Source organism: Streptococcus oralis subsp. tigurinus (assembly GCF_002096275.1).
In the GTDB taxonomy this organism is placed as follows: Bacteria; Bacillota; Bacilli; order Lactobacillales; family Streptococcaceae; genus Streptococcus; species Streptococcus oralis_CN.
Window position 1 is genome coordinate 288,358 of sequence record NZ_NCUG01000018.1, and the last position, 115,343, is coordinate 403,700.

General features: G+C 38.7%; 111 protein-coding genes, 1 tRNA gene, 1 pseudogene and 1 riboswitch (2 of these 114 only partly in view). Of the genes and pseudogenes, 28 read left to right on the forward strand and 85 right to left on the reverse strand.

The genetic code is table 11. The features are described from left to right. Nucleotides 1–607, forward strand: the final stretch of a protein-coding gene (gene mnmE, locus B7725_RS06525) for a tRNA uridine-5-carboxymethylaminomethyl(34) synthesis GTPase MnmE (RefSeq protein ID WP_084875247.1). The gene continues 767 nt to the left of window position 1, outside the view; 607 of the gene's 1,374 nt are visible here — the last part of the coding sequence; its start codon lies off the left edge, out of view; its stop codon occupies nt 605–607. Nucleotides 608–649: 42 nt separating this feature from the next. On the opposite strand, the gene dapA is transcribed toward mnmE, so the two are convergent. The 4 genes from dapA to B7725_RS06545 form a co-directional block, all read right to left on the reverse strand. Continuing rightward, nucleotides 650–1,585, reverse strand: coding sequence for a 4-hydroxy-tetrahydrodipicolinate synthase (gene dapA / locus B7725_RS06530; RefSeq protein ID WP_084875249.1), 936 nt, complete (start codon nt 1,583–1,585; stop codon nt 650–652). Nucleotides 1,586–1,640: 55 nt separating this feature from the next. Further along, nucleotides 1,641–2,717 (reverse strand): aspartate-semialdehyde dehydrogenase, encoded by a 1,077-nt coding sequence (locus B7725_RS06535; protein ID WP_084875251.1) that lies wholly within the window; start codon nt 2,715–2,717, stop codon nt 1,641–1,643. Between the two features lie 357 nt (nt 2,718–3,074). Then, a tRNA-Thr gene (locus B7725_RS06540) sits at nt 3,075–3,147 on the reverse strand. A gap of 105 nt (nt 3,148–3,252) precedes the next feature. Further along, nucleotides 3,253–3,762 (reverse strand): QueT transporter family protein, encoded by a 510-nt coding sequence (locus B7725_RS06545; RefSeq protein WP_061598422.1) that lies wholly within the window; start codon nt 3,760–3,762, stop codon nt 3,253–3,255. After that, a riboswitch (PreQ1 riboswitch) is annotated at nt 3,760–3,856 on the reverse strand. It overlaps the preceding gene by 3 nt. Before the next feature lie 28 nt (nt 3,857–3,884). Here B7725_RS06545 and B7725_RS06550 point away from each other — a divergent pair. Continuing rightward, the gene (locus B7725_RS06550; RefSeq protein ID WP_084875253.1) at nt 3,885–4,316 is read left to right on the forward strand and encodes a GtrA family protein; all 432 of its coding nucleotides are present in this window, start codon (nt 3,885–3,887) and stop codon (nt 4,314–4,316) included. An 84-nt stretch (nt 4,317–4,400) separates the two neighbouring features. Then, nucleotides 4,401–4,781, forward strand: a complete 381-nt coding sequence (gene mscL / locus B7725_RS06555) for a large conductance mechanosensitive channel protein MscL (RefSeq protein ID WP_084875255.1) — start codon at nt 4,401–4,403, stop codon at nt 4,779–4,781. Between the two features lie 41 nt (nt 4,782–4,822). On the opposite strand, the gene hemH is transcribed toward mscL, so the two are convergent. After that, entirely contained in the window at nt 4,823–5,917 is a 1,095-nt protein-coding gene (hemH, locus tag B7725_RS06560; RefSeq protein WP_084875257.1) for a ferrochelatase, read from the reverse strand. Nucleotides 5,918–6,069: 152 nt separating this feature from the next. Here hemH and pepT point away from each other — a divergent pair, with 152 nt between their 5' ends. Further along, complete coding sequence (pepT, locus tag B7725_RS06565) at nt 6,070–7,293, forward strand: peptidase T (RefSeq protein ID WP_084875259.1); 1,224 nt, start codon at nt 6,070–6,072, stop codon at nt 7,291–7,293. 36 nt (nt 7,294–7,329) lie between these two features. Here the strand turns inward: pepT and B7725_RS06570 are convergent, their stop codons facing one another. The 6 genes from B7725_RS06570 to B7725_RS06595 all read right to left on the reverse strand — a co-directional run bounded on the left by B7725_RS06570 (nt 7,330) and on the right by B7725_RS06595 (nt 17,955). Beyond that, nucleotides 7,330–10,383, reverse strand: a complete 3,054-nt coding sequence (locus B7725_RS06570) for a pneumococcal-type histidine triad protein (RefSeq protein WP_084875261.1) — start codon at nt 10,381–10,383, stop codon at nt 7,330–7,332. A gap of 7 nt (nt 10,384–10,390) precedes the next feature. Continuing rightward, nucleotides 10,391–11,308, reverse strand: a complete 918-nt coding sequence (locus B7725_RS06575) for a metal ABC transporter substrate-binding protein (RefSeq protein ID WP_084875263.1) — start codon at nt 11,306–11,308, stop codon at nt 10,391–10,393. Nucleotides 11,309–11,504: 196 nt separating this feature from the next. Further along, the gene (locus tag B7725_RS06580; protein WP_084875265.1) at nt 11,505–14,027 is read right to left on the reverse strand and encodes a pneumococcal-type histidine triad protein; all 2,523 of its coding nucleotides are present in this window, start codon (nt 14,025–14,027) and stop codon (nt 11,505–11,507) included. A gap of 245 nt (nt 14,028–14,272) precedes the next feature. After that, on the reverse strand, nt 14,273–16,006 hold the full coding sequence (gene ptsP, locus B7725_RS06585; protein WP_084875268.1) for a phosphoenolpyruvate--protein phosphotransferase: 1,734 nt from the start codon (nt 16,004–16,006) through the stop codon (nt 14,273–14,275). A 5-nt stretch (nt 16,007–16,011) separates the two neighbouring features. Further along, complete coding sequence (locus B7725_RS06590; RefSeq protein ID WP_000146948.1) at nt 16,012–16,275, reverse strand: phosphocarrier protein HPr; 264 nt, start codon at nt 16,273–16,275, stop codon at nt 16,012–16,014. Between the two features lie 459 nt (nt 16,276–16,734). Continuing rightward, a complete protein-coding gene (locus B7725_RS06595) occupies nt 16,735–17,955 on the reverse strand; it encodes an alpha/beta hydrolase family protein (RefSeq protein ID WP_084854182.1) in 1,221 nt (406 codons plus the stop codon). A gap of 652 nt (nt 17,956–18,607) precedes the next feature. Between B7725_RS06595 and nrdH the strand changes: the two genes are divergently transcribed. From nrdH to B7725_RS06615, 4 genes are all read left to right on the forward strand, one after another. After that, nucleotides 18,608–18,826, forward strand: coding sequence for a glutaredoxin-like protein NrdH (nrdH, locus tag B7725_RS06600; RefSeq protein ID WP_000259240.1), 219 nt, complete (start codon nt 18,608–18,610; stop codon nt 18,824–18,826). A gap of 85 nt (nt 18,827–18,911) precedes the next feature. Then, nucleotides 18,912–21,071 (forward strand): class 1b ribonucleoside-diphosphate reductase subunit alpha, encoded by a 2,160-nt coding sequence (nrdE, locus tag B7725_RS06605; RefSeq protein ID WP_084875271.1) that lies wholly within the window; start codon nt 18,912–18,914, stop codon nt 21,069–21,071. A 182-nt stretch (nt 21,072–21,253) separates the two neighbouring features. After that, nucleotides 21,254–22,216 carry a class 1b ribonucleoside-diphosphate reductase subunit beta gene (gene nrdF / locus B7725_RS06610; RefSeq protein ID WP_000451378.1) on the forward strand — a complete coding sequence of 321 codons (963 nt, stop codon included), beginning with the start codon at nt 21,254–21,256 and terminating at the stop codon, nt 22,214–22,216. A 139-nt stretch (nt 22,217–22,355) separates the two neighbouring features. Next, nucleotides 22,356–23,123 (forward strand): DeoR/GlpR family DNA-binding transcription regulator, encoded by a 768-nt coding sequence (locus B7725_RS06615; protein WP_000917584.1) that lies wholly within the window; start codon nt 22,356–22,358, stop codon nt 23,121–23,123. A 39-nt stretch (nt 23,124–23,162) separates the two neighbouring features. Here B7725_RS06615 and lacG read toward each other — a convergent pair whose 3' ends face one another. The 17 genes from lacG to B7725_RS06700 form a co-directional block, all read right to left on the reverse strand. Next, a complete protein-coding gene (gene lacG, locus B7725_RS06620) occupies nt 23,163–24,569 on the reverse strand; it encodes a 6-phospho-beta-galactosidase (RefSeq protein ID WP_084875272.1) in 1,407 nt (468 codons plus the stop codon). 84 nt (nt 24,570–24,653) lie between these two features. Further along, nucleotides 24,654–26,348 carry a lactose-specific PTS transporter subunit EIIC gene (locus B7725_RS06625; RefSeq protein WP_001037310.1) on the reverse strand — a complete coding sequence of 565 codons (1,695 nt, stop codon included), beginning with the start codon at nt 26,346–26,348 and terminating at the stop codon, nt 24,654–24,656. Next, a complete protein-coding gene (locus B7725_RS06630) occupies nt 26,348–26,665 on the reverse strand; it encodes a PTS lactose/cellobiose transporter subunit IIA (protein ID WP_001078324.1) in 318 nt (105 codons plus the stop codon). Before B7725_RS06630 ends, B7725_RS06625 begins: the two co-directional genes overlap by 1 nt. A 35-nt stretch (nt 26,666–26,700) precedes the next feature. Further along, nucleotides 26,701–27,537 (reverse strand): PRD domain-containing protein, encoded by an 837-nt coding sequence (locus tag B7725_RS06635; RefSeq protein ID WP_000285741.1) that lies wholly within the window; start codon nt 27,535–27,537, stop codon nt 26,701–26,703. Between the two features lie 235 nt (nt 27,538–27,772). Continuing rightward, complete coding sequence (lacD, locus tag B7725_RS06640; RefSeq protein WP_001229129.1) at nt 27,773–28,753, reverse strand: tagatose-bisphosphate aldolase; 981 nt, start codon at nt 28,751–28,753, stop codon at nt 27,773–27,775. Nucleotide 28,754: 1 nt separating this feature from the next. Beyond that, entirely contained in the window at nt 28,755–29,684 is a 930-nt protein-coding gene (locus B7725_RS06645; protein WP_045617051.1) for a tagatose-6-phosphate kinase, read from the reverse strand. A gap of 10 nt (nt 29,685–29,694) precedes the next feature. After that, nucleotides 29,695–30,210, reverse strand: coding sequence for a galactose-6-phosphate isomerase subunit LacB (gene lacB / locus B7725_RS06650; RefSeq protein ID WP_001216921.1), 516 nt, complete (start codon nt 30,208–30,210; stop codon nt 29,695–29,697). Nucleotides 30,211–30,358: 148 nt separating this feature from the next. Beyond that, on the reverse strand, nt 30,359–30,784 hold the full coding sequence (lacA, locus tag B7725_RS06655; protein WP_000029277.1) for a galactose-6-phosphate isomerase subunit LacA: 426 nt from the start codon (nt 30,782–30,784) through the stop codon (nt 30,359–30,361). Between the two features lie 280 nt (nt 30,785–31,064). Next, on the reverse strand, nt 31,065–31,961 hold the full coding sequence (locus B7725_RS06660; RefSeq protein WP_084875275.1) for an aldose 1-epimerase family protein: 897 nt from the start codon (nt 31,959–31,961) through the stop codon (nt 31,065–31,067). Nucleotides 31,962–32,063: 102 nt separating this feature from the next. Next, entirely contained in the window at nt 32,064–33,539 is a 1,476-nt protein-coding gene (locus B7725_RS06665) for a PTS galactitol transporter subunit IIC (protein ID WP_000382524.1), read from the reverse strand. A gap of 55 nt (nt 33,540–33,594) precedes the next feature. Continuing rightward, nucleotides 33,595–33,900, reverse strand: coding sequence for a PTS sugar transporter subunit IIB (locus B7725_RS06670; RefSeq protein WP_000590551.1), 306 nt, complete (start codon nt 33,898–33,900; stop codon nt 33,595–33,597). Between the two features lie 37 nt (nt 33,901–33,937). Next, the gene (locus tag B7725_RS06675) at nt 33,938–34,414 is read right to left on the reverse strand and encodes a PTS sugar transporter subunit IIA (protein ID WP_162279017.1); all 477 of its coding nucleotides are present in this window, start codon (nt 34,412–34,414) and stop codon (nt 33,938–33,940) included. Nucleotides 34,415–34,603: 189 nt separating this feature from the next. Continuing rightward, on the reverse strand, nt 34,604–35,293 hold the full coding sequence (locus B7725_RS06680) for a sugar phosphate nucleotidyltransferase (protein ID WP_084875279.1): 690 nt from the start codon (nt 35,291–35,293) through the stop codon (nt 34,604–34,606). A gap of 11 nt (nt 35,294–35,304) precedes the next feature. Next, nucleotides 35,305–36,183 (reverse strand): DMT family transporter, encoded by an 879-nt coding sequence (locus B7725_RS06685; RefSeq protein WP_084875281.1) that lies wholly within the window; start codon nt 36,181–36,183, stop codon nt 35,305–35,307. A 1-nt stretch (nt 36,184) separates the two neighbouring features. After that, nucleotides 36,185–37,042, reverse strand: coding sequence for a phosphotransferase family protein (locus B7725_RS06690; RefSeq protein ID WP_084875283.1), 858 nt, complete (start codon nt 37,040–37,042; stop codon nt 36,185–36,187). A gap of 16 nt (nt 37,043–37,058) precedes the next feature. Continuing rightward, on the reverse strand, nt 37,059–38,081 hold the full coding sequence (locus tag B7725_RS06695) for a ribitol-5-phosphate dehydrogenase (protein WP_000609898.1): 1,023 nt from the start codon (nt 38,079–38,081) through the stop codon (nt 37,059–37,061). A gap of 4 nt (nt 38,082–38,085) precedes the next feature. Beyond that, entirely contained in the window at nt 38,086–38,793 is a 708-nt protein-coding gene (locus B7725_RS06700) for an IspD/TarI family cytidylyltransferase (protein ID WP_000638514.1), read from the reverse strand. A gap of 423 nt (nt 38,794–39,216) precedes the next feature. On the opposite strand from B7725_RS06700, the gene B7725_RS06705 reads away from it, so the two are divergent. Next, on the forward strand, nt 39,217–39,516 hold the full coding sequence (locus B7725_RS06705; protein ID WP_000981516.1) for a YbaB/EbfC family nucleoid-associated protein: 300 nt from the start codon (nt 39,217–39,219) through the stop codon (nt 39,514–39,516). Between the two features lie 38 nt (nt 39,517–39,554). Here B7725_RS06705 and B7725_RS06710 read toward each other — a convergent pair whose 3' ends face one another. The 7 genes from B7725_RS06710 to glmU all read right to left on the reverse strand — a co-directional run bounded on the left by B7725_RS06710 (nt 39,555) and on the right by glmU (nt 45,539). Then, nucleotides 39,555–41,318, reverse strand: a complete 1,764-nt coding sequence (locus B7725_RS06710; RefSeq protein WP_084875284.1) for a glycerophosphoryl diester phosphodiesterase membrane domain-containing protein — start codon at nt 41,316–41,318, stop codon at nt 39,555–39,557. An 8-nt stretch (nt 41,319–41,326) separates the two neighbouring features. After that, entirely contained in the window at nt 41,327–41,920 is a 594-nt protein-coding gene (locus tag B7725_RS06715) for a 3'-5' exonuclease (protein ID WP_084875286.1), read from the reverse strand. An 81-nt stretch (nt 41,921–42,001) separates the two neighbouring features. Next, nucleotides 42,002–42,496, reverse strand: a complete 495-nt coding sequence (gene rocS, locus B7725_RS06720) for a chromosome segregation protein RocS (RefSeq protein WP_000021249.1) — start codon at nt 42,494–42,496, stop codon at nt 42,002–42,004. Between the two features lie 76 nt (nt 42,497–42,572). Beyond that, nucleotides 42,573–43,265: a 5'-methylthioadenosine/adenosylhomocysteine nucleosidase gene (locus tag B7725_RS06725; RefSeq protein WP_084875289.1), complete on the reverse strand. Its 693-nt coding sequence runs from the start codon at nt 43,263–43,265 to the stop codon at nt 42,573–42,575. Between the two features lie 16 nt (nt 43,266–43,281). Next, a complete protein-coding gene (gene macP, locus B7725_RS06730; RefSeq protein WP_000517856.1) occupies nt 43,282–43,593 on the reverse strand; it encodes a cell wall synthase accessory phosphoprotein MacP in 312 nt (103 codons plus the stop codon). Nucleotides 43,594–43,604: 11 nt separating this feature from the next. Next, entirely contained in the window at nt 43,605–44,150 is a 546-nt protein-coding gene (locus tag B7725_RS06735) for an NUDIX hydrolase (RefSeq protein WP_084875290.1), read from the reverse strand. A gap of 9 nt (nt 44,151–44,159) precedes the next feature. Continuing rightward, nucleotides 44,160–45,539 (reverse strand): bifunctional UDP-N-acetylglucosamine diphosphorylase/glucosamine-1-phosphate N-acetyltransferase GlmU, encoded by a 1,380-nt coding sequence (gene glmU, locus B7725_RS06740; protein WP_084875292.1) that lies wholly within the window; start codon nt 45,537–45,539, stop codon nt 44,160–44,162. A 155-nt stretch (nt 45,540–45,694) separates the two neighbouring features. Here glmU and B7725_RS06745 point away from each other — a divergent pair, with 155 nt between their 5' ends. The 5 genes from B7725_RS06745 (at nt 45,695) to lysS (ending at nt 50,179) form a co-directional block, all read left to right on the forward strand. Continuing rightward, nucleotides 45,695–46,495, forward strand: a complete 801-nt coding sequence (locus tag B7725_RS06745) for a glycoside hydrolase family 25 protein (protein WP_084875294.1) — start codon at nt 45,695–45,697, stop codon at nt 46,493–46,495. A 105-nt stretch (nt 46,496–46,600) separates the two neighbouring features. Further along, nucleotides 46,601–47,443: a DUF368 domain-containing protein gene (locus B7725_RS06750; protein ID WP_084875296.1), complete on the forward strand. Its 843-nt coding sequence runs from the start codon at nt 46,601–46,603 to the stop codon at nt 47,441–47,443. Then, nucleotides 47,443–47,925 (forward strand): aminoacyl-tRNA deacylase, encoded by a 483-nt coding sequence (locus B7725_RS06755; RefSeq protein WP_001085914.1) that lies wholly within the window; start codon nt 47,443–47,445, stop codon nt 47,923–47,925. The genes B7725_RS06750 and B7725_RS06755 overlap by 1 nt, the downstream gene beginning before the upstream one ends. Then, on the forward strand, nt 47,925–48,548 hold the full coding sequence (locus B7725_RS06760; RefSeq protein WP_084875298.1) for a histidine phosphatase family protein: 624 nt from the start codon (nt 47,925–47,927) through the stop codon (nt 48,546–48,548). The genes B7725_RS06755 and B7725_RS06760 overlap by 1 nt, the downstream gene beginning before the upstream one ends. Before the next feature lie 140 nt (nt 48,549–48,688). Continuing rightward, a complete protein-coding gene (gene lysS, locus B7725_RS06765) occupies nt 48,689–50,179 on the forward strand; it encodes a lysine--tRNA ligase (RefSeq protein WP_000102433.1) in 1,491 nt (496 codons plus the stop codon). 227 nt (nt 50,180–50,406) lie between these two features. Here lysS and B7725_RS06775 read toward each other — a convergent pair whose 3' ends face one another. From B7725_RS06775 to B7725_RS06800, 6 genes are all read right to left on the reverse strand, one after another. After that, complete coding sequence (locus tag B7725_RS06775) at nt 50,407–51,246, reverse strand: amino acid ABC transporter substrate-binding protein (protein WP_000823421.1); 840 nt, start codon at nt 51,244–51,246, stop codon at nt 50,407–50,409. Between the two features lie 9 nt (nt 51,247–51,255). Next, nucleotides 51,256–51,885: an amino acid ABC transporter ATP-binding protein gene (locus tag B7725_RS06780; protein WP_000891744.1), complete on the reverse strand. Its 630-nt coding sequence runs from the start codon at nt 51,883–51,885 to the stop codon at nt 51,256–51,258. A 10-nt stretch (nt 51,886–51,895) separates the two neighbouring features. Further along, on the reverse strand, nt 51,896–52,537 hold the full coding sequence (locus B7725_RS06785) for an amino acid ABC transporter permease (protein WP_061598464.1): 642 nt from the start codon (nt 52,535–52,537) through the stop codon (nt 51,896–51,898). Between the two features lie 136 nt (nt 52,538–52,673). Beyond that, on the reverse strand, nt 52,674–53,903 hold the full coding sequence (locus B7725_RS06790) for a tetratricopeptide repeat protein (RefSeq protein WP_162279018.1): 1,230 nt from the start codon (nt 53,901–53,903) through the stop codon (nt 52,674–52,676). After that, nucleotides 53,893–55,059 carry an AI-2E family transporter gene (locus B7725_RS06795; protein ID WP_084875302.1) on the reverse strand — a complete coding sequence of 389 codons (1,167 nt, stop codon included), beginning with the start codon at nt 55,057–55,059 and terminating at the stop codon, nt 53,893–53,895. Before B7725_RS06795 ends, B7725_RS06790 begins: the two co-directional genes overlap by 11 nt. 116 nt (nt 55,060–55,175) lie before the next feature. After that, entirely contained in the window at nt 55,176–57,152 is a 1,977-nt protein-coding gene (locus B7725_RS06800; RefSeq protein ID WP_000745942.1) for a peptide ABC transporter substrate-binding protein, read from the reverse strand. 176 nt (nt 57,153–57,328) lie between these two features. Here B7725_RS06800 and B7725_RS06805 point away from each other — a divergent pair, with 176 nt between their 5' ends. Together B7725_RS06805 and B7725_RS10285 are read left to right on the forward strand one after the other, a co-directional pair. After that, nucleotides 57,329–58,342: a lactonase family protein gene (locus tag B7725_RS06805; RefSeq protein ID WP_084875303.1), complete on the forward strand. Its 1,014-nt coding sequence runs from the start codon at nt 57,329–57,331 to the stop codon at nt 58,340–58,342. A 302-nt stretch (nt 58,343–58,644) separates the two neighbouring features. Next, nucleotides 58,645–58,812, forward strand: coding sequence for a DUF6900 domain-containing protein (locus tag B7725_RS10285; protein WP_394335034.1), 168 nt, complete (start codon nt 58,645–58,647; stop codon nt 58,810–58,812). A 546-nt stretch (nt 58,813–59,358) separates the two neighbouring features. Here B7725_RS10285 and B7725_RS06810 read toward each other — a convergent pair. The 13 genes from B7725_RS06810 to B7725_RS06865 all read right to left on the reverse strand — a co-directional run bounded on the left by B7725_RS06810 (nt 59,359) and on the right by B7725_RS06865 (nt 69,598). Further along, nucleotides 59,359–61,254, reverse strand: a complete 1,896-nt coding sequence (locus B7725_RS06810) for a helicase-related protein (protein WP_239823777.1) — start codon at nt 61,252–61,254, stop codon at nt 59,359–59,361. After that, a complete protein-coding gene (locus B7725_RS10135; protein WP_239823778.1) occupies nt 61,255–61,845 on the reverse strand; it encodes a hypothetical protein in 591 nt (196 codons plus the stop codon). It abuts the gene before it with no gap. Beyond that, complete coding sequence (locus B7725_RS06815) at nt 61,845–62,759, reverse strand: HamA C-terminal domain-containing protein (protein WP_084875305.1); 915 nt, start codon at nt 62,757–62,759, stop codon at nt 61,845–61,847. The genes B7725_RS10135 and B7725_RS06815 overlap by 1 nt, the downstream gene beginning before the upstream one ends. Before the next feature lie 813 nt (nt 62,760–63,572). Further along, nucleotides 63,573–63,989, reverse strand: coding sequence for a hypothetical protein (locus B7725_RS06820; RefSeq protein WP_142357355.1), 417 nt, complete (start codon nt 63,987–63,989; stop codon nt 63,573–63,575). A 104-nt stretch (nt 63,990–64,093) separates the two neighbouring features. Then, nucleotides 64,094–64,471, reverse strand: coding sequence for a hypothetical protein (locus B7725_RS06825; protein ID WP_084875309.1), 378 nt, complete (start codon nt 64,469–64,471; stop codon nt 64,094–64,096). A gap of 590 nt (nt 64,472–65,061) precedes the next feature. Next, nucleotides 65,062–65,241, reverse strand: coding sequence for a hypothetical protein (locus B7725_RS06830; RefSeq protein WP_084875311.1), 180 nt, complete (start codon nt 65,239–65,241; stop codon nt 65,062–65,064). A 1-nt stretch (nt 65,242) separates the two neighbouring features. Next, entirely contained in the window at nt 65,243–65,575 is a 333-nt protein-coding gene (locus B7725_RS06835; RefSeq protein ID WP_060955877.1) for a hypothetical protein, read from the reverse strand. An 18-nt stretch (nt 65,576–65,593) separates the two neighbouring features. Then, complete coding sequence (locus tag B7725_RS06840) at nt 65,594–65,983, reverse strand: hypothetical protein (protein WP_084875313.1); 390 nt, start codon at nt 65,981–65,983, stop codon at nt 65,594–65,596. Then, a complete protein-coding gene (locus B7725_RS06845; protein WP_084875315.1) occupies nt 65,983–66,435 on the reverse strand; it encodes a hypothetical protein in 453 nt (150 codons plus the stop codon). Before B7725_RS06845 ends, B7725_RS06840 begins: the two co-directional genes overlap by 1 nt. Nucleotides 66,436–66,449: 14 nt before the next feature. Next, nucleotides 66,450–67,214, reverse strand: coding sequence for a hypothetical protein (locus B7725_RS06850; protein ID WP_084875317.1), 765 nt, complete (start codon nt 67,212–67,214; stop codon nt 66,450–66,452). A gap of 218 nt (nt 67,215–67,432) precedes the next feature. Next, nucleotides 67,433–68,080 carry a recombinase family protein gene (locus B7725_RS06855; protein WP_084875319.1) on the reverse strand — a complete coding sequence of 216 codons (648 nt, stop codon included), beginning with the start codon at nt 68,078–68,080 and terminating at the stop codon, nt 67,433–67,435. A gap of 92 nt (nt 68,081–68,172) precedes the next feature. Continuing rightward, entirely contained in the window at nt 68,173–68,565 is a 393-nt protein-coding gene (locus B7725_RS06860; protein WP_084875321.1) for a hypothetical protein, read from the reverse strand. Between the two features lie 139 nt (nt 68,566–68,704). Then, a complete protein-coding gene (locus B7725_RS06865) occupies nt 68,705–69,598 on the reverse strand; it encodes a hypothetical protein (RefSeq protein ID WP_158085814.1) in 894 nt (297 codons plus the stop codon). A 342-nt stretch (nt 69,599–69,940) separates the two neighbouring features. Between B7725_RS06865 and B7725_RS06870 the strand changes: the two genes are divergently transcribed. The 7 genes from B7725_RS06870 to B7725_RS06895 all read left to right on the forward strand — a co-directional run bounded on the left by B7725_RS06870 (nt 69,941) and on the right by B7725_RS06895 (nt 76,161). Further along, entirely contained in the window at nt 69,941–70,201 is a 261-nt protein-coding gene (locus B7725_RS06870) for a hypothetical protein (RefSeq protein WP_084875324.1), read from the forward strand. Between the two features lie 10 nt (nt 70,202–70,211). After that, nucleotides 70,212–70,457 carry a hypothetical protein gene (locus tag B7725_RS06875; RefSeq protein WP_084875325.1) on the forward strand — a complete coding sequence of 82 codons (246 nt, stop codon included), beginning with the start codon at nt 70,212–70,214 and terminating at the stop codon, nt 70,455–70,457. Nucleotides 70,458–70,613: 156 nt separating this feature from the next. After that, entirely contained in the window at nt 70,614–71,219 is a 606-nt protein-coding gene (locus B7725_RS06880; RefSeq protein WP_084875327.1) for an MT-A70 family methyltransferase, read from the forward strand. Nucleotides 71,220–71,381: 162 nt separating this feature from the next. Beyond that, complete coding sequence (locus B7725_RS06885) at nt 71,382–73,535, forward strand: type IV secretory system conjugative DNA transfer family protein (protein ID WP_084875328.1); 2,154 nt, start codon at nt 71,382–71,384, stop codon at nt 73,533–73,535. Continuing rightward, a complete protein-coding gene (locus tag B7725_RS06890) occupies nt 73,522–74,292 on the forward strand; it encodes a replication-relaxation family protein (RefSeq protein ID WP_084875330.1) in 771 nt (256 codons plus the stop codon). The genes B7725_RS06885 and B7725_RS06890 overlap by 14 nt, the downstream gene beginning before the upstream one ends. Continuing rightward, complete coding sequence (locus B7725_RS10215; RefSeq protein ID WP_275655510.1) at nt 74,285–74,407, forward strand: hypothetical protein; 123 nt, start codon at nt 74,285–74,287, stop codon at nt 74,405–74,407. The genes B7725_RS06890 and B7725_RS10215 overlap by 8 nt, the downstream gene beginning before the upstream one ends. A gap of 74 nt (nt 74,408–74,481) precedes the next feature. Next, nucleotides 74,482–76,161 (forward strand): recombinase family protein, encoded by a 1,680-nt coding sequence (locus B7725_RS06895; protein WP_239823779.1) that lies wholly within the window; start codon nt 74,482–74,484, stop codon nt 76,159–76,161. Nucleotides 76,162–76,235: 74 nt separating this feature from the next. Here the strand turns inward: B7725_RS06895 and B7725_RS06900 are convergent, their stop codons facing one another. The 11 genes from B7725_RS06900 to B7725_RS06950 all read right to left on the reverse strand — a co-directional run bounded on the left by B7725_RS06900 (nt 76,236) and on the right by B7725_RS06950 (nt 85,243). Then, nucleotides 76,236–76,655 carry a F0F1 ATP synthase subunit epsilon gene (locus B7725_RS06900; RefSeq protein WP_000940837.1) on the reverse strand — a complete coding sequence of 140 codons (420 nt, stop codon included), beginning with the start codon at nt 76,653–76,655 and terminating at the stop codon, nt 76,236–76,238. A 10-nt stretch (nt 76,656–76,665) separates the two neighbouring features. Next, complete coding sequence (atpD, locus tag B7725_RS06905) at nt 76,666–78,072, reverse strand: F0F1 ATP synthase subunit beta (protein WP_000094371.1); 1,407 nt, start codon at nt 78,070–78,072, stop codon at nt 76,666–76,668. Nucleotides 78,073–78,157: 85 nt separating this feature from the next. After that, a complete protein-coding gene (locus B7725_RS06910) occupies nt 78,158–79,036 on the reverse strand; it encodes a F0F1 ATP synthase subunit gamma (protein ID WP_000301231.1) in 879 nt (292 codons plus the stop codon). 15 nt (nt 79,037–79,051) lie between these two features. Then, nucleotides 79,052–80,557 (reverse strand): F0F1 ATP synthase subunit alpha, encoded by a 1,506-nt coding sequence (gene atpA / locus B7725_RS06915; RefSeq protein ID WP_084875334.1) that lies wholly within the window; start codon nt 80,555–80,557, stop codon nt 79,052–79,054. A gap of 14 nt (nt 80,558–80,571) precedes the next feature. Further along, nucleotides 80,572–81,108, reverse strand: a complete 537-nt coding sequence (locus tag B7725_RS06920) for a F0F1 ATP synthase subunit delta (protein WP_033584142.1) — start codon at nt 81,106–81,108, stop codon at nt 80,572–80,574. Beyond that, complete coding sequence (gene atpF, locus B7725_RS06925) at nt 81,108–81,602, reverse strand: F0F1 ATP synthase subunit B (RefSeq protein ID WP_000558551.1); 495 nt, start codon at nt 81,600–81,602, stop codon at nt 81,108–81,110. The genes B7725_RS06920 and atpF overlap by 1 nt, the downstream gene beginning before the upstream one ends. A gap of 13 nt (nt 81,603–81,615) precedes the next feature. Continuing rightward, nucleotides 81,616–82,329, reverse strand: a complete 714-nt coding sequence (gene atpB, locus B7725_RS06930) for a F0F1 ATP synthase subunit A (RefSeq protein ID WP_000392856.1) — start codon at nt 82,327–82,329, stop codon at nt 81,616–81,618. 34 nt (nt 82,330–82,363) lie between these two features. Beyond that, entirely contained in the window at nt 82,364–82,564 is a 201-nt protein-coding gene (locus B7725_RS06935; protein ID WP_001054552.1) for a F0F1 ATP synthase subunit C, read from the reverse strand. Between the two features lie 231 nt (nt 82,565–82,795). Further along, entirely contained in the window at nt 82,796–83,107 is a 312-nt protein-coding gene (locus B7725_RS06940) for a CHY zinc finger protein (protein WP_080566831.1), read from the reverse strand. A gap of 14 nt (nt 83,108–83,121) precedes the next feature. Beyond that, the gene (locus B7725_RS06945; protein WP_084875336.1) at nt 83,122–84,408 is read right to left on the reverse strand and encodes a peptidase U32 family protein; all 1,287 of its coding nucleotides are present in this window, start codon (nt 84,406–84,408) and stop codon (nt 83,122–83,124) included. Nucleotides 84,409–84,544: 136 nt separating this feature from the next. Then, a complete protein-coding gene (locus tag B7725_RS06950) occupies nt 84,545–85,243 on the reverse strand; it encodes a GntR family transcriptional regulator (protein WP_084875338.1) in 699 nt (232 codons plus the stop codon). A gap of 140 nt (nt 85,244–85,383) precedes the next feature. Between B7725_RS06950 and guaA the strand changes: the two genes are divergently transcribed. After that, nucleotides 85,384–86,946 carry a glutamine-hydrolyzing GMP synthase gene (guaA, locus tag B7725_RS06955; protein WP_084875340.1) on the forward strand — a complete coding sequence of 521 codons (1,563 nt, stop codon included), beginning with the start codon at nt 85,384–85,386 and terminating at the stop codon, nt 86,944–86,946. Between the two features lie 212 nt (nt 86,947–87,158). On the opposite strand, the gene B7725_RS06960 is transcribed toward guaA, so the two are convergent. The 4 genes and pseudogenes from B7725_RS06960 to B7725_RS06970 all read right to left on the reverse strand — a co-directional run bounded on the left by B7725_RS06960 (nt 87,159) and on the right by B7725_RS06970 (nt 92,128). Further along, a complete protein-coding gene (locus B7725_RS06960; protein WP_057489040.1) occupies nt 87,159–87,902 on the reverse strand; it encodes a hypothetical protein in 744 nt (247 codons plus the stop codon). Nucleotides 87,903–87,953: 51 nt separating this feature from the next. Next, a pseudogene (locus B7725_RS10300) lies at nt 87,954–88,117 on the reverse strand (IS30 family transposase); the annotation flags it as partial. Between the two features lie 155 nt (nt 88,118–88,272). Then, nucleotides 88,273–90,090: a UvrD-helicase domain-containing protein gene (locus tag B7725_RS06965; RefSeq protein ID WP_084875342.1), complete on the reverse strand. Its 1,818-nt coding sequence runs from the start codon at nt 90,088–90,090 to the stop codon at nt 88,273–88,275. Next, nucleotides 90,083–92,128: an ATP-dependent nuclease gene (locus B7725_RS06970; protein ID WP_084875344.1), complete on the reverse strand. Its 2,046-nt coding sequence runs from the start codon at nt 92,126–92,128 to the stop codon at nt 90,083–90,085. Before B7725_RS06970 ends, B7725_RS06965 begins: the two co-directional genes overlap by 8 nt. Before the next feature lie 226 nt (nt 92,129–92,354). Here B7725_RS06970 and B7725_RS06975 point away from each other — a divergent pair, with 226 nt between their 5' ends. Further along, nucleotides 92,355–92,576 carry a hypothetical protein gene (locus B7725_RS06975; RefSeq protein WP_345788701.1) on the forward strand — a complete coding sequence of 74 codons (222 nt, stop codon included), beginning with the start codon at nt 92,355–92,357 and terminating at the stop codon, nt 92,574–92,576. 1,213 nt (nt 92,577–93,789) lie between these two features. On the opposite strand, the gene B7725_RS06985 is transcribed toward B7725_RS06975, so the two are convergent. From B7725_RS06985 to B7725_RS07010, 6 genes are all read right to left on the reverse strand, one after another. After that, nucleotides 93,790–94,365: a hypothetical protein gene (locus B7725_RS06985; protein WP_057489037.1), complete on the reverse strand. Its 576-nt coding sequence runs from the start codon at nt 94,363–94,365 to the stop codon at nt 93,790–93,792. Nucleotides 94,366–94,663: 298 nt separating this feature from the next. Further along, complete coding sequence (gene ffh, locus B7725_RS06990; protein ID WP_084875345.1) at nt 94,664–96,235, reverse strand: signal recognition particle protein; 1,572 nt, start codon at nt 96,233–96,235, stop codon at nt 94,664–94,666. Nucleotides 96,236–96,254: 19 nt separating this feature from the next. After that, a complete protein-coding gene (locus B7725_RS10260; RefSeq protein WP_084875347.1) occupies nt 96,255–96,470 on the reverse strand; it encodes a 2-oxoglutarate:acceptor oxidoreductase in 216 nt (71 codons plus the stop codon). 2 nt (nt 96,471–96,472) lie between these two features. Beyond that, nucleotides 96,473–96,805 (reverse strand): putative DNA-binding protein, encoded by a 333-nt coding sequence (locus B7725_RS07000; protein ID WP_000402068.1) that lies wholly within the window; start codon nt 96,803–96,805, stop codon nt 96,473–96,475. Nucleotides 96,806–96,947: 142 nt separating this feature from the next. Next, nucleotides 96,948–98,144, reverse strand: a complete 1,197-nt coding sequence (gene tuf, locus B7725_RS07005; protein WP_001040715.1) for an elongation factor Tu — start codon at nt 98,142–98,144, stop codon at nt 96,948–96,950. 227 nt (nt 98,145–98,371) lie between these two features. Beyond that, complete coding sequence (locus B7725_RS07010; protein WP_000489824.1) at nt 98,372–99,481, reverse strand: AI-2E family transporter; 1,110 nt, start codon at nt 99,479–99,481, stop codon at nt 98,372–98,374. A 103-nt stretch (nt 99,482–99,584) separates the two neighbouring features. Here B7725_RS07010 and pbp3 point away from each other — a divergent pair, with 103 nt between their 5' ends. After that, nucleotides 99,585–100,820: a D-alanyl-D-alanine carboxypeptidase PBP3 gene (gene pbp3, locus B7725_RS07015; RefSeq protein WP_084875349.1), complete on the forward strand. Its 1,236-nt coding sequence runs from the start codon at nt 99,585–99,587 to the stop codon at nt 100,818–100,820. 34 nt (nt 100,821–100,854) lie between these two features. Here pbp3 and sdbB read toward each other — a convergent pair whose 3' ends face one another. The 9 genes from sdbB to B7725_RS07060 form a co-directional block, all read right to left on the reverse strand. Beyond that, nucleotides 100,855–101,400 carry a thiol-disulfide oxidoreductase-associated lipoprotein SdbB gene (gene sdbB, locus B7725_RS07020; RefSeq protein WP_084875351.1) on the reverse strand — a complete coding sequence of 182 codons (546 nt, stop codon included), beginning with the start codon at nt 101,398–101,400 and terminating at the stop codon, nt 100,855–100,857. 12 nt (nt 101,401–101,412) lie between these two features. Then, entirely contained in the window at nt 101,413–102,120 is a 708-nt protein-coding gene (gene ccdA2 / locus B7725_RS07025; protein WP_084875353.1) for a thiol-disulfide oxidoreductase-associated membrane protein CcdA2, read from the reverse strand. A 127-nt stretch (nt 102,121–102,247) separates the two neighbouring features. Further along, nucleotides 102,248–103,108, reverse strand: coding sequence for a methionyl aminopeptidase (locus B7725_RS07030; protein WP_084875355.1), 861 nt, complete (start codon nt 103,106–103,108; stop codon nt 102,248–102,250). A 15-nt stretch (nt 103,109–103,123) separates the two neighbouring features. Beyond that, nucleotides 103,124–104,401 (reverse strand): CBS-HotDog domain-containing transcription factor SpxR, encoded by a 1,278-nt coding sequence (gene spxR, locus B7725_RS07035; protein ID WP_084875357.1) that lies wholly within the window; start codon nt 104,399–104,401, stop codon nt 103,124–103,126. Further along, on the reverse strand, nt 104,394–104,945 hold the full coding sequence (locus tag B7725_RS07040; protein WP_007519468.1) for a GNAT family N-acetyltransferase: 552 nt from the start codon (nt 104,943–104,945) through the stop codon (nt 104,394–104,396). The genes spxR and B7725_RS07040 overlap by 8 nt, the downstream gene beginning before the upstream one ends. 15 nt (nt 104,946–104,960) lie before the next feature. Then, nucleotides 104,961–106,220 carry a UDP-N-acetylglucosamine 1-carboxyvinyltransferase gene (locus B7725_RS07045; RefSeq protein WP_084875358.1) on the reverse strand — a complete coding sequence of 420 codons (1,260 nt, stop codon included), beginning with the start codon at nt 106,218–106,220 and terminating at the stop codon, nt 104,961–104,963. Nucleotides 106,221–106,378: 158 nt separating this feature from the next. Further along, the gene (gene pyk, locus B7725_RS07050; protein WP_084875360.1) at nt 106,379–107,884 is read right to left on the reverse strand and encodes a pyruvate kinase; all 1,506 of its coding nucleotides are present in this window, start codon (nt 107,882–107,884) and stop codon (nt 106,379–106,381) included. Nucleotides 107,885–107,948: 64 nt separating this feature from the next. Then, nucleotides 107,949–108,956: a 6-phosphofructokinase gene (gene pfkA / locus B7725_RS07055; RefSeq protein ID WP_000820879.1), complete on the reverse strand. Its 1,008-nt coding sequence runs from the start codon at nt 108,954–108,956 to the stop codon at nt 107,949–107,951. An 81-nt stretch (nt 108,957–109,037) separates the two neighbouring features. Continuing rightward, nucleotides 109,038–112,139, reverse strand: a complete 3,102-nt coding sequence (locus B7725_RS07060; protein WP_084875362.1) for a DNA polymerase III subunit alpha — start codon at nt 112,137–112,139, stop codon at nt 109,038–109,040. A 386-nt stretch (nt 112,140–112,525) separates the two neighbouring features. On the opposite strand from B7725_RS07060, the gene B7725_RS07065 reads away from it, so the two are divergent. Both B7725_RS07065 and B7725_RS07070 read left to right on the forward strand, forming a co-directional pair. Next, a complete protein-coding gene (locus tag B7725_RS07065; protein ID WP_084875364.1) occupies nt 112,526–114,799 on the forward strand; it encodes a Xaa-Pro dipeptidyl-peptidase in 2,274 nt (757 codons plus the stop codon). A gap of 18 nt (nt 114,800–114,817) precedes the next feature. Further along, complete coding sequence (locus B7725_RS07070; protein ID WP_001043015.1) at nt 114,818–115,288, forward strand: arginine repressor; 471 nt, start codon at nt 114,818–114,820, stop codon at nt 115,286–115,288. A gap of 35 nt (nt 115,289–115,323) precedes the next feature. On the opposite strand, the gene B7725_RS10005 is transcribed toward B7725_RS07070, so the two are convergent. Further along, nucleotides 115,324–115,343, reverse strand: partial view of a hypothetical protein gene (locus B7725_RS10005; RefSeq protein WP_000502578.1) — the 3' end only. Its footprint extends 145 nt past the window's final position; the window shows 20 of its 165 coding nt (coding positions 146–165); its start codon lies beyond the right edge, outside the window; the stop codon is at nt 115,324–115,326.

Consider the following 115,343-nt stretch of genomic DNA (forward strand, 5'->3'; position numbering starts at 1 on the left):
TACTACTCGTGATGTCATCGAAGAATACGTCAACATCAATGGTGTTCCGCTTAAATTAATTGATACAGCGGGTATCCGTGAAACAGATGACATCGTCGAACAAATCGGTGTCGAGCGTTCGAAAAAAGCCCTCAAGGAAGCTGACTTGGTTCTACTAGTGCTAAATGCTAGCGAGCCACTAACAGCACAAGACAGACAACTCTTAGAAATCAGTCAGGATACCAACCGCATTATTCTACTCAATAAAACTGACCTACCAGAAACAATTGAAACTTCGGAACTCCCTGAAGATGTTATCCGTATTTCAGTTCTTAAAAACCAAAATATCGATAAGATTGAAGAGAGAATCAACAACCTCTTCTTTGAAAATGCTGGTTTGGTTGAGCAAGATGCCACTTACTTGTCAAATGCCCGTCATATTTCCTTGATTGAAAAGGCCGTTGAAAGCCTACAAGCAGTTAATGAAGGTCTTGAACTAGGGATGCCAGTTGATTTGCTTCAAGTTGACTTGACCCGTACTTGGGAAATTCTCGGAGAAATCACTGGAGATGCTGCTCCAGATGAACTCATTACCCAACTCTTTAGCCAATTCTGTTTAGGAAAATAAGAATAATCCATGATCGTTCGGTCATGGATTTTATTGTCTTTATTAGTAATCTGGTCTTAAAACACCAGTTACAGTTGCCTTAGTTGCTTCGTAGTCACCATCTACGACAACCTTGATAATGCGTTTGGCATCTTCTTCTGGTGCTGGAACTAGAGGTAGACGAGTTGGTCCAGCTTCAAATCCCATATAGTTAAGGATTGCCTTAACTGGAGCAGGACTTGGATAAGAGAAGAGGGCGTTAACCTTAGGAATGAATTTACGTTGAATAGCTGCTGCTTTTTTCATATCGCTTTCTGCAATAGCAGTCAACATCTCGTGCATTTCATCTCCATTTGTATGAGATGCAACAGAAATAACCCCGTCTGCACCAAGGTTCATGGCATGGAAGGCATCTCCATCCTCACCAGTATAAATCAAGAACTCTTCTGGCTTGTGCTCAATCAAGTAAGCCATATTAGCCAAGCTAGTACATTCTTTGACACCAATGATATTTGGGTGGTCTGCCAAACGAAGCATAGTTTCTGGAGTCAATTCGACAACCACACGACCTGGAATGTTATAAATAATAATAGGCAAATCTGAGGCATCAGCAATAGCCTTGAAATGCTGATACATCCCTTCTTGAGAAGGTTTATTATAGTAAGGTACGATTGCAAGCCCAGCTGCAAAACCACCAAATTCTGCTACTTCTTTGACAAACTCGATAGAGTCACGCGTATCATTGGTACCTACACCCGCAATCAAAGGAACGCGTCCATTGACAATCTTTTGTACAGCTGCAAAGAGTTCCAACTCTTCATCGTGAGTCAAAGTTGGACTCTCAGCAGTCGTCCCAGCTAGAAGAATTCCATCTGTATGATGGGCCAATAAATGCTCAATCAAGGCTGGAATGGCATCAAAGTTGATGGAACCATCCTCGTGGAAAGGGGTAATGAAGGCCGTGATGATTTTACACTCTTTTAAATCTTGATAAGACATGAAAACACCTCTCTATTTCAAAGAAGGAGTTCATCTGAACTCCTAAACGATATGACTATTTTAATTCAAATTTCAATTCAGCTGTTGGACGAACCAATCCACGTTCGTGAAGCGTTTCTGCAATCTGAACTGAGTTCCAAGCAGCACCTTTGAGAAGGTTGTCTGAAACAACCCACATGTGGATTCCTTTTTCTGCATCTAGGTCTTTACGGATACGACCAACAAAAGTATCACGCGAACCCACTGCATTGACAGCTTGAGGATAGATTTGGTGCGCTACGTCATCCTCAAGAACAGCACCTGGAAAGGCTGCGATGGCTGCTTTGACTTCTTCGATTGGTGCCACTTCTTTTGTTTCGATATAAACTGACTCAGAGTGAGCTGACAAGACTGGAATACGTACACAGGTTGCAGATACTGAGATGCTATCATCTTCCATGATTTTCTTAGTTTCCTTAGTCATCTTCATCTCTTCGTAAGTGTAATCATTGTCAGTGAAGACATCGATTTGTGGAAGAGCGTTAAAGGCGATAGGATAGTGTTTCTTGTCACCACCTGAAGGCAAGATTTCCGCATGCAAATCACGTGGATTCACACCATCATTCAAGACTTCACGAAGTTCACGTTGTGTTTCAAGAATCGCACCCATACCAGCACCAGAGACTGCTTGGTAAGTTGAAACGATGATGCGGTCCAAGCCCCATTTTTGGCGGACCGGCTCAAGAGCCACCATCATTTGGATTGTTGAACAGTTAGGGCAGGCAATAATCCCGTTGTGGGCATCAAGTGCATGAGCATTGACCTCTGGAACAACCAAAGGAACATCTGGATTTTGACGGAAATAAGATGTGTTATCCACTACTACAGCTCCAGCTTGAACTGCGTATGGTGCATACTTAGCTGATGTCGAACCACCTGCTGAGAAGAGTGCAATATCAACACCCTCAAAAGCTGTCTCAGTTGTTTCTTCAATCGTAATATCTTGGTCTTTAAATTTCAAAGTCTTGCCTGCTGAACGTGCAGAAGCAAGGTAACGGATTTTATCGATTGGAAGTGTTGATTCTTCCAACATTTTTATCATCTGAGCTCCGACAGCACCTGTCGCGCCGACTACAGCAACTGTATATCCCATAAATAACCTCTTTCGGAATTTTCTAAAAATTTCTATAATAGATGTATTATACTACTTTTTCCAGAAATTGAAAAGCACTTTTAGACTATATTTTCTGAAAACTAAAAATCCCTAGCCATTTGACCAGGGACTAAGAGGCATCTTCATGTGATGAGCAGGTTCACACAACTCATCAAGGTCCGCTCCTGCGTTATGACCTCCTTATGCTCAATAGTAGTTCGAAGACTACCTATCGACTCATCGCAACTACTATTCTACTAGATAGAGTCACTTTTGTCAACTGCCAAAACTCTTCGCTTCATTTATACAAGTGTACAAGAAAAACCTTGGTTTCCCAAGGTTATTTCGTTTCTATCATGCTAATTGCCGGGATTGAACCGGCGACCTCATCCTTACCATGGATGCGCTCTGCCAACTGAGCTAAATCAGCTTACCTAAAAAGTATACTATAGTTCTATGTTCTTGTCAAGCGCTCTCTTTTAATTTTATGGAATGGAAAAAGCTAGATTGAGCAAGAATCTAGCTTATAAACTTCTTATCTTGTTAGATCGATTCGGCGTCCTAATTTTCCGATTAAAATAGCACCAACGATAAGCGATGCAAACTCTCCAATCCCTGTAGAAAACCAAGTAAAGAAGAATGGAGCTTCAGCAACGATATGAAGTTCTGCTGCAATGGTAATCATTGAAATAGAGAAGAGGATTGAAAAGAAGAAATGATCTTTTCGAATCAAACCATTGAACAAATAGTCTTTCTTATACTTGCTAAAGAGCCAAACACCTAGACTAAGGAAAATTAGAGTAGATCCTCCGCCGACAAAGACATCAATTATGCCAAAACTAAAGAAATTAGCAATCATACAACCAATCGTCACACCGATGATATATTTAGGATTGTAAAAAGCCAAAAAATTCATCATCTCAGAAATACGGAACTGGTAAGCACCGTAGCTAATGGCATTCAGTGGTGGGGTAATGGTTAAAACCACATAGATAGCAGCAACAATGGCAATATCTGCCATGTCACGAACAGTTAATTTTTTCATTTTTTCTCCTTTGGCGGTTTCCCGCGTAAAATATGCTTGGTGAAAGAAGCTAAGCACCAAGGGTTGAGATTATCAACCTTACCAGTATAGCACAATATAGGACATTATGCTATACTAAAATCATGAAAAGAATAATAAAGGCATTCTTCGATAACGAAATCCTCTCCTACCTATTTTTCGGTGCTGCTACTACTCTGGTTTCTATTTTATCGCGCTTGGTTATTTACCACATCAGCCACCAGGAAATCCTAGCAACCGTACTCGCAAATCTTACCGGGATTCTCTTTGCCTTTTTTACAAATGATACAATCGTCTTTAAACAAGAGAGAAGAAATTGGCCAACTCGCCTGGCTAAGTTTTTCTTAGCTCGTCTCTCAACACTTGGACTTGACGTTCTTTTAACTTATATCTTCGTTACAACCTTTCCTAATGTTATCGGGCAATTTGTCAACGATCAACTAGATCAGGTTAATGCCATCGAAACTCTAATTGCGCAGGTTTTGATTATCATTCTTAACTATATTTTTAGTAAAGTATACGTTTTTTATAAATGAAATAGGTATCAGTAAGTATTAAGGTTGTAATATTTAGGTATTTCAGGTACAATTAAGATTAGTTTTTGAAAGGAAATTATGAAAATGTTAAAAGATCTTAAAGAATTTTTGCTTCGTGGCAATGTCGTTGACCTTGCTGTCGGTGTAATCATCGCCTCTGCTTTTGGTGCTATCGTGACTTCACTCGTTAACGATATCATCACTCCACTTATCTTGAACCCAGCTTTGAAAGCTGCGAACGTTGAACGTATTGCTGAACTTTCATGGAATGGTGTTGGTTACGGTAGCTTCTTGAGCGCTGTTATCAACTTCCTTGTTGTGGGTACAGTTCTCTTCTTCGTTATCAAGGCAGTTGAAAAATCTCAAAGTCTTACAAAGAAAGAAGAACCAGCTGAAGATACACCTGCTGCTCCAACTGAACTTGAAGTTCTTCAAGAAATCAAAGCTCTTCTTGAGAAAAAATAAAACAGATAAAGGATCTAGCTTAAAGCTAAATCCTTTTTTCTTTACTCTTTTGGTAACTTCCCAGCCTTTTCTAGCATTTTCTTAATTAAGTACGGCATCTTCACATTTTCACGACCTTTTTTCTCAATGAGTTTTTTGACAAATTCTGGCATCTGAAGGTCGTCTGTCTCTTTCATGATGTCCTTGGTAGTTGCCGAAGGCGCTAACTCATCAAAGGTTTCTTCTTCTGGGAGAAAAGCTTTAAATTCTTTGTGTTCGTTGGCTCTTACAGTAGCAACTAAAGCGTCAATTAAACGAGAGTCTGTGTTTGGCATAGGTGGACGATGATAGGTGACACCTAATTCTTGACACAAATCATAACATTCCACATCATTATCGAACAAGACTTCGATGTGCTCACTGATAAAACTTATCGGGATAAAAATATAATGTTCTGGATGTTGCTTTTGTTCTCGTAAATATTCTAAAACATCTGGCTTGATCCAAGGAATCCCTATATCACTTTCGCTCTGCCAAGTATTGGTATACTGGTCGGCTGTTAGGCCGAGTTGTTCAGCAATAAGCCTGCTATTATCGAAAATCTGATCGATATATGGATCTCCATAGTCTAAGGCAAAAATGGGAACACTGTGTGCTGAAAAGATTACCTTGAAAGATTCTTCTCCCACCTCATTTCGTAAAATTTTGCTAATCTCATCTGTCCAGAAGTCCAGCAAATGCTGTTGCTGATACCAGTCCTTAATGACTAAAAACCGGATCTGCTGGCTTTCCAGAAACTTCTCATACCCCATAACCGAGTAGAAGGAATAATGGGGTTCTAAAATCAAACAAATACACTCTTCAACGCCATCAGCTTCCATCTGCTTGATCACATCTGGGATAAAGGGACGAGAAAACTTATTGGCAAAGTAGATACCGTACTCCTCCCCTATACGTTCTCTTACTAAAGCAACTTCTTCCCTTGTAATCTGCTGCAAGGGCGTACCACCGATACGAACATAATTGTCATAGAGAGTCTGAATCTCGTGATCTTTGGGTCTAACTCCACGACGAATATTGGTAAAAAAATCCGCCACACTCTCAAAGGTAATCTCTTCTGGCGAACCGAATGTCATCATTAAAATTGCTTTTTTCATCGATATGTCCTTGTGATATTTTTTTCAATTACCATTCTACCATGAAATATATCATAAATAAACGCTTTCATTCATTTTATTTTTATTTACTTCTCTTTGTCTTTCTCTCCATTCTATGATACAATGAAAAAAATGATAAAAAAGGAGTTTTTATGTCTTATCCGAACCTTTTGGAACGTTTTCTTACCTACGTTAAGGTCAACACGCGTTCTGATGAACACTCTACTACTACTCCAAGTACGCAGAGCCAGGTAGATTTTGCGACCAATGTGCTTCTTCCTGAGATGAAACGTGTTGGCCTGCAAAATGTTTACTACCTACCAAATGGTTTTGCCATTGGTACCTTACCAGCTAATGATCCCAGCCTGACACGTAAGATTGGATTTATCTCCCACATGGATACAGCTGATTTTAATGCTGAGGGCGTTAATCCACAGGTGATTGAAAACTACGATGGCGGAGCTATCGACTTAGGTAATTCTGGATTTAAACTGGATCCAGCTGACTTTAAGAGTCTTGAGAAATATCCAGGTCAAACGCTTATCACAACAGATGGCACGACCTTGCTAGGTGCTGATGACAAGTCTGGAATTGCTGAAATTATGACTGCTATCGAATACCTGACTGCTCATCCCGAAATCAAGCATTGTGAAATCCGTGTCGGTTTTGGACCAGATGAAGAAATCGGTGTCGGTGCTAATAAGTTTGATGCAGAAGATTTTGACGTTGACTTTGCCTATACTGTTGATGGAGGACCTCTCGGAGAACTTCAGTACGAGACTTTCTCAGCAGCTGGTGCTGAGCTTCATTTCCAAGGGCGTAATGTCCACCCTGGTACTGCCAAAGGACAGATGGTCAATGCCCTTCAGCTGGCGATTGATTTTCATAATCAACTTCCTGAGAATGACCGACCAGAACTGACAGATGGTTACCAAGGTTTCTATCATCTTATGGATGTGTCAGGTAGTGTCGAGGAGGCGCGTGCAAGCTATATCATTCGAGACTTTGAAAAAGATGCCTTTGAAGCTCGTAAAGCAGCTATGCAGTCTATTGCTGATAAGATGAATCAAGAGCTTGGGAATGATCGCGTTAGCTTGACTCTGACAGACCAGTACTACAATATGAAGGAAGTCATTGAGAAAGACATGATGCCTGTTACCATTGCTAAGGCTGTTATGGAAGATTTAGGGATCACGCCAATTATCGAACCAATCCGTGGTGGAACAGATGGGGCTAAGATTTCCTTTATGGGCATTCCAACTCCAAATATCTTTGCTGGTGGTGAAAACATGCATGGACGTTTTGAATACGTCAGCCTTCAGACAATGGAGCGTGCGGTGGATACCATCATTGGCATTGTATCTTATAAAGACTAAAAAAGACGAGGTAGCTCAGCTACTTCGCCTTTCTTTTTAGTCGTTTGGTTGAGTACTTGGCTCAGACTCGCTTTGCACTTGCTTTTCTGTCGCTTGAGAAGTAGCTGTTTCACCGTCTTTCTCAGACTTAGATTGGCTATCAGTTTCACTTGCTTTTGAACGGAGTTCCTGGTTCAAGCTAATGATCTCTTTAGCTAGAGTGAGGAGACCTTCTTTATCGCTGCTTTTGGCTGCAAGTTGATCAAATAGGGCATCAACACGTTCAAAGTCAGCATCGGATCCTTTGTTATCCTCTAAGTACTTGTGAAGAGAGAGCAAGACATTATAGAGTTTTTGGTAGATGATCACAGTTTGTGGATCTTTTTCTGCTTCTTTTTCCTCTCGTTGGATAGTCGCTGCAATACGATTTAAAAGATCCTCAAGTTGTGTTTTAGCTTCGTCAAGGTCTGCATTTTCCTTTTCAGTAGCCGCTTTGATATTAGCAGCTTCTTCAGCTAGGGATTGTTTGACACCATCCTCTTTAACACGTGCTAGGAGTTGGGCAACTTTAGTTAGGAGAGCATCCACTTCTTCCTTCTTAACATGGCTAACCCGCTCTTCTGGCATAAAATCACCGTAGAGTTCTTTTAGGAATTCATAGATGGCTGTCTTAGCGGTTTGACTATCTACTTTTTCCGTATCTAGAATAGTCTTACCAGCTTTTGTAGAAACGGGTTCTTCTTTGAGAGCTTCTTCTACTTCTAGCTTAGTTTGGTAAATTGTTGGGAATAACTTGTTCAAGTCGGTTGCTTTGAGGAAAGATTGTGACTGGTAAAGTTCCCATGTCAACTTGGCAACACGGTTCCGAAGTTCTTCTCTCAAACGACCATCAGATACATGTTCATAGAAATACTTGATGTACTCTACTGTTGTGACTCCTGTCCGATCTCGGAAATCTTGCAAAGCCTGAAGTTTCGCTTCAATGGCAGCCAACTCTGTCTCATCCTGTGCTAGTTTCGCTTCCTGTAAATGTACCAAAAGATCTTTCTTAGGTAAGCCATAAGTGTCCGTATCCAATGTATTGATCTTATCTACTAGGGCTTGGTACTTCTTATCTAAAGGTGAAGTTTCAACTGGTGCCACACTTTGATCCACATGGATATACTGCTTATCAAAGAGATCCAAGGCTGCTAGATATCCAGCAGTTGAGTTTGTTGCCAGTTTTTTCATATTTTCGGTGAACTGCCCCAAAGCAAGTTCAACACGTCTCTGCATGATTGGCTGGTCTTTGTAGAGACTTCTGCTATCTGCTAAAAGTTGATCCACTTTAGATAGAACAGTTTGTTCATCAAATGCTCCAGGTTGATAGGTCGATTGTAGGGCTGGAATCTTGTTTTTCAAAGCCACTTCATAGCCCTTAGTTTGGACCTTGATATAGTGATTGTGATCACCATGTGGAATGACAAAGCTACCATTTTCAACCTGCAAACTATAAGGAGACACCCCATCACGTAGGGCAGTCGTATAAAGTTCATTTAGGAAATCCAGTTCCGGATTCCCAGTTTGGAGAGGAATACGAACATGTTCTTTTCGAACAGCATAAGGATGGATATGGGTAGGATCATAGGCTTGATCCGGATTCCCAAAGACAAAGAATCCATTTGAAATGCGAATCGCTTCGAGCGGAACCCCGTAGGTCTGTGAGATATACTTGATTTTTTCTTCATCACTAGCATCTCTTGAGAAACTTTCCACAGTCTTTGCAAGTGGTTGAACCGGCTCAGACTGATGATTTTCTTTCAAGTGATCTTGGGCAGTTTTGATTTGAGCTGCAGTCAAGTCTTTCTTAAAGAAATAATGAGCGTGATCTCCATGAGAAACTACAAACCCTTGCTCATCCTCACTGATGACACGGTCAGCTGCAAAACCATGATCATGTTCTTCACCGTGATGGTGGTCATGCTCCTCTCCATCATGGTCATGATCTTCATGGTTGGTATCCTGACTTCCATGGTCACCGTCTTGGTCATGATGATGATCCGATTGAGCTGGATGCTCTGCTGGTTTGCTTGGATTTTCCAAAGGTGTTGGTTTCCCACTGTCGCTAGATAAAGGAATCATTCGCGCAATCTTTTCTTCCAAGGCAGAAAGCTTTGTATATGGGATGAAATGATAGTGATTTCCATGAGGAATCGCTACGCCACTTGGCGTTCTGCTTGAAATCTTAGCAGGGTCAAAAATCAAGCCATCAGATTCTGCATAACGTTGATTACTTGGAAGTGCATAGAGTTGCTGCAATAGACTCTGTAAGCTCTCTTCTGGATTGCTTGGTGTTTCAGTTTGTTGACTAGGATTAGTGGTTTGACTAGTTCCATTTTGACTTGGACGATAGTCAGTCACACTCGGTTGTTTTCTAGTTCCAGATAGGTAGGCTTGAGCAGCTGCTAATTCGCTAGCAGATAAGGAACTCTTTGGAATGTAGTGGTAATGTCCACCGTGAGGAACGATATAAGCATCACCAGTATCTTCTATAATATCCGATGGATTAAAGATGTATCCATCATCGGTAGTATAGCGTCCTTGTGATCGTGCAAGTGTCACTGCACTGTTAGAAGTTGGTGCATCGTGAGTATGACCTTGTTTTTGGCGTTCAATTTCGTCCTTCGTACGAACGTTATCTGCATGCGCCACATCCTTAAGGTAAACATAATACTTACCATCCACCTTGATAATGTAGCCACCTTTGATTTCATTGACAATATCAGCGTCTTTAAGTTGATAATTGGCATCTTTCATCAACAGTTCTTCACTGAAAATCGCATCAAAAGGGACTTTACCATTGTAATAATGGAAATGATCACCGTGTGATGTCACATAACCTTGATCGGTAATTTTCACGACAATTTGCTCAGCCTGAATATCTTCTTTTTTGCTAACTTGATCTGGTGTCTGAGTCTCTGTTTTTTGAGAGTCTTGTTTCCCATCAACATAAGATACACGATTTGTATCTTTTTTGTCTTCTACCTGGTGTTGGTTCAGTGCATAGATGCAAAGACTTAGGGAAAGGACTAAAGCCGAACCCGCCGCAAGATACTTTTTCTTAATTTTCATAATCTCCTCATTTTAATTCTTCTGCAAGAACATTCATATTTTCTTCTAGATTTTCTAAGTAAGTTTTGTCATTTTCAGGATCTGCTTCCAAAGGATTCAGTGTTTTCAAACTAACTCCTGTTGATTTGACCAAGGTCTCAGCGACTTTAGAAGAAGCGTTGCTCTCAGTAAAGATGGTTTTGACATTATAAGTTTTGACAAATTCTTGGATTTCTGTCAACTGTCTCGGACTTGGCTCTTGTTCAGGGGAAATCCCTGCAATACCAAGTTGTTTCAATCCAAAACGTTTAGCGAGATAAGAAAAAGCTGTGTGTTGTGTAACAAAAGTCTTTTGGCTCGCTTTTTCAAAAATAGGCTGGTACTTCTTAGTCAATTCTTGTGCTTTAGCGATAAAGTTTTTAGCATTCTTTTGATACTTTTCCTTATTAGCACTATCAATCTCCGAAAGTTTGTCAGCGATAATCTGAGCTTCTTCACCTGCTTTTTCTGGATCTAACCAAGTGTGAGGGTCGTAGAGTGTTTTTTCATCGATGCCGTCACCAGCTTCTACATCTTCTAAGCCCGGTACACGCTCCAACGTCATTCCTTCAGAAGCTTCTAAAACCTTAACTTTTGAGTTTTTCAAGTTTGGATCCAAACTTCCCGCCCAAGATTCGAGCGTATGAGAATGGTAGACAAAGACATCGGCGTCATAAATGGCAGCAATGTCATTTGCTGACGGTTCAAAGGAGTGAATCCCACTACTTGACTGAATCATCCGCACGTCATTCAAGTCACCTGATACCTCTTTGACCATGGCATAGATTGGGTAAAAACTTGTTACAATCTTCATTCCTTTTGCTTCTTGTTTTTCTTTTTGACCACATGCTCCTAAGACAAGAGCCAACACACTGGCCATCAATAATAGTATTGTTCTTTTTTTCATCATTACTCCTTAACTAGTATTTAACCATTCAATTAACTAGTAAATAGTTTATCTTTATTTACACTATATGTCAAGATATTTTACATATTTTCATGAAAAAAATGAGAACTAGAACTCACATTCTGCTCTCATTTTTCGATTTTATCTTTTCTAGCTCTCCTATCCTGTTTTTAGGAGTTAGAAAATGTTGTTACAACTACTTACTCTCCCTTAACAAAGCCAATAGTTTTTCAGCTTCTGCCATAATGGTATTGTTGTCCTGAGCGCCAAATAGCAGGTTATTTTTTAATCCCGTGAGAGTTTCTTTGGCATTAGACTTGATAATGGGATCTTGGATTTTTGCAAGTAAATCTTCAGCCTCTCTCAACTTCGCTTCAACCTTTTCAGTCTCAACCTGAGTTTCTTCTGGCTCCTCTGGTGATTCTTCCTCAGGTTCCTCTGTTGGTTTTGGAGACTCTGGTTTCTCACTCTGCGGCTTCTCTTCGCGCGGTTTTTCTTCCTCAGTTTTTTCTGTCCGAGGTTTCTCCTCTGATGGTTTTTCCGTATGATTGTTATCTGCTTGACCATTTTGGTTTCTTTGAACATGGTCGCTTGCATTGCCCCATCCACTATCTGAATGTGGACGTTCGTTTGGATGTTCAACATAGTACTTCACAGTCGCAAAGAGATCTTCTAGACTATAACCTTTAGGTGCCTCATAAAGACCTTCGTCAAACCACTCAAATTTGATGTTATGGTAATGGTCATAATGAGGTATGATTAAACTACCGTTTTTGACTTCCACAGTATGTTGAAGATTGTAAGGCATACGATCAAGTGGCACCTTCTTGGCTGCTTTCACTCGATTGTAGATAGCTTCTGCTCCCTTAGCCTCACTATTTCCTGAATTCTGATAGTCTGTCGAAGGAGGCGTTAAACCTTTCTCTTTAGCATAAGCCTGGGCCGCCGCTCTTTCGGCTTCAGACAAACTATCTTTTTTAATCCAATGACTATGGGTCATATGTGGAGTTACATAGGCATCCCCCTCATCACTGGTGATATCACGAGGATCAAAGATATAACCGTCTTCTGTTGTGTACTTGCCTGCCAACTTGGCTACTTGAATCTCATCATCAGTATAAGCAATTTGCGCATTTGGTTTTCCTAAACGTTCTGGATGACGAATCGGTGCTAGGAAGGTAAGAATATCATCCACCAACTTGATTTTATCACTTGAGGCATCATTGAGACGTTCCAAGAGTTTATCCAAAGCGTCAAAATCAGCTTGGCGCCCTTTATTATCAAGTAAGTCTTGATGAACTGTTGCTAGTAAATCATAAGCCTTATTGTAAAATCCTTGATCACCAGATGGGAGGTTGGTTTTCCTAGCTCCTAGCTTATGAGACAAACTTTCTTGCTTGGCTAGTTTACTATCAATGGCTGCTGCTGTTTCTGCTGAAAGTTCCTTGGCAGAAATATAACGTGAGGCTCCATTCTCCTCAAATACATAGCCATCAGCTACTTTTCGAATCGCTTGTTTGACCAACTTTTTATCAATTGGATTGCTTGGAGCTGATTGAGGATTTGGTGTAGGTTGCGGACTTGGACTAGGTTCTGGAGTCGGTTGTGGACTTGGTTCTTCTGGCCTTGAATCTGGTACCCAATGGTTCGAACGATAACGAAGAGGAATAATACGAGCGATTCGTTCTTCCAATTCAGACATTTGTTCATAAGGGATAAAGTGGTAATGGTTACCATGAGGGACAGCTACACCTCTGGCTGTGCGACTTGTGATTTGTGCTGGGTCGAAAACAAGGCCATCAGATTCCACATGTCGTTGGCTCAAAGGCAGTTTGTAGAGCTGTTTCAAAAGACTATCAATGTCATCACTTTGACTTGCTTGACTGTCAGTATTGCTGTTGTTGCTTGTGTTAGTATTGGTACTTCCCTGATTGCTTTCAGAAGGGACCCAGTTAGTTCTTGGGCTGCTATCGCTATTTTGTCGGCGATAGGTTCTTGAACTTGACAAACTTCCCCGACCTGATAGGAAGGCTTCTGCAGCAGCCAATTCACTAGCTGATAACTCATTCTTAGGAATGTAATGGAAATGGTCGCCATGAGGAACGATATAAGCATCACCAGTATCTTCAATGATATCGGATGCATTAAAGATATAACCATCATCTGTGGTGTAGCGTCCCTGTGAACGTGCCAAGGCAACAGCGCTATCATTTGCTGAAGTTCTTCCTTCGCGATGCTGACTATGCTCTTGTTTTTGTCGATTGATTTCTTCTTTCGTACGGACATTATCTGCATGGGCTGCATCCTTAAGGTAGACATAGTATTTTCCATCTACCTTGATGACATAACCACCCTTGATTTCACTGACAATATCCTCGTCCTTGAGCTGGTAGTTTGGATCTTTCATGAGCAACTCTTCACTGATGATAGCGTCATAAGGGACCTTCCCATTGTAATAATGATAGTGGTCGCCATGTGAAGTGACATAACCTTGGTCTGTTATCTTGATGACGATTTGCTCCGCATTGATTCCTTCACGCTTGCTAACCTCATCAGGAGTCAGATTCTCCGTTTTTTGCGTTGCTTGTTTACCATCAACGTAAGACACACGATTATTTTCCTTGACTGTTCTAGCTTGATACAATCCCAACTCATAAGAACAAACACTTAAAATCAAGGCAGCCGCAGAACCAGCTAGATATTTTTTATTAATTTTCATCGAAACTCTCTTTCTTTTTGATATTTCTAGTTGCAATTCATTCCTAAATTGCAGAAACTCCTCTCTATTACTTAACTGGTTAATAGTTTACTCCTAAATTTGCAACTTGTCAAGAATTTTATGAACCAGTTAAGTATTTTTTTATTCTTCACCGCTACTTTCTCTAGAATGGACTTTATATAAGAAAGATTTTCTTGAAAATTCTTTAAAAAAATCCCTGCAACACAGTTGCAAAGATTTTTCAATTAATCAAAATTAACGTATTCTTTTTGAAGTTCAAGAACTTCTTCCATTGTTGAGCATTCTGTAAGGGCACGATTAGCGTACTCTTGCATCTTAGCTGTATCGAGTTTCTTCATCAAGCTACGTGTACGAAGTACAGATGTTGCTGACATAGAGAACTCATCCAAGCCCATTCCGACAAGAAGTGGAACAGCTTGTTGGTCACCAGCCATCTCACCACACATACCAGCCCATTTACCTTCAGCGTGAGCTGCCTTGATAACATTGTTAATCAAACGTAGGATTGATGGGTTGTATGGTTGGTAAAGGTATGAAACTTGCTCGTTCATACGGTCTGCTGCCATTGTGTATTGGATCAAGTCGTTTGTACCAATTGAGAAGAAGTCAACTTCTTTAGCAAATTGGTCTGCAAGCATTGCTGCTGCTGGGATTTCAATCATGATACCAACTTGGATATTATCCGCAACTGCAACTCCTTCAGCAAGAAGGTTTGCTTTTTCTTCGTCAAAGACCGCTTTTGCTGCACGGAATTCTTTCAAGAGCGCAACCATTGGGAACATGATACGCAATTGACCGTGAACAGACGCACGAAGAAGGGCACGGATTTGTGTGCGGAACATAGCATCTCCAGTCCCAGAGATAGAGATACGAAGGGCACGGAATCCAAGGAATGGGTTCATTTCGTGAGGCATATCGAAGTAAGGAAGTTCCTTATCTCCACCGATATCCATTGTACGAACGACAACAGGTTTACCGTTCATTCCTTCAAGTACAGCTTTGTAAGCTTCGTACTGCTCGTCTTCTGTTGGGAAGTCTTGAGAATCCATGTACAAGAACTCTGTACGGTAAAGACCAACAGCTTCAGCACCGTTGTCATTGACACCTTCAACGTCTTTTGGAGTACCGATGTTGGCAGCCAATTCAAAGTGCTTACCATCTGCAGTCACTGTTTGTGCATCTTTCAAGAGCGCCCATTCAGCTTTTTGCTTCGCATAAGCTTCACCAGCTGCCTTGAATTCTGCTGCTTGCTCATCAGTTGGGTTGATAATAACCTCACCAGTGATACCGTTAACGGCAAGGATGTCACCATCTTTAACGATTTCAGTGATGTTGTTTGTACCCAATACAGCAGCAATTTCAAGTGTACGCGCCATGATAGCTGAGTGGCTTGTACGTCCACCGATGTTGGTTACAAAAGCTTTTACAAAGTTTTTGTCCAATTGAGCTGTATCTGAAGGAGTCAAGTCATGCGCAATCACGATCACTTCTTCATTGATAGAAGCTGGGTTTGGCAATTTCTTACCAAGGAGATTTGCCAATACACGTTTTGTCACGTCACGGATATCCGCTGCACGTTCTTGCATGTATGGGTTGTCTTCCATACCTTCAAAGATAGTGATAAACATGTCTGTCACTTCTTTCAGACCTGCTTCTGCATTCACTTTCTTCGCACGGATTGTTTCCTTAATTTGGCTGATCATTTCTGGGTCAGCAAGAACCATTAAGTGAGCGTCAAAAACTTGAGCAGCTTCTTCACCGAGCGTACCTACTGCTTTCTCACGAATAACAGAAAGCTCGTCTTGTGATGCTTTTAGAGCGGCATCAAGGCGAGCTTCTTCTGCGTTTGTATCTTCGACTGTAATAGTCTCAAATGACAAATCCGGTTGAACGAGTAGATATGCTTTTGCAACTGCAACACCGTCTGATGCTGCGATTCCTTTAAGCATTTCTGTCATTTTCCTTATGCCAATCCTTCTTTTTCCATAGTTTCAGTGATAGCAGCGATTGCGTCGTCAGCATCTGCACCTTCAGCTGAAATTGTAACGTCAGCACCTTGGCCAACACCAAGACTCATAACACCCATGATAGATTTAAGGTTTACTGATTTACCTTTGTATTCAAGAGTGATATCTGAAGCAAATTTGCTAGCTGTTTGAACCAACAATGTTGCTGGACGTGCGTGAATACCTGTTTCTGCCACTACGTGGAAATCTTTAGAAGCCATAGTTTGACTCTCCTTTAGTTATTTCTTTTTTGGATTATATGTGATAACCCTTACAAGACTGTATTATATCACCTTCTAGATAATTTTTCAAGTATTTTATGGACTTTTACTGAAAATGAAATTGCTTCTTTTTTCTATCATACAGGTACTATGGGAAATTTAGGCACTAATTATTAAAAGAATATTACCTTCAAAATTCCAATTTTCAAAGCTATTTTCCCTTAATACCAATCAGAGGACAATCCTAGTAAATAATGAAATAATACTATTTAACTATAATTAATATAACCCAGTAAATCTATTATTTGAAAAGACTTCATCAAATACTAAATACTGAAATTCTAAAACCTACTCTTACCATCAACAGTAGAGAATTTATCCAATTTGCTACTTAAAGTAAAATAAGTTTGTAGCCCCTAACAGTAAAAAGGTAGATATATCTAAGTGGTATAAGTAGAGCTAAAACTTTGATTGATTCCATTCAAATAAAGTATCCAACCAATCAAAAACGACATTATGGGCGAGTCTTAGATTATTGACTTGGCAATGAGCGTCCGCACCACTTTCCGCCTCAAATACTTGAAGTTTAGTTTGTTGATTTTTAGATTTAAGTGCTTCATAAATTACCTTAGTTTGATGCTGCAGTTCAGCACCCTCACCCTTTCCCATGATAAAAAGGCATGGGCATTGAATTTTTTGATAATCCACAATCTTTGCATGGTTAAATACATCATCAATAGCACTCTTAAAATCAGAAGTACCAAACTGCCATGCATACTTTTTAAGATTTAAATTTGCTGATTCATTCAAATTTCCAGCTAATTTTAAAATGGCATTTATTAACCAACTAGGTGCTTTCAAACTTGATCCAAATTCTTTTCTGAAAAGTTCTGCAACATCGTAAATAGGGGTACTAGCAATCCAAGCATGAATTCTTGGATCCTTTTCGACAGCTTGTGCGGTAAAATATCCCCCTCCGCTGACACCATAAATAGCTAAATAATTTAGTTTAGGATTTCTATTTTCCAACCAGTCTATGCATAATGAAATTGGAATAGAAGCATCCACATCAAAGACCAGCCCTCTACTAGGATTGCTCCCTTGACCAGGAAGATCAACCATTAAAACATTATAATTTCGTATCCATCCAGGATATCCTGCAAAGTAAAATAAATCTTCGCGATAAGTATCACCTCCACCAATCATGATTAGCGTTGGACAATTATCACCGCTATGAAGATAATACCCAGGCAAGTAAGAACCCTGATAGGGAATAGTTAGTTTTTCAATCGGTGCACCTAGTGAATGAATTGCACTAGAAAACACCTTCTCCATTTGACGAACGGTCGGTAAATACTCGTCAGAAAATGGATCGGTAAACTGAATTGCCGAGCGAAGTGAGTAGGTCTGTGCAAGATAATACTGCGCCTTTGTTTGTTCACTCAATCCTGAATTACTTGCTTCTTGTTCAAGGTAGTTTACATGCGATAAAAATACATTTTTCCAGTCATCAGGCTTTGGTGAGTTCCCCAATCTTTGAGCAAGATAATAAAGCTCTCCATGAGAGAAACCAAAAATTTCACCGATTCCTAACAACCAATTAAAGAAAAAATCCGTATCACCATTCTTAAAAAATATTTGAGTTGATTGCCGTTTTAAAATAACATCATTTTCTTTCACCACGCGCCTCCTAATTCTGTGTTCTTTCATTCATTTAATCTAATTATAATCTGATAACATTCTCTATCAAGCAAAAGCATCCAGATATCCATTTCCTAATCTTATAATCACAGATACTATATCACATAAAATGAACTTTCTCAAACATTGTATTTATATACTCCTTATAAAAGGATACGAAACTCATAAGTATCCTATATAAAATTAACCAATGATCCATTTTTATGAATACAGCATAATCTGTCATTTCCACTTTTGTTATATTTTAGATATTCTAATACAAAATATTGGGACATCTTGTGTAGAAAATTTCTTTTTTCGTAAATATCACAGTTTCTGTTTTGTTAAAGCATTGTCTCAGCTAGACTTATTCCTGTTCTTACGATTTTTGCTATTTTCTTCGTTTTCCTTTCTGATAACTTGCTGAAAATCTTCTATTTATATTGCCAATATACAGTATGTAGTTTTTTTATTTTGAGAAAGTTTGACAGTTCAACGGAAATCAAAATTTATGTTTTTGAAAACACTACATCTTGTGTTTTAATTTTAAAACTGTAACTTTTTAGCACAAGATTTAGTTTAAAAAGTTTGACAAAGTTTTTTTTTCTGATATACTAAGAAAGTAATCTATTTTGAAAGAGGAGTTACGAAAATGGTAACCGTTTATTCTAAAAACAACTGTGTCCAATGTAAGATGACCAAGCGTTTCTTGGACAGCAACAATGTCGCTTATCGTGAGATCAATCTCGACGAGCAACCAGAGTACATCGATCAAGTTAAAGAGCTCGGTTTCAGCGCTGCTCCTGTTATCCAAACACCAACTGAAGTCTTTTCAGGCTTCCAACCAGGAAAACTGAAACAATTAGCATAATCTTAGTACATCATCCAGAAGAAATTGCTTCTAGGGCTAACTTAGAGGCCTTTCTTTTGTAATCAGGTTAGATAAGGAAAATTTTATGGGATTAAAACATCTTGAGGACGTAACTTACTTCCGTCTCAATAACGAAATCAACCGTCCTGTCAATGGACAAATCATGCTTCATAAAGACAAAGAAGCCTTGGATGCCTTCTTTAAAGAAAATGTGGTTCCAAATACCATGGTTTTTGATTCGATCACTGATAAAATCAACTACCTCATTAAACACAACTACATCGAAACTGCCTTTCTCAAGAAATACCGTCCAGAGTTTTTGGAAGAACTGCATCAATTTATCAAGGATCAAAACTTCCAATTCAAATCTTTCATGGCTGCCTATAAGTTCTATAATCAATATGCCTTGAAAACTAACGACGGGGAATACTATCTTGAAAGCATGGAAGACCGTGTCTTCTTTAATGCGCTTTATTTTGCTGATGGGGATGAGGCGATCGCGACTGACATTGCTAATGAAATCATCCACCAACGCTACCAACCAGCTACTCCTTCCTTTTTGAATGCAGGCCGTGCTCGTCGTGGGGAGTTGGTCTCTTGTTTCTTGATTCAAGTAACTGATGACATGAACTCTATCGGACGTTCTATCAACTCTGCTCTTCAACTTTCACGTATCGGTGGTGGTGTGGGAATTTCCCTCAGCAACCTTCGTGAAGCTGGAGCTCCTATCAAAGGTTATGAAGGTGCTGCTTCTGGTGTCGTACCAGTTATGAAGCTTTTTGAAGACAGCTTCTCTTACTCAAACCAACTCGGGCAACGTCAAGGTGCCGGGGTTGTCTACCTCAACGTCTTTCACCCAGATATCATCGCTTTCCTTTCAACTAAGAAAGAAAATGCCGATGAAAAGGTTCGTGTTAAGACCCTCTCACTTGGAGTTGTGGTACCAGATAAATTCTACGAATTAGCTCGTAAAAATGAAGAAATGTATCTCTTTAGCCCTTACTCTGTAGAGCTTGAGTACGGTGTACCATTCAACTACATCGACATCACTGAAAAATACGATGAATTAGTCGCAAATCCAAATATCCGCAAGACAAAAATCAAGGCGCGTGATTTGGAAACTGAAATCTCTAAATTGCAACAAGAATCTGGTTACCCTTATGTAGTCAACATTGATACAGCCAACCGTGCTAATCCAGTAGATGGTAAGATTATCATGAGTAACTTGTGTTCTGAGATTCTTCAAGTTCAAAAACCAAGCTTGATCAACGATGCTCAAGAATTCCTTCAAATGGGAACAGACGTTTCATGTAACCTTGGTTCAACTAACGTAGTCAACATGATGACTTCACCTGACTTTGGTCGTTCTATCCGCGCGATGGTTCGTGCCCTTACTTTCGTTACAGATAGTTCACACATCGTAGCTGTCCCTACTATCGACCACGGAAATAGCTTAGCCCACACCTTTGGTCTTGGTGCCATGGGACTTCATAGTTACCTTGCCCAACAACTGATTGAGTACGGATCACCTGAGTCAATTGAATTTACAAGCATCTACTTTATGCTTATGAACTACTGGACCTTGGTAGAATCTAATAACATCGCGCGTGAACGCGGTATCACCTTCCACAACTTTGAAAAATCAGACTATGCTAACGGTAGCTACTTCGACAAGTATGTAACAGGCGAATTTGTTCCAAAATCAGACCGTGTTAAAGAACTCTTTAAAGATGTCTTTATTCCAAGCGCTGCTGACTGGGCTGAACTTCGCGAAAAGGTTCAAGCAGATGGACTTTACCACCAAAACCGTCTAGCTGTTGCTCCAAATGGTTCTATCAGCTACATCAACGATGTTTCTGCTTCAATCCACCCGATTACGCAACGTATCGAAGAACGCCAAGAGAAGAAAATCGGTAAGATCTACTATCCTGCTGCAGGTTTGTCAACAGAAACCATTCCTTACTACACTTCTGCCTACGACATGGATATGCGTAAGGTGATTGATGTTTACGCGGCTGCAACTGAACACGTGGACCAAGGACTTTCACTCACTCTCTTCATGCGTAGTGACATTCCAAAAGGTCTTTACGAATGGAAGAAAGAAAACAAACAAACCACACGTGACTTGTCTATCCTTCGTAACTACGCCTTTAACAAGGGCATCAAGTCAATCTACTACGTCCGTACCTTTACAGACGACGGTGGGGAAGTCGGTGCTAACCAATGTGAAAGTTGTGTGATTTAATGGGAAAAATTTTTACTACTTGTTTAAATAGTAAATGGGGACCAGTTTACGCTATACTTGTTCTTGGCCCCCTAACATTTATTGCTCACTCCGCAATAAAAAATATGATACCATTGAAATGGGTTCTATAAAACTAAGCAAGGCTACATAATAATTACTATTACATTGGAGAAATACACCTTATGGAAACTTACTACAAAGCCATTAACTGGAATGCCATCGAAGATGTCATCGACAAATCAACTTGGGAAAAGCTGACGGAGCAATTCTGGCTCGACACTCGTATCCCCTTATCAAATGACCTAGACGACTGGAGAAAACTGTCAAATAAAGAAAAAGACTTGGTTGGAAAAGTCTTTGGTGGTTTGACCCTTCTGGACACCATGCAATCTGAAACAGGGGTTCAGGCTCTTCGTTCAGACATCCGTACACCGCATGAGGAAGCTGTTTTCAACAACATCCAATTTATGGAATCTGTCCACGCAAAATCTTACTCTTCTATCTTTTCTACCTTGAATACCAAGGCTGAAATCGAAGAGATCTTTGAATGGACTAACACAAACCCATACCTACAAAGAAAAGCAGAAATTATCAATGAAATCTACCTCAATGGTAGCCCCCTTGAAAAGAAGGTTGCCAGCGTCTTTCTTGAAACCTTCCTCTTCTACTCTGGTTTCTTTACTCCCCTTTACTATCTTGGCAATAACAAGCTGGCCAACGTTGCGGAAATCATCAAACTGATCATCCGTGATGAGTCTGTTCACGGAACCTACATTGGTTACAAATTCCAACTTGGTTTTAACGAATTGCCTGAAGAAGAGCAAGAAAAACTTAAAGAATGGATGTACGACCTGCTCTACACTCTCTACGAGAACGAAGAAGGTTATACTGAAAGTCTCTATGACGGTGTTGGTTGGACCGAAGAAGTTAAAACCTTCCTTCGCTACAATGCCAATAAAGCCCTTATGAACCTAGGACAAGATCCACTCTTCCCAGATTCAGCTGATGATGTCAATCCTATCGTCATGAACGGTATTTCAACAGGAACTTCTAACCACGACTTCTTCTCTCAAGTCGGAAATGGTTACCTCCTTGGTGAAGTTGAAGCCATGCAAGACGAGGATTACAACTACGGTTTAGACTAATTTGACCAATCATTCAAAATATCATGGTTTGTTTAAAACAACCATGGTATTTTTGTTTTTGTTTTATTTTGTTTTTTTATATTTGATTGATTGAGCGTTTTATGGTAAGATAATAATAGTAGAAATCGAGGTGATAAGGATGCTAAAGCAAGAAAAACTAGATAGTATTCTAGAAGCAGTAAACACAAAAGGCACTATTACTGTAAAAGAGATTATGGAGAGTCTTGATGTGTCAGATATGACAGCTCGCCGCTACTTACAAGAATTGGCAGATAAGGATTTGCTGGTTCGTGTGCACGGTGGCGCTGAAAAACTTCGTACAGGTTCTCTCTTAAACAACGAACGCTCAAATGTTGAGAAACAAGGCTTGCAGATTGCTGAAAAACAAGAAATTAGCCGTTTTGCTGGTCATTTGATTGACGAAGGTGAAACTATTTTTATCGGGCCAGGAACAACCTTAGAATGTTTTGCTCGTGAGCTCCCGATCGATAACATTCGTGTTGTAACAAACAGTCTTCCAGTTTTTCTAATCCTAAACGAACGAAAACTAACAGATTTGATCTTGATTGGCGGAAATTATCGCTCTATCACTGGTGCTTTTGTAGGGACACTTACCTTGCAGGATTTGACAAACCTTCAGTTTTCTAAAGCTTTTGTCAGCTGTAATGGTATTAAGGATAAGGCAATTGCTACTTTCAGTGAAGAAGAGGGCGAGGTACAACGAATCGCCCTGAATAATGCTAATAAAAAATACTTACTGGCAGACCACAGCAAGTTTAATAAGTTTGATTTTTACACTTTCTACAATATCTCAGAGATTGATACTATCGTTTCAGATGCCAAACTGAGTCAGGAGACATTTGAAGATCTGTCGAAACAAACAACCATTCTTTTATCAAAACCATAAAAATTCCCCTGCCTTTTGGCGGGGAATTTTTGTTGAATTTTAATCAATAAGTTGTGTCTCAGCTAGTTTCTTGTACCAGTGAGCCGATTTCTTTGGATAGCGCTCCTGGGTTTCAAAATCAACATAGAAGAGGCCGTAACGCTTTTCGTAACCATTTGACCAAGAAAAGACATCCATCAGAGACCAGATAAAGTAACCTTTGACATTGGCTCCATCAGAGATTGCATCTGCAATCACTTCCATATGTTTCTTAACATAATCAATCCGTCCATCATCGTAGACTGTCCCATCCACAAACTCATCTTTGTATCCGAGACCATTCTCTGTGATGTAGATTTTCTTGTAATTTGGGTAATCTTTCTTCACGCGCATGATTTGATCATACAAACCTTGAGGATAGATAATCCAGTCCCAGTCCGTACGTGGGACATAGTCAGGCGCCACTCGACGTCCAACTCCCTTAATCTGATACTTAGAGCTTCCTTTTTCACCCTTACCGTTATGAATGATTTCTGTTTCGCCATCAAAGGCTTGCATCCAATCACTCATGTAGTAGTTAATTCCAAGGAAGTCATTCAGGTCTTTTGCAGCTTCTAGCACAGCGAAGTCTTCTTCACGCAGATCTAAACTTCCACCATTGACTGCTAAGATATGGTTGACACCTTCCATTGTTTCTTCGGAATATCGTCCTAGATAAGTCGCATCCAAAATAAATTTATTGTGAATGATATCTTCTAACTCGGCTGCACGAACATCTGCTGGATTATCTGGATCCAGAGGATACTTAGTAGGCAGGGCATGAACCACACCAATTTCACCCTTATATCCCTTATCCTTGAAAAGTTTTACTGCACGCGCATGCGACACCATCATATTGTGATGAGATTGGAAGACTTTGGCAAGGTCGTACTGAATACCCGGAGGGAATTTCCCAACCAAATACTGGCCATCCCCTATCGGCCCAATTTCATTAAAGGTTGTCCAAAAGTTAACTTCAGGAAATTCTTCAAAACAGAAGGCTGCATAATCCACAAAGTGATCAATGTTTTCTCTGTTTAGAAAATCCCCGTTAGAATGAAGCGCCTCTGGTGTGTCAAAGTGATGGAGGGTCACGAAGGGCTCAACATGCCGTTTGTGGCACTCTGCAAATAGATTATGATAGAACTCAACCCCCTTGTCATTAACCTTCCCATAACCCGTTGGAAAGATACGTGACCAAGCGATTGAAATACGGATACCATTGACACCATACTCTTCTGCAAGTTTGAGGTCAACTGGGTATTTGTGATAGAAATCACTGGCTGGTTCAGCAGTGTACCAGTAGTTATCTTTGAGGTATTTGTCCCAGGCGACTGGCCCTTTACCATCAGTATGTGTAGCACCTTCTGCTTGGTAGGCTGCTGTTGCTCCGCCAAAAATAAAGTCTTTTGGAAGTGTTTTTGTCATTTGATTCACCTTTCAAGAAATAGAAATGAGATGGGGGTATAGTTGGGAGGAGTTCCTCCATCTCACTTCTTCGCTATTTACATTTTATTCTTCGAACTGCGCTTGAACAAAGGCAAGAGCTCCTTTTCCATCACGAGTCAATTTAATGTATTGGCCACCTTCTGTCTTGGCAAGTTTGATACCAAGTTTGTCGGTCTCTGCTTTCATATCTTCAAAGTTAGAAGCAACTTGAGGAGCAAGGATAACCAGATCAAACTCAGGCAACATTTCACGGTGAGCACCATAGCCACCAGCTGCTGCTTTAACAGGAACTTTGTACTCTGCAGCTGCCTTGTTTAGAGCATTTGCAAGGAGACCACTTGTACCTCCTCCTGCACAGAGAACGAGAACATTTGTTTCTTCTGTGATTGTGTTTTGCGCTGCTTCTACACCTGCTTTTTCAAGAATAGCATCTGCTTTGGCAGTATTAAAGTTTGCGGCTACTTTTTCTTTCAATTCATCATTGGCTTTACCTGAACGCTCTTCTTCAAGAATTTGTTCATCATAAACCTTGAGGAATGGATAGTAGATGGCTACGTCAACAAGGATTAACAAAGCAGCAAGTACAAATGACAAGAATTGGAAGTTTGTACCGAGAACAATACCGAGCGGACCTGGTGTTGTCCAAGGAAGGTTGGCTGTAAATGAGTTCATGCCAAGCGTCTCAATGAAGAATTTAAAGATCCATACGTTGGCAATTGGCGCAAAGATGAAAGGAATAAAGAAGATTGGGTTCAAGACTAGCGGAGCACCAAACAGGATTGGTTCGTTCACACCGAAGAAGGTTGGTACTACTGACGCACGTCCGATTGCACGGTTTCGTTTCGATTTGGTCAACCACATGAACATGAATGGAACAACCAGTGTCGCACCAGTACCACCCATGGTAACGATAAACATTTGTGTACCAGAAGTAAGAATCTTGTCAGCGTGCATACCTTGTTGGAGAAGGTTCAAGTTGACTTCGGCATTTGCATAGGTAATAGCTGCGATTGCTGGCTCGACGATTGAAGGACCGTGGATACCAACAAACCAGAAGAAGGCAAAGGCACCAAAGATAATCGTAATACCTAGATAACCATCAGCAGCAGAGAATAATGGTGCAAAGAATTTACCGATTGATTCAGCTACGCTTGCACCAACAAAATGACGAGCTAGTAAATCAAGAGCATAAAGAGAAACCACTGATAGAGTGAATGGAATCACATCTTTAAAGACTTGTGAGATATTTGGTGGAACTTCGTCAGGCATACGAATAGTGACGTTGTTCTTAACACAAACCTTATAGATGGCTACAGTAACAAAGGCAGCAAGGAAGGCTGAAAGCAAACCTTTTGTCCCCAAGAATCCAGTAGCTAGGCCATTTTCGATAGGATCAGCTGCCAACATCAACAAACCAACAATTGCTGCCAACAATGTTGACATATAGTTGATTTGATTGGTTTTCTCCATGCTACGGTTTACTGAGTCGGTCAATGACTTAGCTGTTGTACCAGCTACCAAGAGAGCTAGAATCCCCATTGAATAGCTATAAGGTTTCATGAGGAGATTAACAACATCATCAGACCATTTAAAGCCCCATGAGTTTGGTACAAAAGCAATCAAGATAAAGATACTTGAGAAGAGAATAACAGGCATACCTGCAATGAAACCATCACGAATAGCACGAAGATAGATATTACGAGATAATTTCTCAAAGAAAGGTTTTCCTTTCTCAATAAATGCAATTAATTTATTCATTACTTAACTCCTCTCTTATAGAGTTCGATTAAATGGTGCATCAAATCTTTTAACAAGATAGTTGTCATCAAGTGGTCTTGGCCATGCATCATGGTTACACTATAAGCTAAGTCCTCACCTGAAGCTTCCTTAGTTAATAGACTTGTTTGCGCGTGGTGAGCCTCTGCAATGCAAGAACCAGCTTCCTCGACTAAGCTATCTGCTTTCGCAAAATCGCCAGCTTCAGCAGCCTTCAAGGCTTCCAATAGTTTTGAACGAGCATCGCCAGCATAGGCTACGATTTCAAAACCTAACAATGTTACTTCTTCTCTATTCATGATAGAATTCTCCTTATGTATTTTTAATTAAATTTTTATGACAATAAACGTTGGATATGTAGAACTAGATAAACTCGTTCACTTTTATACAGATCAAGACCCGTATGTTGCGTAATCACATCATAGATCTTGGAACCAATCTCGAACGCTTTTGGATAGGATTGTTTAATATGATCTTCCATATCCAGAAGTGATTGGTTATCATCTCTAGATCTGTCTAAATAATCCAAGAAATAATTCAAATGAATCATAAAACGATCATAGAAATGATTATTCTCTTTGGTTCGTTGAATTGCATAACCCTTTAGCACTTCTTCGACATTCCTGAGAATTTCTTTCCTCTTATCAATCGACTCCACAAGTTCCACTTCATTTTCACCTTCGGCATTGATGAAATGATAAGCAATCCGAATAATTTCATCCTCAGGGAAATGATCTGTCAACTTCTGACGATAGATTTCAAAGGCTTCCTTTGCGATTTGAAAAGCGACAGGATACTTAGTGGAAATATCTGGTAGATTGCTATCCTTGTACCTTCCTTGTGTTAGAGCTTGATAGGAACAGTAAATATGATCTGTCAAGGTCACATAGAGATATTCTTGAATCGGATAGTGATATTTCTTAGAAAGATTATCAATGATCTCGTAGGTCACTGTGATAAAATCAAGCGGAACATCTTTGAGAAGAGCCATAAAGTTTTCTCTGGACTCTTCGGTCTTCATCCGAAAAATTTTCTCAACCTGATTTTCAGCAATCAAATCCCCCTTCTTCTTTCCAAATGTAATCCCTTTACCAATTACAATCACCTCTTCTCCTTTATCATTTCTGACAAGTGAAACATTGTGATTCATTGGATTTAGAATTCGATACATGTCAACCTCCTTTTATATATTAAAGGTATATAAGTACAAAAAATGACCACAAATGAACTAGAAAATCCTTTGATTTCTAATCCACCTGTGATCATGCCTAATATTACTTAGTAACACTCACCTTGTATTAACTTGTGATTTAAGTATAGCACAAGTAAGTTATTTTGTAAACCTTTACATGTAACTTTTTTTAAAAATTTTTTTAGATTCATGTTCCTAAACTAGGAGAAAGATTTTACACGCGTTCTTTCCATGAAGTCGCTGTTGTTTGAAGAACCTTGTTGAGTTCGTCAATGTTCTCAAATCCAGTTGTACGCAACCACTCACGAGCTGCTGCTTCACCGTCTTTGATGTAGGCTTCAACTGATCCAGCCCATGTAGCACGGCCACAAAGAACTCCGTTGAAGTTTGCGCCTGATTCATGAGCAAATACAAGAGTATCTTGGAAAAGTTTAGCTGATACACCAGCACTCAAGTAGATGTATGGCAAGTTAGTCGCTTCATCTTGTGCTTTGAAGAAGGCTGCAGCTTCTTCACGTGTATATACTACTTCACCTTCAGCGAAGCCTTCAACATATTTAATGTTAACAGGAACTTCTACTTTCAAGACATCGATGTTAAAGCGTGGGTCTGAGAAGACCTTCATAGCACCAATAACCTTGTGTGGTTTTACTTTGGCGTATTCTGCAGAACCTGCGTCAGCAATTTTTTCATCGTAAGCGAGGATTTCAAGGAAGAATGGGATATCTTCAGCCACACACTCAGAACCAATACGTTCGATGTAGGCTTGTTTTTCTTGGTTGAGTTCGTCAGCGCTGTCTACGTCATAGTAAAGCAAGAACTTCACAGCGTCTGCACCTTGCTCCTTGATACGTTTTGCAGACCAAACATCCAAGCAGTCAGGCAAGCGTTTGGTGCTTGTTGTATCGTAACCAGTTTTCTCATAAGCAAGGAGAAGACCAGCATTTGGATCAAGCGCTTTTGTAGCTGGAAGTCCATACTCTGGGTCAAGAAGCATAGAAGAAGCGTATTTAGTCAATTCATCTGCAACCAAGACTTTGAGTTCTTCCATTTGAGCTACTGTTGGCTCTTCCGTTTGGTATTGAGCCATGAGGCGTTTCAAAGCACCACGTTGGTCAAAGGCAAGAGCTGAAATGATTCCATTTTCATCTGAAAGTTTTTCTAAGCGTGCACGTTTTTGTTCTGTTAAAGCCATTTTATACCTCTTTTACTATTAATTGATCATATAGAGCTTGATAGTTGGCCATATTGACATGACCTGTCATCTTTTCTTGAGCATTGAGCATACCAAGGACATTGGCCTTGATGAGGAGTTCTGCATCCGATTCCTTATGAAGAAGACCTGATGAAATACCTGCAACAGTAGAATCTCCAGATCCGACAGGATTGACTACCTGAATTCTTGGAATATCTACCTTGTAGAAAGTATCACCATGTTTTGCAAAAGCACCATTTGCACCAAGTGAAACGATAATCCACTCAATCCCTGCAAATAGAGGCTCTTGAAGAACTTCTTTTAATTCATTCAAATCCTCAGAAACTTCTTTTCCAAGAAGCTGAGACAATTCTTCGTTATTTGGTTTGATTACTGTTGGTTTGTGTGGTGATTCAAGGACCGCCTGAAGGGCAGCACCTGAGCAATCCAGAACAACTGGTTTCTCTGCTTTATTAGCAAGTTCTACCAATCTCGCATAATAATCAACTGGAAGGCCAGCTGGAAGACTACCTGAAATAGCTACTACTTCTACAGTGTCAAGAAGATTCTCGAAATGAGCCAAGAAATCTTGCCCTTCTTGTTCCAGAACTTCAGGCCCTTTCTCAAGAATTTCTGTTTGGTTGTCACCATGTAGAATGGCGATACAGTTACGAGTCTCTCCTTGAATCGAGAAGAAACGTTTCGTTACTTTATCATCGATATGCCCTACTAAAAACTCACCAAATTTGCCACCGACCAAACCAGTAGCAACAACAGAATCACCAAATTCTGAAAGAACTCGTGTAACATTGAGCCCTTTACCACCAGCTGTCTTGGTCACGTCCACCACACGGTTGACAGTATCAATTTTCAATTCATCCAAAGGATAAGAAATATCAATGGATGGATTCATTGTGACTGTTAAAATCATGCGTCACCTCTTAGTCGTGGTATTCACCGCGATCCCATTTTTCAAGGAATTCTGTAAAGAAGTTTGCATCTGCTTGATGAGCATTGTGAGTTTCAACGTGCTCAATTTTCGCAATCAATTTTTTGTTTTCTTCTGATGGTTTGTATTCAGCATTGATGAAAGCTTCAATGATATCACACATGAGCAATTCACCAGTGATTTTACCACCAAAACCAATAACGTTGGCGTTCAATTGTTCTTTGGCATAAAGAGCTGTTGTCATATCACGAACCAAGGCAGAACGAACTCCTGGAACTTTATTTACAGCGTTGTTGATACCAACACCAGTACCACAGATACATACCCCAAGATCAGCTTGACCGCTTGTAACGGCTTCACCAACTTTTTTACCAAAGATTGGGTAGTGAGTACGTGTGTGGTCATAGGTACCAAAGTCGATGACTTCATATCCTTTTGATTTCAAAAATTCTGAAACCGCCATTTTTTCATCTGTTACGATGTGGTCACATCCAATTGCAATTCTCATTAGTTATTCCCTCCGATTAATTATATAAATCTAATATCATTTATCCTTACTCAAGAAAAATCAAGATCAGCTTAGGAAGCAAGCTGCGAGCATAACTGAGGTTAGCTAAAGTGAGCTGACGACAGATTATCTTGATTTTTGAAGAGTATTAGCACATTTTGTTCAACATATCAACCCGAATTTGGTGACGGCCACCGTCGTATTTACCGTTAACAAAACCTTTAGCAATATTCTTAGCCAATTCATCACCAACAAGTTGTGCACCCATAGTGATCATACGTGAGTTGTTGTGTCCACGAGTCATATAGGCTGAACGTTCATCTGAAACTTCAGCAGCAACCATTCCTTTGATTTTAGTTGCGACCATGAATGGACCAGCACCATAAGCATCAATCACGATACCAAGGTTTTGTTCTTCTTTGTTTACTTCTGCAGCAACAGCAAGAGTCACATCAACAAAGTCTTGACCTTCAGCTGTAACATCCACAACGTGGAAGTTTTCTTTTTCCAAGAAGTCTTTCACAACTTCTTTCAATCTCAAACCTGCAGCATCTGCACCGATAACAATAGACATATTGTTTACTCCTTTTTACTTTTCTAGGCTAGTAAAGACTTTTATAACCTATAAAAGACTTTCTAGCAGTTTAGTGACAAATTTGATTGAATGAGATGAATAACACCTTATCCAAGTCCAGGAAATCAAGTTCCTAGAAACAAACTTTCTCCTCGAAAGAGAATATAACAAGTGATTTTTTGTTTGTTATAAACATCATTTGTTGTTTACAAACATAATATACTCCTATTTTTAGAAAAAGTCAACACTTAATGTTTGTTTTTGTGTTTTATTTTTTAATCTAAAAGATTTCAATATCAAAACCAATCTGATCGAATTGGCCTGGTTCCAAGAGCCGAACATTCTTCTTATCTTCTAGATGATCTCCTTCTTCAAGTGAAGTTGATAAGCCTGACCAGGGTTCAAAAGCGATGAAAGGTCCCTTATTCAAAGTTGACCAAATGATGAGATTTGAGAACTCTTGGAAGTGTACTTTTAATCCCTTCTCATTCTTACGAGAACGAAGGGCAATTGTTTTAGATTGCAACTCATCCAAAGTCACTGCATCAACACGAAACAGATCGTAACTGAGATCCACTTCCTTTTGTGAATCCAACCATGGACTTCTATCCTGAAAATCCAACATACCTGTTTCTGGGAATGGACGCGGAACAGAGCAAGTCTCTTCCTTCTCAAACTCTAAATAGTAATCTTCATAAGTTTCGCCATCTAGCAGAGGACAATTAAAGCCTGGATGTCCTCCTATAAAGAATGGCATGACTTTGCTAGTTTCTTTATTAAAGACTTTGTATTGGGTACGAACGGTCTTGCCAGTAACCTTATAAGTGATTTCAAGTCGAAAATGATAAGGATAGTTTTGATAAGTATTCTCATCATCTTCGATAGCGAAGGTTACACTATTTTCAGTTTGATCAACTAATTCAAATTCTTTTTTGCGAACCAAACCATGTCGAGGAATAGTTCCTTTCGTCTCCGTTCCATCTCCGTGACTGTAGAAGGCTGTATCCTCTCTTAAAGAGCCACAGATTGGAAAAAGTACTGGAGCTTGCCCACTCCAATAGGTGGCATCTCCTTGCCACAAGTACTCAACGTCATCTCGATCCTTGATCGACGACAAGGCACCACCAAAAGTTTTAAATTGGACCGTTAACTGGTCTGATTTGATTTCAATTACCATTATTTTCTCCGATTTCTTGATAGTTTATAAAAAACTAGGCTGTCACTCCACATTAGGAAACTGACAACCTAGTTTTCACAATTTACATTTTATAGGAGCGAATTATTTAGCATTTGCTGCGTATTCTTCATTACGTTTAATCATTTGTTTTCTATACCAAGCAAAGATACCTACATAGAATACAAGGAAGACTACTGCGCCAAGGATTGCTTTAATATCACCTGTTGTGGCATTACCAATTGCCCAACCAAGAAGTTTTTCGATTGGTCCTTCAAGAGTTGAGTGAGTAATCAATTGAGTTTGACTCACACCTTCTGGGAAGGCACCCACACCTTTAGCAAGCTCAGTTGCAAATGGTGCAATAAGTGTACCTGAAAGAAGGAAGAGTGGCAACAAGAGAGTTCCGAAGATGATCATACGGAGCAATTTACCACGAGTAACTACCAAGAGAGCTGGAGTTACACCCATTGCGATGATACCTGCAAGTGGCAAGATACCATTGCCGACTTTAGAAAGAAGTACAGCTTCTACTAGCATGATTGGAGCAAGTACGTTGGCACAAGCCCAGATTTCAGCACGACCAGCGATGAAAGGCCAGTCAAGACCGATGTTAAATTTACGTCCTTGAAGACGTTTAGTAGCAACGTTTGTAATACCTTGTGAAAGTGGTTCTACGGCTGCGATGAACCATGATCCGATAAGTGAGAAGAGCTCCAAACAGACACCGGCAGTCAAACCAAGGCTCAACCAACCTTTAATAACAAGTTCCCAAGATGCTGCTTCTTCTACTCCAGCAACTGGATGTGGAGTTCCCATCAAACCGATAACAATACCAAGGATGAAACCGATGAAGAATTTAGATCCCCAGAAACCGATTTTTTTATTCAATTTTGCAGCGTCAAAGTCGTATTTATCAAGACCAGGTAATACTTTATCAAAGATCTTATCCAAAACCATGATAACTGGGTTCATCATGTAGTTCATGTGAGTCGAAGTCATTGGTGATGAACTTGGTGCGTTAAGAAGGTCGTCGAAAGTTGGTTTCATCAAGTCAGAGTTGATAATCTTCAAAATACCAACAAGTACAACTGCTGCTGTCGCGATGAAGAGTGAAACCCCTTGGCTTACACCGTTGTTGTCAGCATACCATTTGATCAAAAGACCAGTGATTGACAAGTGCCAGATATCGAAGATATCGACGTCAAGTGTGTCCGTTTTCTTCATAGCAAGCATCACAACGTTGACAATCAACATTACAAGCAAGAAGTAAAGTGTCCAAGCAGATCCCCAAGTGATGGTTGCAAGTGGTGCCCAACCAACGTCGGTGATGTTCAATTGGATACCAGTATTTTCAACGAATTTCGCAAGTGAAGCTGAGAAAGCTCCGTTGAGCATACCGATGATGGCACCGATACCTGTAAGGGCGATGGCAAGCTTGATACCACCTTCAAGTGCTTTGGAGAATTTAACTCCAAAAAGTAGGGCCAATACTGTCAAAATGATCAGCATGATGATAGGGCCACCCATAGCCAAGATAGGTTTGAAGATATCGTTGGCCAGATTGATAATGACATCCATAATAGTTCCTCCCGTTTTTCTAAGTTATATGAATGTTAACAAGATAAAGAATGAATTAGCTTAGTCCATGTTCTTTGATAGCTGCTTCAATATTGTCAAATACTGGAGCACTCATCGCTGGAATACGGAACAAGATTGGTCCAGCTTCAATTACTGGAATTCCTGGTTCAAAACCAAGGTCAGTTGCAGCGATTGGAGTAAAGATATCGTAGCCCTTGATAAGGTCTTCGTTTACATCTTTCACCATGACTGCATCACAGTGAACGTCATAACCACGATTTGAGAGTTCTTCTTCTAGAGCACTTTTAATTTGGTGACTTGAGTTAACACCTGCACCGCAGGCAGCAAGAATTTTAATCATTTGGATTTCCTCCGATTTTATATTTTAATAGACAAGATTAAGCTGTTGCTTCAGCAATATAAGCATAAAGTTTTTCTGGTTCAGAAATTTTTGATAAATCTTCTAGATGATCCTTCCCTGTAAAGAAATCCATCAACTGAGCCAGAATATTCGTTTGACTTGAACTTGAGTTGTTAATGATAAAGAAGAGCAGTGAAACTTCAACCTCTCTATCAGGAGCAATCATGTTGTGAAAAGTTACTGGTTTTTCTAATCGAACAACCACTACTTTCTCAGCTAGATTATGAACAATATCTGTATGAGGAATAGCCACATTTGGTAAATCTTTCCCCAAAAATTCCATATCTAAACCAGTTGGAAATGACTTCTCACGCGCGATCAAGGCTTCACGATAAGTTTGAGTAACGATTTCTCGTTCTTCCAATAAGGTTGCCACCTGATTAAAAAGTTGTTCTTGATTATCCGCTTCTAAGCAAAACACCAGGTTTTTGTCAAAGAAATGATCTAATCCCATAACCTTTTCCCTTCTTTCAATTATCTTTTATGGTATAAGTATAACACTATATGAAATCGTTGTCAATATTTTTTGTTTCATTTTGTTCATTTTTTGTAATTTTTGTTTTGTTTCAAGAATATAATCAATATCAAACATTTCTGTTTTAAAATCTACAAAAAAAGAAGGCTCAAGCCTTCTTCTCTTTCCTTACTCAATAGTAGATAAAATCTCTTCTAACTTATGGTAATCTTTTACACTATCAATTTCATAAATGCTATTGTCTTCTAATTCTTCAACATACACATCCAATTCTTTGATATTATCCTTAACCATATTGTCCCAGTAGAGATCAACAAATTCACCACTTTCGTAAGCTTTGTCAATAAAGCCAACAATCTTCTCAGCAGTTGGTGCATCCCAGAATGAAACTCCGCTCAGAATGCGACCAGCTTTGCTGTCAACAATAATATCTTTAACCTTGTAGTCACCACCGTAAACCAAGAACCACTCGTTCGTACAGTCTTCACGATAAACGCTAAAATAGGTAGAACGTTTAAGATCGTTTCGAAACATATTTTTGAAAAGATAGTTATCTGCATCGATGACGTAGCTGTTAGCCAAATCTTCTTTTACTAGATAAAGTGAGTAAAAGTTATTGTAATCAGCATACTTGTCGTTAAAGACTAAACGGACACCATATTTTTCTTTTAGGTAGTCAAATTGTTCTTTGAGGTAACCGACAACGATGATAATCTCATCAATTCCTCTCTCTTTCAAAAACTCGATTTGGTATTCTACCAAAGGTTTTTGATTAACCTTAACCAAAGCTTTTGGGGTATTTTCAGTCATAGGGCGCAGACGAGTTCCTAATCCCGCTGCTAAAATAATCGCTTTCACATGAATCTCCTTTATTCTTTAATAATAATATAAACACCAGCCATAACAATAAGTGAAGTGATAATTGTCAGCATATCTAGCGGTGCACCTAAGAAAATAGCTGCAAATAAGACAGTCCAAACTACATAGCTCACATTCAAACCTGTCGCTTTCGCAGGTTGCAAACGATTAATAGCGATATAATAAGCTAAGTAGGAAATCATATCAAAGGCTGCAAAGACAATCAAGAGGCCTAGTAATTGCCCATCTGCCACTTCTGCAAATGAATGGTGAGAAAAGAGCACAATCACAAGATAGGACAAGAATGAGGTTACTTGGCGGATTAATAGTGCTTCGATTTCACTCAAGTCACTTTCCATGGCGTAGGAACTAAGAACACTTTCACTCCCCCAGGCAATGGCACAGATAAGGGCGCAAAGAATTCCAATGTAAAACGAGTTTACTTGTTCAACCTTGTAGGTTTGTGCAATGATCGCTGCAATAATCAAGAAAACACCGAATACTGTATTCTTTGAAACCTTGTGTTTCAAAATGAAGAAGGCGAGCAAAACTGAAACTGCTGGGTAAATAGCCGATACAGATGAAGCTAGAGAACTACCGATATATTTAACCGCATAAAGATTGGCCTGCATACCTATTGGTCCTGCTAGTAAAGCTCCGATAATTACACTTACATTTCGAATATTTAAGAAAATCGAGAGGCGAACTTTTCCTTCTTTTACCAAAAGAAAAGCTAACAAGATAAAGATACTCAAGAAATCATGAGCAGCAGCCACCACAAAGGGTGAAAGATTTGTAAAAATTGAAAAGATATAAGCACTAATCGTTAGACCTAATCCCCAGAAGATACCAGAGAGCAGACCAAAGGAAACACCATTTTTATTCTTCATCCTAACCTCCATAATAAGTCAAACCTTCAACAGCTCTTTGGTAACGGTTGATACCATAATCTCCAAAATCAGCTCCTTGAGCTTCTTTATACACTGTCCACAAACTCCAGATAGTATCTTGCAAGATTTTATAGATACGAATCTTCTCACGTGATACAGGCGTTTTATCACTTTCATAGTAGGAAAGGAAATCATCTTCCTCTTGCTTTGTAAATTCAGACTCTAAGAAAAGAGCTGCCAAATCCCACATCGGGTCATTCATAGAAGAGTATTCCCAGTCAATCAAATACAAACGACCTTGGGGTGACTCGATAAAGTTTTCTGGTACCAAATCGATATGACAGGACTTTCTATCAACACCCAAATCAGCCAATCTCTTTTCGAGTGAAAACACATCTTTTCTAACAGCTTCATAGTTTTCATAAGGGATAGATCCCTCAATCAAGGATTCATATTTTCTGATTTCCTCAAAAGGAGCAAACTCTCCTCTTAATTCTTTCCCTGAAGCATGGATGGTTTGTAAAATTGGTGCAATCTTTTCAAACTTGGACTTGATAGATGTTGAATCAAGAGTTACTGCCGATTCGATGTATTCATTTACTTTAATCCCTGACTCAATATCAAAGAGGTAATTTTTGACATCTAAATCTAAATCCTCTAAAAGCTCAAGATTGTACTTTTCATTTTGACGATTGATGAGTTTTTCAGTCCCTTTACCAAAAAATTTCACAATATACTGTTTGTTGGTTGTTTTGACCAAATAGTTTTGGTTGGTCATGCCTCCCAGCTGTTCAACACTGAGTACTTCCTCTTCATCAGATAGTAAAGAAGAAATTTTTTCTTTGATGAGTTTCTCCACAAATAACCTCCATCTTCTACACTTCCCACTTAAATACCGTTTTAAAAGCAGTATTAAGGTCTGTAGCAAAGACACGGTGAATGTCCTTGATTTCTCTCACGGGTTCTTCAACATAAAGGATATTCTTCAGACGATTCGCAAACTTTTTAACTTCCATCATTTGAATGGCCTTCTCAAAATCGACGCGTCCTGAGCGAGATGAGCCTACTAATAACAATCCTTTTTCCAAAGCATCTCGTGTATTGATATTAACCTTGTACTCGCTTACTCCCATCATGAGAATCGTTCCCTGTGGACGAATATAACGAATCAAGTCATTGATAGCTGGACCTGTACCATCGCCACCACAACACTCAAATCCATGATCAAAGGTCAAATCCTCTGGGATATTATCCGTAATGTAGCACTCTTTTGCAAAAGAGAAGAGCTCCAGCTTTTCCCAATGGCGACCAATGACGATAATCTCTGCTTCTGGCAAGGTATAATTGATAATATTTGCAACCACAAAGGCCAAACTACCATCTCCGATAACTGCGATGCGCTCTCGCTTGCTATGAGCAAGAAGTAGGAATCGATCCATGGCATGCATACCGACACTCACAAACTCGGTAATGGCGGCAACTGTGTCCTCGATGTCATTATAAGACACAACACGATCTTTCGGAAGAGAAACAAACTCTCTCATAAAGCCATCATAGCCACTAGATAGGAAGTAGGTTCCTGTCATGTAGTTCTCGTAGAACTCCTTGTCACTCTGCATAGGCGGTTGATTTGGAATCATGACCACCTTTTGACCGACTTCATAAGTCCCAGTCGGATCTGAAATAACAGTTCCACAAGACTCATGTATCATAGCCATAGGAAACTTTTTAGCCAATATCTTTGGATCGCGTTTTCCTTGATAGTAACGTTGATCTGCATGGCAAACTGCCATATAATTCGGGCGAATAAGGATATGATTTTCCTGATCAATGTCCTCTTCTTGGTATTTTACATTGATAAACTTTGGTTTTGTCAGTTGATAAATTTGATTAATCATAGCCTTAGTCTTTCTCAATCATGCTTTTCGCGATTTTCAAGTCTGTTACAGTTGTAATTTTAAGGTTTGAATACTCACCTTTGGCTAAGGCAACATCCTTCCCTTTGATAACAAAAATCTTACATGCATCCGTTAGGATTTCCTTTTCTTGATCAGATAGGGAACCATACAAATCCATGAAATCCTTGCAGCGGAAGGTTTGAGGTGTCTGACCTTGATAGAGGTGAGCACGGTTTGGAATATCCGTGATAAACTGACCATTGGTGCTTTCAACAATGGTATCAACTGCTTCTACTACTGTATCAACTGCATCATGATTTTGAGCTAGCTTGATATTGTCTTGGATCATGCGAAGTGTGATAAAGGGACGAACAGAATCGTGCGTAATCACGATATCTTCTGGAGTAATTGGACGATAGGCATCAATGGCTTCTATAATCTTCTCAATACTGGTATTGCGATCAGCACCACCCTTGGTAATGATGATGCGATCCTTGTGAAGAGAAAGATACTTGTCAACTAGGTCCTCAGCGTGTGACACCCAGTCTCCATGAACTCCAACTACAATTTTTTCAATACTTGGTTCCAAAACAAATTTTTCGATTGTGTGGATCAAAATAGGTCGATCACCCAACTCCAAGAATTGTTTTGGTAAATTACTGATTCCCATGCGTGTGCCAGTTCCTCCGGCTAGGATTCCTGCATAGATCATTTATATTCTCCTTTAGTTTATTCTAAAAAACTCATTACTATCTATTATATCACAATATATGCCTATCATGAAGAAAAGATAAAGAACCACCATGTGAATCGGCTCATTATTTAGGATGAAAAATGAACAATATTCAACAAAGTCTGAAAAATTATAATAAATTAAGAAATAAATTTAGGTTATTCTCTATACCCCTCATTCAACGTTCGGTTAATATATAGTTCTTTAGAATATAATAGAAACCTTAAAGAAAACTTAAACATATTTTTAGAAATACAAAGAAAAGCTAGGAAAATTGTGGCATCCATTTTTGTAAATTTAAGAAAGCAATCTCTACGATGTTTTAAACTATTGTTAGACTTTTGCTCCTAAAATTGGTAAAATAAAAAAGAAAATAATAGAAAAAGGAAACTATAAACCGCTATGATGAACATGCAGAACATGATGCGCCAAGCACAAAAACTTCAAAAACAAATGGAACAAAGTCAAGCAGAACTCGCTGCCATGGAATTTGTTGGAAAATCAGCTCAAGACCTTGTCCAAGCAACTCTAACTGGTGATAAGAAAGTGGTCAGCATTGACTTTAACCCAGCAGTTGTAGATCCAGAAGATCTTGAAACCCTTTCTGACATGACTGTTCAAGCGATTAACGCTGCACTTGAACAAATTGATGAAACGACTAAGAAGAAACTCGGTGCTTTCGCTGGAAAATTGCCTTTCTAATCCACAAAAAAAGAGAAACATCTGTTTCTCTTTTTTTCTTAGAAATCAAAGAATTCCATTGCTTTCTTTAAGAGTAATTCCGTGTATTCCGGATCATCTTGAGCCATTGTGACTTGTGACTGGACCATTTCAAGATCATCCGTTATCATGCCATCTGCTCCAAGTCTGACTGCCTTATCAAAGGACTCAGAACTATTCACAGTCCAAACATATAGTTTCTGATCTGTTGTCCAAAGTTTATTGACAAAGTATTCATCCAAAGTTGAATATTCCATGGTATAACCAGTCGCCTTGGTTCTCGGAAACACACTATTATATGGCAGAATGAAGTACACTGGAATTTCAGGATCGTAAGCCAAGACCTTATCAATCACATGATAGTCTAGTGACTGCATCTGGTGGCCATATTTCTTGATCGTCGTTCCATACTTTTCAAGGAAATGGTCCATCATTTGTGGGCTATCTTTTTTACTGGTTTTAATCTCAATCAACAATTTTTGGTTTAAAGCATTTGCTCGCTCTAAATAGGCATCAAAACTTGAAATCTTTGTTTGATAACCATTCTCGTAAATATCTGTATTTGTTAATTCATCCAGAGTTAAGTCTTGCGGTGTAGCATTAATTCTTGCTAGCGATTTAAGGTTAGCATCGTGCATCATCACGAACTGACCGTCTTTCGTTTCCTGAACATCCATTTCAATGAGATCTGGTTTTAGTTGAGCTGTTTTTTCCAAAGACTGCACAGTATTTTGAACACCATTTTTATTACTTACTCCTCTGTGCGAAATCACTAAAGGTGTATTGGTATCCGGAGACTCCAAATAGATGTAACCTTCTAAAGCAAAGAAGATACTTGCACACCCCATGACACCCCATCTCATCAGATGATCTTTTTTTCGCCTTGGCATGATCTCCAACTCTTCTCCCGTCAGGAAGGAAACAAACTTCACTAGGAAATAAGTCAGAGTCATGTAATGGAGGTTTTTAATCAAGATAAAATTAATCACACCAAGAATCAAGGATTCTTTTTGAGTAAAGTTATCCATTACCGCCTGAGCAAAGAGCAAGGGAATTAACAAGACAAAGAAGAAGAGATAGGTTTTAATGATAATGAGTAGCAAGTTCCAAGCATAGAAGAGAACGTGTTTTTTTGTCTTTAGCAGACTATATTTCACACTTTCTCTTACTGTCTTTCTTTCAAAGAGTATCTTAGGAAGGGCAAACATGAAGCGAACAGAAATGTAGAGAAAGATCCAAGCGGATGCTATGATCAACAGCCCTACCAGCCAGTTCTTATCTTCTAGGTATGTAACGATAAAATCAGGGATAATAATCTTATTGAGATAGTAGATTTTTAAAATTTTCCTAATAAAAGGAAAAAGTAGAGCTACATAAAAGAAGACAAAGGCCATCTTACAAAAGCTCAATCGTTTGACAAATAGAAAGCTCTGGTGAAAGACTTTTCGACTATATTCAATCAAGGTTCTCTTTTCATGATAGAGAAGGTGACGCGCCCCAATGAACAAAAGACAGATTTGAAAATAAGCCACTAAAAGATTGATCGCTATTAAAATGAGAAAGGCTAAACTGACAAAAGGCGAGCCTTGTATAATCGCCCAAAAGTTATTGTAGGAGATAAACAAGTAACCTGTTTGTCTTAGAAGTATGCCAGCTATCCATGAATTCAATGGCAACCAAACAAACTCTACCATCATGAAAATCAAGAAAAATAGAAATAGTATTTTATCTAGGTTATAGTATATCTTCCTAAAACCTAGCTTTTTAGGTTTTTCAGGTTTCATAGGCACTCCTAGTCTAAAAATTGAGATAAATCTAAGCCACCGAAAGGATTATTCAGAGAAAAACTACTCTGGTCTTCTATTAATAGCTTTCCTTCATCCGATTCTAAAAAGGCTTCGTAAACACGCGCCGTCATGCGGGCATCCTCTAAACTGTTATGAGACTTCCCGTGAAAACCTAAAAAATTCGCGACAGTTTGTAATTTAAGATTAGCTATCCCGTGTAGGTCAGAACTACGCCGTTCAAAAGCTTCATCATATAGATCAACCTTATACTGGTCACGATAATCGATACCGTGCTCCAAGAGAATAGGCATATCACTCTTGGACGCATTGTAACCAACCATAGGTAAATTACCAGCAAAGGTCTGAAAATCTCTTAAAACTTGTTCCACCATTGGCGCATCTTTCAAGGTTTCAGCTGTGATTCCAGTCAAACCATTGATAAAACTCTTCAAAGGCGCTGTAGTATGAACATAAGAATCAAAGGCACCTATTTCTTGACCATTTTGAAAGCGAACTGCTGATACTTGAATTAAATGGGTAGCCCCTTCGTATTGATTGAACTCTAAATCAAAGGCAATATAATCTCTTAATTTTTCCATCTTTTACCTCAGTTCCGACTCGATTTAAACCATAAATAATAAAAGAAGCTATCAGGTTAGTAAATAACCCAAACAGCTTCTTTATTTTCCTCCAAATAAGCGAGCAAAAAAGCCTTTTTTGGTAGCTTGAACTTCTTCTTTTGCTTGGTCCAACTCTAGTTTCAAACTTTCTTGATCCTTCATGGCTTGAAGAGTTAATTGTTGCTGTTGGTCCAATTGTTTGTCCTTTTCAGCAATCTGTCGATCTTTAACACGCATCTGTTCATCCTTTTCTGCTAACTGCTGGTCTTTAGCCTTAAGTTGCTCGTACAATCGAAGAATTTCAGCGTTTTTCTCATCGACCAAGATTTCCATAAGTTCACGTTGTTTGACATCATCACTGACTGGTTCATCTTCAAAAATCGTTTTTTTGTAGATTTCTTCTAGCTTAATCAAGCCACTTCGAGTAACTACAGTTACACCTTTGTCATTTTTTTTCGTGTCCTCTTCTGGAAGTTCTTTGACACGATTGTTGATTGCTTGACGAGAAAGTCCTAGGACCTCTGCAATCTCACTGACGGTCATTTCAATACTCATAATATCCTCTGAAACGTTTTCTAGCTTTTCTTTACTTAAATCTTATCATAAGCTAGATAAACTGTCAAATTTCCGCTTAATCCATAGCCTTTAAAAAGGCCAGTAAAACTTGGGCAGAACGACGTCCAGCTTCAATGATAAACTCATCAAAAGAGATAGAAGCTTCGTGATTGGCATTGTCGCTCATGGCACGAATGACTAAGAAAGGTAGGCCAAGAGCCTGAGCTGCCTGTGCAATCGCTGTCCCTTCCATCTCAACGGCTAAAACATCTGGAAAGTGGGATTTGATACTAGCAATCTTATCCTCCCCAGCTATAAAACTGTCTCCTGTAGCAATCAAGCCTAGGTGCCAGGTCTGTTCTAACTGAGATAAGTTTTCTTTAATCCTAGCGATAAAGTTCTTATCGGATTCAAAGTAAAGAGGTTGACCAGCCATCTGACCATAAGCATAGCCAAAAGCAGTTACATCCACATCATGGTAAGCCAACTTATCCGCAATCACTACATCTCCAACGGCAATACCTTCTGCAACTGCACCTGCCGATCCTGTATTGATAACGGCATCTACTTGGAAATGGTCAGCTAACACCGCTACACTCATAGCTGACATGACCTTTCCAATCCCACTCTGAACTAGAACAACTTCTGTCTTGCCAACAGTGCCAGTGTAGTAAGTATTTCCGAGGACTTGGACTTCTTGTGCTCGATCTAAATTCTGAGTCAAGTGTACGAGCTCTTCTGGCATTGCTGCAATGATTCCAATTTTCATTTTATTTCCTTTTCTATTACAAAAGTTTCATCGCCAACACAAGTAAAATCAAGAGTAGGATGACTGTAAATAAGATTCTGTTTAATTTCGAGTTAAAAACATTTCTCTTGGTATTCTCAATGCGACGGCTCTTATGAATCGTTGGCTCTACTTCGATTGTTAAAGTATCTTGAATAGAATTATAGTCTCTAGAACGTGAATAACCAAAGTTTTGTGAAGAAGTTGATAAAATTTTAGTTTCCTCGTCATCTTGAAGAGGTGGCCCAGAGATTTTCTCCCCACGATTGGCACGTTCGATTATTTCATCTGTTAACAAAGGTTTTCCCATGGGCTACTCCTCTATTTCTTTTGCAATTCCCAGTACTGGATTGCCATAATCGTCTTGGCATCACAGATATAGCCAGACTGAATTAAGTTTTTTGCTTCTTCAAGGCTGACCTCTAGAACTTCCAAGGTTTCATCATCATCTTGCGGACGAGGATTTTCTACCTTAGTTAAATCTCTTGCGAGGTAGAGTTTTAATTTTTCGTTACAAAAACCAATAGCAGAGTAGAAATCATATAGAAGCTCTAACTTACCCGTATAGGCAACCTCCTCCTCCAATTCACGAAGGGCCGCCGACATGGGATCTGCATTTTCACCAATTTCCAGTTTACCAGCAGGAATTTCATAAGAGATAGCTTCAATAGCTTTTCTGTATTGCTTAACAAGGACGATTTTGTCCTCAGCTGTTACAGCTAGAACACATACGCCTCCATTGTGAAAAATCAGATCACGTTGGGCAGTTCCCTTCCCTTCTGGTAGTTCCACCTGATCTTGCACTAGCTTAAAAATAGGACCTTGGTAGATTTCCTTCCGGATAATCGTTTTTTCTTCAAATTCCATGATAGACTCCTACTGATTCTTAGGATGATGAGGCAAACGTAGTGCATATTCATCTTTATTAACTTGACGTCCACGTCCAATAGCAATGGCGTCAGCTGGAACATCTTTTGTAATCGTTGAACCAGCTCCAACTAGTGAATTATCACCAAGTTCTACTGGAGCAATGATGGTTGAGTTTGATCCAACAAAGACATTGTTGCCAATGACAGTCTTGTACTTATTCTTCCCGTCGTAGTTAACTGTAATCGTACCTGCACCAAAGTTAACATGGCTACCCACTTCACAGTTTCCGATATAGGTTAAATGACCTGCCTTGGTATTTTCACCGATTGAAGATCCTTTTACTTCAACAAAGTTTCCAATGTGAACTTGAGAAGCAAGACTTGAGCATGGACGAATATGAGCATACGGACCGACTGTCACACCATCTGCAACTGTACTTTCCTCAATCATGGAATTCGTAATCACAGCTCCAGCTCCGATAGCGCTATCCACGATATAAGTTCCATTTGTTAAAACAGTTTCCGCCCCAATCTTCGTTTGACCTTTCAAGGTAACGTTGGCTTCGATTTGAACTTCAGGTGCAATCTCGACATCAATATCAATGTAAGTTGCTTCTGGATTGACAAAGCTGACACCATTAACCATATGCTTTTGATTGATACGACGGCGCATCACTGCTTCCGCAGTCGCAAGAGCCACACGGTCATTTACCCCAAGACTTTCATCAAAATCCTTGAGAGTATAGGCGCCAACCTTCTCACCTGCATTACGGAAAATACCAATCACATCAGTAATATAGTATTCACCTTGGGCATTGTTGGTGTTGATGTTTTTAAGGGCCTCAAAAAGACGTTCATTGTCAAATACATATGTTCCTGTATTGATTTCCTTAATTTGCTTTTCAAAGTTTGTGGCGTCTTTCTGCTCCACAATGCGAAGAACTTCAGCATTATCGTTACGGACGATACGACCATACCCAAAAGGATCTGCTGCTTCAGCCGTTAAAATAGTCGCCACATTTTTGTGATTGATATGGAAATCCAAGAGATTTTTCAAGCTTTCACCTGTAATCAGAGGAGTATCTCCAGCGATAACCAAGGTGTGCCCAGAGCGATTTTGGAGAACGGGCTCTGCCATCATAACGGCATGCCCAGTTCCTAGTTGTTCCGATTGAGTGACAAAGTCTGTCTGACCAGCCAATACTTGCTCAACTAACTCCGCCTTGTGTCCCACAACAGTGACTGTTTTTTCAGGTTGAATAGCACCAACACTACGAAAAACATGCTCCAACATCGAAATTCCTGCTACTTTATGAAGTACCTTTGGAAGATCTGATTTCATGCGAGTACCTTTACCCGCTGCTAAGATAATGGCATAATTTGACATACTATTCTCTTTTCTGTAAAAATTCCCTTATATTATACCATAATTTACTTCCTTAGGAGTAAACAAACAGAGAAATAGGGGAAAACATGCTAGTTCATTCATCTTTTCAACGTTTTCTTTGATTTTTTTATCTATTTACGTTAAACTAATTAGATATGAGAAAAGAGATTCATCCAGCTATTATTTTTAGTCTATTCACCATTGTTATAGCTATTTTAATCTTTAATAAACCAGCTTATGAAGACCATTCGGTCAAGTCAAAAAGCAACACTGTCCAAGTTGAAAACCAGGCCTTGCATAATCTTGATAAACCTATTATTGACATTTCTGGTTGGCAAAGACCGGAGGAGATAAACTACGATATTTTATCTCAAAATATTTCTGGAGCTATTGTTCGCGTACACAGTGGTACTCAACACACGGAAGCAAATGATGCAGCCTTTATCAACGGGGTCGATAAAGCCTATAAAAATCACATTTCAGAATTTCAAAAGCGCAATGTTCCCGTAGCCGTCTATGCTTATCTAGCTGGTACAAACAAAGAAGAAATGGAAAAAGCGGCTGAAGTTTTCTACAATTCTGCTTCTCCATACAACCCTAGTTATTACTGGCTTGACGTTGAGAAAAAAACAATGGCAGATATGAATGACGGAGTCGAAGCTTTTCGAGCTAAACTTGAATCGCTGGGCGCTAAAAATATCGGGATTTACATTGGTGTCTATTTCATGCAAGAACATAGCATCAATACGGAAAATTTCTCTGCCGTCTGGATTCCTTCTTATGGGACAGATTCAGGCTACTTTGAGTCCACACCCAATACTGATTTAGACTATGACCTCCATCAGTATACTTCCAAAGGAAAAATTGCAGGATTTGAACATCACCTAGACATCAATCTCATTTCTACTGATAAGGAAAAAGAAGAAACCTTCAGAAAGCTATTTTTAAGACCGTAAAGCAAGTGAAAGTCGCAACTTTTTCACTTGCTTTTTCATTTTTTTGCTGTCTGTGTTATAATTGATAAGACAGAGAAAGAAATTTATGAAATTGAGGAGTCTAATATGTTTTCATGGATTGCAAGAGTTATTAAAGGAATCGTCATCGCCTTAGGATTTATCCTACCTGGAATTTCTGGTGGTGTTCTGGCAGCGATTTTGGGGATCTACGAGCGAATAATTGGCTTTCTTGCTCATCCCTTTAAGGATTTTAAAGAGAATGTCCTATACTTTATCCCAGTAGCCATCGGGATGTTGCTAGGTATTGGTTTGTTTTCCTATCCGATTGAGTATTTGCTAGAAAATTACCAAGTCTATGTTTTATGGAGCTTTGCTGGAGCTATCATCGGTACAGTTCCTAGCCTCCTTAGAGAATCTACTCGAGAATCTGATCGTGACAAGATTGACCTAGTCTGGTTCTGGACTACCTTTATCCTTTCAGGTCTAGGGCTCTACGCGCTAAACTTTGTTGTTGGATCTCTCAGCGCCAGTTTCGCTAGTTTCATCTTGGCAGGTGTTCTTTTAGCTCTTGGTGTCTTGGTGCCTGGTTTAAGTCCATCAAATCTACTCTTGATTTTAGGACTGTACGCTCCAATGCTAACTGGCTTTAAGACCTTTGATTTATTTGGTACCTTCCTTCCTATCGGGATTGGTGCAGGAGCAACTCTCATTATCTTTTCAAAATTAATGGACCATGCCTTGAACAATTACCACTCCCGTGTTTATCACTTTATTATTGGAATTGTGCTATCAAGCACTCTTTTGATTTTGATTCCAAATGCTGGAAGTGCTGAAAGTATCCAATACACTGGGCTTTCCATCGTGAGCTATGTTCTCATCGCCTTCTTCTTTGCGCTTGGCATTTGGCTTGGTATCTGGATGAGTCAATTGGAGGATAAGTATAAATAATGGCAAAAAAAGTAAAAATTAAAAAAACTCTTGTCGAGCAAATCTTAACCAAAGCAGGAATTGAGCACACAGGGATTCAAATCAATGCGCTTGAGGGAGAACTTCCTTCGGAATATGATCGAACACATATCTTTAAAACCTTGGCTCTGCTGGGGGACAAGACAGGCCCAATCATCGGAATCGTCCCCATAACAGAACACCTCGCTGAAAAAAAATTAGCAAAGGTTTCTGGTAATAAAAAAGTGAGTATGATTCCACAAAAAGACCTAGAAAAAACGACAGGCTATATTCATGGGGCAAATAACCCCGTCGGCATTCGCCAAAAACACAACTATCCTATTTTTATTGATAAAACAGCTTTAGATTTGGACAAGATGATCGTCTCTGCTGGGGAAGTCGGGCATAGTATTATCATTGCTCCACAAGACTTGGCTAGCTTTGTGAAAGCAGATTTTGCAGATATCTTGGAGGAAAACAACTGATGAAACTCTATTTTGTGCGTCATGGCCGAACTATCTGGAATCTTGAAGGACGTTTCCAAGGTGCCGGAGGGGACTCACCTCTTCTTCCTGAGTCTATTGATACCTTAAAGGCTCTCGGTCAATATCTCAGCAATATTCCTTTCGATGAGATTTATTCAAGTGACTTACCAAGAGCGGTCAAATCTGCTGTAATTATCCAAAGTCAACTCCAGACGCAATGTCCTTTAGAGACTATTCCTGACCTGCGTGAATGGCATCTTGGGAAACTTGAAGGTTTAAAAATCGCAACTCTCAATGCCATCTACCCTCAACAAATAAAGGCCTTTCGCTCTAATCTGGCTCAGTTTGATACGAGGATGTTTGAAGCCGAATCTCTCTACTCTACGACTCAGCGAACCATTCAATTTATCAAATCGCTAAAAGGAAGCAAGGCTGAAAGAATCCTGATTGTGGGTCATGGTGCAAATCTGACTGCTAGCCTACGGACACTTCTAGGTTATAAAGAGGCTCACCTTCGCAAAGATGGGGGCTTGGCCAATGCTAGTTTGACAATTTTGGACACTGAGGATTTTGAAACTTTCACTCTGGAAAGATGGAATGACACTTCCTATCAAAGAAAATAATGGAACTTGATCTTAATATTCAAGTTCTTTTTAGTTTTCAAAGAATATCCGTGAATTTCTCTGCTATTTATGATAAAATGGGAGTATCGTGAAAAATTGATTTATTATTTCAAAATTTGATTAAAAATTAGGAGGAACCCATGTCTACAGAACATATGGAAGAACTAAATGACCAGCAGATCGTTCGCCGTGAAAAAATGGCTGCGCTCCGTGAACAAGGAATTGATCCTTTCGGTAAACGTTTTGAACGTACTGCTAACTCTCAAGAACTAAAAGACAAATTTGCAGAACTCGATAAAGAACAATTACATGAATTAAACGAAACTGCTACTATCGCTGGACGTTTAGTTAGTAAACGTGGGAAAGGGAAAGTCGGCTTTGCTCATTTACAAGACCGTGATGGCCAAATCCAAATCTATGTTCGTAAAGATGCTGTGGGTGAAGAAAACTACGAAATCTTTAAGAAGGCTGACCTAGGAGACTTCCTCGGTGTCGAAGGTGAAGTCATGCGGACAGATATGGGAGAGCTCTCTATCAAGGCAACTCATATTACACACTTGTCTAAAGCACTTCGCCCACTTCCAGAGAAATTCCATGGTTTGACTGACGTTGAAACTATCTACCGTAAACGTTACCTTGATTTAATTTCAAATCGCGAAAGTTTTGAACGCTTTGTCACTCGTTCAAAAATCATCTCTGAAATTCGTCGTTATCTAGATGGACATGATTTTCTTGAAGTGGAAACACCTGTACTTCACAACGAGGCCGGTGGTGCTGCTGCCAAACCATTTATTACACACCACAATGCTCAAAATATTGATATGGTGCTTCGGATAGCTCTAGAACTTCATCTCAAACGTCTAATTGTCGGTGGTATGGAACGCGTCTATGAGATTGGCCGTATCTTCCGTAACGAAGGAATGGATGCAACTCATAATCCTGAATTTACTATGATTGAGGTTTACCAAGCCTATGCCGATTTCCATGATATTATGGATTTGACAGAAGGTATTATCCAGCATGCTGCAAAGGCTGTCAAAGGAGATGGTCCAGTAAACTATCAAGGCACTGAAATCAAGATTAATGAACCATTTAAACGTGTTCACATGGTGGATGCTATCAAGGAAATTACTGGTGTTGACTTCTGGCAAGATTTAACTTTCGAAGAAGCCGTAGCTCTTGCCAATGAAAAACATGTACCTGTTGAAAAGCATTACACTGAAGTTGGTCACATCATCAATGCCTTCTTTGAAGAATTTGTCGAAGAAACATTGATCCAACCAACCTTCGTTTATGGACATCCAGTAGCTGTATCTCCACTCGCTAAGAAAAACCCTGAAGATGAACGCTTTACTGACCGTTTCGAGCTCTTCATTATGACCAAAGAATACGGAAATGCCTATTCTGAGTTGAATGATCCAATCGATCAACTTAGCCGTTTCGAAGCTCAAGCCAAAGCTAAAGAACTTGGGGACGATGAAGCAACAGGTATCGATTACGACTACATCGAGGCTCTTGAATACGGTATGCCACCAACAGGTGGTTTGGGTATCGGTATCGACCGTCTCTGCATGCTCCTCACTGATACAACTACTATCCGTGATGTATTGCTCTTCCCAACAATGAAATAATACTCTTCGAAGATCTCTTCAAACCACGTCAGCGTTACCTTGCCGTAGATATATGTTCCTGACTTTGTCAGTCTTATCTACAACCTCAAAACAGTGTTTTGAGCAGCCTGCGGCTAGCTTCCTAGTTTGCTCTTTGATTTTCATTGAGTATAAACTCTTATCCTCTGGTACTTGCCAGAGGATTTTTTGATGCAAAAAGAGATTGAGTTTCTCCTCAATCTCTTTTCTTATTCTTGATTTTTAACTTGACTGGTAGCTACATCTTCTCCAAACCATTTCTGGCTGATTTCCTGGAACTTTCCTTCTTTGTATAGTGCAACAAAGGCTTGGTTCAAAGCGGCTAACAAAGTTTTATCAGCAGGTCTTACACCAACTGCAAAAGCTTCACTTTCAAACCCTGCTGAAAAGATATTGTAGTCATTTAATATCCCTTCAGACTGGAGATAATAATTAGCATATACCCGGTCAATCAACAAGGCATCAATCCGGTCATTTTTCAAATCAATTAAGGCTTCATTGAAACTTTGGTATTGATTAGCCTTCTGGTCTTTCACTCGGTTCTTGAGTAGTTCGGGTTGTCCTTCAAAATTCAAATAGCCAGAAGATCCAGCCTGGGCCCCTAAAATTTTGTCTGTCATATCCTGAATTGAGTGGATATTTTGAGACTTTTTAGAGACCAAAACTTGTTGATTTTCCATGTAAGGAATAGTAAAGGCAACCTTCTCTTTCCGTTCATCTGTAGCTGTATAGCCATTCCAGATGGCATCAATGGTACCATTTTGTAGTTCGGTTTCTTTCATATCCCAGTCGATGGGTTGAAATTTAATCTGAATTCCTAGCTTTTCAGAGACAGATTGGGCTAGGTCAATATCAAAGCCCGCGTACTTGCCATTCTTTTCCTCAAATCCCATGGGAACAAAGGTATTGTCAAAGCCAATGGTAATGCTACCCTGCTTTTGATATTTGGCCCAGTTATCCTGATTTGGATCACTTACCTTCTGAGTACAAGCCGTCAGGAAGAAGCTAAAGAACAGAGCAAGTACAAGGGCAATTTTCTTTCTCTTCATAGACACCTCCTACTTTGGATCAACCTTAAGGATCTGATCAGCAATATTTTCTGCAAACTGAAGGTCGTGCGTCACAACAATCTGGGTCATCCCACGCTCTTTATTTTGAAGGATAAGTTTTTCTACTTCTAATCGCAATTCTGGGTCTAAGGCCGATGTAGGTTCATCATATCCAATAATTTCTGGGTTTATCATCATAGCGCGTGCTAAGGCCACCCGTTGTTTTTGCCCACCAGATAATGAGAAAGGAAAGGCATCTGCATGCCCAGCTAACCCAAGTTGTTCTAACAAACCACGCGCCTTCTTCTCAGCAACTTCCTTCTCCATGCTCATGGTTTTTATGGGCGACAAGGTTAAGTTATCTAGAACTGACAAATGCGGAAAGAGTTGAAAATCTTGGAAAACAAATCCCAGAAGATTGCGCTTTTCTAGTTCGTCTATAGCTAGCGATTCTCCGTTATAGTAGATTTCCCCTGAATCGATGGTTTCCAATCCAGCTAGCATACGTAACAAGGTGGTCTTGCCGCCTCCTGATGGACCTACGATTGCAAGGATTTGCTTTTCGGGAATAGATAGGCTAAAGTTGGTTAAGATTTGTTTGCCACCAAAGGCTTTATTGATATTTCGTAATTCTAACATAGCAATCCTCCTATCTGTAATAACTGTACTTCTTCTCAAGTTTTTTCGCTACAATGGTTACAAGACCAATCATAATCAAATAAATCGCTCCAGCTAAAAACATAGGAACAAGACTGGCGTCCCGATTAGCTGCTGTCCGACTAGCTAAGATCAAATCTGAGATCCCAAGGGCATAAACCAAAGAAGTATCCTTGACCAAACTCATAATTTCATTAAAGACACTCGGTAAGACAATCTTTGTCACCTGAGGAAGGATGATATAGCGAACTGTATCAAAGGAGCCAAATTTTAACACTTTTGCAGCTTCATACTGCCCTTTGGGAATGGTTTCAATCCCACCACGAAAGATTTCTGCAAAGTAGGCTGCATAGTTCAATACAAAAGCAATCACAGCAGCAGGCAAACGATCTAAACGTATCCCAATGCTAGGAAGAACATAGTAAATAAAGATTAATTGCAAGAGCAAAGGAGTCCCTCGCATTACCCAAATATAAAGGTCAATGAGATAATGGAGGGGTTTCCAGCGGACTTGTAAAGCAAAGGCAACGACAATACCTAAAGGAATTGAAAAAATTAAAACCAGAGCAAAGACTTGAAGAGTCATACTTGCACCGTTCAATAAACTGGGTAATATCTCAAACATATAAGACATACTGCACCTCCTAAAAATAATTGTTCCTATTATAGCATAAATAAACAATTTAGCAAGAGTAATTGTAAAAAAATTCTATTTCTTCCAAAAAAACGTATCTGCCAAATTGACGGATACGTTTTTAGAGAGATAACTTTTAAAGTGTTTCTAAGAGTTCTTGCATCTGAACATCATCTGGAACGAGTTTTAAATAGGCTTCAGCTTGTATCTTGGCCTCTTCAAAATATCCTAATTCACGCAGGAGATAAGTATATTGCTCTAAAAACTCGGGATTGTCCTTGAGGTCAGATGACAGTTCTTGATAGAGCTCATAGGCCTTATCTAAATCCTCGATTTCCTGGTAAGAGCGTGCAATCATCCACTTGGTCAAGAGGTTTTCAGGTTCTTGACTTTGGAGAGCAATGATATCTTCATACCGCTCTTGTTCCATATAAATGGTTGCGAGGCGAAGAAAAATTTCTTCTGTATCCTCTGCATCTTCTTTAGCAGTAAGGAGAAACTGCTCTGCAGCACTAGGATCATGCAATTCATACGAAAACTGAGAAGCAGCTAGCAAGAGACGGGTTTCAAATGGATTTTTCTGCAGTCCTTTTTTAACGATACGAAGGGCCTCTTCCACCTGATGTTCCTTATGCAAGGCTTGACTATAACCATACTCATATCCTTCAAAATCTGGTGAAATGGTATCAATCTGCTTAAAGTAAAGAACAGATTTTTGATACTCTTCTTGATCAAAGTAAAGACTAGCCAGTTCAAAGGCAGTTTGGTCATCGTATTCTAATTCTAAAGCTTTTTCTAAGAATTCAGTTGCAGCTTCAAACTTGCCTAACTGGGCATAAGCGTAGCCAATTCGTTGATAGGTTGATACGCCCGTTTGCTCATAGATGGAGCGATTGTCTAATTGAGCATAGCCCTGAATCGCTTCCTGATAATTTCCTAACTCACTATCCAACTCAGCCAAACCAAAAACTAATAAGGCATCATCTGAGTAATTTAAGGCTTCCAGTAACTTTTCACGTGCTACATCTGTCAATCCTTCCAACTGATAGAGGTCCGCCTTCAAGGCCAAGGCCGATACGTACCAGTCACTTTCGGATGTGATTTCCTCAAGGTAAGCAAAAGCTTCCTCAACATTGCCATCCTCGCTAGCAATGCTTGCTAAGTTCAGATTCACTTCTGGAAATTCTGTAACGATATTTTGGTAAATTTCTTTTGCTTGAGGATAAAAGCCAATTCCCTCTAGATAGCTTGCTAGTTCATAAAGAACTTCACTCGAATCTGTTTCGAGGGCTTTGTGAAAATACTGATCCGCTTTGGTTAAATCCTGTTCATCCAAAGCTTGGAGCATGCGTTGACTATTGTTCACTCTTGATTTCCTCTCCTTCTTCCTCATACAAACCGCTGACTTCTTTATACCAGTTAAAGATAGCTGAGATAACAACCTTGGCAGAGGCATAGACAGGAATTCCCAGCAAAACTCCCCAAATACCAAACATAGAACCTGAAGTTAGGAGAACAAAGAGGACATTGATGGGATGAATATTGAGCTGACTACCTAAAATAAGAGGCGATACGAAGCGTCCTTCAATCGTTTGTTCCACGATAAAGACAATGACTACTTTCAAGAGCATGACAGGTCCTGCGATTAAACCTAAAACAAGGGCAGGAAGCATGGCTAGAAAACTACCTAGGTAAGGTACTAGATTGAGGACACCAGCCGTGATCCCCAGAGTCACAGCATATCTGAGACCAATAATCTTAAAGAAGATAATAAACATAATTGCCACGATAATAGCAACTGTAACCTGCCCTCTAACGTAGTTTGATAACTGTTTATTAACATCTGACAAAACTTGTCCAACAGGTTCTTTTAACTTGTTTGGGATGAATTTAGTTAGGTAATCTCGCAAGCCTTTTCCATCACGCAAGAGATAGAAGAGCATAAAGGGTACGATAATGACCGCTACAATCACCTGAGAAACACTACTGATAAAGGCGCTCACCCAGTTAACGGCTTGGGAAGAGATTTTGCTCGCCCACATCGTCGCCTCAGTAGAAATATTCGCAAGAACCTGCTCCAACTGCGGTCTAAAATCATCTGGCAAACGTTTGGTTACCAGGTCATTGATCACCTTATCAGCATCTTCGAGATATGTCGGCACATTCTTCGCAAAATTTAAGACTTGGCGTTGCAGATTAGGAATTGCGACTGCCAATCCCCAAATGATAAAGAGTCCAATAATAACAAAAACAATACTAATAGCAAGGACACGATTGATCTTGTGCTTCTCCATCCAGTCAACAATCGGATTGAGGAGGTAATAAAGTAAACCAGATAAAATAACTGGCAACATGACAACTCCTAGAAAATCCAAAACCGGTAAAAAGATAAAACTAATCTTACTTAGAATGAAAAGATTCAAGCCCAGTAACAAGGTCACTAAGAATACAGTAATAGCTTTATTATCTAAAAACCACTTAAAAAACCAAGATAGGCTAAAATGTTTCTCTTTATGTTCCATAAATACATCCTTTCTGTCATTCTCTCATTATACCATTTTTAGACTAAAATAACTCTTTTTTTAAGTGCTTACATAGATAGACAAAAAGAAAAATCTCCTCAATTGAGGAGATTTATTTAATCTTTAATATGACTTGATAGTTGTTTTTGGTATTCTTCGTTTGATTTTGCTTTTTCTTCAGCAAATTTCTTGCGAAATTCTTCCATTTCTTTACTTGTCACAATCTTATCTTGAATCTTCAGATATTTATAACTGTTTTCGCCTGTTTTATCACCGACCCAACCATCTGCTCCTGTTCCTGGAACTTTCTTTGTAACAAGCATTTGGGCACCGTCTGAGTGTACAGGAATAACTAGAGCACTATCTGTCAACCATGCTTGAGCTTTAGCATATTTTGAATAACGTTTTTCGAGATCTGTTTTCTCACTGTTAGCATCATCAAGTAATTCTTTGTATTTATCCAATCCTACTGCCTTAATGGCTGAACTATCTGATCCTGGTGCAATACCAAGTGCTCCAAGAAGAGTTGGTCCAGATGTTGGATCAAATGCATCAAGATAGGTTGATGGATCTGCATAGTCTGGGCTCCATCCACTGTTTGGATTGATATCCCAGTCGATATTGTCTTTTGAAGTTGCAAGAACGGTCATACTTCCCAATTCATCATCAGAAACTTGTTGGATATCAACCACTACATTTTCAACTCCAAGAGCTTCCTCTATTGATTGTTTATACGATTGAGCTTGACGTACAAAATCCGTTTGAGTAGAGGAAACTGGCAAGTCCAAATGAATAGGGAACTGAACACCGTCGGCTTGAAGAGTTTTCTTAGCCGCTTCAAGTTTGGTTTTAGCTTTCTCTACATTATGAAGTGAATCTTGTGCATCATCTAGGCTAACATCGCTCCAAGCAGTATCCAACTTGTCAAGTTCTGCTTTTGTTACTTGACCAAAAGATTGATCTCCAATTTGAACAAACGTTGGAGGTGTAAAGCTAGTACGTAATTTACGAGGGGCAACTTCATCACCAAATACTTGAGAGACAGCAGCCTTACGATCTGCTCCAAAAGCCAAGGCTTGGCGGAAATCTTTGTTCAACAAAGCTTTCTTAGTAGATGTCTTTTCTTCGTCCGTTGTTTTAGAAGTATGGTTATAGGCTACACGGTCAATATTAGTTGAAATGTAGTAGCTACCTCCTCTTTGTTGACCATACACAATGTTGTCTTTGTATTTTTCTTTGAATCGCTCATAGTTTGCAGAATTCTTAAAGAGAGGAGCTGCTGGGTAGTGGCCTTCATCAAAACCACGACCAAGAGAGTCTGCATCTTGACCATCAAAGAAGGTTAATTTTATATCATCAATAAAGACATTTCCTTTATCCCAATAGTTTTGGTTTTTTGTCATCTCGATTGAAGATTTCGATGTGAGACCTTTCAGAAGGTAAGGACCATTGTATAGAATACTTGTAACATCAGTAGGTTTACCAAAATCATCCCCCTTAGAGGCTAAAAAGTCTTCATTGATTGGTGCTAAAACACCCATCGTTGTCTTGGAATTCCAGAAAGATTCAGGATTATTAAGCGTATAAACAAGAGTATAATCATCTGTCGCCTTAATTCCAACAGTAGAAAAATCATTTGTTTTCCCGTTAATATAATCATCTAACCCTTTGATTGAATCCTGTACAAGATAGAGGGCTTGTGATTTCTTAGCGACAGCATGTTTCAAACCTGTCACGAAATCCTGAGCCTTTACTTCACCATATTCCTCGCCTTCATTAGTGTACCACTTAATCCCTTTCCGGATTTTATAGGTGTAAGTCAAACCATCTTTAGAAACACTCCAGTCCTCTGCTACAGACGGCACAAGATTTCCATATTGGTCATTCTCAAGCAAACCATCGATGACATTCCCAGTCACCTGTTTGGTACTGGAATTTCCAGAAACTGTATAGTCCAAAGTTGCAGGATCCGATGAGAAGACATAAGTATAAGTCACAGGTTGGTTGGCGTTTTTACCACCAGACGAACAAGCTGCTAGTAGTGCTGATGACAACACTGCTACTGCAGCCGTTAGAAAAATACGTTTTTTCATAAGACACTCCTTTAAATCAAATATATCATTATTATATCACTTTGATTTTTGAAAGCAAGGTAAAAACTAAATAAATCTCCCTAAGATGTTTTCTGTAATTTTCAAAAAATGATGAAAGTCAGTTAAGAATTTCATTTTGTGGTATAATGAACTTATCATTATTAAGAGGTATGGACATGAAAGAAACTGTTTATTTTGGAACTTACACTCGTCGCTTATCTAAAGGGATTTACAAAGCTGATTTTAATACAGAAACAGGCCAGCTTGAAAATCTTGAACTCTTTGCTGCTGAACCAAGTCCGACCTACCTTGCCTTTGACCAACAGCAACACTTATACACCGTAGGGAGCCAGGATGGCTTGGGTGGAATCGCTGCTTACAAGACCGACGGCACTTTGTTAAATCATGTGGTGGAAGAAGGCGCTCCTCATTGTTATGTGACAGTAGATGAAAAACGTGGTCTCGTTTATGGGGCCAACTATCATAAAGGTCAAGTTCTAGTTTATAAACGTCAATCGGATGGTAGACTCATCCAAACAGATCTAGATCAGCATAGCGGACAAGGTCCTCATGAAAACCAATCTTCCCCACATGTACACTTTACGGATCTAACACCTGACCAGTATCTCGTCACATGTGATCTAGGAACGGATGAAGTAACGACCTACGATGTTAGCCCAGAAGGAAAACTAAGTAAACTCTACACTTATCACAGCCAAGCTGGAGCAGGTGCTCGCCACATCGTTTTCCATCATCATTATAAGATTGCCTACCTCATCTGTGAACTCAACAGTACCATTGAAGTCTTGATTTACGATGGTGTTGGTGAATTTGAACGCATGCAAGTCATTTCGACTTTGCCAGATGGATATGAGGAATTTAATGCTACTGCTGCCATTCGTCTTTCAAAAGACGGCAAATACCTCTATGCATCCAACCGAGGTCATGATTCCATTGCTGTATTTAGCATCCTAGCTGATGGTAGTTTGGAATTATTAGAGATTGTTCCAAGTCATGGTAAAACACCACGTGATTTCGACCTAACTCCTGACCAAGAATTTCTAATTGCAGTTCACCAAGATTCAGATAATGCAACCGTCTTTAAACGTAATCCTGAAACTGGTCGATTAGCTGAGCTTTCTAACGATTTCCGAGTTCCCGAAGCCGTTTGCATCACATTTAAACATTAATATAAAATAAAAATGAACTTGCTTAATATTGTGTTGTCACCCAGCAGTCCAATACCAAACCCACTCTAACCCCTTAAACCCAGCGATTCCGAGTCGCTGGGGTTTTCGTAAAAACAGTGTTTAACTCTTCCTCCACGGAGAGTTATGATGTATACACCAATAAAGAAAAAGAGATTTAGATGGAAAAATTTACCAATAAAAATATTCAACATAATCAGTTTGAAATAAGCGAGCTGTCGCTTCAAGACCGCATTAGGCATATTCATAGTTTCGAAAACGCAGATACCACCTGAGACGATGAAATCGCCACAGTCGCAAAGATAGTGGGCAGAATTGCCACACTGGAACGACAATATTCAGACAGTCAATATCTTCACGATGTTTCGGTGTGGACGCTCAATGAGATGCTTCGGGTGAGTTGTGAGCTGGGCAAACTTTCGAAAGAAGATCCAGCAAACACAATTTATTGAAAATTATAACACACCTCACCCAACAGTCCAATAACTAAACAACCTCTAACACCATAAATCACTTATTCTCGGATATTATTTTTTCAATTTACAACTTCCCCCCCTTACTAAAATAGACTTAAATACTGTTTAATACAACTCTGTTAATTAGATTGCTATGACTATTCCAGTTGGTATTCTAGGCGGAATTACTATATTGAAACTAAGTTCTATTGACTTTTATCTTTCTTGGATTACTTGATGAAATTATAAGTTCATCTAAAACATCTGAACAAAGTTTTTTCTATTACATTATTCTCTATTGACATATTATTTGCTAAAGAAAAGCTACTATTTTCCACTGCAGATGGTAATTCCTAATTATTTTCAATATGATGTGCAATTCTAAGCATACTCGAAATCAATCATGTAAGTTCTTTTACTCATTGATATGTTCAACCAACGATTTAAATACTTTATTCAGGAACGCTTGCATATTATCATTAAATTTTTTAGAAGAGATAAACAAAAACATATAAGATATCTTTGCTAAATCCATAATTTATATCAAAGTAAAATTTCAATTTGAGCTTTTGTCACCTTATTTATTTCTTTTTTTAGAAGTTTACTTTTATCTATAGCTATAATTTCTTCATTAGAATTTAATTCAAAGCAGTCTGTATATTTTTTAAGTTCAATAGAAACTTGGCGTTCGAAACCTATTTTTTGAAGCTCGATTGTTGTTTTATCATTGGTCCCATATTCAAGATAATTATGCCATTCACCATCATCTTGATTTGTAAGCATCAAATAGTTTGTAACATAATTTTTTATTTTAAATCTTATTACATTCTCAATATCTCTCAATAATTCGTTTATGATCTGATTGACATGATGTATATTTTGTCTAGAAAAAGTGACTCTCTTATTAGGGTCGTGATTGATTTCAATCTCATAGCGATTTTTATCCAAGAAATCTATTGTTCTTACAATCATAACATTTAATGGTCTTGATTTTATCCAATCGCTCATTAAAAGTGCATAGTACGCTATTTTCTTCGCATTCCCTAGCTGTCTTTTATCTTCTTCATTTTTCCAATCGTATTTTAAAGTAAGGATGCTTAAAATTTTTAAGCAATCATTATAATCATAACCATCATTAAAAATATAAGGATTGTTATCTTTATATATCATTTCCTGATACTTAGGTTTTATAGTTGTTGACATCATTAAAATATCTTCAGGAACTGTAAAATCAGTAATTAATTTATATATTTTTTGACGTTCAGAATTTTTTTGACTAAATTTCTCACTTAACTGTGACGTCACTCCCTTTTTATGTTGAAAAGCAAGAATAGAGGCATAATCCGAGATAATCCTCTTGTTCTTTCTTGACATACTTTTATTAGTTAAAGGGCGCTCTATTAAAGTATTGCCAATATTTTTGTAAAAATTGTTTTTACCTGTTAGAAGCATACTTTCAACTTTAGGTAGATCACTATCCCCTATTAAATCAATCGCACGCCCCGACCATCGTTTTTCTTCAAGCCTTACGATAAATATATTACCATACAGCTCCTCAGACAACCTTCCGGCTCGACCCGCAAGATTTTTAAAATCTAATGAAGTTAGCTTGGATTGACCTAATTTCTCACTAAGAATAAATAAATTTTTTGCTGGTAAATTAACCCCCTGTAACAAAGTTGATGTCGTAAATAAATATTTCAGATGTCCTTGCTTAAACTCAGACTCTATTCTTTCTCTTACAACTTGCGGTAATGCACCAAAATGAAAGCCAATCTGATATTTAACCAATTCTGCAAGAAAATAATCTTCGTGAATTGTATCTTGGATAAATTTCGATAACTCTATCAGATCGGTATCGTTTACCTGTTTAAGTTGCGAAATTAGTTTCTGTGCTTCTCGAACAGTATCATTTACCGTATTGCAATAAATAATGGACTGGTTTCCTTTAGTTGTTAATAGTATAAATTCTTCAAATGAATATCTATTAAAAGGAAGTTCGTAGCTTTTATCATTTTTTAAATAGTCGTAATAAATCGTAGCTTTATGCTCTATAAAATCAACAAAAAATTTATTTTGAACAACATTAACATCAGTTATCCGTTGAGATTCTTCAGTTGAACTGCCGACTAGTTCAAGGAATATACTAGGGTTTGGTATGTTTGGTGAAGCAAAATATAAATTTACAGATTTTTGTTGTGCTAATGTTATTGCATGATAAAACATCGGCGAACGTTCATCTTCTGCAATAATGTTTTGCGCTTCATCAATAATCATTGCCGAAATATTTGGATTCTTTTTATTTGAAAAATATGATATCAATCTTTCAGGAGTAAAAACAAAGATAAATTTTTTATTCCTATATAGTGCTGGTATCTCTGGATTATCAACAATACGGTATTTTTCATTCGATAAAAAATTTGTTAAGTCACGTACCACCTACGTAATTAAAGCGCGAGTTGGGACTAAGAATGCGATGTTTTCACTCGAATTTTTTTCTTCAATCAGCCAATTAATATACTCAGCAAATAGGAAAGATTTGCCAAATGAAGTCCCAGCAGAAAAACTATAGTGATTGGAATTCTTTATAGATTGAATTACTTCATATTGAGAGTCGGTGAAGTACCTATTTTTAATTGAAGTCCCTTGAAATACTTGTTTAATTAATTTATCGATTTCAATCTCATCATTATTGATTGTACCGCCATAGTACTCTAATATCTCTAAAGACGGAAAATTTCCTAACTTCACCATCACATTTTGAGCAAACAGCTGATAAATCCTATTATCCTTATATTCATCAAATAAAGTTGATACTATTTTTAAAGATATATTCCTATTAAAAGAATCGCTAGAGCGAGATAATATATCTGAAAAACGCAATATATCAATTAGCTCTTGTTTATTTAAGCTATCTACATTCTCACCAAAAATTTTCTTTCCAAAATTAAATTGTATTTTCTTTAAAAGCTCATAGAGGTAATCATCGTTAATAGCCTGTTTATTTAACCTTTGAATTATAGTTTCCATCATTTTGTTATTCCTTTAATAAGCTCTTCTCGCGTTTTATTAAGATCAGTAAAGGGTATAAGAAAAACATAGAAATTTTTTGCTTTTAATTCCCGCTTAATAATATGCTGTTCGATTGTAGCCACTCTATTATTGACAATATTATATACTTCTTCTTTTATCGCATTCTCGAAATCGTCTTCGTTTTTTTTAGAAAAATCTTCTGGAATATTAAGGTTAAAACCTATAAAGATTCCAAATGCATCTGAAACAGAAAATGATGAGGGATTTCTAGAAGGATAGATAATCTGGGAAATTAAGACTTTATCCTTATCATCAATCACTTCGTTTTCGATTTGAGAACTAATCAATGCTAATTCAAATGCTCTAACATCTTTATTCTCGTTATCTGTAAATCTACTAATAGAGCTAAACGCTTCCCTAAAAGCGTCTGTAACATCATCATATAATTTCGATTCACCATAAATAAGATGATAACGTTCACTATTTGGAACTTTAACAAAATGAATACCATCAGCACCTTTTACGTAATCCTCAGAATTAGTTTTCAGTGCCATTTTTGATAGAATTTGCGGAGCCGACAGATATCCCTCTAACATCATATAGAGTAACAATTCACCTAGCTCTCCCTTATTATGCAGGTGATCTTTAAATTTAGATTTAGCCTCTGTATTTAGTCGAGAAAATTTTCTATCTGCTATATATTGTTCAACAGTTTTTCTACTTAGCGCAAAATCAATTACAACTTCAGATAAATTATCTTGTAATCCTAAATAGTCAAATTCATATCCGTTCAGTCTTGGCATGAAAAGTTTCAATGTTACCGCCCTAGATTCATTCTTAAAAAGAATTACATCTGGTAACTCAATAAGTCCCTTTACGGTATCCTTAGCGTTTTTCGATATTTTTAGCATACTTGTTTTCACTAACTCCAAGTCTAATAGTACTTATGCCACATATTGTATATTTTTTATAACCCAATTATATCATAGCCCCCAAAATAGTCCAAATATCAATACACCCTATAACCCAATACTCAAAAACAGGAAGTGTCTAAATTTCCTGTTTTAATAATGCATAGCGTCCTAAAAGTAAAGCCCTATATTTTACATCACTGGTTTTTTACAAAATGCTTAACTTTCCCTTGCAGAGAATTATGATGAGTGCCCCCAATATAACAAAGGAGACTCCGATGGAAAAATTTAATCAAAGATCATGAAAACAAATCAACTCTCCTGAAAATCGAAACCATTTACCTCAAAACTTTTGATAAATTACGAGATTATACAGTGGATGATATATTTTTAAGCTCCAATTTTGAATTAAATTCTCAATTACAGATTAAGATTCTTGGGCTTGCACCAGTAGCTTTCTCAATCCAACGTTTGCTGATGAATATTATGCAATTGATCGTCGGATGAAAAATTTAAAAGAGCTTGTGGTGTAGAGATCGAAACTTCACGAAGAGAAAGTTGATATTTTGAATAAAGCCAAAACTAATGATAAATTTCAATCATTTTTCAACAAAACTGTTGACACAATTACTTAAAGTCTGTATAATAGATTAAGTTATCTCAGATAGCTATAAAATATATGCTTTTGAGATAAAGAAAATCCCAATGATAGTTCTAGTATCACTGGGAAGAAGATTTCTTATTTTTAGTTATCAGCCTTATAGTTAACCAACAAGAGAACGACAAGACTGATTTACGGTTTCTCACCACTTCTTAGTGGTGATTTTTTCTTTCATTTGGTGAGGCTTTATTTTTAGGTTTAAGGTGGTTGTTTTTCCTCCCAGCCCCAGCAGATATAATCCCATCTAAGTTTCTGGATTTTTTATCAGAATTAAGAATGGCGTGTATGCTATATGAAATAATAGAAATAGCTATAATAACTCCTACAACTATCACAACAAGATTCCAAAAAGGCATTGGTTGAATGAAGCCATACACACTCCCAGTTCCTCCAGCACCTATAAGCATTGAAATAAAATTTGTTTTTTTATCTGTACCGTCCTCACTTTCATTAAAAATGATGTTGATTGGATAAAATAAGAAACCTTCAGTGTTACTAATATAAACCATATTCTTACACTTTGTCAATAGTAGTATATTATTTGTAACTGTTTTTAATTTTTCTGACATTTTTACACTGTATTAGAAAATTTTTAAGAAACTTTTCTATATATTCTCAATTCGAAACAAACGCCCCAGTCACAAAACTGGGGCAATTTTGTTGTAATTTTAGGCTAACAAATCGCTTCATTGATATAAGTTACTGGCGTTGCCAAAATGTATAGCAAAATTTCGCACATCTCGCCTCTACTTTGGCAAGTAAGCAACTTTTCGATTTTCGCAATAAACTTTTCTTTGCTTTCGTTAATGGCAAAAACTGTTATTTTGCGTTTAAAAACATTAGTTTCAACATAATCGAAGGCAAAACCTTTTTCGAGCACTCGTAGTTTCGTTAAAAATGCGGGCAAAGATATCGGGTCGCTGAGGTAAAATCCTAATTGGTTTGGTTGCCATTCAATTGGTATTTCTGGCACTACGCCCCAGTATAGCTGGCTACGAATATCACCTTCTAATTTTTGTAGATACATTTCGGTTTCTAAATCGATATACATATCACTCCTATCTGTTTCTTTCTTTTACCTGTCAATCATAACTCTCTTTGGCACGGAAGTCCAGCCTGTTTTTGAGTTTAATTTACATCAGTATTTGGGCTAAAATTAAGATTTTTTGCTGGTATTTTTGTGAGAATGTGGAGTTGTGAAAAGCTCAACTGCTGGAGATTTTCGAAAGGTAATCCATCACAACAGAAGCAAAAAAAGGAAATAAAAAGCTTAGAATATTTTCTTGAAGACTCCTCCGCCCTCCTCTACACAGACTAATATTGTGTAAAAATACAATAAGTCGTGTGCCAAAATTGGGCAGAAACGGCGGTGTTAGTGCAAAGTTAATCAACCCGAACCGAAAGGCGAAGCGAACATAAAACATCTAAGCTTCTGACAATCTGACGCTCAGCAGTCTAAAAGCAATCTGAGTTCACATATCTTATGAGTGAATTAAAAGACGGTTCAAAAAATGAGCCGTCTTTTTTCTATTATTCGTCAAATATAAATATTGGTTCTTTTGAGTTAGATACCTTAGATTTGAATAAGAGAAGATGATCTTAGTTTTATCTGGCAGTATAACCAGACTGTAAATCCTCAACTTATTTTTCTTCTTTTTCCACCTTACGTTTTTCTTCGTGCTTATCCAAGCTTTTCGAAAAGAATTGCTGGGCTAGATCTGTCAGCCAATCTGCTAAACGGTCGCCTGCGAATTGAATAGCGATAAGAATTCCAGTTGCTACAATAAAAACCAAAATCAAGTAATTATCCAAATTAGCCATTTTAATTATTTTCTCCTTGTTTTCTTGCCTCTACTAAAATATCTTTAAAATCGTCATCTTGCCAAAGTGTGAAAAAAGTAATTCCACCAACCACAACAGAGACCATCACACCTGTAAGGCTACTTCCACGCTTTTTCGAAACCAGTTTGTTTATCTCTTTGCCTGCGGATTTAAATAGCCCAGCTGAGAGATATGAATCAGGTTTAAATACAGAACCTGCTGTATAGCTTTGCCCGTAATAAAGTACCGAACCATTATCTCTAAATCCATAAAATAGAAATCCAATGATGGCTATTGTTATAATTGCCAATCGAATTTTAATGCTATTTTTCATATTAATCCACCTTTCACATTACTTATAATCAATACCTTTTCTTGTTATCGCAACGACCTTTTCTTTACTAAGAAAAGCAATCACTGATTTACCGTCTTTTAATTTGTAAACGTAGTAGTCTGTAATGATACCATTTATTCCCACAGTCCAATTTGATTTCTGAGACAGGATTGATTCACCACTGGATAAGTCCATTTTTAGTAATTTTTCATATAGCTGGGTAACATCGCTAAGAGAAGAAGACTTCTCGTGTGGTGTTCCAACCGCCTTAAGCAAGTCTTTTTCGGTTAGCTCATTCTGAATACTTGGAAAATTCGATAAAACTAAATCGTTTCTCTTATTTGCGCAAGAAACAAGTAACAAAATCATCACTAAACATGTAATCACCATTCCTAATTTTTTCATCATTATTCTACCTTTTTAAATTCAAACTTTAACGAATTTTCTCCAATCATAAAACCATTCTGGTTACCAGAATTATCATTCAATGGCTTATTTTCGAAATATAAAGTCTTTTGGTCATCGGACAGGGTTGCAATTCCGGAAATATTTTTTCCTTCAATTACAATTTTGTCACCTTTTTGATGCCATTTAGCGGAGAAAGTTTCGCCGTTGTCCATTGTTAAAGTTCCGTCTTTTTTTATCTCCATAGTAGCATTCCAGTGAATATATTTAGAGATAATTGAAGCAAGGTCGGCTTGTCCAGTTGCTTTGCCTGCGATTTTCGCTCCATCTTCTCTAACACTTCCTTGGTCGAAGATATCGGTCTTCCATTTGCCTGTGAAGTTCTTTTTAGTACAAGCACAAAGAAGGAGTGAGGCTAACGCTATAATAATTAAAGATAATAGGGATTTTTTCATCACTCGCTATCCTCCTATTTTTGAATATTATCTGCCATTTTAGCTAATATTGTTTCTAAAATAGCAGGAGACACTTTTCTTTCCTCCATAGAATGACTACCATTAGGTTCGAATAACAAATCCATAGATAAAACTTGACTTCCATTTAGAAAAATCTTACTACTAAAAGTGCTTTGTTCCTTAGTATCATACTGGTCATAGATAAAAGCTCCATTTTCTATCCTTAAGTCTACAAAAGGAACGTAACTTTCCATCTGGTTAGTAGCTCGACCTCTTTCCTCATTTGGAAGAGCAGCTTTTTGGTAATAATCTGAGTTTAAATAACTTTCTAATAACTCTTGGGCTTGTCCAGAATTCTGAATGTGGAATTTAAAATCTCCTTGTTCATATGCACCGTGAATCTCAATTCCTGTATGGTCATATAAATTAGCTTCTAACCTCATTCCTCCCACCTGATTATTATCTTTATCAAAGAATAGATATTGAATAGGAACACTCTTCTGGAGTTCATCATAGTCCCAGGACATTTTAGGGTCTATTTTCACATTACTGATTCCATACTGCAACATAATTTCGCCTAAATCTTTATCAGATAGCACTTTCTTTAAGTCATCAGACGTTTTGATTCGAAGATTGGCTGTTTCGCTTTGATTATGATTATCTGAACTAACTGGGTTATTAGCACTATTCTTCTGTGCTACTGTAGAATTCGAACAGCTGCATAAGCAAGCCAAAATTAAAACACCAATGCCTAACTTAGTAAGTTTTTTAAGTTCCATTTGCTTTCCTTTTTGTTTGTATAAAATCTCCTAGTCCCTTGCGAGACAAGGCTTTAGGCGTATCGGATAACGACCGTTAAACGATACACTTAAAAAAAACAAAAAATGCCAATCTAACACAGACTCAAAACCTTGTTAAATTCGCATTTTCTAAAATATTCACATTGTTATTTTGAATGTTTCGCCAAATGGTCGTTAATCGAAACAAATTTACGCACTCATTCTACCATTTTGTCCTGCTTTTGGCAAGTATTTTGCAAAACTTTTTTGCGATTATTCGTCACCTTGTTTCGTTCCAACACCTTATATACGGTTGAAGTGGAGATTCGTTCTGCTTTTGCAATATTCCGTATGCTCGTATTTGTGTAGAGATAAAGATCAAGGATGCGCTCTTCTTTTGCTTTTTCTATCCGCTTGGCACCCAACCGAATGCCTTTTTCCTTGGCTTTTCGAAGCCCTTCACGGGTACGAAACCGTAAGTTTTCTAGCTCGCTCTCTGCCACAAAACCTAAGATCATACAAAGCAACCTGCCAATAAGCGAGTCAGTTTCCAACTTTTCGTGCAAACTAACGAGCTGGATATGATGTTTGTTAAGCTGTTCGATAATCTCTAATAGCTTGAACATAGAGCGAGTGAGTCTGTCAAGCTTATAGATAGTGAAAGTGACTTGCTTGCCATTTTTCGAAAAACTTTTAGCTAAGTTTAGAGCCTTTTCAAGTTCAGGGCGAGCATTATATGAGCCTGATTCTTTTTCGATAAAGAGCTGGTCACAGTGTTTGAGAGCCTCAATTTGCACCTCTAAGCCTAAGTCTTGCTTGTGGGTGGAAACTCTGGCATAGCCAATGTTGATGGTATTTTGAGACATAAAAAATCCTCCTGTTATGTTGATTCAGGGGGATATTTTACTATGGATTGAGGGATTAGAAAAGACCTCTCATTCAGAGAGGTCTCAAAAAATCAAATGTTGCTATCTTTCAACCCTTCTTTTAAAAGCAAATATTGATCATTCGTCAACCCAAGAATTTCCTGCATGATATACTCAATAGTATCTTGGAGTTCCCGTTGTTCAACAGAGCCCCTTTCATACAAAAGTTTAGACGAACCATCTGTTTTAGATATATACCTCATTACATTGTCAATTGTTTTTTCATTCTTTTCAGATAACTTAACCTGTTGTTTGAAAGTATATCCTGTAATTTTTTCAACAATTTCTCGACCATCAGACATAAATGGCATGTAATCAAAGTGAATTAATAATCTTCTTGCCACACTCTCTTTTGAATATGGGTCATCAGCGGTATCGTTCCAGATTATTTGTTTAATTCTGTCAGGAACACGATTTTGAAACATATATTTTACCTCCAAATTTTACCCACCGCTTGCTCGGTAGGTATACTTATTTCCTACCAAGTGCAAGGGCTACAAATCAGAAGTAAAGTCTGAAAAGTGCGAAAATATTAAATTCTACAGTTTAATTATACACTAATATTTATATTTTGTCAATAGAACCTATAAACTCTTGAAATCGAGTAGTATAAGTATCATTAGTTAATTTACTCATATACTCAATTGCCTGTGTTTTAAAATTATTCTCATATAAAAATTTCAAAATATCAAATAGATATTTATTATTAGTAATTTGACGAATATGCTTGTCGATAAATTGAATCTTATCGTCATTTGATATTTCTTCTTTAGACAAATATATTTTAAAAATTCTATCTAAATAAACATTATTACTTATTTTAGAAATCATTTTATCGATAAAGTCTTGCATAATTTCATCATTGTGGAATCCACTTTCAACAGCATACTCAATCACTCTACTGATATGAACAGAATTTGTCATCTTTTCAAAGCATAAATTCATGGCACTTTCGTTTTTCATATCAAAAGCTATCAAGCATAATTTTTCAAGTTTAGCGTTATTATCAGTGTTAATAATGGCTTTTTGCAAATCTTCGAGAGTCTTAATTTTCAAATCAATATTAACAGTATTTTCTATAGTGAAATAGAACACCTCTTTTAAAAAGTTATACGTAATGTCATTAGTAATAATATCTATTAGTTTATCCTTATCTTTACAACTAATATTTTCCGAATTATTTATTAAGCTGATTATACTCGCTTTAACTTCCCTGCTATCTTCAACTAATCGTTTCTTAGCAAAGTAATTTACATTATCTATTGAATTTTCCATTTTTCCAACCTTTAATTTTTTCATTAATATTTTAGACGGATTCCTACTCCGGCTCATTAAATAACCAATAACATTTTTCGAATAGTCTCCAAGACTGTCTTCAAAACATACCAAAAATTCTTTTACGAAAGTCGTCCTACCAATATAACTTCTATGATTTTGATTTAACATGAGCATATCCATAAATGTCGCAAAGCATAGATGATACATGATTTTGTCTCCATTCTGTTGTTTTTGTTGTTTTTAGGTGATAGTTCAGGAATGCGATTAGTATTATACTAAAATCATCAAAGGAATAAGTCGACTTCCCCCTCTGATAAACCTTTTACTTTCATTATACTCTTTTAAGGAGGAAAAATCTCTTGCTAACAATACTTATCTTTTTGCCGTATCTTCTAACCTCAGCTGTTGCGATATATTTCACAAATAAAAGGTCTAGAAAATAATTGACTACAGGTTTATATTAAGTTATGTAAGCCCCACTAATATAAACCTGCCTCTATGGGGCTATTAAGGAGAAAAACTATGTTCCCATCAAATACTCAAAACCAAACTGACACTACACCACAACTGGCGAATCCATTTCAGCTTGAAGTTGCCAAATCACTTTCAAAGGAGATGGCGGTACTTCAAAAGAATCAGCTTCTGACAGCAGACATTCTTAACAAAGTAGGCGACCTTTCGAAGCTCGAGGCAGATATTCTGGCAAAAACTCCCCATGCTAAGGAACGCACAGATTTCATCATCAAGACTTTTGCTTTGGTCGCCTCTCAGCAGATAAGATAGGAGGTTCCCTATGAATGAACTTATCTTGCCCATAATTTTTGCCGTTTCTCTTGGATTTGTGGCTGGCGTTATTGCCTTGTTGGTATATCTTGATTCTCAATCTAAAAAACAACCTGTCAAAGAGAAAAACAAAAATCTTCTTCCTGTTTACACTAAAGAAGAAATTGAACTAGCTCAATTTCTTGAAAAAAGGCAAGCCATCAACGAGGCATTTCTCTCAGCTCAGGCGGAATTACTCAAAGAACTTCGAAAGTGAAGTAATTTTTACATCATCAAACAAAACAGGAATATTTTAGCACTTTAACAGATTTAGTCCCATTCACATCGCTCCCAATCCATAAACTGCTTATGCTCCCTTTTACTAGTAGTTTCTGGTATGCTCGGAGCGTCACAAAACAGAAAGGATTACATAATGACAAATACTACACAACCAAAGAAATTCAAAACCATCCTCGCTGATGTTCCCTATATGAAAAACCAAACAGGAAACTACGGAGCCTGCAAGCATTACAACCTGATGAGCCACGAGGATATCCGCAATATGCCCATCAAGGACATTGCTGACGACAACGCTCACCTCTGGTTTTGGACTTCCAACTCTTACATCGAGGATTCCTACGACATCATTCGAGCGTGGGGCTTTGAGCCTAAAAGTATTTTTACTTGGGTTAAACCAACGCTGGGTTTGGGAACTTATCTACGAAATTCCACCGAGCATGTCATTTTCGCCACTCGCGGAAAAGCACCAATTAAGTTCAGGGGGCAAATGAATTGGGGATTCTTCCCAAAACAAGACCATAGCCACAAGCCTGAAGAACTCTTTGCCATTATTGAACGTTGTTCTGAGCCAGACTATCTGGAACTATTTGCACGGAGACCTGTATCTTCTAATAAAAAATGGGCAATCTGGGGAGAAGAAGTTGAAAGTGATATTATCATCTCTCACTATCCCGTTCCTCAATATTCTAAAAATCCCATTGACTACAGAAAGGCAGATGATGAAGTGTGCGAAAAATAGTTGGCTATATCTTGCTTTTCATTCTGCTAGCTTATTTGGTCAATCGGGCGGTTCACTGGCTAATCGAAATTGCCCTACCCTTAAGCCTGCTTGCCGTATTACTTGGTGGCGGAATGCTTTCCTTTCGCTATTGGAAAAACAAAAGAGATTGGAGGTGAACCGATGAAACGCCCAACAAATTTTGAAGCGTTCGAGATGGATTACACTCGCCCCGTGGAATTTCAAGATATACTGGATTTGATGGTGCGACTCTCAGGCTACACCAGACGCCAGCCCTTCGTTTTGGAGATTCGTTTAACGAAAAATGAGGTGCGATATTTACTTCTCAGTAGCCCACTAGACACGCCCTATTTACATAAAATGTTGCAGGTTTCCAATGACATTCAGTTTTCGAAACTTCGCCCTAAAGAGAGAAAAACATCTGAAAAAGCGTGGCGTGTAGCTATCAAACGCAACCATTTTAGCCTCAAAACAGATGGCGTTGAAAATTTCACTCGTTCCTTTTTAGCACTATGCCATCACCTCAAACCATTAGAGGAAATCTGCGTGCAGGTTGTGGTAGGCAAGTCTCGTTCGCCAAAACCGCTGGCTCGAGATTTGTCGCATCTTAACGCCACTTGGTGGCAGTGGATTTCAGGGAATATCCCAAAGCTTTCCAAAGACGCCGATAAGCTGATTCGGGAGAAGCTATGCCACGCCCAGTTTCAAGCAGATGTACGGATTGGCGTGCGAGGTGATAGCCATTTTCGTAAGAATGAGCTATACCATACCGTTTTAGGAGCCTTTCGAATGTTAGAATCCAGCGGTGTCGAACTTTTTCTCAACCCAATTTCCAGCGAGAAAGTGAATAAAGTTCAAATTCCGTGGTCTTTTCCACTCACCCTTTCTTCGCAGGAACTTGCCAGTTTTTGGCTTGCCCCGATTGGCGAAGGCGAGCTGTCTGGGGTTGCCAATATTCACCCCAAAATTCTCCGCCTGCCTTTGGGCTATAAAGTGCCAGATGTGCCTGTTCGAAAATTCGGTGAAAGCCTTAAAAACGAACCACTCCAAATTTTACCCCGAGATGCCACCCAGCACCTCTTGGTTTTGGGTGGAACGGGTGTTGGAAAATCTACCTTGCTCGCCCAACTCATTTTGGCAGATATTCAGGCAGGCAGAAGCACGCTGTTAATCGATCCCAAAGGCGACTTAGTGCAAGAAGTTTTGGCTCATTTTCCAAAAGAACGGCAGGCTGATTTGGTTATCATTGATCCCAGCTCCAGCAACAAAATTATCGGACTCAATCCTTTTAATCTCACTCGCTACACCTCGCCTGAGCTGGTGGCGGATATGTTGCTTAATCTTTTCCAAGAACTTTTCAGCGACAACTGGGGTATTCGCACGGTTGATGTGCTCAGCCACGCCTTAACCGTGATGGCACAAGTTGAAAATTCTAATTTATCCCAACTGCCTCAATTTTTAACCAACCTTGCCTTTCGCCATCAGATACTTTCGCAGATTTCCGACCCCTTTCTCTTGGATTTCTGGCAGGGCTACAACCAGCTAAGCGACGCCAACCGTGAAGTGTTAATCTCGCCCGTTCTGAACAAAGTTCGTCAGCTATTATTGCGAAAAGAACTGCGAGCCATGCTTGCCTCCACTTCAAAAAAGTTTAATTTGATTGAGCTATTCACGAGTAAAAAGGTGGTGCTGGTGAACCTTAACCGAGGGCAGATTGGGGTGACAAACGCTAAATTTATAGGGTCGCTTATCACCAACTACATCTACCAGCTAACCCTCCACCAAGCCCGTCTCTCCCCTGAAAATCGCCCTTTCCTGCCCATTTACATTGATGAGCTGGGGCAATTCCTTAAGCTCCCTGTGGATTTGGAGGATGCCCTCGCGGTGTCTCGTTCGATGAAAGTGGGCTACATTCTTGTCAGCCAGCACCTAACGCAACTACCACCAACTCTCCGTACCAGTATTTTGAGTAATTGTCGCAGTAAAATCATTTTCACGCTGGAACACCACGAAGCTAAAGAGCTAGCAGCTCAAGCCCTTGACCTCGTCGCTGAGGATTTTATGAGCCTTGCACCTTTTCACTTTTATGCTCAGATGCCCATTTTTTACAATAATTTTAAGTGGGTTTCAGGCAAAAGTTTACCTCTTTCGAAGATTAAGCAATCAATTGACGATCTTTACATCGAAAGTTTGGGACGATATGGCGATGATTTAGGAGATTTTGAAATAATTACCCCACCGCAAAACAAGAAAGATGAAATTCCGCCCGCAAACTTAGGACGGAAAAAGCGAGGAGGACAAAATGGAGAAAATTGAACTAATGGAAAAAGAACGAAAGATTTTAACCCTACTCGCCCAGTGCCGTTATGCGACCACCAAGCAGATTGTCGCCCTCTATTTTCAGGATAGCCAGCATTCGCGAACTGCTTTCCGAAGAGCTAACTTGCTTTTAAACCATATCAAAAATCGCCAACTCATCAATCACCTCGAACGGCGAATCGGTGGTGTGCGAGCAGGTTCAGGCAGTTTCGTTTGGTACATCACGATAAAAGGGTTAAAAGCATTACATCATCCACAACGCTTTAAAAATAAGTATGAACCCACCGCCCACCACTTGGAACACACGCTGGCGGTGACACAAGCGTATGTTTTTCTGAAATTGTTGGAAGAAGCTGGCAAAATCCAGCTGGAACGGTTCAATTTTGAACCCACCTGCCACCGCACCTACGCCACCTTTTCGGGCAAGAAGATTTTTATGAAACCTGATGCTTTTGCCCAGCTGGTTTTGGGCGAATACGAGGACAGTTATTTTTGCGAAATCGATATGGCGACCGAAAGCCTGAACCGCGTGGTTAACCAGTGTAAAAAGTACATCGCTTACTACCAAACAGGCATCGAGCAGCGAGAGCAAGACGGTGTGTTTCCACTGGTGCTGTGGATTGTGCCACACGACAAACGCAAAGAGGCGATTTCGAAGAAAATAGAAAGCAAGCTGAATAATTTTCAGCCAATGTTTCAAGTGTTGACATTGGAGGAATTTAGTGAATGGATTGGAGGACGAACAGATGAGTAGCAAAAAAGAACGAATTACCAAAATTGGGCGAGTAACATTTATGATTAGCCGAAAGTTTGGCGGTTCGAAAAGTTTGAAAGAGCTGCTAGAAAAGCTGATTTTGCAGGAAAAATAACCCCCAAACACTGGACTTCTTCGCCCTTTCGAGGTATCCTGTCCATGGGTTAGAGTGTATTGAAAGGAGACACGATGACAAACAGCACATTAATAAGGCAGATTCCAGATTGGACGGAGGTGAAGTTTGAGGGCTTAACCGACATTAGCGTTTTGTATTGCAGGCTTAGCCAAGATGATGGTAATCTCGGAGATAGCAACTCAATTATTAACCAAAAAATGGTTTTGAAAAATACCGCCGAAGCAGAACACCTGCCGAACCCTATTTACTTCATTGATGATGGAATTAGTGGAGTGACTCTCAACCGTCCAGCCATCCAAAAGGCTCTGGAGCTAGTTGAATCTGGTAAAGTTCGCAATTTTGTCGCCAAGGATTTATCTCGGATTGCTCGAAACTATCTGTTTTCTGGACAGTTGTTAGAGATGACTTTTCCTGAAAACAATGTTCGGTGTATTGCGGTAAATGATAGCTACGACAGCCTAAAGCAAAGCGATAATGACGCCAACCTACTCCCTCTTCGCAACCTGTTTAATGAATGGTTTGCGAGAGATACTTCTAAGAAGATTCGTGCCGTACAAAAAGCCAAGGCACAGGCTGGAGAACGATTAACCACTGTGGCAATATACGGTTATCGAAAAAATCCCGACAATCCAAAAGAGTGGCTGATTGACCCAGTTGGTGCAGAAATTGTAAAGCGAATTTTCGAAGAGGTTAAATTGGGTAAATCTTTAAAACAAATTGCTCGAGGTTTAGAACACGACAAGGTTGAGACACCATCTTATCGCAGATTAAGTGTAGGAGATAAAACTAATGTCATTAGCTATAGTCGCTATGCGTGGCAAGTTGCAACTATTGAAAAAATCCTACAACGCCCCGAATATCTGGGGCACACCGTAAATCACCGCACTTCTAAGATTTCTTTTAAAGATAAAAGGAAAATTTACAATCCCAAAGAAAACTGGCTTATCTTTGAAAACACCCACGAAGCGATTATCGACCAAGTAACCTTCGATATTGTGCAAAAAATGCGACAACACAAACGCATTTTATCCAAGCCACGCTTTGAAAAAGGGCACGAAAATTTCTTTGCAGGATTGGTATTTTGCGGCACTTGTGGTTCGAAGCATTACTTCTGTGCTCACGATAAAAATGGACGAAACTTAGACCATTACAAGTGTTCGAAATATGCCAAAACCTTCGACCGCTGTGAAAATCCCCATTATATTCGAAAAGTTGAACTGGAAGCTTTAGTTCTTCGAGAGTTAAATGACTTGATTGAGGAGATTCAAATAGATGAAACAGGATTTTTTAACTCACTTCAAAAGAGATTCGAAATAGAATCCAGCCGAAAAACTGCCCAACAACGAAAAGTCGTTTTGGAAAAGGAAAAACGCTGTGAAGAAATTGACCAGCTCATCCAAAAACTCTATGAAGACAATGTTTTGGGCAAAGTATCTGATGAACGCTTTATGAAAATGACGCAAAATTATGAAGCAGAACAAAACGAACTAGATCAAGTTTTAAGTAACTTAAAATCCGAATTGAGCAAAAATGAAGCCGATAGCCAGAATATTGAGCAATTTATTAAGCGGATTCGGAAATTCACGCATATCGATAAACTGACGACCGAGATTTTGAATGTTTTGATTGATAAAATTGTGATTCATAAACCAGAAGGCACGAAACGTAACCGAATTATTAAAATTGATATTCATTACAACTTTATTGGAAATGTAAACAAAGAAAATGAGTAGCTGATAACTACTCATTTATAAATATAAAATCCGACTGCTGGGTGATAATACACCTAAGCAAGTTCATTTTTATTTTATAATTTATTTCCGACATTGATACGGTTAATGGCACGTTGCAAAGCAACCTTAGCTCGCCGTTCTTGGTCAATCAAGTGTTTATCTTGTGCTTCTTCAATCTCACGTTCAGCACGAAGTTTAGCACGTTGGGCACGGCTAATATCGATATCACGAGCACGTTCTGCTGAGTCTGCTACAATAGTAATGATGTCATTGGCAATCTCGATAATTCCTCCGTTCACTGCAATCCAGTTCACATGAGTATCGTCATCGATTCGTTTTACCTTTACTTCATCAACCGCTAAAACCGCAATCATATTTTCATGTCGTGGCAAGATCCCCATCTCACCATCCAGAGTTCGTACCGATACAAAGCTGGCATGGTGATCATAGACGAGGCCATCTGGTGTCACGATCTGGACAGTTAAATGAGCCATAGATCACCTCTTAAAATCCCATTTTCTCAGCCTTAGCAATGACGTCTTCGATTGAACCGACACCACGGAAGGCATCTTCCGGTAGATGGTCATGTTTTCCTTCAAGGATTTCCTTAAAGCCGCGAACTGTTTCCGCTACTGGTACATAAGAACCAGGTTGACCAGTAAATTGTTCGGCAACGTTGAAGTTTTGAGACAAGAAGAACTGGATACGACGGGCACGGGCAACCAAGGTCTTTTCTTCATCAGAGAGTTCATCCATACCAAGGATAGCAATGATATCTTGCAATTCATGGTAACGTTGAAGGACACGTTTGACTTCAGCAGCAACTGCATAGTGCTCCTCACCAACAATCTCAGGTGCCAAGGCACGAGAGCTTGAAGCAAGTGGGTCAACGGCTGGGTAAATCCCCAACTGTACCAACTTACGTTCCAAGTTAGTTGTTGAATCCAAGTGAGCGAAGGCCGTTGCTGGCGCAGGGTCAGTATAGTCATCCGCTGGCACATAGATAGCCTGGATAGAAGTTACAGAACCCTTCTTAGTTGAAGTGATACGCTCTTGCAATTGACCCATTTCCGTAGCAAGGGTTGGTTGGTAACCAACGGCTGAAGGCATCCGACCCAAAAGGGCAGATACTTCTGAACCAGCTTGAGTAAAACGGAAGATATTATCGATAAAGAGAAGCACATCTTGGCCTTCTACATCACGGAAGTATTCAGCAATTGTCAAACCAGTAAGGGCAACACGCATACGTGCTCCAGGTGGTTCATTCATCTGACCAAATACCATGGCTGTTTTCTCGATAACGCCTGATTCTTTCATTTCCCAGTAAAGGTCGTTCCCCTCACGAGTACGTTCCCCAACACCGGTAAATACGGAAATACCACCGTGTTCTTGGGCAATATTGTGAATCAATTCTTGAATCAGGACAGTTTTACCAACTCCGGCACCACCGAAGAGTCCAACTTTACCACCTTTTAGGTAAGGGGCAAGAAGGTCGATAACCTTGATCCCTGTTTCCAAGATTTCAGATGAGGTAGACAATTCATCAAAAGTTGGAGCTTTCTTATGAATTGGCTGACGCTCAGCGTCTTCAGCGAAAGGAGCATCCAAGTCAATGGTATCTCCCAAAACATTGAAGACACGTCCCAAAGTTTCTTTACCTACTGGCACAGAGATTGGACGGCCTGTGTCCAAAACTTCCATTCCACGAGTCAAACCATCTGTTGATTCCATGGCGATCGTACGAACCATACCATCACCCAACTCCAAGGCTACTTCAAGGACGATTTTTGTTTTTCTTTCGTCATTTTTGTAGACGACAAGTGCATTATTAATCTCAGGAAGTGTTTCCCCTGCTGCGAACAAGACGTCGACAACGGGTCCAATAACCTGAGCAATTTTACCTGAACTCATCTCCTTCTCCTATTCTATATAAGATACTGTCGGTTCCTAGTTCACCTAGGGCCTAAGTTCATTTTGATATGAGGGAGGCAAAGCCTTATTCTAAGGCACTAGCCCCCGCTACAATTTCTGTAATTTCTTGTGTAATCGCCGCCTGTCTGGCACGGTTATACTGGATTGTCAAATCATTGATGACTTTCTTGGCATTATCAGTCGCCGTTTGCATGGCTGTCATACCTGCAGCATTCTCAGCTGTCTTGGCATCGATGATAGCCCCGTATATCATACTTTCTGCAAACTGAGGTAACAACTGCTCTAGAATCTCATCACGACTCGTTTCCAACTCAAAGGTCAAGCTATACTCTTCATCCGCTTCATTTGGATCTAAGTCAACAATCGGCAGCATTTGTTCCACACGCATTTGACTTGTGAGAGTATTGACATGATGATTGTAGCAGACGTATAATTCATCAAAAAGTTCATTTTGATACATTTCAATCGTTTTTGAAATAATTTTACGAACTTCATCAAAACTTGGTTGGTCAGCCAAGCCACGTAGTTCATAGATTGGTTGAATGCCACGAGCCTTAAAGAAATCAGCTCCCATACCACCAATACAGATTATCTCAAAACCTGTACCATCTGGATGGTATTCTTCTTTCAGCTCCATCACAGCTTTAAGGATGGAAGCATTATAACCTCCAACCAAGCCACGGTCTGAAGTAATAACGATATAGCCTGTTTTCTTAACTGGGCGACTAATGAGCATCGGATTGGTAGAACCACCAGATCCGTTACCATGCAGAATATCCGTCAAAAGCTTACGAACCTTCTGAGCATAAACTTGAAAGTTGCGTGCTGCTTCTTCAGAGCGACCTAACTTGGCAGCCGATACCATTTGCATGGCATTGGTGATTTGACTAGTATTTTTTGTTGAGGCGATTTTTGTTTTAATATCATTTAGAGATACTGCCATTTGACACCTCTATTCTTATTGGAAGCTGGATTGATTGAGAAACTCTGTAATCGCAGCATCCAAGACTGCTTCTTCTGGCAAGTCTTTTGTTTCACGAATAGTTTCCAAAATCTCTGGATGTTGTGCATCAAAGAAATCATGAAACTCTTCCTCAAAACGAACAATGTCATCTACAGGAATCGTATCCAAGAAACCATGTGTCAAAGCATAAAGAATGGTTACTTGTTTCTCAACAGGTAATGGTTTATGAACTGGTTGTTTCAGAACTTCAACGGTACGACGTCCACGATTTAACTTAGCTTGAGTAGCCGCATCCAAATCAGAACCAAACTTAGTGAAGGCTTCCAACTCACGATATGAAGCAAGGTCGATACGAAGTGTACCAGCAACCTTCTTCATAGCTTTGATTTGTGCAGAACCACCTACACGAGATACAGATGAACCCGCATCAATAGCTGGACGAATACCCGCATTGAAGAGACCATCGCCAAGGAAGATTTGACCATCTGTGATTGAAATCACGTTGGTTGCGATATAAGCAGAGATATCTCCTGCTTGTGTCTCGATAAATGGTAGAGCTGTGATTGAACCACCACCAAGTTCATCAGAAACCTTAGCTGAACGCTCAAGCAAACGGCTATGAAGGTAGAAAACATCCCCAGGGAAGGCTTCACGACCTGGTGGACGACGAAGCAAGAGGGAGAGTTCACGATAAGCGACCGCTTGTTTTGAAAGATCATCATAAACGATCAAAACATGCTTCCCTTGGTACATAAACTCTTCTGCCATGGCAACCCCAGCATAAGGAGCTAGGAAGAGCAATGGAGAAGGTTGTGAAGCAGAAGCTGTCACAACGATTGTGTAGTCCAAGGCACCGTACTGACGAAGTGTTTCAACTTGCGTACGAACAGTTGACTCTTTTTGTCCAATCGCTACATAGATACAGATCATATCTTGACCTTTTTGGTTCAAAATAGCATCAATAGCGATGGTTGTTTTCCCTGTCTGACGGTCACCGATAATCAACTCACGTTGACCACGACCAATCGGAACAAGGGCATCAATAGCTTTCAAACCTGTTTGCAATGGTTCTGATACAGACTTACGTTGCATAACACCAGGAGCCGACGCTTCTACTGGACGAGACTTATCAGTATGGATTTCTCCAAGACCGTCAACTGGACGACCAAGTGGATCCACAACACGTCCAATAAGGCTCTCACCAACAGGAACTTCCATGATTTTACCTGTACGACGAATTGTATCGCCTTCACGAATATCTGTAAAGTCACCTAGGATGATAATCCCAACGTCTGTTGACTCCAAGTTTTGCGCCATTCCATAAGAGCCGTTTTCAAAAATCAACAGCTCTCCACTCATGGCATTTTCAAGGCCGTGAGCACGCGCAATTCCGTCCCCGATATAGGTTACAACACCTGTTTCAGATAGATCAAAATTGGGTTTGAAATTTTCAATTTGTTGCTTAATTAAAGCGCTGATTTCTTGTGCGTTAATTGCCAAAAGAACACCACTTTCTATTTCAAATTTTCTTTAACAACTCGAAGTTGTTGTTTAATACTCACATCAATTGTCTTGTGATTAGCAAAAATGACAAAACCACCAATGAGTCCTTCATCAATTTGTTCTTTGACGCTCCGCACTTTCAGAGACATTTTTTTCTCTATCAATGGGAGCAGACGTTCCTTCTGTTCATCTGTTAAAGGATGGGCTGAAGAAATAGTTACTACAAAACGATTGGTCTCTTTTTCAAGGCGATTCAAACAATCTGCAATTACTTCATAAAAAAGATTTGCTCTGTGATTGTAAACCAGAACTTGAATAAAGTTTTGCATTAAAGGTGAGACAGAGTCTTGAAAGAAACCAACTGTTTTTTCCTTATCTGACTCATCGACTGCCACCTGAGCTAAAAAAGAAGGTAAGCCCGTTTCTTCTGCGACTTGCTTGATTTGATCCAAGTCTGAAAAAATCCGGTCCTCTTCTCCTTTTTCAATCACTAATTGGACAAAAGGCATGCTGTACTTTTCAATGACCTTTGCTGTTTTCTTGTCCATTAGGCTTCTCCTAGCTGATCGATATACTGATCAATGAGTTCCTTATGGGCATGACTGTCAAGGTTTTGTGAGATGATTTTCCCAGCTAGACTAACTGTCAAATCTGCCACCTCGCCCTTAACACTTTGTAAAGCCTCAGCTTTGTTTTGCGCAATTTCTTGGTTAGCTTTTTCTTTCAAGCGACCAGCTTCTAGCTTAGCTTCAGCCAAAATATCTGATTTACTCTTTTCAGCTGTCTCTTTAGCATTTTCAATGATAGTTTTAGCTTCACTACGACTACCTGCCAATTCATCTTCGCGCTTTTGAGCAAGAGTCTCTGCTTTTTGACGAGCTTGTTCAGCGCCATCAATATCAGCAGCAATCTTTTCAGCTCGTTCTTCAAAGATACTCGTCAAGTTTGACCATGCGTATTTTTTGACTAGGACGACCAAAAGGATAAAAGAGCCAGCGATTAAAATAAAGTTACCAATCAATTCACCTACTGTTACGTGCATCATTTACTCCTTTCTACTCTTCATCATTAATTTTATTTCCTAGATACATTGAAGACAAGACTGTGAATACATAGGCCTGAACACAGGAAATAAACACAGAGAATGCCGTCCAGACAAGATTGGTAACAAATGCGACTGGATACCAATAAAGAGCCTGATGAGAAAGAGTAATAAGCAAGCTTGCCATCACTTCTCCGGCAAAGATATTCCCAAACACCCGCAAAGCAAGTGATAGGAAATTCGTGACTTCTTCAAGGAGATTCATCGGTGTCATAAAACCTGGGGTAACAAAGCCTTTCAGATACTTTTTAACACCACGGCGACGAATTCCTTCTATATGGGTCATCAGGATAATTCCAAATGACAAAGCCAAGTCAAACTGGAGATTTGCAGTTGGCGATGTCCAAAGGTTTGTCCCATCTGTAGTTTGAAGTTTCGCCATCAAACCAAGATTGTTTGCGATAACCATAAAAAGAAATAAACACAAGTAAAAGAGTGAGTAATCTTTCATGTACCGAGAACCTACGTTGGGTTCTGTAAATCCGACTACAAAGTCATAGAGATACTCTAGTACATTTTGCTTTCCTTTGGGTTTCACAGTCATATTACGACTTGCCCAATAGATAAAGCCAAAAATCAGTGCCACAGACAACAAAGTCAATGCTGTCAAGGTTAAATCAAAGGTAACAGGACCAATATTGATGGTTGGATTGATACTTTCTTCCATCTAGAATCCTCCCTTTTCCATTTTATACTTCTCTTTATTTGATGATAAATGAAAATACGAGAGTTACAAAGAATGTTCCTTCGATAAAGGCAATCCCCATGATCATCAAACTACGCAATTGTGGGATGATGTCTGGTTGGCGTGCTGCAGACTTGAACAAACCGTTCATCAAAAATCCTTCTGCAAGAGATACACCCATACAGGCAAGACATAGACCGAAAAATGTTAAATTCATGATGAATTCTCCTTTTATTTAAAATTTACTTACTTAGTTTAGTCCTAAAATTTGTTTTTGTCAACTTTTTACTTACGTTGGAAGCGTTTCAGATGATTTATTTCTATTTTTGCTATTTTTATACCACTGTATAGATAAGTTTCTCATTTTATGATGAAATGTGTTTCCACTTTTTCTATATTTTCCGAAATAAATTGAAAAATCCAAGTTTAGAACTTGGATAGATTCATTTTATTTGAAATAGTAGGAATAGTGTTGTTTACACCCTGGATTAAATGGAGATTTGCAATAAGGGCAGGCTATTTGTTTTTGATATTCTTGAAATGTTATTGTCCTCATACAAGCCCCACATAAAATCGGTCGATCCTCCGCAAGCGTCAAGGGGTAAGGTGAAAACAAATGCGTTTCTATAGCATTGTGGCACTGATAGCAAGCATAGTATTTTTTACACTCATAGCACTGGAGGGAAATAATATCCTTTTCACCATGATAGTGAACACATCTGCTTTCATTATCTACCAACAATCCTTGCACTTGAATCATTCACTTTTCCTTATCTAGGCACGAACTGTGACACTTGTCCCGTCTTCCTTATAGAGATTGATAAGACCTTCTTTGAGAGCTCGAACCATATCCCCAGCTTGCACAGGTTGAGGAACCTTAATGGTCAAGAGTTCCATTGGATTTGGAGCACGGTCGATTTTATTGCCTTTAGAATCGTGAAGATTTTCGATATAGGTTTCAAAATGACGGAAACCAGGTCCATAAAACTCAACTTGATCTCCTTCATTGATAACATTCCGTTGACGAATGGTTGCTGTCTGGGTTGCATCATCATAAGAAACCACCTCAGCGACAAACTTGTATTCAGGGATTTTACGACGTGCACCAAACAACTGTTCATTTTCTGTAGGTGTGCTATAGTAGAAACCTGTTGCCAATTCACGTTGGGCAACCTTCCACATCTCATCTACCAGGTCTTGTTTAATAGCTTCAAATTTTTCTGGGCTTTCAAGGTAAGCATCCACAGCCGCCTTGTAACAGTTGGTCACAGTTGAAACATAGTGGATTGACTTCATACGACCTTCAATTTTTAGACTATCCACATCATTTTCAATCATATCTGGAATATGATCAATCATGGACATGTCAACGGCTGACATCGAAAATTCTTCAGGAATTTCACCTTTAAGACTCTTGCGTTCTTGACCAAAAGGCATGTCGTAAAGGTCGTATTTCCAACGGCAAGACTGCGAACAACCACCACGGTTGGCATCACGCATACTCATGTGGTTTGATAGCGTACAGCGACCTGAGTAGGAAATACACATAGCTCCGTGAACAAAGGCTTCAATTTCTACATCAGTGCGTTTGCGAATCTCTGCCAATTCTTCCATTGAAACCTCACGCGCCAAAACGACACGAGTCAAGCCCAGTTCTTTCCAAAATTCAAGCGTTTCATAGTTCGTCGCACTGGCTTGGGTAGAGAGGTGGATTTCAAGACCTGGTGCTTCTGTTGCTGCAATCATAATCAAGGCCGGATCTGACACGATAACTGCCGCAATCCCAATGTCACGCAACTTACGGAACCACTCACCAGCCCCAGCTTCATTTCCTTCGTGCATAACCATGTTGGCAGCTACATAGACCTTGGCACCATACTTGGCAGCGAACTGCACGCCTTCTTCCATCTGTTCAAAGGTGAAGTTTCCTGCACGGCTACGAAGACCATAAGCTTGTCCACCTATAAAAACAGCATCAGCTCCATACCGAACAGCCACTTTCAGCTTCTCTAAAGTCCCTGCAGGCGATAAAACCTCAGGACGTTTTAATGTTTTTGTCATTTTTTCTCCTATTTGCAATATAAAAGTTTGACGTTTTCCTTCTCATTTTATAGTAAATAATGGATAAAATCAAGCCTAGACAGATTGTTTTGACAATTCTAATCTTTTTTAAAAACTAAAAACTAGTCTGCTGAGACTAGTTGTTTTCAAGATAAAATTCAAAACGTTCACCCACGTATTGACTCTTTACATATTCAAAAGCCGTCCCATCTTCAAGATAAGAGACCTGAGTCAAGGCTAGAATCGCATGCCCCTTTTCGATTTCTAGGTAATGAGCAATTTTTTCCTTAGCCAACTTCGCATAAATGGTCTGTTGGGATTTGCCAATCCGGTAGCCATACTGCTGCAAGGTTTGAAAGAAGTGACTGGTGATTTCTTCTTTTTTGAAATCCTTAATAAAATTCTCAGGAATGGATGCGACTTCATAGACTAGCGGAATTTGGTCAGCGTAACGTACCCGTTCCATGCGGATAATATTCTCTGTCGGAGTAATCCCTAGCTTTGCGACCTCTTGCTCATTTGGAATGGTTCTTCTGTAAGAAATCAGCTGACTGGAAGGAACTTTGCCCTGAGATTTGACAATCTCCGTAAAACTGGTCGTCCCTCTCATTTTTTCTTGGACACGAGTGCTAGAGACAAAAGTCCCACTTCCTACACGACGCTCCAAAACTCCTTCCTCAACCAAGAGAGAGATAGCTTGTCGCAAGGTCATCCGACTAACCTGAAACTGTTCCGCTAAATCTCGCTCACTTGGAAGTCTCTCTCCGATTTTCCAATGATGCTCATCTATATCCTTCTTGATCTGATCGTGGATTTTCATATAAGCTGGTAACATGCTTTTCACTTCTTTTCTTTATTTTCTCTATTGTACCGTATTTAATTAGAAAAAGTCAAACTTTGCCTTGTTTAGTTGGTAATTCGCCCCTATTTGTGATAGAATATTGAAAAAGATATTTCTTTTGAGAAAGGAAAAAGATGAGCAACATTTCAACTGATTTGCAAGATGTCGAAAAAATCATCGTGCTGGACTATGGTAGCCAATACAACCAGCTGATTTCACGCCGTATTCGTGAAATTGGTGTTTTTTCTGAGCTAAAAAGTCACAAAATCTCAGCTGCAGAGGTTCGTGCGATTAACCCTGTAGGGATCATCCTCTCTGGTGGACCAAACTCTGTATACGAAGATGGTTCATTTGATATTGACCCAGAAATTTTTGAACTTGGCATTCCAATTTTGGGAATCTGCTATGGTATGCAACTTTTAACTCATAAACTTGGAGGAAAAGTTGTTCCTGCAGGTGATGCTGGTAACCGAGAGTATGGCCAATCACCACTTACTCATACTACTTCTGCCCTCTTTGAAGGGACTCCTGAAGAACAGATTGTTTTGATGAGCCATGGCGATGCTGTTACAGAGATTCCAGCTGATTTTGTTCGTACTGGCACTTCTGCTGACTGTCCTTATGCAGCTATTGAAAACCCAGAAAAGCACATTTACGGTATCCAATTCCACCCAGAAGTGCGCCATTCTGTATACGGAAATGATATCCTTCGCAACTTTGCCCTTAACATCTGTAAGGCTAAAGGCGACTGGTCAATGGACAACTTCATCGACATGCAGATCAAGAAAATCCGTGAAACTGTAGGTGACAAGCGTGTTCTTCTAGGTCTATCAGGTGGTGTTGACTCTTCTGTTGTTGGGGTTCTTCTTCAAAAAGCAATCGGTGATCAATTAATCTGTATCTTTGTAGATCACGGTCTTCTCCGTAAGGGAGAAGCTGACCAAGTTATGGACATGCTTGGTGGTAAGTTTGGTTTGAATATTGTCAAAGCCGATGCTTCAAAACGCTTCCTTGATAAACTTGCTGGCGTTTCTGATCCTGAGCAAAAACGGAAAATCATTGGTAACGAATTTGTTTATGTCTTTGATGACGAAGCAAGCAAGCTAAAAGATGTAAAATTCCTTGCTCAGGGAACGCTTTACACTGACGTGATTGAGTCTGGTACAGATACAGCCCAAACCATCAAGTCACACCACAACGTTGGTGGTCTTCCAGAAGACATGCAGTTTGAATTGATTGAGCCATTGAACACTCTTTATAAAGACGAAGTCCGTGCCCTTGGTACAGAACTTGGTATGCCGGACCACATCGTATGGCGCCAACCATTCCCGGGACCAGGACTTGCTATCCGTGTCATGGGTGAAATCACTGAAGAAAAACTAGAAACTGTTCGTGAGTCAGATGCTATCCTTCGTGAAGAAATCGCTAAAGCTGGTCTTGACCGCGATATCTGGCAATACTTCACTGTCAACACAGGCGTTCGTTCAGTCGGTGTTATGGGTGATGGTCGTACTTATGACTACACCATCGCCATTCGTGCAATCACTTCTATCGATGGTATGACAGCAGACTTTGCCAAGATTCCTTGGGAAGTCCTTCAAAAAATTTCTGTACGTATCGTAAACGAAGTGGATCACGTTAACCGTATCGTCTACGACATTACAAGTAAACCACCTGCAACTGTTGAGTGGGAATGATTTATAAACATGATTTGAAGTGAAATGGTTGATTTAACAGCATTTTCAGTTATTATAAAAGGTTAAAAATTAATCAAAATTGATTGGTTCCCCACCAAGAATCCCACCAGAAATAGAATGTTCTGGTGGGGTTTTTTTGTTTTAAAGATGTAGAAGCAAAATTTATTTAGGAGTGACGATAGTATATATACTTAAAATAGAAATACACCATTTTAGTGAATCTTAGATTTTTCTCGAGAAAATATAGTTGCTAAGATATCAGCATAAAGTTCAGGCGTTAAGTCTTGTTTTTGAACCTTCTCCAGTAATTGTGAAAAATATTCCTTCTCAGTACCCTCTGTATTAGAAATAATACCTAACAAAAATCTATTTAATTCACCAGCTGCTTTTTCTGAGTTGTAGGATTCATAGTATTTTTGATAAAATTTATCGTATTTCTCGTTTTTTTTGAGTAAGTTCGCTTCCTCTTGTTTATCTAACAGTTGTTGATAAGAGACATTAAGATCAAGCCAATCTTTCTCAAACTGTTCGAGTAATTTGTCTGAGACTTTTTTCCTATTATAATATAGTTTTATCAAAGGAATAATATCTATCCATACCTGATCAATGAAAACTTTAACAATCTTTTCTTTAAAGATAAGTAAAGGCTCATCATCACATGCATGCACACGATATCCATCTTTCTGTAATTCATTTATCAGGTCCTCAATATGAGTTTTTGATGTATTGAATATATATTGTTTCAGCCATTGTGGCATATTAGGATCTTGGATATGCCAAGACGCACTCAACTTTTCACCATCTATTCTTCTGGTTTCACCTTTTTCTAGACGACCTGGTACTCGTGTGCTTGAAATGGTATATTTTTCAATGATATCTCCCTTTTGATAATATTCATTGTGAAAGCGTTCGTAATTATTGGGTTTATGAGTTTTTGTCCTATAAATTAGTTTCATTACTATTCCTTTATCATTCATCATTTATCAAATTAAGTTAGACAATTTTACCTAGCTCAGAAAAACTTGATAGGGAGTTTTGTTGTTCAAGAATTTACTTGAGATTCGAATTCTCTTATCAGCTAGAGATGTAAGAATGTTTGAGAAAGTCCACTGAAATCCATCTTCTTTGGAAGTCCATTGCGTCTCAAGAAATCGTTAGAATGTTCATGAACCTGTTGGACATCCAAAGGATATAATTACAGTATAAATATATCATAAATAACAACAAGATCTTGACTTCCCAAAATATTTATATTTTCACGAAACTGTAATTCGATAACTTAAAAAGACCCTCGTATTATACAAGATGCTCTGTTAAATTTTGATATTAAATCACATCTTGATCTATATATTGTTTCCATCCGGCATCTAATAAATCTTGTATTAAAGTTGGTTCATTCTCAATTTGATTGTTTGGAATTCCGATACAGACTAAGTGAGTTGGTCTACTTAGTGCAACATATGCGAGTTTAAGAGCTTTTTCCGTTTCCTTCTCCTCATCATTTTTATCTTCCGGTAGTTCTACATAATTCTTACTCAAATATTTTTCGAGCAATTGAAGTATAGAGTAGCTAGGTGAGGTATCCGCATACCCAGTAGTAAATTTTGAATTCAACATCAGTAAAGTTGCTTTGTGAGTTTCCCCTTTTACCGAATGGATAGTCCCCAATCTTATGTCTTTACCTGCATTATCTACCGACACATTAGTTTGAATTTGTATGTTTTTAGAAAAATTATTTTGCAACTTATTCTTAATCTCATTACATAAGGTATTTTTATTTTGAAATAATCCCTCATCATCTATGAGTTCATCAAGAAGTGCACTCAATCCATCGATTATTTTCTCATCATCTTCATTTCTCAGATTTTTAATAATTTTAAATATCTTTATTCTAAAACCATCTTCTTTCAATCTATCTTCAAAGTTATCTTCAAAATTTCTTGATAATTCTTTTAAGCATATATCCAAAAATAAGTCTAAATCACCCCTGTAATTTAGATCCTTTACAACAACACGTTGGTATCTTTCACCAAAAATATTTTCCAAATCCTTGTGCTGTGCTGAGACAATAACTTTAGACTTTGGTGAGTTCTTAAAAGTTTCATTTCCTTTTTCTAATCTATCAATCAGTGAACAATATTTATTAATTAAATCATCGCCATTATCATATACAATAAAATATGGAGGGAAGGAATTATTCTTAGAATCTGATTCCAAATCATCATACTTCTTCACACAAACATTTTTCACTATATTTACAATAGACTCGCCAAATCGCGATGTTTTTGAAATACGCTTTTCCTTAGAGTCATCGATTTCCCAAGCTAATTCCGTATCACCATCCCAAATATTATATATCGCTTGATATGGATCCCCAAATTTTTGAATGGTCACAGAAGTTTTATCAAATAACGATTGGACTAATTCAAATTGAAATTGACTAGTATCTTGCACTTCATCCAATAATAAATAAGTGAATCTTTTTGAGATTATATTTCTAAATATCTCATTATGCTGTTCAATATACCATTTAGACAGTTCTAGGCAACAATGATTTGTGACTATCCCTTGCTTAAAAAGCCAAATAATGCTATCATTAAAAGCTTTGTTATACATTTTTCGCTCAATCATTGAAGCTACCTGGTCTAAATTATCAAAATTCCATCTTATCTCCCAATTCCCAGGATTAGGATACGTCCAGTCATCTTGGTAAGAATCTGGTTTTCTGAATTCAAATTGCTTATCAAATCTCTCACGAAATATATCATCATCAAGTACTCGCATTTTTTTATCACCAAGAATTAAATGAAACGCTTTCTTAGCAAAAAATGTATTGAAAAAATCTTGAATAGTTCCAATAAAGTGAGGATTTTTTATGTCTTCAATCCCGAGTTTTCTTAAACTTGATTTTATTTCATCCACAGCAACATTAGTGTGAGTAAGTACACAAATTCCTTGTCCTGAATCCTTCAATTGTTCAAGTAATATTTTAACACGTGCAGTTAATACTGTTGTTTTTCCAGTTCCAGGTCCAGCGACAACGTCCATTGTATCGTTGTGTAAAATGACATCCTTTTGTTCCTCGGAAAAATGACATCCAGATGGTAGTAAACTTTTCTCAATTAATGCTATTAATTCATTCATCAGTCCCTCCCTCTTCTTCATTGATTTGAGAAGCATGTTTAATCGCATTCACTAGATATTGAGTGTAGTCATTGGAAAGCACTTTTGTTTTAAGTTGCTCTTTATCCTCACTGGCTAATTTCCCAATTTCAATCGCTAATTTTTGAGCAACAATTGCTTTAGAGACCTTCTTATCATTTAAAGGTTTAAAGATATCATAAGCTAGTTCGGAACTGATTATATCATCACTAGTGGTAAGCTGATTATTTATCTCATCAAACTTATTTTGATTAACAGTGCTGTAAGGGTTCTTGTATCTTGTTTCATGAATTGATTTCCAGAGTAATTTCACAAGAGGACTTTTTGCTAAACTATACTCCAGCGTCCATTCAGGTGTAATAAATACTTTATGATGAGAATTATAGCTTTCATATTTATTGATAATACTTCCCCTCTTCATTTCTACCAAACTTTTAATAATATCTTCATCAAGCTCCTTACATACTTTTGATTCTAATTTATTTTTATCTATATTTTTCAGAAAATCAAATTCTTTAATTAAATTATTGTATGTAGAAAATAACTTTCCAAATGGCGGTTCGTCTATCTCTAAATCAGAGGTCGTGTTAAAGTCTGACAAAATATGTTTCAATTCTTCCTCGTCACTTATAACATATATTTGATTGTCTTCACCTTTATCATTATAATATTCAATCGGTCTAACATCTACATCAGTAACAATAGAAATAGGTAAATCAATCCTATCTCTATTCTTTCTTGAGAATAGTTTGATATACCTTTCAAATGCAGTGTTACCAATATTTACTATTGAAATACCGTACTCATGTAAAGGGTATCCAATTAATTCAGCTAACGCAGGTAAAAGCAAATTTTCTGCATCCCCCTCCACAAGGATCAATCCTTTAGCAAAAAACAGATTGCTTTTTGTCGCGTCTAAAAATCTTTCCAAAAATTCATAATCTTCGCTCTGTAACATAGTTTCTGTCTCTGCCATCGAAAAAGCTTTATTGTTATGCAGTAAGATTAGATTCTTAGGATTAATAGAAGAAGCTAGATTGTTGCTATGAGTAGTTAAAATAAATTGAGTCTGGGTATTTTTCTCCATATGTTTAATCAACCGAATTTGTGCTTGAGTATGTAGGTGTGCCTCAATTTCTTCGATTAAAGCAATTCTAGGACCAATATAATCATCACCATCGTGCATCAAAAGCAATTCAACCGCAATATATAATAGATTGGAATTCCCTAATCCTAAATTGACACTCTCAGTATCCAAACTTAGACGAGATAGTATGGAAGCAATATTAGACTCCGACATATTAAATGCTACCTTACTTTTTTCAACATCATTTCTATCATAAAATTTTTCCAACTGATCAATGATTGACTCAACAACATTATGATTTTCATCGGAGAAAAATTTTTTCACTTCGTCATTTGCATTACCAACAATAGCCAAAAGTTCTCGCTTCCCACTTTCATTAATTTTAGGATGAGCAGAAAGAATATTAGTTAGTCGAGAATACTTACCTGGACGTAATTCCTTTTGAGCATCTCTTAATGGTTTTAAATAGATAGCTTTTAGAAGTTGTCTTGCATCACTATCTATAATAGTCTCTGAATGATTATCTCCTCCATAAATTTTCCGTTCAAAATAATTGTTACCGTTAGAACCCTTCTTTTTATTAACTTTTAGAGTCACTTTTAATTGAGGTGTATTACCTTCATCGAATGAAAGCCACTCTAAAAATGCAGCAGATTCTTTATCTGAGAGATCAGTAAAATAAGCTATTATTTTAAAATCTTCATTAAAATCTTTACCATCTTGCGTATAGAAATCTGTATCTAAAATTTTATCGTACTCATCACTCAAAGTACCTAGCAATAATTTCAAACCATCAATGATTGCTGTCTTCCCAGCATCGTTCTCACCAACTATTAAATTCATCCCCTTATGAAATGTTACAGTTAACCCTGGTGAATCATCTAGTGACTTATACTTACGAAAGTTCCAGTACTCTACTTTTTTTAAAAACATGACCTAAGTCCTTCCAATTTATATTAAAAATGCTAACTTACTAATAATAAACATCTTAAGTAATTTTTTAAATATACTCAAATAATAATTTAACAATTAAACTTTGTCAACTGTATTAAGTGAAATTCTTGCTGTTATAACAGACATTTATCTGCAGCAATTATGTAATGCTATTTTGTTATAATACCTTCAATTAAGGAGGATAGAATATGAAAAATTTATTGCCGTGTTATTTTTACTGTTTTCAATTGTATTACTTGCATTATGTTTTAGTGAAAACAATCAAGCATTAGATGGTGAATATTACGGGATTAATAAAAATAGAAATGAACGAGCGTTTACTATTTCAGGAAATATAAGAACAATTAATAGTGGTGAAGCTGATAATTTTGTTATTAATCCTCAAAAATGGAACAATAGAACTAATGGGATCACAAATGCTAAATAGAACATTTAAAGAGGGTGTGTTCACTGCCGATATTAGTGGAGTAAAATATGAATACTACAAAAAATAGCGATGCGTAAAAAAAGCCCTGAAAGAATTTGGATACAAATAGCATCTTTCTGAATATATTTAGTCCGAATAGTTAGCTATTTTGGCAAATTAGAAACTTAATTCATTTGAAACCTTCTTCTCACAACCATTTGCATACTATTAATTAACTTTTAGAATTTTTAAGCTCAACTATTCGTTATTTTATTATTATAGTCACATAAAAAATTTAAGAGAAACTAATATCAAAAAACTATTTGTCATAGTAAACGACACTCTGACATTTTCCAACAATATTTTCAAAGAGACATTAGTAGAACTAAATTGTATTTCTTGCAATCTAATGTTGGTGTTTTGAAAAGTGTTACCAGTAATGAAAAACCTTATCATAGTATAGATAGAGATGAGACGCTCTAAATGTTCTTTTGAATTCTACATGTTTCCTTCAAAACGTGGAAGAATTTATATTTTTCCACCTTTATAACTTAAGTCTATTATTTTGATTCTAAAAAGAAATCAAAAATCACCTTGATATTGACACTATTACTTAAATTTTAATTTCACTTCTTGCATCTAACTTGGAAAAATTTTATTAATTTCTATGTTGAGTTTAAATTTGCTCCGGCAGATTGATTTGTTGCTTTAGTTGCATCAAGTGTTTTTACGAGATCTTCACGAAAGGGAATTTCATCCAATTTTTTTAAGTCATAGGCTTTTAGTGATTTGGCAAATCGTTAACTATCTAGTCCCCACTCAGACACATATTCTTTGACAATATTCATTTATCTGTTTTCCTACCATGCATTGAGGGCTATGTCAACCCAAAAGCTTCATCATCCCAAGAAAACTCGTAATATTGTTTTTCTTTACTTAACTGCGTTGCTGCATCGGTGAACGCTTGTCTAAAACGATCCATCAACTTTAATAGAAGCCCAATTTGTAAGCTCTTCTAACTCATATTTTAAATAGCCGAATTTATCAGCTAATTTAATTACTGCATCAGAATATTTCTTAACCAGAACTCTAATATTTTTTCCACCACTTCGTATTCTGATAAATCATTTATAATTGAAAAAATATGATTTGAATGAAAATACTTTTTTAAAAATTATTTTCAGAAATTAGATTTGAAACTTTTTTAGCATCTCAAATTATAGAATTAAAATAACTAAATTACTTCTGAACTGTATATGTTCTTTTGTACTTTAAGATATTCTTTTAGATTAATAATTTTGTCGTTACGATTAGTTTTTCTTTTAGTTTCATTATGATATATATAGTTGTTTGCTTCAGCGAACTTCTCTGTATAAGTCTTAACCAATTCAAATAATTCATCAAGAGAGGTATCTAATTCTAATTTCTTTAGCAGAGATTCATTTTTATTTAAGAAATTTAAAAACTTATCAATATCTTTCTCAGTCAATTCACCTTTTTGAGCGGTAATTAAATACTGAGTTAACCTCTTTATTAAAGATTTTGATACACTATTCATCTGAATACTACGATACCCGTAATAACCAACTCCTCCTACAGCTAAAACTCCTGCACCTATTAGTCCAACTTTTATAGCCTTATTGCCGATCAATTTATTTGCAGTATCTTTAGAAAAATCTACAGCTTTGAGATGTTTAATAATCTGTCCCTTATTATTTCTGATAACAGAACCAAATTGTTTGTATATACCTAATTCTAAGCCCTTTTGAATATCGTTGGGTATAACTAAATTAATATTATTAATAACCATAATAAAAACTCCCTTATATAAACTTCTCTTAAATTATACCATCAACAATGACTATTTGACACTAAAACAATATTTTAATTTAGTAAATGTAAAATTACTTATATATTGTGTAACTAAGATAATATACTTCAATAAAATGAAAATAAGTATTTATATTTTCCGCCTCTGTTTTATTCTACCTAAACAACAATAATATACTCTATAATGTCTAACGGGTGGTTTATTTGTCTCGCACCTTACGGAGCGAGACGGACTAATAGTCACATAATAATAAGGAAAGCACTTCTGCTTTCCTTTTTTATTTGCGTTTCTTCTTCGCTTTTTTCATTTTGTTGGCCATACGTTTTATAGACTGTTTCATGGCAAATTCGCCAATTTTACCTTTAAGTCCTCCACCAAACATCTGGCTCATATCTGGCATGCCTGCTCCTCCGAGACCCGACATATCCGGCATTCCACCTTGTCCCATCATGCCTTCAAGGGCAGACATATCCATTCCTCCCATATTTGGCATATTTTTAGGAAGGTTATTTGGATTGATTCCCATTTGCTTCATCATCTTGTTCATATCACCAGACATGACCCCTTGCATGAGCTGTTTGGCCTGATTAAAGTCCTTAATGAATTTATTGACTTCGACAAAGGTATTTCCAGAACCTGCTGCGATACGACGGCGACGACTTGGATTTAACAAATCAGGATTTTCACGTTCCTCAGGAGTCATAGAAGACACGATGGCACGTTTGCGCGCAATCTGGCGCTCATCCACCTTCATATTTTGAAGAGCTGGATTGTTAGCCATCCCTGGAATCATCTTGAGCAAGTCTTCCATCGGCCCCATGTTTTGCACCTGATCCAATTGATCGATGAAATCATTGAAATCAAAGGTGTTTTCACGCATCTTCTCAGCCATTTCAAGGGCTTTTTGCTCATCGTATTCCTGAGAAGCTTTTTCAATCAAGGTCAGCATATCCCCCATACCAAGGATACGGCTTGACATACGGTCTGGGTGGAAGGTTTCGATATCTGTAATCTTTTCACCCGTACCAGTGAACTTGATAGGTTTACCAGTGATGTGGCGAACAGACAAAGCCGCACCACCACGAGTATCCCCATCAATCTTGGTAAGGATAACACCAGTCACTTCTAACTGAGCATTAAACTCACGGGCAACATTAGCCGCTTCCTGACCAATCATGGCGTCCACTACAAGTAGAATTTCGTTTGGTTGGGCCAATGCTTTTACGTCACGAAGCTCATTCATGAGAAGTTCATCAATCTGTAAACGACCTGCCGTATCGATCAAGACATAGTCGTTATGATTGGCTTGTGCTTGCTCCAAACCTTGACGAACAATCTCAACAGCTGGAACCTCTGTTCCAAGTGCAAAGACAGGAACATCAATCTGTTGTCCAAGTGTTTTCAGCTGATCGATGGCTGCTGGACGATAAATATCTGCCGCAATCATCAAAGGACGAGCATTTTCTTCCTTCTTGAGTTTATTAGCCAGCTTACCAGCAAATGTCGTTTTACCAGCCCCCTGCAAACCGACCATCATGATAATGGTTGGAATTTTTGGTGACTTGATAATCTCTGCCGTATCGGAACCTAAAACAGCCGTCAGTTCCTCATCAACGATTTTGATAATCTGTTGTGCTGGATTAAGGGTATCAATGACGTCGTGCCCTACTGCACGCTCACGAACCTTCTTGATAAAATCCTTTACAACAGGCAAGGCAACGTCAGCTTCCAGCAAGGCCAAACGAATCTCTTTGGTTGCTTCTTGGACATCAGCCTCAGAAATTTTTCCCTTTTTACGTAGATTTTTAAAGACGTTCTGCAAACGTTCTGTTAAACTTTCAAATGCCATTTTTTTCTCCTATGTTTCATTAATTCGGTGGAAAACGTCCAAAATCTTGTAAACAAACAAGTTCTTCTGGAGTGACTTCTTTCATTATCCCATTTGGATATCCCCAACAGCTAAATCCCTCTTGAAGAGCTCGGGAGATAGAATCAGGTGAGAGGATTTGTAGTCTTATGGGAAAAGGGTCCTCAGCAGCTAATAGTGTACAGGGTATACCTTTGTAGATGACTATACTTCCCACACTTATTCTCTATTATCAATGCTTGTTAAAACTTCTATCTGCTCCTGCAGAAAGTCATCCTTGGGATAACGCTCCAAGATCTGGTCAAAAATCTGACTGCGGACAATATAGTCCGAATACATGTGCAATTTCATCTCGTAATCTTCTAGAATCTTTTCCGTCCGCTTGATATTATCATAAACAGCTTGACGACTGACACCGAACTCTTCAGCAATCTCAGCAAGACTGTAGTCATCAGCATAGTAGAGTTCAATATAGTTCATCTGCTTGTCTGTCAAAAGCGCAGCATAAAATTCAAAAAGCGCATTCATGCGATTGGTTTTTTCGATTTCCATAACTTTTATTATACCAAAAAAACGATTATACTGCTAGAGTAGGAGCACTTTAAATAAATCAAGAACTAAAAAAAGAACCTTGCAAAGCAAGATTCTTTTAATGTCTGACTTAAATAATTGTTCTTCTGGGAACTTAATCGAATTAAGCTTCGATTTCTGTAACCATACCTGAACCAACAGTACGTCCACCCTCACGGATAGAGAATGTAGTACCTTGTTCTACGGCGATTGGGTGGATCAACTCAACGTCGATAGTCACGTTATCACCAGGCATTACCATTTCAGTACCTGCTGGAAGTTCGATTGAACCTGTAACGTCAGTAGTACGGAAGTAGAATTGTGGGCGGTAGTTGTTGAAGAATGGAGTGTGACGTCCACCTTCTTCTTTAGTAAGGATGTAGACTTCACCTTTGAATTTAGTGTGTGGGTTGATTGAACCTGGTTTAGCGATAACTTGTCCACGTTCGATTTCGTCACGTTGAATACCACGAAGAAGTACACCTACGTTATCTCCGGCAAGACCTTCATCAAGTTGTTTACGGAACATTTCAACACCAGTAACAACTGCTTTTTTAGTTTCGTCTTTGATACCAACGATTTCGATTTCGTCGTTGACACGAACAGTACCGCGGTCGATACGTCCTGAAGCAACAGTACCACGTCCAGTGATTGAGAATACGTCTTCGACTGGGAGAAGCAATGGTTTATCTGTATCACGTTCTGGTTCTGGGATGTACTCATCAACAGTATCCATCAATTCCATGATGATGTCTTCGTATTTAGTATCACCTTCAAGTGCTTTAAGAGCTGAACCTTGGATAACTGGAAGATCGTCGCCTGGGAAGTCGTATTCTGACAAGAGGTCACGGATTTCCATTTCAACCAATTCAAGCAATTCTTCGTCGTCTACCAAGTCAATTTTGTTCATGAAGACGATAAGGTGTTTAACACCAACTTGACGTGAAAGAAGGATGTGTTCACGAGTTTGTGGCATTGGTCCGTCAGTTGAAGCTACTACAAGGATAGCTCCGTCCATTTGAGCGGCACCAGTGATCATGTTTTTAACGTAGTCCGCGTGTCCTGGAGCGTCGATGTGAGCATAGTGACGTTTTGCAGTTTCATACTCAACGTGCGCAGTGTTGATAGTGATACCGCGTTCGCGTTCTTCTGGAGCAGCATCGATAGACGCATAGTCTTTAGGTTGGTTAACTGCTGAAGGCAAGCGACGTGCCAAAACAGTTGTGATAGCTGCAGTCAAAGTAGTTTTACCGTGGTCAACGTGTCCGATAGTACCAATGTTAACGTGTGGTTTACTACGATCGTATTTTTCTTTTGCCATTTGAGTAAAAGCCTCCAATAAAATATATTTTATAGATAGACAGTAGGCAATACAGTCTAACTTTCCTTACTATTTTATCAAATTTCTGCTAAATTGCAAGTGTTTTACCCATATTTTATGAATTAATCTGAATCTTACAAAGTGCTGTTCTTCTGCTTCTTTATACAATTCAAGCTTATTTCATTCTAGCGGTATTATGCTCACAAAAAAATCAGGTTCCCCTGATTCTAAATAGATTCTGATTTTTCCAGTTCTTTAGCTTCCTTATGATTTTCATATAATTTCGCCAAGAACTTAGTGATTTCTTTGAGAATAGAATAGGTTGGCACTGCTACAATCATCCCTATGACGCCGTAGATATTACTTGACAGTAAGAGGAGTACCAAAATCGTAATCGGGTGTACTTTCATAACCCCTCCAACGATACGTGGATAGAGAACATTTCCATCAATCTGTTGAATAATAAGCATATAAGCAACCGCAATCAACATACGATGAGGATCCGTGAACACATTGGCAATCACCATCGGAATCAAGCCTATACTTGGACCAACATAAGGAATCAAATTTGCGATTCCAGAGAAAATAGCAAAAACAAGAGCGTACTTTAAGCCGATAACGCTATAACCAATATAGGCTAAACATCCGATAATAACGGCATCAATTGCAATTCCACTGATGTAGCGCGCTATAGTTGCATTGAGATTGGTTAAGAGGCTAGAGAGATTTAATTTGTCATGTTTTAAGACAGTTCGTTCCAACATAGGCAGCAACTTACGTCCATCTAACAAGAAATAAATCAAGAAGACGGGGGTCATAATGAGAATCAGAACTGTACTAAACAAGGCTGAAAGGACGCTTCCTAAACTGTTGCTGACGCTATTCAGAATATTCTGTAGGATATCCACATAGGAGAGATTAAGTTGTTGAATGGTTTGTTGAATATCAATATTTTGGAAGACTGGATTCATGGACAAATCAATGATCAAATCTTGTAGTCTACTATAGATGTTTTGACTAGAAATAATCAAGCTTGTCAACTGATTAATCAAAATCGGTAAGAGATAAACAACACCTACAACGATGGCACCAATTAAAGCACAGAGAGTGACCAAGACACCAATTAGACGATTAATCTTACATCTCTTTTCCAAAAAGGTAACGATTGGATTGGTAATGTAGTAAAAAAATCCACCTAACAAAAATGGAATCATGATGGTATTCACAACCGTCACGAAAGGAGTAATAATCGCTCCCATCTCTCTCCAAAGATAGAAAATCAGTGTTAATAATAAAATTTCAGCTGTCCAAAAAAATAATTTGTTTCTACGGAACATAGGCATCCTCCTCTATTTATTTTATCATATTTCTTCAAAAGATAAGATGGCTTTAGTATAAAATCGAGAATATTTTTTTTCTTTATGATAAAATAAAGCTAATATGAAAAAAATAATTCTATCTTTTATAACACTTTTTGTTTTTGGAACAGTTTCTACTGTTTCTGCTCAGGAGTTTGATGTTGCTGCTAAACATGCCATTGCTGTCGAGGCTACAACTGGAAAAATCCTCTACGAAAAAGATGCAAATCAGCCTGTAGAAATTGCTTCTATTACCAAACTGGTTACAGTTTATTTGGTCTATGAAGCTCTGGAACAAGGAACTATCAGCCTATCTACACCTGTTGATATTTCGGACTATCCTTACAAACTTACGACCAATTCTGAGGCGAGTAACGTCCCTATGGAAGCTCGAAATTATACTGTTGAACAATTATTAGAGGCTACAATGGTATCCAGTGCAAACAGTGCTGCGATTGCGCTAGCAGAAAAAATTGCTGGTTCTGAGAAAGATTTCGTTGATAAAATGAGGGCTAAACTTCTTGAATGGGGAATTCAAGATGCAACTATTGTAAATACAACTGGTTTAAATAATGAGACCCTTGGTGATAATATCTATCCCGGTTCTAAAAAAGATGATGAAAACAAGTTGAGTGCCTACGACGTTGCAATCGTCGCTCGTAATCTCATCCGAGATTATCCTCAAGTTTTGGAAATCACCAAAAAGCCAACTTCTACCTTTGCAGGACTTGAAATCCACTCAACCAACTATATGTTGGAAGGAATGCCAGCCTATCGTGGTGGTGTCGACGGTTTGAAAACAGGTACTACCGACAAAGCCGGTGCTTCTTTCGTTGGAACAACTGTTGAGAAAGGGATGCGTATCATTACGGTTGTTTTAAATGCAGACCAGCAAGATAGCAACCCTTATGCACGTTTTACTGCAACTTCTTCACTTTTAGATTATGTTTCTGCGAACTTTGCTTTAAAAACTGTCGTTCAGAAAGGCGAAACCTATAAAGATAGTAAAGTGACAGTCCTTGATGGGAAAGAAGATAAGGTAGCTGCAATTGCTAAGTCAGATATTGCAATCGTCCAACGAGTTGGAAGTGAAACAACATCAGCTCTTCAATTCACACCAAAATCAGAAATAGCCCCACTGGAAGAAGACAAGGTTGTCGGTACTCTAACCTATGATGACCAAGATTTGGTGGGTCAAGGCTACCTCACTTCAGAAAAACCATCTTTTGAAATGGTCTCTGAAAAGAAAGTTGAAAAAGCCTTCTTCTTAAAAGTTTGGTGGAATCAATTCATCCGCTTTATCAATGAAAAACTATAAAAAAATCGCGAACAATCGCGATTTTTTCTTTATTTTATTTCATTTCTTTAAATGCTGCTTCCGCATCTGCATTGCTAATAGCACCGAACTGAATTTTCCCGATTTTACCTTGACTGTCAATCAAGTATTCCGTTGGAATACTACGAATTTGGTAGGCTTGGAAGGTAGTTGCTTGCGTATCATATAGAACTGGAATATCCTTGTAGCCTTGTTCTTGGTACCATTTTGGAAAGTCTTGAACTGTTTTTTCACCTTGTAGACCTGGTGCAATGACACTCAAGATTTCAAAGTCTCGATCTTGTTCGGCAGCTAATTCCATCAACTCAGGCATGCTTTTTTTACATGGTCCACACCAAGAAGCCCAGAATTTCAAATAAACCTTTTTCCCTTTATAGTCTGATAACTTCACTTCTTTGCCATCCATAGACTGCAAGGTGAAGTCTGGCGCATCCTTACCGACTGCGATTTGTTGTACAGCAGGTTGTTTTGGACTGCTTGTCTGTTTGGTTTCTTTTTCACCACAGGCAATCAACAAGAATAGAGACATGAGGCTCAATCCTGTAAAAATAATTTTTTTCATCTTTTTCTCCTTTTATCCAAGAATTCCTGACAAGGCATTTAACTGCCCTAGCATTAATAATAATCCCATCAAAATAATCAAAGCTCCCCCGATTTTCTTTAGTAGAATCATATGGGGTTTTAATTTACTAAAATAGGGCATAATCCAGCCCGAAGCCAAGGCCAAAACAATGAAAGGAAGGGCCATTCCCAATGTGTATACTAATGTTAACACGGCTCCTTGCCAAGCACCATTGCCACCTGAAGCTGCTAGGGCCAAGACTGAACTTAAGACTGGTCCGATACAAGGGGTCCAACCAAAACTAAAGGTTATCCCAAGTAAAAAGGCTGACAGATAGTGATTCGACTTGGATTGTTTGAAGGTGACTGTCTTTTGAACTTCCAGTTTATTGAAATGCAAGATTTCCATCTGGTGAAGGCCCAAGAGGATAATGACTGCTCCCATAACATAACGAAACCAGTCAGCATAGAGCATATGCCCTAGGAATCCCGCTCCAAATCCCAAAATAAAGAAAATGAGGGAGATTCCTGCAACAAAGCACAAGGTCCGGATTAAGCCTGACCATGCAACGTTTCTTCCAAAAAAGCGAAAGCTTTTCGAATTTCCCTGATCATCCAGTAAAATGCCAGCATAGACAGGTAGCAAAGGAAAGATGCAGGGTGAAAAGAAGGACAGAATACCTGCTAAAAAAACGGATACTAGAAATATAATCGACTCCAACGAATTACCTACTTTCAAAAAATTCTAATCTTATTTTACTACAAAAGAAAAAATTTGTGACAACTTTGCTACGCTTATTTATTTTGACTAAATTTGACACAAAAAAAGGAGCTAAGCTCCTTTCGTTTTAATACGTTCCTTCTTCACCTTGACTTGTCAAGATAACAGGACCGTCTTTTGTAATCACAAACTGGTGTTCATATTGACAAGATAGGCCGCCATCGATGGTTTTATGAGCCCAGCCAGTTTTCATATCTGTATCAATTTCCCAATTCCCAGTATTGATCATGGGTTCAATGGTCAGGACCATTCCTTCACGGAGACGGAGACCACGACCAGCGACACCATAGTTAGGGACCATTGGCTCCTCGTGCATAGTTGGACCAACTCCGTGACCAACCAAATCACGCACTACACCATAACCACGACTTTCAGCATATTCTTGAATTGCAGCACCGATATCACCGATACGATTGCCAACAACTGCTTGCTCAATCCCTTTATACATAGCTTCCTTGGTCACGTCCATCAGGTTTTTCACTTCTTCAGACGGTGTACCAACCGCATAAGCCCAGCATGAGTCTGCTAAACCACCAGTATAACTTTGGGTGTATTTTTTCATTTGATCAACATTGTTGAAGTTGAGTTTAGATACATTGAGATCGGATTTGGCAATTGGACCGCCCAATACCATGTCAACCTTGAGCAAATCGCCATCTTTCAAGATGTAATGACGTGGAAAAGCGTGAGCTACTTCGTCGTTGAGAGAGCAACAAGTGGCATAGGGGTAATCCATAACTGCACCATCCACGCCAATCTGTAAAGGAAGGAAATTCTCCTCTTTACAACGTCGACGAACATATTCTTCCACTTCCCACATATCCACGCCTGGCTTAATCAAATCACGTAAGCCGATATGGATACTTGCTAGGAAATCACCAGCCTTGTCCATGGCTTCGATTTCACGTGCTGATTTTAAAGTTATCATTTTTTCTCCTAGATTCTAATTGATTTTCACTGTAACATTTGCTTTTGATACAATCTGATGACCATGATAAATATCATAATCAATAATAGCCGAGCGCCTTGTGTGATGAATAATGCGAGCCTGAATTCGCAGAGTATCATCAATCTGAACAGCCTGCAAGAAATAAATCAACATCTGCTCTATGATAAGATTGCGCCCGCTATTGACAACAAGGTCTTGGGTCATATGATTAAGGATTTCAGCCAAGACACCATTAGCAAGTACACCATTTTTCTCCAACATGAACGGCTCAACAGTAATGACTACTTCATCGTGATGATAAGATAGTTTCTGCCCGATTTGCTCTGAAAAAGTTGGCAAAGCTGATACTTGAGAACGACTCATTTTTTCCATGACATCTCTTCGTGTTACGACACCAAGTAGAGTCTGGTTACTTCGAACAACGGGAACCATCTCAAAGTCTTCGGCTATCATTCGTTGACTGACATTGGCAATATTCGTCGCTAAACCTGTTACGAAGATGCTCCGCGTCATCACCTTGTCAATCGTTGTGCTGGGAGACTTGTCTCCTGCGTCACGCATAGTAACAACCCCAACAACCACTTGGTATTGATTAACGACTGGAAAACGGCTACTTCTGTTCTTACGAACCAAGTCTAGATAGTCTTTGACTGTATCCGTTTCTCTCAAAAAACCATACTCGTGACTGGGACGATAGAGCTTCTCGACCGTCAGAATATCGGTTTTGATTTGAACATTTGAGAGAGCTTTGTTAATCATGGTCGCTACTGTAAAAGTATCATGTTTACTTCTCAGGACTGGAATATTTTTTTTATTGGCCAACTCAAGAACATCATCCTGAACATGAAAACCACCTGTAACGAGGACCGCATTTTCATTTTCCAAGGCTAAAAGTTGAATGCGAGTGCGGTCACCTACGATCACAAGACCACCATCATGGAGATAGGACAGGATATTCTGCTCTGTCATGGCCCCAATGGAAAATTTGCTAAACTCTCTCTCTAGCCCTTCCTGGCCGGCTAAAACTTCAGAGGAGGTGACTTCAGCGATTTCAGCATAGGTTAGCCGTTCAATGGCCACTTTCTTTGGCTTAACTCGTATGGTTCCACTACGTGGCCGAGTTTCAACGATGCCACGATTTTCAGCTTCTTTGATAGCTCGGTAGGCGGTTCCGTCACTAACACCTAGATGATTAGAGATACTGCGAACACTAACTCTTTTCCCAATTGGCAACTCTTCCAGATAGGACAAGATTTCCTGGTGTTTACTCATTGAATTCTCCTTTTATATATCGAAATTCAAGATAGTCTCTCATTTTTCGTGTATAGCGGTCGCTCCCCTTAAACTGTCGGACGAGACTAAATCCCGATTTTAAGGCTACTTTTTGACTAGCCTGATTCTCCAGATGAGTGATGATGGATAATTGTTTTAAACCAAATTCTTCAAAGGAAAGCTGACAAAGTTTGGTAACTACTTCTGTCATATAACCTTGTGACCAAGAATCTTTTTTTAAGAAATAACCAATTTCTGCTTCTTTTTTGATTTCATCAATCTTTTCAAATTTAATAGAGCCAATCATTTCCTGATTTCCTTGGAGACAAATGGCCCAAACACCTAGAGGAGCCTTCATAAAATAGTTGGCAAGCGCGTATTGACTTTCTTCTAAACTTGATTGACTAGGAAAAATAAACTGCAAATTTTCAGGATTGGAAGCAATCTCGTAAAATGCTTGACTGTCACTAAAAAAGAAAGGACGCAAATATAAGCGCTCCGTTTCAAAAAAAGAAAACATTGCTAATTTGGTCCAAATATTCATAATCACCTCAACGGTTTAGTCTTCAACGAGTGTAATATCCGCTCCGAGACTACGTAATTTCTCAATAATATCTGAGTAGCCACGCAAGATAAACTCAATATTTGTAATTTCAGTTTTACCTTCAGCCATCAAGCCAGCAATGACAAGTGCAGCACCAGCTCGCAAGTCTGTAGCTTTTACGCTTGCCCCGTGCAATCTACGACCACCATTGTAGATAATATGATCATTTGTAGTCGTAATATCCGCATCCATTTTTGCTAATTCAAAAACATGGTTAACACGTTTTTCATAAATCGTATCAATAATGGTTCCACGACCTTGAGCAGTCAGCAATAGCGGAGTTATTGGCTGTTGCAAATCGGTTGCAAATCCAGGATAAGGAGCTGTTTTGATATTGATGGCCTTCAAATCAGACTGCTCTTCAACGAAGATACTGTCTTCTGAGACCGTCATATGAACGCCCATTTCCTCTAGTTTGGCGATAAAACCTTCTAAGTGCTCGTAGAGAACGTTGTTAATACGGATTCCTTTTCCTACCGCTGCAGCAAGTGAAATATAGGTTCCAGCTTCGATACGGTCTGGAATGACTTGGTGACGCGTTCCATGAAGTTTCTCAACACCATCAATAATGATAATATCAGTCCCTGCACCACGAATGTGAGCGCCCATATTGTTCAAAAGGGTAGCAACATCGATAATTTCCGGTTCACGAGCCGCATTTTCAATGACAGTACGCCCCTTAGCTTTGACCGCAGCAATCATGGTGTTAATCGTTGCACCAACGCTGACGGTATCCATGTAAATACTTGCGCCATGAAGTCCCTTACCTTGGGCAGATAAATTCATATTATCTCCCTCATAGCTAACTTTAGCACCCATGGCCTCAAAGGCTTTTAAGTGAAGATCAATCGGACGAGGCCCCAGATCACATCCACCAGGAAGTCCAACTGTAGCTTCACCAAAGCGACCTAAGAGACTTCCGTAGAAATAATAAGAAGCACGCAAACTATTAATTTTGCCATATGGCATTGGAATGTTTTGAACGCCTCTTGGATCAATCTCCAAGACATCATCATAACGCTTAACAGTCGCCCCCATAATTTCCATGATTTCGACAAGACTAGCAACGTCTGAAATATCTGGAACACAATCTAAAGTGACAATATCATCTGATAAGATAATAGCTGGAATAAGCGCTACAACACTATTTTTAGCACCGCTAATGGTGATCTCACCTTGCAATGGATGTCCACCATTGATGACAATTTTTCTCATGTTATACTCTTTCAAAATTTACTAAAAAGGTCTTTTCGTTCTATTATACCATAATTTTCATTTTTTTCCCATTCCTATTGATTAAACATTCCATTTCAATAAAAAAAGCCTATCACACAAGCGATAAAGCTTGATATGACAGGCTTTGTAATGTTAGATTAACGTACTGTACGGATACGCATTGTGTTTGTACGGATAGCTTCGCCAAGTGGTACACCTGCAACGATAACAATATCATCACCAGATTCTACCAAACCTTGCTCAACTGCAATTCTTTCAGCGAGATCAAACATATCATCAGTGTTTGATGGGCGATCAGTTGTTACTGGAATAACTCCCCAGTTAAGCATCAAACCACGCTGAGTCAATTCATCGAAAGTGATTGCCAAGATATCAGCATCTGGACGGTATTTAGAAATCAAACGAGCAGTGTGACCTGTCTTAGTAAGAGTAACCACCAACTTGATATTCATAGAATTTGTCGCATCCTTAACAGCTGAAGCCATAACCTCAGTCTTAGAATTACGTGACAAGTTAACAGATGACAAGCGACCGTATTCTTTTAAAAGAGTTTGAGCATTTTTGTCAATAGTTGCCATCGTAGTAACTGACTCAAGTGGATATTTACCATTTGCAGACTCACCTGAAAGCATTGTAGCATCGGTTCCGTCGATAACAGCGTTAAACACATCTGATACTTCTGAACGCGTTGCACGTGGTTTTTCAGTCATAGTTTCAAGCATGTTTGTTGCTGTGATAGCGACTTTACCAGCTGCATTTACTTTTGTAATAATCATTTTTTGGTAAACTGGAACCATTTCGAATGGTACTTCAATACCCATGTCACCACGAGCAATCATGATACCGTCAGCAGCTTCAATGATTTCATCCAAGTTGTCAATACCTTGTTGGTTTTCGATTTTAGCGAACAATTGAACGTGACCGTTACCAGTTTCTTCACAGATTGCACGAACTTCGTTAACGTCTTTTGCAGTACGGACGAATGAAATCGCGATGAAGTTAATACCTTGTTCAAGACCAAAGCGGATATCATCGTTATCACGTTCAGCAAGAGCTGGGAAAGGAATTTTAGTGTTAGGGATGTTTACACCTTTTTGTTTAGCGATAACACCGTCATTTTCCACTTCAACTACAAATTCACGAGTTGCATCGTCTTTTTCTACAACGCGAAGACCAAGTTTACCATCGTCAACCAATACTTGGCGACCAACTTCAACGTCATCATAGATGTCAAGAGCACCAGCAACGTTCAAAGCAATCACTTCACGAGTTGATTTGATTCCTTGTTTAGTTGCGACACGGATTTTTTCACCAGTTTTGTATGAGTACTCTTTAGCTTCACCTTCGAACAACTCAGTACGGATTTCTGGTCCTTTAGTATCAAGAAGGAAACCAACTTTTTTACCTGCAAGTTTTTCTGCAAGTTTAACAGTTGCCATACGTTCACCTTGTTCTTGGTGGTCACCGTGTGAGAAGTTGAAACGGAAAGTGTTAGCTCCCGCTTCAATCAATTTAGCAATGTTTTTTGCTGAAGCTTCAACGTCAAGTTTTTCACCCCAGTATCCGTCATCACCGAATTTCTTTCCACCACGGATTTCAACCGCAGGACCCAAAGTTGCAACGATTTTTACACGTTTATTCATGATTTGTGACTCCTTTATATAATTTGACCTTTTATGGTCATTTTACCAGATTAGTTAAAGTTGATTATGACAAACTCTTATTCAAGCTAGCAAGTTCAAGGTCAGCTTTGTGAGGGTTGTTAACAACGATTTTGCCATCAGCTGTTAGGCTGAACAAGGCTCCTTCTTCTGCTGTTCCAAGAATTGGGTTTTCAACCATTTTTTCGTTACGGATACCAACAGCGACACCACCGATTCCTTGTTTGAGAAGTTTAACAGCGTGTGCTCCCATACGTGACGCTAATACACGGTCACGAGCGGTTGGTGAACCACCACGTTGGATATGTCCAAGCTCAGTCACACGAAGGTCACTAGTATCTCCTGCTTCCTTTAGTTTCTTACCAAATTCATCGGCAGACATAACCCCCTCGGCCAAAACGATGATGTTGTGTTTTTTACCACATTCATAACCAGCTTTGATACTAGCTACGATATCTTCCATCTTGAAGCCTTCTTCAGGGATAATGATTTCATCAGCACCAGTTGCAATACCTGCCCAAAGTGCGATATCGCCAGCATTACGTCCCATTACTTCAACAACGAAAGTACGACGGTGACTTGATGATGTATCACGAATCTTATCGATTGCATCCATTGCAGTAGTAACTGCAGTATCAAATCCGATTGTGAAGTCAGTACCTACGATATCGTTATCGATTGTACCTGGAAGTCCGATAGCAGGGAATCCATGCTCAGTCAAGCGCATAGCTCCGTGATAAGAACCGTCACCACCGATAACAACGACACCTTCGATACCGTGTTTTTTCAACTGCTCAATCCCTTTAAGTTGACCTTCAAGTTGTGCAAACTCAGGGTAACGAGCAGAGTGAAGGAAAGTACCACCACGGGAAATGATGTCTCCTACTGAAGCAGCATCAAGTGGATAAATTTCGCCGGCAACCATACCTGCATACCCATCATAGATACCGAAAACTTCCATTCCTTCTGAGATTGCTTGGCGAACTACTGCACGGATGGCAGCATTCATACCAGGGGCGTCTCCACCACTGGTCAAAACAGCAATACGTTTCATTTGGTTTTTGCTCCTTTTCCTTTTAACATTCTTACTGATTATACCACATTTAAATCGAAAATTCTTCTATTTTTCGTATTTTTAGCGATAAATCGTTTTCATGGTAATTTCCTTTAATTTCTCCTGTAAAGCAGGCTCTTTTTTTACAAAATGCCGTGTAGAAACAACTGTTTTTTGCTCCTCTTCATACCTGATAATCACAGGAATTGGGCCTTTGTATTGTTCTAGGATATGTGAAATCTCTTTATCGTATTCATGATTTTTAACTTGGATCCAGAATCGTTCCGCCACTGCTTCTTTCAAATCTTGTGCAATCATTTGCAGACGACCATCTCGGGATTGAACCCTTCCATTGATATAGTAAAATTTTCCTTCGGATAAAATGGAAGCGAATTTTCTATATTGGTCTGAAAATACAGTTACATCCATCCGAGACTTACTATCATGAACCTGTAGAAAGGCCATGCTCTCGCCCTTCTTGGTTCGAATCACCTTTAGTTTTTGCACTTCAACTAGAAGAGTGGCTTGAGCCCCCTCGGTTAGATTAGCGATCGGGGTCGTCGGATATAGGGCTTGTTTGGCAAGAGTTTGGAGAGGATGGGCACTGATACCTACCCCAATCAATTCCTGCTCCTTATAAAATTTCTCCGCCTCTGTAAAATCATCAGCCTCAGTCCAACTATAGGTTGTATCCGCAAAGAGACCTCCCAACTCCTCAACAAAGACAAATAAGTTTGGTAGGTTTACTAAGATTTTCTGGCGATTCTTGTCAAATTCATCAAAAAGCCCTAGTTCAACCAAAGGTGTCAAAAGCGAAAGTTTCTTGTAATTCTTGGGGAGACGCGTGACGAAATCTTCCACACTTGAAAAAGGACGATTTTCGATGATCCAGTAAGAAAAATCTCTTGGCATGCCCTTAATGGCTTTTAGACCAAGATATATTTTCTTCTGAGCAATTTTATCGTGATAGGGAATGCTATTGATTGCTAACGGGGCTACTTCAAAGCCCATCTGCAATGCATCCACAATGTAATCACTGCTTGAATAATTCAACATGACTTGAAAGAAAATAGCAGGATAGTGCGTCTTGAAATAAGCTAGCTGGAAAGCCAGCGCTGAGTAGGCATAGGCGTGGGATCTGTTAAATCCGTAGCCCGCAAACTTTTCCATCACTGCAAAAACTTGGTTGGCTTTTTCTTCTGTATGCCCAAGTTTCATAGCTCCTGTGATAAAATCTTCCTTCATCAAATGCATCTCTTTAGCATTTTTCTTCCCCATGGCTCGTCTGAGAATATCGGCTTTACCAAGACTGAAGCCTCCAAAGCGCTGAGCTACCTGCATGACCTGCTCTTGATAGAGCATGATACCGTAGGTTGATGAGAGAATATCCTCCAAGGCAGAATCTAGTACCGTCACCTTTTCTTTACCGTGCTTACGAGCAACAAAATTATCAATATAATCACTAGCCCCTGGTCTATTGAGGGATGTCGTTGCTACCACTTCTTCGAAGACTTGTGGTTTGACCCGTTTCAAGAGTCGAATGGCGCCAGGTTGTTCAAATTGGAAAATCCCCTTGGTATTTCCAGAAGCAAAAAGGGCCAGAGTTTCTTTGTCTTCCAAATCAATCTCTTCGATTTTCAAATGAATACCTTCTGACTCAGCTAGTAATTCCTGCATTTTTTGGACAAAAGTTAAGTTACGCAGACCTAGGAAATCCATTTTTAGAAGGCCATTTGCTTCAACTGCATGTGCATCATATTGGGTGATTAGCATGTCCTCACCGTATTTTAGAGGAATATAGTCCGTCAAATCTTGGTCACTCATAACGACTCCTGCCGCATGGATAGAGGTCTGACGAGGATATCCTTCAATCTTTCGAGCAATCTCAAAAGCTTTTTGGTATTCAATCTTGCTATTGATGACCTGTCTAAATTGCAAATTCTTTTCATAGGCCGTCGTTAGCGTATCTCGGAAACTGATTTTTTTCGTAATATTTGTTAATTCGTACTCTGGAACGCCATAGCGTTTGAAAACATCACGAATCGCTTGTTTTGCTCCAAAGGTCGAATAAGTGACAATCTGTGCCACGTGTTGACTGCCATAGCGATCACGAACATAACGAATGAACTCTGGTCTATAAAGGTCAGGGATATCGATATCGATATCGGGCATGGTATAGCGCTCACGATTTAAAAAGCGCTCGAAAATCAAGTTCTTTTCAACCGGATCAATCCCTGTGATATCAAGTGAGTAAGCCACCAGACTACCAACAGCAGAACCACGCCCCATACCCATATAGTAGCCTTGGGAACGTCCAAAACGGAGCAAATCCCAAACTACAAGGAAATAATCGTCAAATCCCATATCATGAATCACAGCTAATTCTTCATTCAGTCGCTCACGATAGATAATTGAGGTTAGCCCCTTGTCACTCAAGCCTTGCTCAGCTCTTGCTCGAAGCTCTTCCACCGCTGGTCTTTCAGGATTAAAGCGAGGGAGTTTTAAACTTGGATCAAGTTGGTAGCTAACATTCTCTATCAAACCTTGTAGATTGGCAAGTGCCTGAGAGAAGCGATTTTTAAACCGAGCTTCTAAATCTGAGGCAGGTAAAAAAATCCCTTGTTGTGAATGCACATCCACTTCCCTAAGACTGACATTGTCCTTGACTGCCGACAAGATTTGCAAAACTTGTATATCTTCTTTTTCAAAAGAGTTGACTTGATAGAGTGGAAGAATCGGTCTGGTAAAGACTTCTTGAGGAGTATCTGGACTGACACCGATAAAATAATCATGCCCCAAATCCAGTTGTTCGACCCCATTAAAATAGGGAACAATAATGGCCACATCTTCGAGGTGGGAGGTGAAGTCAGACCAATTTTTCCGTCCAGTCATTTTTAAAGTGGATAACTTCATCAACTCTTGATAGCCTTTAGTGGATAGAGCTAGAAAACGGAGAGAAATATTCTCCTCATCTTTGATCAAGGTCATTTCAAGACCAATTAAAGGTTGGATGCCATACTTACGAGTCACTTCTAGAAAATGATAGGCTCCATAGAGATTGTCCACATCCATGATAGCAAGGTGAGAATAGCCATACTCTTTAGCTGTTTGTACATATTTTTCAATCGAAACCACACTTTCCATAAAACTGTAAACAGTCTTGGTGTCGAGCTGCGCAATCATTTCTTCTCCTCCTTGCTTTCGTTTTACTACTATTATACCATTTTAAGTTGGATATTGAAGCAACTCGGATGCTTTCTTTTCAACATCAGCATTTACAACCTCTCCGTCTTTCTTCCCTTTAATTTTTAATATTATAAGATGGATTTGAATATCATTTTAGACATTTTTATACTAAGTAAAGTATAATAAGGCCAGACTCTATATGCAATTTCACATATAAAAAATTCTAAGAAAGGGCTTTTTATTATAGTATTTATTCATCATTTTATAATAACTTACTAAATAGGTATTCCGCTTCACGAAATTTCTTTCATTAAAGTTTATTTATTCCATTTTTCCTTATTTTTTGATATAATAAATTCAGTCTGTTTTCAAAGGAGAGAACCATGCGTTTTAATCAATTTAGCTATCTTCCGACCACTAGTTCTCAACAATTAGATGAACTAGCAAGTCTTGGTCTGGAATTGTCACCTCAACTGCCCTTAAAAAAGCAATTTGAAGACTTCATCCGTTGGAGTTTTTTCACTTATTCTAACACGGATTATGCCTTATCCACTTTGGCCACGGATAACGAAACAGATCTATTAACTTTTTTCCAATCAGAGCGTAATTTAACTGCTGATGTTTTCTACACGGTAGTTTTTCAACTTTTAGGGTTTAACTATCTTGTTGACTTTGAGGACGCCGAACAATTCCGTAAAGAAACTGGATTTCCTATTGTTTATGGAGATCTCATCGAAAATCTTTATCAGTTACTCAATACGCGAACGAAAAAAGGAAATACGCTCATCGATCAGCTTGTTAGTGATGGACTCATTTTAGAAGACAATCACTACCACTACTTTAACAGTAAGAGCTTGGCAACCTTCTCTACTCATGATGTCATTCGTGAAGTCGTGTATGTCGAGAGTCGTGTGGATACTGATAAAGACAGTCTCCCTGACTTAGTCAAGGTCAGCATTATTCGCCCGCGTTATGATGGACAGATTCCTTCAGTTATGACTGCCAGCCCTTATAACCAAGGGACCAACGTCAAAGCTAGCGATAAAGCTCTCTACAAAATGGAAGGAGAACTTGAGGTTAAACATGCCCACACCATTGAGCTTGAGGAGCCTAAGCTGAATTTAGTCGAGCCTTTCGGCCAAACTGAACTCGTCTCTGAAGCTGAAGAAAGGTTAGCTCATATCAACAGCTCATACACCCTCAATGACTACTTCCTCCCACGAGGATTTGCCAATCTCTATGTGTCGGGTGTTGGTACCAGGGATTCCCAAGGTCTCATGACTAATGGGGACTACCATCAAATTGAAGCATATAAAAACGTGATTGACTGGCTTAATGGTCGTTGCCGGGCTTTCACGGACCACACACGTAAACGTCAAGTCAAGGCTGATTGGTCAAACGGTAAAGTCGCAACAACAGGAATTTCCTATCTAGGGACCATGTCCAATGGACTTGCGACCACTGGTGTTGATGGCTTAGAAGTGATCATCGCAGAAGCAGGTATTTCCTCATGGTACAACTACTATCGGGAAAATGGTTTGGTGACTAGCCCAGGTGGTTATCCAGGTGAGGATTTTGACTCACTTGCTGAATTGACCTACTCCCGTAATCTCCTAGCTGGTGATTATATTCGTGGTAATGGAGCTCATCAGGCAGACTTAGAGAAGGTAAAAGAACAATTAGATCGCAAGACTGGTGACTACAATCAGTTTTGGCATGACCGCAACTATCTGCTCAATGCTCATAAGGTTCAAGCTGAGGTCGTCTTTACGCATGGTTCTCAAGATTGGAACGTCAAACCTCTTCATGTTTACCAGATGTTTCATGCTCTTCCAACTCATATCAATAAGCACCTCTTTTTCCATCATGGTGCCCATGTCTATATGAACAATTGGCAGTCAATTGACTTCCGCGAATCCATGAATGCCTTGTTAAGTAAGAAACTGTTAGGACTTGACTCAAGCTATCAACTCCCTACTATCATCTGGCAGGACAATACTGCACCGCAAACATGGCAGAGCCTTGACGACTTTGGCAAACAGAATAAACTGCATACTTTCCCACTTGGAACTGAAGAAAAGGTGATTCAAAACCAGTATGATCAAAAAGATTTTGAGCGTTATGGCAAGACTTACCAAACCTTCAACACAGAACTTTACCAAGGAAAAGCCAATCAAATCACCATTGACCTTCCAGTAAGTCAAGACATTCACTTAAATGGGCGAGTGGAGCTGAAACTTCGTGTCAAATCAAGTACAAACAAGGGCTTATTATCTGCTCAACTCCTCCAACTAGGACAACAGAAGTACCTTCAACCCTATCCAGCAGTTCAATCAGTCCGAACAATTGATAATGGTCGTTACCACATGTTAGAAAATCTCTGTGAACTGCCATTCAATCCAAGTGCTCAACGTGTCATCACTAAAGGCTACCTCAATCTTCAAAACCGAGATGATCTCTTGACAATCGAAGAAATCCAACCAAATGAATGGATGGACTTCAAGCTAGAGCTTCAACCAACTATTTACAAACTTAAGGAAGGAGACATTCTCCGCTTAGTGCTCTACACAACAGACTTTGAGATTACAATTCGAGATAATACAGACTATCACTTGACTGTTGATTTAGCACAATCTACTATCACTATTCCCTCATAAAAGGAGCTATTAACACTTATGAACAAATCTGAACACAGACACCAACTTATTCGTGCCCTCGTTTCAAAAAATAAAATCCATACCCAAGCGGAATTGCAAGCCTTGTTAGCCGAAAACGATATCCAAGTTACACAGGCTACCTTATCACGCGATATCAAAACCATGAACCTTTCAAAAGTACGCGAAGAAGATCATTCTTACTACGTGTTAAATACAGGCTCTATCTCCAAGTGGGAAAAACGTCTTGAAAATTATATGGAAGATGCTCTTGTTATGTTGCGTCCTGTCCAACACCAAGTTATTTTGAAAACCTTACCCGGTTTGGCTCAATCATTTGGATCTGTAATTGATTCCTTGGACTTTCCAGATGTCATTGCAACGCTTTGTGGAGATGATGTCTGCATGATTATCTGTGAGGATGCTACAAAAGCGCAAGCTTGTTTTGAAAGTCTTAAAAAATATGCACCACCATTTTTCTTTGGTGAATAACACAAATCCCGTGATCAAAAAATCACGGGAATTTTTTATTTCTTGGACTGTGTTT

Coding starts and splice junctions, on each gene's coding strand:
- dapA (WP_084875249.1), bottom strand. CDS start 1,585: ATGTCTTATCAAGATTTAAAAGAGTGTAAAATCATCACGGCCTTCATT.
- B7725_RS06535 (WP_084875251.1), bottom strand. CDS start 2,717: ATGGGATATACAGTTGCTGTAGTCGGCGCGACAGGTGCTGTCGGAGCT.
- B7725_RS06545 (WP_061598422.1), bottom strand. CDS start 3,762: ATGAAAAAATTAACTGTTCGTGACATGGCAGATATTGCCATTGTTGCT.
- B7725_RS06550 (WP_084875253.1), top strand. CDS start 3,885: ATGAAAAGAATAATAAAGGCATTCTTCGATAACGAAATCCTCTCCTAC.
- mscL (WP_084875255.1), top strand. CDS start 4,401: ATGTTAAAAGATCTTAAAGAATTTTTGCTTCGTGGCAATGTCGTTGAC.
- hemH (WP_084875257.1), bottom strand. CDS start 5,917: ATGAAAAAAGCAATTTTAATGATGACATTCGGTTCGCCAGAAGAGATT.
- pepT (WP_084875259.1), top strand. CDS start 6,070: ATGTCTTATCCGAACCTTTTGGAACGTTTTCTTACCTACGTTAAGGTC.
- B7725_RS06570 (WP_084875261.1), bottom strand. CDS start 10,383: ATGAAAATTAAGAAAAAGTATCTTGCGGCGGGTTCGGCTTTAGTCCTT.
- B7725_RS06575 (WP_084875263.1), bottom strand. CDS start 11,308: ATGAAAAAAAGAACAATACTATTATTGATGGCCAGTGTGTTGGCTCTT.
- B7725_RS06580 (WP_084875265.1), bottom strand. CDS start 14,027: ATGAAAATTAATAAAAAATATCTAGCTGGTTCTGCGGCTGCCTTGATT.
- ptsP (WP_084875268.1), bottom strand. CDS start 16,006: ATGACAGAAATGCTTAAAGGAATCGCAGCATCAGACGGTGTTGCAGTT.
- B7725_RS06590 (WP_000146948.1), bottom strand. CDS start 16,275: ATGGCTTCTAAAGATTTCCACGTAGTGGCAGAAACAGGTATTCACGCA.
- nrdH (WP_000259240.1), top strand. CDS start 18,608: ATGGTAACCGTTTATTCTAAAAACAACTGTGTCCAATGTAAGATGACC.
- nrdE (WP_084875271.1), top strand. CDS start 18,912: ATGGGATTAAAACATCTTGAGGACGTAACTTACTTCCGTCTCAATAAC.
- nrdF (WP_000451378.1), top strand. CDS start 21,254: ATGGAAACTTACTACAAAGCCATTAACTGGAATGCCATCGAAGATGTC.
- B7725_RS06615 (WP_000917584.1), top strand. CDS start 22,356: ATGCTAAAGCAAGAAAAACTAGATAGTATTCTAGAAGCAGTAAACACA.
- lacG (WP_084875272.1), bottom strand. CDS start 24,569: ATGACAAAAACACTTCCAAAAGACTTTATTTTTGGCGGAGCAACAGCA.
- B7725_RS06625 (WP_001037310.1), bottom strand. CDS start 26,348: ATGAATAAATTAATTGCATTTATTGAGAAAGGAAAACCTTTCTTTGAG.
- B7725_RS06630 (WP_001078324.1), bottom strand. CDS start 26,665: ATGAATAGAGAAGAAGTAACATTGTTAGGTTTTGAAATCGTAGCCTAT.
- B7725_RS06635 (WP_000285741.1), bottom strand. CDS start 27,537: ATGTATCGAATTCTAAATCCAATGAATCACAATGTTTCACTTGTCAGA.
- lacD (WP_001229129.1), bottom strand. CDS start 28,753: ATGGCTTTAACAGAACAAAAACGTGCACGCTTAGAAAAACTTTCAGAT.
- B7725_RS06645 (WP_045617051.1), bottom strand. CDS start 29,684: ATGATTTTAACAGTCACAATGAATCCATCCATTGATATTTCTTATCCT.
- lacB (WP_001216921.1), bottom strand. CDS start 30,210: ATGAGAATTGCAATTGGATGTGACCACATCGTAACAGATGAAAAAATG.
- lacA (WP_000029277.1), bottom strand. CDS start 30,784: ATGTCTATTGTTATCGGTGCAGATGCTGCAGGTTTGAGATTGAAAGAA.
- B7725_RS06660 (WP_084875275.1), bottom strand. CDS start 31,961: ATGGTAATTGAAATCAAATCAGACCAGTTAACGGTCCAATTTAAAACT.
- B7725_RS06665 (WP_000382524.1), bottom strand. CDS start 33,539: ATGGATGTCATTATCAATCTGGCCAACGATATCTTCAAACCTATCTTG.
- B7725_RS06670 (WP_000590551.1), bottom strand. CDS start 33,900: ATGATTAAAATTCTTGCTGCCTGCGGTGCAGGTGTTAACTCAAGTCAC.
- B7725_RS06675 (WP_162279017.1), bottom strand. CDS start 34,414: ATGGGATTAGATCATTTCTTTGACAAAAACCTGGTGTTTTGCTTAGAA.
- B7725_RS06685 (WP_084875281.1), bottom strand. CDS start 36,183: ATGAAGAATAAAAATGGTGTTTCCTTTGGTCTGCTCTCTGGTATCTTC.
- B7725_RS06695 (WP_000609898.1), bottom strand. CDS start 38,081: ATGATTAATCAAATTTATCAACTGACAAAACCAAAGTTTATCAATGTA.
- B7725_RS06700 (WP_000638514.1), bottom strand. CDS start 38,793: ATGATCTATGCAGGAATCCTAGCCGGAGGAACTGGCACACGCATGGGA.
- B7725_RS06705 (WP_000981516.1), top strand. CDS start 39,217: ATGATGAACATGCAGAACATGATGCGCCAAGCACAAAAACTTCAAAAA.
- B7725_RS06710 (WP_084875284.1), bottom strand. CDS start 41,318: ATGAAACCTGAAAAACCTAAAAAGCTAGGTTTTAGGAAGATATACTAT.
- B7725_RS06715 (WP_084875286.1), bottom strand. CDS start 41,920: ATGGAAAAATTAAGAGATTATATTGCCTTTGATTTAGAGTTCAATCAA.
- rocS (WP_000021249.1), bottom strand. CDS start 42,496: ATGAGTATTGAAATGACCGTCAGTGAGATTGCAGAGGTCCTAGGACTT.
- B7725_RS06725 (WP_084875289.1), bottom strand. CDS start 43,265: ATGAAAATTGGAATCATTGCAGCAATGCCAGAAGAGCTCGTACACTTG.
- macP (WP_000517856.1), bottom strand. CDS start 43,593: ATGGGAAAACCTTTGTTAACAGATGAAATAATCGAACGTGCCAATCGT.
- B7725_RS06735 (WP_084875290.1), bottom strand. CDS start 44,150: ATGGAATTTGAAGAAAAAACGATTATCCGGAAGGAAATCTACCAAGGT.
- glmU (WP_084875292.1), bottom strand. CDS start 45,539: ATGTCAAATTATGCCATTATCTTAGCAGCGGGTAAAGGTACTCGCATG.
- B7725_RS06745 (WP_084875294.1), top strand. CDS start 45,695: ATGAGAAAAGAGATTCATCCAGCTATTATTTTTAGTCTATTCACCATT.
- B7725_RS06750 (WP_084875296.1), top strand. CDS start 46,601: ATGTTTTCATGGATTGCAAGAGTTATTAAAGGAATCGTCATCGCCTTA.
- B7725_RS06755 (WP_001085914.1), top strand. CDS start 47,443: ATGGCAAAAAAAGTAAAAATTAAAAAAACTCTTGTCGAGCAAATCTTA.
- B7725_RS06760 (WP_084875298.1), top strand. CDS start 47,925: ATGAAACTCTATTTTGTGCGTCATGGCCGAACTATCTGGAATCTTGAA.
- lysS (WP_000102433.1), top strand. CDS start 48,689: ATGTCTACAGAACATATGGAAGAACTAAATGACCAGCAGATCGTTCGC.
- B7725_RS06775 (WP_000823421.1), bottom strand. CDS start 51,246: ATGAAGAGAAAGAAAATTGCCCTTGTACTTGCTCTGTTCTTTAGCTTC.
- B7725_RS06780 (WP_000891744.1), bottom strand. CDS start 51,885: ATGTTAGAATTACGAAATATCAATAAAGCCTTTGGTGGCAAACAAATC.
- B7725_RS06785 (WP_061598464.1), bottom strand. CDS start 52,537: ATGTCTTATATGTTTGAGATATTACCCAGTTTATTGAACGGTGCAAGT.
- B7725_RS06795 (WP_084875302.1), bottom strand. CDS start 55,059: ATGGAACATAAAGAGAAACATTTTAGCCTATCTTGGTTTTTTAAGTGG.
- B7725_RS06800 (WP_000745942.1), bottom strand. CDS start 57,152: ATGAAAAAACGTATTTTTCTAACGGCTGCAGTAGCAGTGTTGTCATCA.
- B7725_RS06805 (WP_084875303.1), top strand. CDS start 57,329: ATGAAAGAAACTGTTTATTTTGGAACTTACACTCGTCGCTTATCTAAA.
- B7725_RS10135 (WP_239823778.1), bottom strand. CDS start 61,845: ATGGAAACTATAATTCAAAGGTTAAATAAACAGGCTATTAACGATGAT.
- B7725_RS06815 (WP_084875305.1), bottom strand. CDS start 62,759: ATGCTAAAAATATCGAAAAACGCTAAGGATACCGTAAAGGGACTTATT.
- B7725_RS06820 (WP_142357355.1), bottom strand. CDS start 63,989: ATGTCAGAAAAATTAAAAACAGTTACAAATAATATACTACTATTGACA.
- B7725_RS06825 (WP_084875309.1), bottom strand. CDS start 64,471: ATGTATATCGATTTAGAAACCGAAATGTATCTACAAAAATTAGAAGGT.
- B7725_RS06830 (WP_084875311.1), bottom strand. CDS start 65,241: ATGGCTAATTTGGATAATTACTTGATTTTGGTTTTTATTGTAGCAACT.
- B7725_RS06835 (WP_060955877.1), bottom strand. CDS start 65,575: ATGAAAAATAGCATTAAAATTCGATTGGCAATTATAACAATAGCCATC.
- B7725_RS06840 (WP_084875313.1), bottom strand. CDS start 65,983: ATGATGAAAAAATTAGGAATGGTGATTACATGTTTAGTGATGATTTTG.
- B7725_RS06845 (WP_084875315.1), bottom strand. CDS start 66,435: ATGAAAAAATCCCTATTATCTTTAATTATTATAGCGTTAGCCTCACTC.
- B7725_RS06850 (WP_084875317.1), bottom strand. CDS start 67,214: ATGGAACTTAAAAAACTTACTAAGTTAGGCATTGGTGTTTTAATTTTG.
- B7725_RS06855 (WP_084875319.1), bottom strand. CDS start 68,080: ATGTCTCAAAATACCATCAACATTGGCTATGCCAGAGTTTCCACCCAC.
- B7725_RS06860 (WP_084875321.1), bottom strand. CDS start 68,565: ATGTTTCAAAATCGTGTTCCTGACAGAATTAAACAAATAATCTGGAAC.
- B7725_RS06865 (WP_158085814.1), bottom strand. CDS start 69,598: ATGGATATGCTCATGTTAAATCAAAATCATAGAAGTTATATTGGTAGG.
- B7725_RS06870 (WP_084875324.1), top strand. CDS start 69,941: ATGTTCCCATCAAATACTCAAAACCAAACTGACACTACACCACAACTG.
- B7725_RS06875 (WP_084875325.1), top strand. CDS start 70,212: ATGAATGAACTTATCTTGCCCATAATTTTTGCCGTTTCTCTTGGATTT.
- B7725_RS06880 (WP_084875327.1), top strand. CDS start 70,614: ATGACAAATACTACACAACCAAAGAAATTCAAAACCATCCTCGCTGAT.
- B7725_RS06885 (WP_084875328.1), top strand. CDS start 71,382: ATGAAACGCCCAACAAATTTTGAAGCGTTCGAGATGGATTACACTCGC.
- B7725_RS06890 (WP_084875330.1), top strand. CDS start 73,522: ATGGAGAAAATTGAACTAATGGAAAAAGAACGAAAGATTTTAACCCTA.
- B7725_RS10215 (WP_275655510.1), top strand. CDS start 74,285: ATGAGTAGCAAAAAAGAACGAATTACCAAAATTGGGCGAGTAACATTT.
- B7725_RS06895 (WP_239823779.1), top strand. CDS start 74,482: ATGACAAACAGCACATTAATAAGGCAGATTCCAGATTGGACGGAGGTG.
- B7725_RS06900 (WP_000940837.1), bottom strand. CDS start 76,655: ATGGCTCATTTAACTGTCCAGATCGTGACACCAGATGGCCTCGTCTAT.
- atpD (WP_000094371.1), bottom strand. CDS start 78,072: ATGAGTTCAGGTAAAATTGCTCAGGTTATTGGACCCGTTGTCGACGTC.
- B7725_RS06910 (WP_000301231.1), bottom strand. CDS start 79,036: ATGGCAGTATCTCTAAATGATATTAAAACAAAAATCGCCTCAACAAAA.
- B7725_RS06920 (WP_033584142.1), bottom strand. CDS start 81,108: ATGGACAAGAAAACAGCAAAGGTCATTGAAAAGTACAGCATGCCTTTT.
- atpF (WP_000558551.1), bottom strand. CDS start 81,602: ATGCACGTAACAGTAGGTGAATTGATTGGTAACTTTATTTTAATCGCT.
- atpB (WP_000392856.1), bottom strand. CDS start 82,329: ATGGAAGAAAGTATCAATCCAACCATCAATATTGGTCCTGTTACCTTT.
- B7725_RS06935 (WP_001054552.1), bottom strand. CDS start 82,564: ATGAATTTAACATTTTTCGGTCTATGTCTTGCCTGTATGGGTGTATCT.
- B7725_RS06940 (WP_080566831.1), bottom strand. CDS start 83,107: ATGATTCAAGTGCAAGGATTGTTGGTAGATAATGAAAGCAGATGTGTT.
- B7725_RS06945 (WP_084875336.1), bottom strand. CDS start 84,408: ATGACAAAAACATTAAAACGTCCTGAGGTTTTATCGCCTGCAGGGACT.
- B7725_RS06950 (WP_084875338.1), bottom strand. CDS start 85,243: ATGTTACCAGCTTATATGAAAATCCACGATCAGATCAAGAAGGATATA.
- guaA (WP_084875340.1), top strand. CDS start 85,384: ATGAGCAACATTTCAACTGATTTGCAAGATGTCGAAAAAATCATCGTG.
- B7725_RS06960 (WP_057489040.1), bottom strand. CDS start 87,902: ATGAAACTAATTTATAGGACAAAAACTCATAAACCCAATAATTACGAA.
- B7725_RS06965 (WP_084875342.1), bottom strand. CDS start 90,090: ATGAATGAATTAATAGCATTAATTGAGAAAAGTTTACTACCATCTGGA.
- B7725_RS06970 (WP_084875344.1), bottom strand. CDS start 92,128: ATGTTTTTAAAAAAAGTAGAGTACTGGAACTTTCGTAAGTATAAGTCA.
- B7725_RS06985 (WP_057489037.1), bottom strand. CDS start 94,365: ATGGTTATTAATAATATTAATTTAGTTATACCCAACGATATTCAAAAG.
- ffh (WP_084875345.1), bottom strand. CDS start 96,235: ATGGCATTTGAAAGTTTAACAGAACGTTTGCAGAACGTCTTTAAAAAT.
- B7725_RS07000 (WP_000402068.1), bottom strand. CDS start 96,805: ATGGAAATCGAAAAAACCAATCGCATGAATGCGCTTTTTGAATTTTAT.
- tuf (WP_001040715.1), bottom strand. CDS start 98,144: ATGGCAAAAGAAAAATACGATCGTAGTAAACCACACGTTAACATTGGT.
- B7725_RS07010 (WP_000489824.1), bottom strand. CDS start 99,481: ATGTTCCGTAGAAACAAATTATTTTTTTGGACAGCTGAAATTTTATTA.
- pbp3 (WP_084875349.1), top strand. CDS start 99,585: ATGAAAAAAATAATTCTATCTTTTATAACACTTTTTGTTTTTGGAACA.
- sdbB (WP_084875351.1), bottom strand. CDS start 101,400: ATGAAAAAAATTATTTTTACAGGATTGAGCCTCATGTCTCTATTCTTG.
- B7725_RS07030 (WP_084875355.1), bottom strand. CDS start 103,108: ATGATAACTTTAAAATCAGCACGTGAAATCGAAGCCATGGACAAGGCT.
- spxR (WP_084875357.1), bottom strand. CDS start 104,401: ATGAGTAAACACCAGGAAATCTTGTCCTATCTGGAAGAGTTGCCAATT.
- B7725_RS07040 (WP_007519468.1), bottom strand. CDS start 104,945: ATGAATATTTGGACCAAATTAGCAATGTTTTCTTTTTTTGAAACGGAG.
- B7725_RS07045 (WP_084875358.1), bottom strand. CDS start 106,220: ATGAGAAAAATTGTCATCAATGGTGGACATCCATTGCAAGGTGAGATC.
- pyk (WP_084875360.1), bottom strand. CDS start 107,884: ATGAATAAACGTGTAAAAATCGTTGCAACTTTGGGTCCTGCGGTTGAA.
- pfkA (WP_000820879.1), bottom strand. CDS start 108,956: ATGAAACGTATTGCTGTTTTGACCAGTGGTGGAGACGCCCCTGGTATG.
- B7725_RS07060 (WP_084875362.1), bottom strand. CDS start 112,139: ATGATTGCGCAGCTCGACACCAAGACTGTTTACAGTTTTATGGAAAGT.
- B7725_RS07065 (WP_084875364.1), top strand. CDS start 112,526: ATGCGTTTTAATCAATTTAGCTATCTTCCGACCACTAGTTCTCAACAA.
- B7725_RS07070 (WP_001043015.1), top strand. CDS start 114,818: ATGAACAAATCTGAACACAGACACCAACTTATTCGTGCCCTCGTTTCA.